The sequence below is a fragment of the Massilia sp. genome (assembly GCF_032106685.1).
Lineage (GTDB): Bacteria > Pseudomonadota > Gammaproteobacteria > Burkholderiales > Burkholderiaceae_D > Telluria.
Map to the genome: position 1 here is coordinate 1 of NZ_DAMCPG010000003.1, position 115,343 is coordinate 115,343.

Consider the following 115,343-nt stretch of genomic DNA (forward strand, 5'->3'; position numbering starts at 1 on the left):
GCAGCTCGGCAGTTCAATTAAACCAACAGGTAACGGTGACAGCGCCATCTTTTTGCTGACGGAACACCTTGCACCAGGAGCTTCCCTATGCAATTTCATCTCGACAATATCGCCGCCAGCCTTGACGTTCAGGTCGCCGCCCGTGCTGAGCTGACTTGGCTGGCGCGCGGTGTGTCCGGCGGCGTCCCGGAAGATCTCCCGTACTTTTCCCGCACAAAGCAAAAGGGCCTGTAACGCAAGGTTACAAGCCCTTTCATATGAATTCTGGTGGGAAGTGCAAGTTTCGAACTTGCGACCCCTGCAGTGTGAATGCAGTGCTCTACCCCTGAGCTAACCTCCCTGACAACGAGGAGTATTATGCCAAAAACTTTCTCCACCGTCAAACTATCGGCGAATATTTTCTCCAAACACATTCACCTTTGACGCCCTTGTCGAGGCCGGCCAGCACTTCCTCGTGAGCGGCCAGTTCGTCCGGCGAGGCTTGCGCCACGATGATCTCGCCCAGCGGCACGGCGTCGAGCAGCAGGCCGCCGCCCGTCTCTTCGGGTTCGACGTCCATCGACAGCGAGTTCTGGCCGCGCGTCATGGCCAGGTAGACGTCGGCCAGCAGCTCCGAGTCCAGCAGCGCGCCGTGCAGCTTGCGGTGGGCATTCGAGACGCCGTAGCGGTCGCAGAGCGCGTCCAGCGAGTTGCGCTTACCCGGGTGCATTTCCTTCGCGAACACCAGGGTGTCGATGATGGACCCGCAGTGCTCGACGAACGGCGGCAGGCCAAGGCGCTGGAATTCGTGGTTCAGGAAGCCCAGGTCGAATGGCGCGTTGTGGATGATGACGTCGGCGCCCTGCACATAGGCGCGCAGTTCCTCGGCGATCTCGTGGAACTTCGGCTTGTCGCTGAGGAATTCGGTGGTCAGGCCGTGCACCGCGAGCGCGGCCTCGTCGGAGTCGCGCTCGGGGTTGATGTAGCGGTGGAAGTTGTTGCCGGTCAGGGTGCGGTTGACCAGCTCGACGCAACCGATTTCGATGACGCGGTCGCCAGTGCGGGGATTAAGACCTGTGGTTTCGGTATCGAGAACGATCTGGCGCATGGGGGATTACAGATGAGTTGAGGCAAGGCCGCAGTATAGCGCAAGCGGCCTCGTCTCAACGACGTCCGAGCGCCACACCTTTATTGGCCAGCATATCCGCACGCTCGTTGCCCGGGTGCCCATTGTGGCCGCGCACCCAGCGCCATTCCACGGTGTGCTGCTGCTGGGCCAGGTCGAGCGCCTTCCACAGGTCGTCGTTCTTGACCGGCTCCTTCGCCGCGGTCTTCCAGCCGCGCGCCTTCCAGCCGTGGATCCATTCCGAGATGCCTTTCTGCACGTACTGGCTGTCGGTATGCAACACGACCTCGCATGGCCGGTTCAAGGCGCTGAGGGCCTCGATCACCGCCTTCAGTTCCATGCGGTTGTTGGTGGTGTTCGGCTCGCCGCCGTAGATTTCCTTTTCATGGCCATCGGCCATCAGCACGGCGCCCCAACCGCCGGCGCCGGGATTGCCCTTGCAGGCGCCATCGGTAAAAATTTCCACTTTCGTCATGCGCCCGGTCTTTCTTCTTTCTTCATTCTCTGTTGGTTGCCGGGACCGCTTGCCGGGCCCGGTTCGATTTCTTGTTCCACGCCGGCCCGATCAGGTGCATGCCCTTGACGCGCTTGATCGCATGGACGATGTAAACGGCGCCGAGATAAGGCCACCAGCGCTGGCCGGCGCCTTCCATCATGGCGAAGCGCTGCAGCCACTGGGCGGTGCGGAAAGGCGGCGCGTAGCAGCCGAAATGGCTGTTGCTGACCCCAAGATTGAGCAATTTTAACCAGTCTTTGAGCCGGGGCAAAGAAATGAACTCGCCGGCCGCCGGCAGGTAGCCGCCGCTGGTGAAGCGCCCGAAGCCCTGGCGCATGCCCCACAGGCTGGCCGGGTTGAAGCCGCAGATGATCACCTGGCCCTCGGGAATCAGGACCCGCTCGACCTCGCGCAGCACCTGGTGCGGCTCGGCCGCGAACTCGAGCACGTGCGGCAGCACCACCAGGTCCAGGCTCTGCGAGGCGAAGGGCAGCTCGGCGAAGTCGACCGCGACGGCGATCTGCTTGCCGCTATCGGCGAAGGCGAGTTCGTCCGCGGTCGACGTGCGCGTGGCCGCCTGCCACTTGTTGGGCATGCGGTTGGCCGCCAGCGCGTCGATCTGCGGCACGCCGATCTGCACCGCGTTGAAGCCGAAGATGTCGGCCGTCAGCTCGTCGAGGCAGGCCTGCTCGAAGGCGCGCACGTAGGCGCCCGCCGGCGAAAGCAGCCATTCGTCGAGCGCTATAATGGATTTTTCGGAAGCAGCGCTATCCATGCCTACCCTCTATTGAAACCATGATCAATTCGCCACAAGGCGCCGAAAGCGGCGCCCCACGCAATGATTTGAGTGTCCTGACCGTGCCCGCGTTCAAGGATAATTATCTCTGGCTGATCCACGACGGCACCCATGCGGCCGTGGTCGATCCGGGCGACAGCGGCCCGATCCTGGACGCACTCGCCTCGCATGGATTGACGCTTACCGCCATTCTACTCACCCATCACCATGCTGACCACACGGGCGGCGTGCCCGATCTCCTGGCGCGTTTCCCGGTGCCGGTCTACGGCCCGCGGAGCGACGGCATCGCCGCCGTCACCGTTCCGCTGGCCGAGGGCGACCGTGTCACGCTGCCGGCGCTTGGCCTGGAACTGGAAGTACTGGACGTGCCCGGCCACACGCTCGGCCACATCGCCTACGTGCGGCGCACGCCCGGCCGCCACTGGCTGTTCTGCGGCGACACGCTGTTCGCCGGCGGTTGCGGACGCCTGTTCGAGGGCACCCCGCAGCAGATGGCGGCGTCGCTGGACAAGCTCGCAAGCCTGCCGGACGACACGCAAGTGTATTGCGCGCACGAATATACGCTGTCGAACCTGCGCTTTGCGCAGGCGGTCGAACCCGACAACGCCGCGCTGGCCCTGCGCATGCGCGACGAGAGCGCCAAGCGCGCGCTGGACCTGCCGACGGTGCCGAGCAGCATCGGGCTGGAGCGCGCGACCAACCCTTTCCTGCGCTACCGGGAAGCGGCGATCGTGCGCGAACTGGTCAAGGCCGGCAGGCTGGCCGAGGGGGCGGCGCCGGTGCAGGCGTTTGCCGCATTGCGCGAGTGGAAGAACGTGTTCTGAACTGGCGGTCGCACTTCATCCGTGCGATCAGCTGTAGAGACGTAGGGTGGACGGCTACACCCGGCTGCGCGGAGGAACTGCGGCCGTGACGCCGCCCACGCGTTCAAATCACGGTCGCGTGGACGCGCCATAAAACAGCGTCGCCGCGTTCGACGATCCTTTGAGCCTTGCGACGGCGCATGCGGGAGTTGAACGCGTGGACGGCGCGCGGGCCGCCGGGCGGCACGCAGCCGGGCGGAGCCGTCCACCCTACAGGGCGATGCCGGACCGAGCCGGGATCGCCCCTGCATTCCTCAGATTTCCTCGTACAGCGGCAGCGTCAGGAATTCGGCGAACTGTTCCGAGGTCGACATTTCTTCGAAGATCACGGCGGCGCGGGCATAGCTCGGGTTGTTGCCGTCCGCCGCTACGCCCTTCACCTTTGCCAGTTCTTCCGGGATCATCGCGCGCACCATCTCGGCGGTGACCTTGCGGCCGTCTTCCAGCACGCCCTTCGGCGAGCGGATCCACTGCCAGACCTGGGAACGGCTGATCTCGGCGGTGGCGGCGTCTTCCATCAGGTTGTGGATCGGCACGCAGCCGTTGCCGGCCAGCCAGGCGCCCAGGTAGTGGATGCCGACGTTGATGTTGTAGCGCAGGCCCTCTTCCGTGATCGGGGTCTCCGGCTTGAAGTCAAGCAGCTGGGCGGCGGTCACTTCGACGTCCGGACGCTGCTTCTCGATCTGGTTCGGCTTGTCGCCAAGCACCTTCTTGAATTCCGTCATGGCCAGCTCGACCAGGCCCGGGTGGGCCACCCAGCCGCCGTCGTAGCCGTCGGTCGCGTCGCGCGCCTTGTCGTTGCGCACGCCGGCCATCGCGGTCTCGTTCTTCGCCGGGTCGTTCTTGATCGGGATCAGGGCCGACATGCCGCCGATCGCCGGCGCGCCACGCTTGTGGCAGGTCTTCAGCAGCAACAGCGCATAGGCGCGCATGAAGGGCGAGGTCATCGTCACCTTCGGGCGGTCGGCCAGGCAGAATTCCTTGTCCAGCTTGAACTTCTTGATGCACGAGAAGATGTAGTCCCAGCGGCCCGCGTTCAGGCCGGCGCTGTGCTCGCGCAGCTCGTACAGGATCTCGTCCATCTCGAAGGCGGCCAGGATGGTCTCGATCAGCACGGTGGCCTTGATGGTGCCGCGCGGCAGGCCGAGCGCTTCCTGGGTGGCGACGAAGATGTCGTTCCACAGGCGCGCCTCCAGGTGCGATTCCATCTTCGGCAGATAGAAATAGGGGCCGGCGCCGCGCGCCAGCTGTTCCTTGGCGTTATGGAACATGAACAGCGCGAAGTCGAAGATGCCGCCCGAGACGCGCTTGCCGTCGACCAGCACGTGCTTCTCGTCCAGGTGCCAGCCGCGCGGACGCACGACCAGGGTCGCCACTTTCTCGTTCAGCTTGTACGACTTGCCGTTCTGCTCCAGCGAAATCGTGCCGCGCACGGCGTCGCGCATGTTGATCTGGCCGGTGACCTGGTTGTCCCAGTTCGGCGAATTCGAGTCCTCGAAGTCGGTCATGTAGCTGTCGGCGCCCGAGTTCAGGGCGTTGATGACCATCTTGCGCTCGACCGGACCGGTGATCTCGACGCGGCGGCATTCCAGCGCGGCCGGGATCGGAGCGATCTTCCAGTCGCCGTCGCGGATGTGGGCCGTCTCGGGCAGGAAGTCCGGGCGCTCGCCGGCGTCCAGCCGCCTGGCGCGTTCGACGCGGGCGGCCAGCAGTTCCTGGCGGCGCGGCTCGAACTGGCGCGACAGCTTGGCAACCAGCTCCAGGGCCTCGGGCGTGAGGATCTGTTCGTAGCCGGGCTTGATGTCGGCGCGGATTTCCATGCCGGATGGGGTGGCGATCGTCATTGCTTGCTCCTCGATGAAAGAATGCGGTACGGCTTCGCCGGGCGCAGCTCGGCCAGGCCCGGCTTGGCGTTTGTCATATCATCAAGTATATTCACATTGAAGTACTTAAACGATACATTTTTTCATATCATCTGTGCGTTTTTGTCACAAATGCGAAGGGTAGCGAAACAACGACATGGCCAAGTTCAAGGAAATTTCAACCTTCGTCGAGGTCGTGGCGCGCGGCAGCCTGTCGGCGGCTGCGCGTGCGGAAGGCATCGCACCGGCAATGATCGGGCGCCGGCTCGACGCGCTGGAAGCCCGCCTCGGCGTCAAGCTACTGCAGCGCACCACGCGCCGGCTGGCGCTGACCGACGAGGGCGCCGCCTTTCTCGAGGATTGCCAGCGCATCCTGGCCGAGCTCGAGGAGGCGGAAAGCGCCGTCTCCGCGCGCAGCGCCCACGCCAGGGGGCACCTGCTGGTGTCGGCGCCGGCCGGCTTCGGGCGCCAGCACGTCGCACCCCTGCTGCCTTCCTTCCTGGCCGAGCACCGCGACCTGACCGTCAACCTGAACCTCAACGACCGCCTGGTCGACGTGATCGGCGAAGGGGTCGACGTGGCGATCCGCATCGCCAGCCTGGGCGACTCGAGCCTGGTCGGGGTCAAGCTGGCCGACAACCACCGGGTGGTGGTGGCCGCCCCGTCCTACCTGAAACGGCACGGCACGCCCCAGACCCTGGCCGACCTCGCGCGTCACAACTGCCTGGCGATCAGCAGCGAAGGCAGCCAGCGCGGCTGGACCTTCCGCGAGGGCGGCAAGGCGGTGACGCTGAAGGTGGCCGGCAACATGGTCTGCAACGACGGCACGGTGCTGCACGAATGGGCGCTGGCCGGCAAGGGACTGGCCTGGCGCTCGATGTGGGAGGTCGGCGCCCAGATCGGGACCGGGGAACTGGTGAGCGTGCTGGACGATTTCGCCGCCCCAGGCAACGATGTCTACGCGGTGTTCGCCCAGCGCCGCCACCTGCCGCTGCGGATTCGCGCTTTCGTCGATTTCCTGCGGTGGGCCTATGCCCAGCCGGGTTACTGGCGCGGCTGAGAGCGCCCAGCAAAACCTCCACGACGGCGCTGCATCGTCTCGCCGTGCAGGCATACTGTCTTGGCGGTCCGCCGCGGCGCTACGCCGGGTGGCCGCCCCCCCTGCCCTGGAACGTATGTCAGGCGCTCCGAGGTGGAAACGAGCGGCGGCAAGGACAAGTCGGCCGAAGAACGAAACCTGTGGACGAAAAAAATCCCCGGCATGCCGAGGATTTTTTCATCGTGATACAGCGGCTGGAATTACAGCGGCTGGATGTTCGATGCTTGTTTGCCCTTCGGACCCGAGGTCACGTCGAAGGAGACGCGCTGGTTCTCTTGCAGGGACTTGAAGCCTTGGCTCTGGATAGCCGAGAAGTGAGCGAACAGATCTTCGCCGCCTTCGTCAGGGGTGATGAAGCCGAAGCCCTTCGAGTCATTGAACCATTTAACGATGCCAGTTGCCATTACAATTTCCTATTTCAGTTAAGTTGGGCTTGCGCCCGTTTATGATCGTTTGAAGAAGCAAGAAAGAAATGACAGACAGACTGCACTACTACCTCGAACCCAACGATCCCGTATTATACCGAATAAAACACCTGCGACGCATTTTTCGCAAAATAAAAAACAAAATCGCGTAACAATGCCGGGAACCAACTTTTACCCCGGTGTGTTCGTTTCGGCAGTAAGGAGAATATAGGTCATCGAAGCTTGGCAAGTTTGCGTTGGATCAAACGACTCGACGCTAGACTTTCGGACTAAGGCAATATCGAAAAGGCCGAGCTGTGGTAACCCGGGGCTGGCGCGGCCAGCCCGGCTTCGACGAAGCGCGCCAGGGAGTCCAGCCAGGCGCTCCAGTCGTCCTCGCCGACGGTCTCGAAGGCGGTCAGCACCCGCAGGCGCTGCTCGAGCTGGCGCGCGCCCTGCCCCAGTTCGCGAAAACCGAAGGTGACGGCGGCGCCGGCCAGGGTGTGCAGCAAGGACTGCAGCTCGGCCACCAGCGCGGGCGCGGGCGCGCCCGGCTCGATCTCGTCGCGCACCGCCGCCAGTTGCTCGAGCGTGGCCGGCAGGCCGGCGCGGAAGCGCTCGTTGGCTTGCGTCAGGCGCTCGACGAACGCGGCGTCGACCGGCCCCGCCACGGCTTATTTCGTACCGAAGATGCGGTCGCCCGCATCGCCCAGGCCCGGCACGATGTAGGCGTGATCGTCCAGGTGCGAGTCGAGCGAGGCCACGTAGACCTTGACGTTCGGGTGCGCGTCCTGGACCACCTTGACGCCCTCGGGCGCGGCCACCAGCGCCAGGAACAGGATCTGCTCGTCGGCCACGCCGCGCTTCTTCAGCACGTCGATCGCATGCACCGCCGAATTACCGGTCGCGACCATCGGGTCGCACAGGATGAAGGTGCGGTCGGTGACGTCGGGCAGGCGCACCAGGTATTCGACCGGCTCGTGCGTCTCGGGGTCGCGGAACACGCCGATGTGGCCGACGCGGGCCGAGGGCACCAGCTCCAGCAGGCCATCGCTCATGCCGATGCCGGCGCGCAGGATCGGCACGATCGCCAGCTTCTTGCCGGCGATGACGGGGGCGTCGATCGTCACCAGCGGGGTCTGCACCGGACGCGTGGTCAGCGGCAGGTCGCGCGTGATCTCGTAACCCATCAGCAGCGTGATCTCCTTGAGCAGCTCGCGGAAGGTGCGGGTCGACGTGTCGTGCTCGCGCATGTGCGAAAGCTTGTGCTGGATCAGCGGGTGATTCAGGATGTAGAGACTGGGAAAGCGCGGATCTTGTTTCATTATCGACATGGTGGTGTTCTTTAGTGGAGGCTAGCCTGAAGCTCGTAGCCCGCCATTATCCCAGCCACGGGCGAGTTTGTCCCGCCTCGTGCCGAAATTTCTATTCAGGCCAGCGCGCGGGCCAGGATGGCATCGAAGTCCAGTCCCGCCGGCAGCCGCCCGAAGGCGCCGCCCACGTCCTGCTCGATGCGCGAAGCGACAAAGGCCTCGGCCACGCAGGGCGGCGCATGGCGCAGCAGCAGCGCGCCCTGCACCGCGATCACCAGGTGCTCGGCCAGGCGCCGCGCGCTGCGCTCGTCGGCGCGCGGCAGCTCCTCGCCCAGGCGCGCGGCGAACGCGGCGAAGCGCGGGTCCAGCCGGGCCGCCGGCATCAGCTCGGCCTCGAGCGCGGCGCGCGCCTCCTGCGGCGACTTGGCGAGGGCGCGCAGCACGTCCAGGCACATCACGTTGCCCGAACCTTCCCAGATCGAATTCACCGGGAACTCGCGGTAGAGGCGCGCCAGCGGGCCGTCCTCGACGTAGCCGTTGCCGCCCATGACCTCCATCGCCTCGGCGCCGAAGGCCGGCCCGCGCTTGCACAGCCAGTACTTGCCGGCCGGGGTCAGCAGGCGCCCGAGCGCGTTTTCCAGCGGGTCGTCCTGGCGGTCGAAGCAGCGCGCCAGGCGCAGGGCGAAGGCGGTCGCCGCTTCCGATTCGATGGCGAGGTCGGCCAGCACGTTCTGCATCAAAGGCTGCTGCGCCAGCGGCCGCCCGAACACGGACCGTCCGCGCGCGTGGTGCAGCGCATGGCACAGGGCCGCGCGCATGATGCCGGCGGTGCCGACCACGCAGTCGAGGCGGGTGTAGCCGCCCATCTCGAGGATGGTCGGGATGCCGCGACCGACCGCGCCGACCAGCCAGCCGACGGCACCGTGGAACTCGACCTCGGACGAGGCGTTCGAGCGGTTGCCCAGCTTGTCCTTCAGGCGCTGGACGCGGACCGGGTTGCGGCTGCCGTCGGGCAGGTAGCGCGGCACGAAGAAACAAGACAAGCCGGACCGTCCCGGCGCGGCGCTGTCGGTCTCTTCAACCTGGGCCAGCACCAGGTGAGCGTCGCACTGTGGCGCCGAGAAGAACCACTTGTGGCCGACGATCTCCCAGGCGCCCTCGCCTTCGTCGCCAAAGCGCGCCCGTGCATCGTCCGGCGCGATCTCGGCCGCGCGCGTGGTGTTGGCGCGCACGTCGGTGCCGCCCTGCTTCTCGGTCATGCCCATGCCGACCAGGGCGCCGCGCTTGTGCTCGACCGGCAGCGAGCGCGGGTCGTACTCGCGCGACAGGATCTTCGGCAGCCACTTCGCGGCGATCCGTTCGTTGCGGCGCAGCGCCGGCACCGAGGCATAGGTCATGGTCACCGGGCATTGCGCGCCGTTCTCGACCTGGCCGAACAGCAGGTAGGCGGCGGCGCGCGCGACCTGCGCCCCGGGCCGCGCGTCGACCCAGGGGCTGGCGTGGACGCCGGCGCCGATCATCAGCGCCATCAACTGGTGCCAGGCGGGGTGGAACTCGACCTCGTCGATGCGCCGCCCGCCGCGGTCGAAGCTCGCCAGGCGCGGCCCGTGGGCGTTCGCCACCCGCGCCAGGTCGAGGATCTCGGCGCGCCCCAGGCGTTCGCCCAGCGCATCGAGTTCGGCGGCGGCCCAGCCGCCCCCTTCGCGCGCCAGTCCTTCGCGCAGGGCGGCATCGCAGCCGAACAGGTTGACGTCGCCGAAGGGCGGCGCCTGGTTGAAGACCTCGTGCGTGTCGAACTGGCTTATCGACTGATTCAAGCGCTGATCCATGCTGGCTCCTGCCCCGGGGGGTCGTCCTCGGCTGAATGTTGCAAGGAAGCATCATCTTCGAGCGCCGCGCTTCCCCGGAATCTCATTGATCGGTGACAATGTCCGCAAGCCGGAGCATGATTAACGATCCGGCAACAGGCTAGCGCAAACCGCTGCTCCCGACAAGTCGGCCCTGCGGCAACGCAAAACCCGCGCAAACAGCCAGCCTGCTTTCAGACTATTTAATGCCGCTTGGAATCTTTCAGTGATAAAGTCCCCTGTGGTTTGGTAAACTCGCACGCTTACACCTCTTGCAGGTGCCAGCAAACATTCAGAATTCAACAATGCGCTCCAGTTCCTCCGCCGTGCCGATCGACCAGCCGCGCCAGCCCCCGGCGCGCGCTGGCATCGACAGCCTGATGGAGGCGGCCGGCGACGCCGTGTTCCGCGTCGCCCCTTCCGGCCAGATCCGCGCCTGCAGCCGGCGCACCGAGCGACTGATCGGACTGGGCCCGCTCGAAGGCCTTCCGCTCAACAGCATCGCCTCCGAATTCGACCAGGCCACCCTGCGCACCGCCTTCGTCGACGCGCACGCCGCCGCCGAGCCGGTGCTGGTGCGCACGCGGCTCAAATGCGGCCAGCGCGAAGTCTGGTTCGAGCTGCGCATCGCCGGCTGCGAGGACGACGACACGCTGCTGGTGGTCGGGCGCGACATGAGCGCCCAGCATGCCACCGAGGAACGGCTGCGCCACATGGCGACCCACGACGCGCTGACCGAGCTTCCGAACCGCCTGCTGCTGGCCGACCGCATCCGCATGGTGGTCGCGAACGCGCGCCGTTCCGGCCAGGGCTTTTCGGTGGCGATCGTCGGCCTGGACGGCTTCCGCAAGGTCAACGACGGCCTCGGCCACCCGGTCGGCGACGCGGTGCTGCGCCAGGCCGGCGTGCGACTGCGCAAGACCCTGCGCGACAGCGATACCCTGGCGCGCGTCGGCGGCGACGAATTCGTCGCGGTCCTGCCCGGCACCTGCTCCGAGGCCCAGATCAAGCTCGTCACCGGCCGCCTGCTGGCGACCCTGCAGTCGACGTTCGAGGTCGACGGCCATACCATCTATCTGGGCGCCTCGGTCGGCGTGGCCATCTACCCGCAGCACGCCGAGGACGACCTCGGCCTGCTGGCCCTGGCCGACGCCGCGCTCTCGCGCGCCAAGGAAACCGGCAAAGGCCGCGCGATCGTCTACAGCGCCCGCGAACAGGGGCCGCCGCAGCACGACATCTCGCTCGAGGCGGCCATGTTCAACGCGGTGCGCGAGGGCGAATTCCTGCTCTACTACCAGCCGATCGTCGGCGCCCGCACCCGCGTGATCGAGGGTTTCGAGACCCTGATGCGCTGGAAGCATCCGACGCTGGGCATGGTGCCGCCGGCGCGCTTCATCCCGATCGCCGAAACCAACGGCCTGATCACCATGCTGGGCGCCTGGGCGCTGAAGGCGGCCTGCGCCCAGATCCGCCATTTCGAGGAGGCGGCCGGGCGCGACCTCTACATCTCGGTCAACATCAGCCCGCGCCAGTTCAGGAACGACAAGTTCCTCGACGTGCTCGACGAGGCGCTGGCGTTTTCCGGCACGCCCGGCGAAAAGCTGGTGCTCGAGATCACCGAAGGCACGCTGATGGTCGACCCGGTGCACGCCGAGACCATCCTGACCCGCATGGCCGAGCGCCGCGCGCGCATCGCGATCGACGACTTCGGCACCGGTTATTCCTCGCTGGCCTACCTGAAGCGCTTCCCGATCTCGGTGCTGAAGGTCGACCGCGCCTTCGTCAAGGACCTGCCGCACGCCCAGAAGGAAGCGGCGATCTGCAGCGCCGTGCTCGACATGGCGCGCCACCTCGACCTCTCGGTCGTGGCCGAGGGCGTCGAGACCGAGGACCAGCTGGCCTGGCTCGACCAGCGCGACTGCCGCTACGTGCAGGGCTACCTGACCGGTAAACCAATGCCGGCCCACGTCGCGATCGCCGCCCTGCAGGACAACCATTACACGGCGCTGCTGCCGTCCGAACCGCGCGCAGGCACACGATGACGCACATGACGACGCCACCCGAAGACCACCAGCATACGGCCCAGGGCCGGGCCACCCTGGACCTGTTGTGGGAACGCATCCGCCGCCAGGGCGACATGCCCGGCTTCACGCGCGCCATCAACGCCATCCTGGCCTCGATGCGCGGCGAGGACGAGCGCGAATTCTCGATGACGCAGACGGTGCTGTCCGACCCGGTCCTGACCCAGAAGGTGCTGCGCCTGGCCAACAGCGGCATGTACTCGGCCTTCGGGCAGCGCGTCAACACCGTCTCGAAGGCGGTGCTGGTGCTCGGCACCGAGGCCATCGGCCACCTGGCCCTGGGCCTGAAGCTGATCGAGGAACTGTCGAAGAGCACGCCGAACTCGGCGATCGCCCACGTCGAGATGGAAAAGGCGGTGCTGGCCGGGATGGTCGCGCAGCAGGTCGCCGCCAGCGCCGCCACGCGCGACCCCGAGGAAGCCGTGGTCTGCTCGATCCTGCATTCGCTCGGCCGCATGATGGTCACCTTCTACATGCCCGAGCGCTGGACCGAGCTGCAGGAAAAGGCCGGCGCCGGCAGCGAGGGCGAAGCCGCGCCCGCGCTGCTCGGACTGTCCCTCGAACAGATCGGCCGCTCCACCGCGGAGCACTGGGGCCTGCCGCGCAACCTGGTGGCCGGCATGCGCAGCGTCGAGCCCGGCGAACGCGGCGAGGGCTTCGGCCACGAGGACTGGCTGGCGGCGCTGGGCACGATGTCGACGCGCTGCGCCAGTTCGCTCTGGAACGACGACGCCGACGGCGAGCAGGCGGTGCGCGAACTGGCCGACGCCTTCGCGCCGATGCTGGGCGTCGAGCCCGAACGCATCCTGGGCGCGGTCGACAAGGCCAAGCTCGAGGCCGCGGCCGACCTCACGATCGCGCCGCTGGCCAATCCGCCGGAGAAGCGCGCCAAGGTCGACGCGGTCGAGCGCAAGCGCGAAGCCGGCAACCGCATCCTGATGAGCGGCGTGGCCGACATGCGCGACGCCGGCCAGGGCGCGAGCCCCGGCCAGATGACGGCGATGGCGCTGGAGACCATGTTCAAGGGACTGTCCTGCACGCGCGCCTTCGCCTTCCTGCGCAACCGGCGCGAAGGCAAGTACCAGGCCAAGATGGGCCTGGGCGACGGCGCCAAGGCGCTGCTGCCGAACCTGGCCTTCGACGACGGCTACGAGGCCAACGTGTTCCACGCGGCGCTCGCCAGCGACCGCGTGATCTTCATCGAGAACGCGCGCGACCCCAAGTTCGCGGCCAAGCTGCCGGGCTGGTGGCGCGGCACGCTGTCGGAGGCGCGCTGCTTCGTCGTGATCCCGCTGTGCCTGCACGGCCAGCCGGTCGGCTTCGTCTACGGCGACTGGGACGACACCTTCCCCACCGTCCACCTGAGCCAGGCCGAATTCTCGCTGCTCAACGACCTGCGCGCGCTGGTGGTGCGCACCGTCGAGCGGCGCGCCCATCCCGAGCTGGCCTCGCGCTGAGGATCGTAGGGTGGGCGGCTCGGCCCTGGAGCGGGCATAGCGCAAAATCGTAGGCCGCCCACGCGTTCAACGCACGCATGCACGTCCACGGCAATTCGTCCGCCGCTTGAACGCGTGGGCGGCGGACCAGCCGCGTGGTTTCTCAGACCTCGGTAGAGCCGCCCACCCTACATCAAATCCTCGGGGTATCGACGCGCACGTCGCCGCACTGGGCGCGCTGCATCAGGGCGTGGTCGATCAGCACCAGCGCCAGCATCGCTTCCGCGATCGGGGTGGCGCGGATGCCCACGCAGGGGTCGTGGCGCCCGAAGGTCTCGACGGTGCTCGGGGCGCCGGCCTTGTCGATCGAGCGGCGCGGCACCCGGATCGACGAGGTCGGCTTGATCGCCAGCGAAACCGTGATGTCCTGCCCGCTCGAGATGCCGCCCAGCACGCCGCCGGCGTGGTTGCCCACGAAGCCCTCGGGCGTGAGCTCGTCGCCGTGCTCGGAGCCCTTCTGCGCGACGGACGCGAAGCCGGCGCCGATCTCGACCCCCTTCACCGCGTTAATGCCCATCATCGCATAGGCGATGTCGGCGTCGAGCTTGTCGTAGATCGGCTGGCCCCAGCCGACCGGCACCCCGCGCGCCACCACGTCGATGCGCGCGCCGATCGAGTCACCGGCGCGGCGCAGCTCGTCCATGTAGGCTTCCATGCGCGCCAGCAGGGCCGCGTCATCGGTCGCCGCGAAGAAGGGATTGTGCGCCACGTGCTCCCAGCCGCCGAACGGGATCTCGATCTCGCCCAGCTGGCGCATGCAGCCCATGAACGCGACGCCGTGGCGCTCGCGCAGCCATTTCTTCGCCACCGCGCCGGCGCCGACCACCGGCGCCGTCAGGCGCGCCGACGAGCGCCCGCCGCCGCGCGGATCGCGCACGCCGTACTTGTGCCAGTAGGTATAGTCGGCGTGGCCGGGGCGGAAGGTCTCGACGATGTTCCCGTAGTCCTTGCTGCGCTGGTCCTCGTTGCGGATCAGCAGCGCGATCGGCGTGCCGGTGGTGACGCCCTGGTAGACGCCGGACAGGATCTCGACCCGGTCGGCCTCCTGGCGCTGGGTCACGTGGCGCGAGGTGCCGGGCTTGCGGCGGTCGAGCTCGGGCTGGATGTCGGCCTCCGACAGCGCCATGCCCGGCGGGCAGCCGTCGATGACGCAGCCGATCGCGGGACCGTGCGACTCGCCGAAGGTGGTAACGGAGAACAGCTTGCCGAAAGTATTGCCAGACATGGTAGACAGGTAAAGTAGCGAAAAGACCATTCTACCAGTCCCAGGTCCGACTGAAAGCCGGGGCCTTCGCGCGGGCCGACGTTGCCTCAATGCATTTATTTTGGTTGCACGGAAATATTTGAACTCGTGCGCAAGTTTTTACCGCTATACTTGGCCGGTATGAAATGCAGAGCCCAAGCGAACCTGACTGAATTTCCAGGACAAGAGCTGCGGTCACGCGACGCGCGCCTGTAGGCGTGGCGGTGCGACGCGGCCGTGGAGGTTTTGTCAGGCGCCCTCATCCTGGAGACGCAATAACAATGCCCGCATCGATTACGCCGGCAGACGGCGCCGAGGCGCACGACGATCTGGTATTCCTTGACGAGGCGCCCCTTGAAACGGGCGCGCCGAAACCGCACGCCCGGCGCGACACCTGGCGTATCCTGATCGTCGACGACGACGCCGACGTTCACACCACCACCACCTTCGCCCTCGGCAACCTCGAGTTGCTCGGCCGTCCGCTCGAATTCCTGCACGCCTATTCCGCCGCCGAGGCCCGGGAGGTGCTGGCGCGCGTGCCCGGCATCGCGGTGGTCCTGCTCGACGTGGTCATGGAGCAGCCCGACGCCGGCCTGCACCTCGTGCGCCACATCCGCGAGACGCTCGGCCTGCTCGAGCTGCGCATCATCCTGCGCACCGGCCAGCCGGGCTACGCGCCCGAGATGGACGCGATCCGCGACCTCGACATCAACGACTACCGGACCAAGTCCGAACTGACCCGCACCAAGCTGTACACGACCGTGGCCGCGGCGCTGCGCGGCTACCAGCAGCTGCACGCGCTCCAGCGCGGCCAGGCCGCCCTGAAGCGCATCGCCTGCATCGGCGCCGAGCTGATGGCCCTGCAGGAGCCGCGCGCCATCGCCCGCGCCGTGCTGGCCCACGCCGCCGGCGTGCTGCTGCAGGAGCCCGACGGCGTGCTGTGCGTGAACGAGAACGAGGCCCCGCACGTGCTGGGCGCGGCCGGCGCCTGCGTCGACCTCGAAGGCCGGCCCCTGCACCACCACCCGGACCCGGCGGTCCGGGAACTGGTCGCGCGCGCCCTGCGCGAACGCGCCAGCCAGTACACGGCCGAACGCCTGGCGCTCTACTTCGCCGGCAAGTCCGGGCGCGACTTCGTCGTCGGGGTCGGGCTGCGCGAGCCGCTGACCGAGGGCCGGCGCCGCCTGCTCGAGGTCCTCGCCAGCGTGGTCGCGGTCGGGGTCGACAACCTGGAACTGGTCGGACGCCTGAACCGCGCCGCCTTCTTCGATCCGCTGACCGGCCTGCCGAACCGCACCTGCCTGGTCGAGCAGCTCGACCACCTCCTGGCCGCGCCGCGCCGGGCGGGAACGACCCTGGCCCTGGTCGACCTCGACCACTTCGCCGAGAGCAACGACGCGCTCGGCCACCAGTTCGGCGACCTGCTGCTGGTCGCCGTGGCGCAGCGCCTCGAGCACCAGCTGGGGCACCTGGCGCTGGCGCGTATCGGCGGCGACATCTTCGCGGTGCTCGGCGACGACGCCTCCTGCGCGCCGGCGGCCCTGCACGCCCTGTTCAAGACACCCTTCTCAATCGACGGCCAGGACGTGCAGGTATCGAGCACCCTGGGCCTGGTGCGCCTGGACGAACACGACGGCAGCGGCACGGACGCCCTGAAGGACGCCGACATCGCCCTGAAGCGCGCCAAGACCCGCAGGCGCGGCGGCCATTTCTATTTTTCGCGTTCGATGGGCGTCGAGATCCGCGAGCGCGTGCGCCTGATGCATGCGCTGCGCACGGGCTTCCGGCGCGGCGAGCTGTTCCTGGTCTACCAGCCGCAGATCGACCTGGCCAGCAACCGTCCCTGCGGCGCCGAGGCGCTGCTGCGCTGGCGCGGCGCCGACGGCCAGCTGGTGCCGCCCGACCGCTTCATCCCGATCGCCGAGTATTCGGGCCTGATCGTCGAGATCGGCGCCTGGGTGCTGCGCGAAGCCTGCGCCGAACTGATGCGCCTGCGCGCCGAGGGCTTCCGCGCGTTCACGATGTCGATCAACGTCTCGCAGGCGCAGTTCCGCCACCCGCAGTTCGTCGAGGTGCTGCGCCGCGTCCTGGACGACACCGGCGCCCCGCCCGCCTACGTGGAACTGGAAATCACCGAGTCGATGGCGATGGAAGACCCGCGCCACCTGGCCGAGATCCTGGCCGCGGTCAAGCAGACCGGGGTGTCGATCGCGATCGACGACTTCGGCACCGGCTTCTCGTCGCTATCGCACCTGCAGCGCCTGCAGGTGGACCGCCTGAAGATCGACCGTGCCTTCGTTTCCGAGATCACCGGCTCGGCGCGCGGCAGCAACATCGCCGAGATGGTGATCCAGCTCGGGCGCAACCTGGGGCTGTCGGTGATCGCGGAAGGGGTCGAGGACGAGCGCCAGGCGCAGATCCTGCACGCGCTCGGCTGCCCGCTGGCGCAGGGCTACCTGTTCGCGCGGCCGCTGTCGCCGGACGACCTGCGCGCATGGCTGGGCGAGCGGAAGGCGTGAACCGGGGCTGCGAATCGTCACCGTAGGGTGGGCACCCTGTGCCCACGCGGAAGCGGACGCAGAGGCCTGACATTCAGTACCCGGCTGTCGGAACCGCTAGCGGCGTCATCAACGGATCCGCCACGAAGAGCGAACGTTAGCGAAGCCGCATACGCAAGCGCAGCGCCAACGTCCGCGTGGGCACGGGGTGCCCACCCTACGGCGAGGCTAGCGGCGTTCTGTTAATCCTCGGCCGCCTGCTCGGCCGGCCAGTCGCGGATATACGCCTTGAGCATGCGGTTCTCGAAGCTCTGCGCCTCCAGCACCGCGCGCGCCACGTCGTAGAACGAGATCACGCCCAGCAGGGTCTTGGCGTTCATCACCGGCAGGTAGCGCGCGTGCTTCTCGAGCATCATGCGGCGCACTTCGTTGACCTCGGTGTCCGGCGTGACGGTGATCGGGCTGTCGTCCATGTAGCGGCGCACGGTGCCGTTGCCGACCGAACCGCCGTTCGCGTGCAGCACCTTGATGACTTCGCGGAAGGTCAGCATGCCGACCAGGTCGCCGTACTCCATCACCACCAGCGAGCCGATGTCCTTTTCGGACATCGTGTTGACCGCCTCCGCCAGCGGCGTCTCCGGCGTCACCGTGTACAGGATGTTGCCCTTGACCTGCAGAATTTCCGAGACTTTCATATTTTCCACCCCGGCGTCAGATAGTTTATTCACTGTAAATACTTTTTTTATCAAGCTGAAAACGAATGTAGCCTAAGCCTAGCAGAAAATCCAGTTTCACGAGGGAGAGTGCCCCGGAACTCGTTGCGACATCGTAAATAAGCATCAATCAGTGCTACGATGCCGCGCATAATTATTTTCATTCACGAGACAACCCGAGACAACCATGAGCGGTCCACGATATCCCGGCTTCGATACGCTGTCGCTGCACGCCGGCGCGGCGCCCGATCCGGCCACCGGCGCGCGCGCCACGCCGATCCACTTCACCTCCTCGTTCGCCTTCCGCGATTCCGATCACGCCGCCTCGCTGTTCAACATGGAGCGCAGCGGCCATGTCTATTCGCGCATCTCGAACCCGACCAACGCCGTGCTCGAGGAGCGCATCGCCGCGCTCGAGGGCGGCGTGGCCGGCATCGCCACCGCCAGCGGCCAGGCCGCGATGCACCTGGGCCTGTCGACCATCGCCGGCGCCGGCTCGCACATCGTCGCCTCCCGCGCCCTGTATGGCGGCTCGCACAACCTGCTGGCCTATACCCTGAAGCGCTTCGGCATCGAGACCACCTTCGTCGACCCGCGCGACATCGACGCCTGGCGCGCTGCGATCCGCCCGAATACCAAGGTGCTGTTCGGCGAAACCCTGGGCAACCCCGGCCTGGACGTGCTCGACATCCCGCGCATTGGCGCGCTGGCGCACGAGCACGACCTGCCGCTGATGGTCGACGCCACGTTCACGACGCCCTACCTGCTGCGCCCCTTCGACCATGGCGCCGACCTGGTCTTCCACTCGGCCACCAAGTTCCTGTGCGGGCACGGCACCGCGATCGGCGGCCTGCTGGTCGACGGCGGCAGCTTCGACTGGCAGCGCGCCCACGAGCGCAGCGGCCGCTTCGCCGAACTGTGCGAACCCTACGAGGGCTTCCACGGCATGGTGTTCGCCGAGGAGTCGACCGTCGGCGCCTTTGCCCTGCGCGCCCGGCGCGAAGGGCTGCGCGACTTCGGCGCGGTCATGAGCCCGCACAACGCCTTCGCCATCCTGCAGGGAATCGAGACCCTCGGCCTGCGCATGGAGCGCCACGTGGCCAACACCCGCCGCGTGATCGACTTCCTGCTGGCGCATCCGGCGGTCGAGTCGGTGTCCTACCCCGAGCTGGACAGCCACCCGGACCACCTGCTTGCGAAAACCCTGCTGCCGAAAGGCTGCGGCGCGGTGTTCACCTTCACGCTCAAGGGCGACCGCGCCGCCGGCCGCCGTTTCGTCGATAGCCTGAAAGTCTTCTCGCACCTGGCCAACGTCGGCGACGCCAAGTCGCTGGTGATCCATCCGGCCTCGACCACCCACTTCCGCGTGCCGCCCGAGCAGCTGGCGGCGGCCGGCATTGGCGAAGGCACGATGCGCCTGTCGGTCGGCCTGGAAGACCCGGACGACCTGATCGAAGACCTGGCGCGCGGCCTGAAGCTGGCGCAGAAGGGAGCCTGAACATGATCTTCAACGTCAACGAACGCGCCGCCTACGCCTACACCGGCGGCAAGGCTTTCGATGCCGCGCTGCCGACCGTCGTCTTCATCCACGGCGCCCAGAACGACCATTCGGTCTGGGGCCTGCAGTCGCGCTGGTTCGCGCATCACGGCTTCGGCGTGCTGGCGGTCGACCTGCCCGGCCACGGCCGCAGCGCCGGCCCGGCGCTGGCCAGCGTCGAGCAGATGGCCGACTGGCTGCTGGCCCTGCTGGACGCGGCCGGCGTACAGCGCGCGCTGCTCGTCGGCCACAGCATGGGGTCGCTGGTCGCGCTCGAAGCCAGCCACCGCGCACCGGGCCGCGTGCGCGGCCTCGCCATGCTCGGCACGACGTATCCGATGAAGGTCTCGGACGCCCTGCTCGCCACCGCGCGCGACGACGAGGCCACGGCAATCGACATGGTCAACATCTGGTCGCACTCGACCATTGCGGCCAAGCCATCGAGCCCGGCGCCGGGTTTTTCCGTCATGGGCGGCGCGCAGCGGCTGATGCGGCGCATGTCGGCGATCAATCCCGCACAGCTGTTCCATACCGATTTCACGGCCTGCAACGCCTACGCCAACGGCGAGGCGGCGGCGCGCGCCCTGGCCTGCCCGGCGCTGTTCGTCTTTGGCAGCAAGGACATGATGACGCCGCCGCGCTCGACGAAGCTGCTGACCGGCGCGGTCGCGCGCGGCAAGGTGGTGACGGTGGACGCCGGCCACTCCCTGATGAGCGAGCAGCCCGACGCCGTGCTCGACGCCCTGATCGCCTTTGCCGGCACGCTCAAGGCCGAGGAGACACCGGCATGAAGGCGCGCTACACGCGCTTCGGCGAGTTCTATCCGTACTACCTGAGCCAGCACGCCGACCGCCGCTGCCGCCGCGCGCATTTCGTCGGCACCTCGCTGGCCCTGCTGGCCCTGCTCGCGGCGCTGCTGAGCGGCAGCCCCTGGTGGGGCCTGGCCGCCCTGGTGCTGGGCTACGGCGGCGCCTGGATCGGGCATTTCCGCTACGAGAAGAACCGGCCGGCGACCTTCGACCAGCCCTGGCTGTCGTTCAGGGCGGACTGGGTGATGTACTGGCAGATGCTGACGGGGAAGCTGAGCTGGTGATCGTAGGGTGGGCACGCCGTGCCCACCCTACGCCTCAACGCGTCTCGAAATACTCCGCCACCGACTGGTCCAGCCCCTGGGCCACGGCCGCGTCCACGTGCCGCGCCAGGCCCGCGGTATCGAGCGCGAGCGGCGAGCCGCTATCCGGCGCCGCCGCCGCGCTCAGGCCGGCGCTCGCGCCCGTGCCGCCGAACACGAACAGGCGGTAGACCTCGGCCACCTTCAGCTTGCCCGGATCGGCCAGCAGCACCCAGTCGTCGCTCCCGGCGCGCGCCGCCCCGCCCCACTGGGAATGGCTCGGCACCTCGGCCTGGACCCGTCCGACCCAGCCGGCCGCCACCATCTGTTCCAGCAGCAGGCTCAGTTCGTCGTAGCCGATGCGGGTGTGGGCCCGGATCGCCGCGCTCGACACCAGGCTCGATCCGGTCGCGTGGGCGTTTGCATGCAGCACCTTGAGCACCGCCATCGCATCGACGAAGGCCCCGCCCGGGCCCGGCACGTGCCACCAGCGCTCGTACTTCACCACCGGCAGCGCCGCGGCCACGACCGCGCCGACCAGGGTGATCAGCCAGGACAGGTAGATCCAGACCAGGAACAGCGGCAGCGCCGCCAGCGCGCCGTAGATGATGGCGTAGGCCGGGAACTGGCGGATGAAGAGGGCGAACAGGCGCTTGGCCAGTTCGAAGGCGATCGCGGCCGCCAGCGCGCCCCACAGGGCGTCGCGCCAGTTCACGTAACGGTTCGGCACCGCGACGTAGAGCAGCGTATAGGCGCCGGTCGTGAGCGCCACCGAAGCCAGGGTCGAAAACAGGGTCGCGAACAGCGCGCCGACGAAAGGAACCGCCTTGGCGATGCCGCCGGTGGCCGTGAACAGCTGCGAGGTGACGGTCAGGGACAGGCCGAACAGCAGCGGCCCGAGCGTGATCAGTGCCCAGTAGACCAGCATGCGCTGCACCAGCGGCCGCGGGCGGCGCACGCGCCAGATCTGGTTGAACACGCGCTCGATCATGGCCATCATCGCCGTCGAGGTCAGCAGCAGCGCGATCGCGCCCAGCGCCGACAGGCCCTTGGCCTTGCTGGCGAACTGGGTCAGGTTGGAGATGATCGTGTTCGAGATCGCCTTCGGCATCAGGGCCTGGGCGAAATACGTTTCCAGGGCCGTGCGGAGCTGACCGAAAATCGGAAACGTGGTAAAAATCGCCAGTATGATCGTCAGCAGCGGCACCAGCGCCAGCGTGGTCGTGAAGGTGAGGCTGCCTGCCACCTGCGGCAGGCTTTCCTCGCGCAGGCGGCGGCGCGCGAAACGCACCAGATCGCGCGCCTCGAACAGCGTCAGGCCGCGGATGCGCTCGGCGCCGACGCTGAACATGTCGCTGGTGGAACGCGAAATCGAGTGAACCGTTTTGGATAGCATATTCTCGTTATTGAATCGACGATGAACCAGCAGCGATCAACCAAGCATCGACCGGGGACATGTCATTTGAGCAAAGCACCCTATAATACCAACGATGAACCCGACCACTCTGACTATTCTCGTTTTGTACTATTCGCGCCATGGTGCCACCCGCAAACTTGCCGAGCTCATCGCCCAGGGGGTCGAAAGCGTCCCCGGGGTTGAGGCGCGCCTGCGCACCGTGCCCGCGGTATCGACGGTGTCGGAGGCGGTTGAGCCGGATATCCCGCGCGCCGGCGCGCCCTATGTCGAGCTGCAGGACCTGGCCGAATGCGCCGGCCTGGCCCTCGGTTCACCCACCCGTTTCGGCAACATGGCGGCGGCCATGAAGTACTTCCTCGACGGCACCGCGGCCGACTGGCTGGCCGGCACCCTGTCCGGCAAGCCGGCGGTCGTGTTCGCTTCCACCGGCAGCCTGCACGGCGGCCAGGAAGCGACCCTGCTGTCGATGATGATCCCGCTGCTGCACCACGGTATGCTGGTGATGGGCCTGCCCTACACCCATCCGGAACTGATGAACACGGCCAGCGGCGGCAGCCCCTACGGCGCCACCCACTGGGCCGGGATCGACGGCGACAAGCCGGTCACCGAGGACGAGAAACGCCTGGCCATCGCGCTCGGGCGCCGCCTGGCCGAGGCCGCCGCCAAGCTGCAACTGCCGTTGCAAACCCAACCGCACGGACCACGCTGATGCAAACCCCGAAGATCTTTCACATTGGCGCCATCGCCAGCCTGATATGGCTGATCGGCTGGCTGGTGGCCTGGGAAATCTGGGTCGCCCCGCTGCACCCCGGCGGCTCGCTGCTGGCGCTCAAGGCCCTGCCCCTGCTGGTGCCCCTGCGCGGCGTCATCAAGCGCGACCTCTACACGCTGCAATGGTCGTCGATGGTGATCCTGGTCTACTTCGCCGAGGGCGCCGTGCGCGCCTGGAGCGACGAGCTGGAAGCCTCGCGCATCATGGCGGTCGGCGAGATCGTCCTGGTCTGCGTCTACTTCGCCTGCGCCCTGCTCTACCTGCGTCCCTACAAGAAAGCCGCGCAGAAGCTGGCCAAGGAACTGCTCGACAAGGTGAAAGTGCCGCATGGCTGAGGATTTCCTCGCGCGCTGCCGCGCCATCGTCGGCGCGCCGCGCGTGCTGGTCGACGCCGCCGACATGGCGCCCTACCTGACCGACTGGCGCGGCCGCTTCACCGGCCGCGCCCGCGCCGTCCTGCTGCCCGGCGACACCGCCGAGGTCGCCCGGCTGGTGCAGGCCTGCGCCGAGGCCCGCGTCCCGATCGTGCCCCAGGGCGGGCGCACCGGCCTGGTGCTGGGCAGCGTGCCCGACGCCAGCGGCGGCGCGGTGGTGCTCTCGCTGCGGCGCATGAACCGCATCCTCGAGGTCGATACCGTCAATCGCACCATCACCGTCCAGGCCGGCTGCATCCTGCAGCAGATCCAGGAAGCCGCCTTCGAGGCCGGCCTGCTGTTCCCGTTGTCGCTGGCCGCCGAGGGCAGCTGTACCATCGGCGGCAACCTCTCCACGAATGCCGGCGGCACCGCCGTGCTGCGTTACGGCAATACCCGCGAGCTCTGCCTGGGCCTGGAAGTCGTCACGCCGCAAGGGCGTATCTGGGACGGCCTGCGCGGCCTGCGCAAGGACAACACCGGCTACGCCCTGCGCGAACTGTTCGTCGGCGCCGAAGGCACGCTCGGCATCATCACCGCCGCCGTGCTGAAGCTCCATCCGCAACCGAAGGCCGCGGTCACGGCCCTGGTCGCCGTCGAGTCGCCCGAGCGCGCGCTGGGCCTGCTGTCGCTGATGCAGGACGTGTGCGGCGCGAGCCTGACCGCCTTCGAGCTGATGTCGGCGTTCTGCCTGCGCCTGGTCGCCGAGCATTTCCCGCACCTGCCGCGCCCCTTCGCCCAGGCCCACGCCCAGTACGCCCTGCTGGAAGTGTCGAGCAGCGAGTCCGAGGCCCACGGCCTGGCCCTGCTCGAATCGGCGATCGAGGCCGCGCTCGAAGGGGGCCTGGCCATCGACGCCGTGGTCGCCACCTCGCATGCCCAGTCGGGCGGGCTGTGGCAGCTGCGCGAGCACATCCCGCTGGCCCAGGCCGCGGCCGGCAAGAACATCAAGCACGACGTTTCGCTGCCGATCTCGCGCATCGCCGACTTCATCGTCGTCACCGACGCCCAGCTGGCAGAGCACTTTCCCGGCTGCCAGATCGTCTGCTTCGGCCACCTGGGCGACGGCAACCTGCACTACAACGTCGCGCCGCCGCCGGGCGGCTCGCACGACGCCTTCCTGGCCAACCAGGATGCGATCAACCGCATCGTGCACGACAACGTGGCCGCCTTCGAAGGCTCGATCTCGGCCGAACACGGCATCGGCGCACTCAAGCGCGAGGAATTGAAGCGCTACAAGGACGACGTCGAACTGGACATGATGCGTGCCATCAAAAGCGCCCTCGACCCGCTCGGCATTATGAACCCTGGCAAAATTCTTTGAGACCAGGAGAGCATCGATGGTGAAATGGATGGCAGCAATCGCCGCCTGCGTAGTGGCGCAAAATGTCGCGGCAGCAACGATCTATAAATGCACGGTGAACGGCAAGGTCAGCTATGGCGACCAGCCCTGCGCGGCGGGCACGGGCGCCGAACTGGCCCTGCAGGCGGCGCCGCCGCCCGACAAGCTGGCCGCCGAGAAATTGGCGTCGGATAAATTGCGCCTCGCGCAACTCGACAAGGAGCGCGCCGCGGCGGCCATCGCCGACGAGCGCGAACGCCAGCGTGCGGCCAAGTCGGCCGGCGCGCTGCGCCAGAAATGCGAGCGCCAGCGGCTGAAACAGAAATGGGCTGAAGAAGACCTGCGCAAGCTGCGCGGCGACGCCCTGGCCAGCGCGCGCCTGAAGGCGCAGCGGCAGGCGCAGGCGCTGGCGGTGGAATGTCCGGCCTGAATTCCCTTTCCCCGCTCCTGTCGCGCTGGCTCTTGGTCGGCGAATGGCGCGCGCATCCGGTGCGCGCCCTGCTGGCCATCGCGGCGATCGCGGTCGGGGTCGCCATGGGTTTCGCGATCCACCTGATCAACGCCGCCGCTTTCAACGAATTCTCCGCCGCCATCAAGAGCCTGTCCGGCCAGGCCGACATCCAGGTCGCCGGCCGCGAGGCGCTGTTCGACGAAGCCATCTACCCGCGCCTGGCCCGGTACGAAAGCGTGGCCCTGGCCTCGCCGGTGCTCGAGCTCCAAGCCGCCGTGCCCGCCGCGAAAGGCGCGCTGCGCATCGTCGGCATCGACCCGCTGCGCGCCGGCTACATCGCCCCCGACCTGCTCGGCGTGCCGGCCGAGGGCCGCGGCGCCGACGTGCTGGCCGACGACACCATTTTCCTGTCGCCCGCCGCCGAAAGCTGGCTGAAGCTGCGCGACGGCGCCGCGCTCACCCTGCGCGCCGGCACGCGCGACTTCAGCCTGCGCGTGGCCGGCCCGGTGCAGCGCGCCCGTCCCGGCCAGCGCATCGGCGTGATGGACATCGGCGCCGCCCAATGGCGCTTTGGCCAGCTCGGCAAACTCTCGCGCGTCGACCTGAAGTTGCGCGACGGCGTGAACCGCGCCGAGTTCGAGCAACGCTTGACGCGCGACCTGGAGCGCGAATTCCCGGGGCGTTTTCGCGTCCAGCAGCCGAACGACAGCGAGCAGGAAAGCCGCAACAACAACCTGAGCCGCGCCTACCGCGTCAACCTGACCGTGCTGGCCCTGGTCGCCCTGTTCACCGGCGCCTTCCTGGTGTTCTCGACCCAGGCGCTGTCGGTGATGCGCCGGCGCAGCCAGTTCGCGCTGCTGCGCGTGCTCGGCGTCGAGCGCCGCCAGCTGCTGCGCCAGGTGCTGCTCGAAGGCGCGAGCCTGGGCGCGGTCGGCGCCCTGCTGGGGGTGGCGGCCGGCTACCTGCTGGCGGCGCTGGCCCTGCGCTTCTTCGGCGGCGACCTCGGCGCCGGCTACTTCCCGGGGATCAAGCCGCAGGTCGTGTTCACCCCGTTCGCGGCCTGCGTGTTCTTCGCCCTCGGCCTGGGCGTGGCCCTGCTCGGCTGCCTGGCGCCGGCCCTGGAGGCAGCGCGCGCCAGGCCGGCGGTCGCGCTCAAGTCCGGCAACGACGAGGCGGCGTTGTCACACCTCGCGCGGGTCTGGCCCTCGCTGGCCTGCCTCGTGCTGGCCGGCGCCTTCTCCTTCGCCCCGCCGGTATTCGAGCTGCCGCTGTTCGGCTACTTCGCGATCGCCCTGCTGCTGATCGGCGGCATCGGCCTGATGCCGCGCCTGGCCGCAGCCGCCTTCCGCCTCCTGGGCCGCCCCTTGCTGCGCCGGCCCAAGCCGCCGCCGGTGCTGGCCCTGACGCTCTCGCGCCTGGCCAACGCGCCCGGCCAGGCCTCGATCGCGCTGGGCGGCGTGCTGGCCAGCTTCAGCCTGATGGTGGCGATGGGGATCATGGTGGCGAGCTTCCGGGTCTCGGTCGACGACTGGATGCGCCACATCCTGCCGGCCGACCTGTACGTGCGCACCGCGTCGGGCGGAACCACCGGCTCGCTCGGCCCGCAGGAACAGCGGGCGATCGCCGCGACCCCGGGCGTCGGCCAGGTGCAGTTCCTGCGTACCCGGCCGGTCTCGCTGGCCGCCGACCGCCCCGACGTGGTCCTCATCGCGCGCGACATCGATGCCGCCGACCCGGGCCGTTTGCTGTTCCTGGTCGGCGAATCGCGCCCGGCGCCGCCTGGGGCGCGCCCGGCCTGGGTCTCGGAGGCGATGCTCGACCTGTACGGCGCGCGCGTCGGCGGCAGCATCACCCTGCCGCTGGGCGGCAAGCCGGCGCCCTTCTTCGTCGCCGGAGTCTGGCGCGACTACGCCAACCAGTCCGGCTCGGTCGTGATCCGGCTGCCCGATTACCGCGCCATCACCGGCGACACCGCGGTCACCGACGCCGCCATCTATATCGACGGCGAACAGCGCGGCGGCGAGAAACAGGCGGACCGGATCGAACGCGCCCTGCGCCAGCTGCCGTTCGGACCGGCGCTGCAGCTGGCCCGGCCGGGCGACATCCGCGCCGCCAGCCTGCAGATCTTCGACCGCAGCTTCGCCGTGACTTACCTGCTGGAGGCGATCGCCATCGTCATCGGCCTGTCGGGCGTGGCCGCCACCTTCTCCGCCCAAACCCTGGCGCGGGCGCGCGAATTCGGCATGCTGCGCCACGTCGGCGTCACGCGCGGCCAGGTGCTCGGCATCCTGGCCTGCGAAGGCGGTCTTCTGACCACCCTGGGCGTGGCCTGCGGTTTCGCGCTGGGCCTCGTGATCAGCCTCGTTCTGGTATTCGTCGTCAATCCGCAATCCTTCCACTGGACCATGCAGCTGCACCTGCCCTGGGGCCTGCTCGGCATCGTCGCCTTCGTCCTGGTCGCGGCCTCGGTCGCGACCGCGCTGGTGTCGGGGCGCTACGCCTTGTCGGGCGGTCCGGTGCGCGCAGTAAGGGAGGACTGGTAATGCGGGGAGGACTGGTAATGCGTGGAGGACTGGTAATGCGTTCGCTTCTGCTGTTGTTGCTGCTGGCCTGCCAGTGTGCCCTGGGGGCCAAGGCGGCCAAGCCGGACTTCGCGCCGGTGACGCCGGGCCGGCCCATGCAGTTCCCCGCCGACTACGGCGCCCATCCGGACTTTCGCACCGAGTGGTGGTACGTGACCGGCTGGCTGAAGACCGAGGCCGGCAAGCCGCTCGGCTTCCAGGTCACGTTCTTTCGCAGCCGCACCGAGCACGATACCGCCAACCCGAGCGCTTTCGCCCCGCACCAGCTGGTGATCGGCCATGCCGCCCTGTCCGATCCCGCCGTCGGCCGCCTGGTGCACGACGAGCGCAGTGCGCGCGAGGGCTTCGGCCTGGCCTGGGCCAAGGCCGGCGACACCGACCTGAAGCTGGACGACTGGCGCATGACGCGGGCGGCGGATGGCCGGTACCAGGTTTCCGTGAAGTCGGGCGAGATGACGCTGGAACTGACGCTCACCCCGACCCAGCCGGTGCTGGTGCAGGGCGAAGGCGGCTACTCGCGCAAGGGCGCGGCCGCGCGGCACGCCAGCTATTACTACAGCCATCCGCAGCTGCGCGTGAGCGGCAAGGCGGGCCGCGCCGGGGCCGTCGGGGCGGTCACGGGCAGCGCCTGGCTCGACCACGAATGGTCGAGCGAAGCGCTGCAGCCCGAGGCCAGCGGCTGGGACTGGGTCGGCGCCAACCTCGACGACGGCTCGGCGCTGATGGCTTTCCAGATAAGAGCCAAGGGAGGTGGTAAACTGTGGGCGCACGCCACCGTGCGCGATCCCCAGGGCCGCGTCACCCGTTATGCGCCCGAGCAGGTGAATTTTTCCCCGACGGCGCGCTGGAAGTCGCCGCGCACGCAGGCCGAATATCCGGTCGCCACCAGCATTACGACCGGGGCCACGCGCTGGCAGCTCGTTCCCCTGCAGCAGGACCAGGAACTCGACTCGCGCCGTTCGACCGGGGCCGTCTACTGGGAGGGCGCGGTCAGCGTCGCGCGCGATGGCGTGCCGGCCGGCCGCGGCTACCTCGAGATGACCGGCTACGTGCGCGACATGAAACTATGATCAAAGAGACAGAACAACAACAAGCACCACGATGAGCAAGCCTTCCCCCAGCAGCACCGCATCCACCAAACCGGCGAGCGCAGCCGCCCCGGCCAAGGGCAGCCTGGCCGCCTTCAAGGGCCTGCTGCCCTTCCTGCGCCCCTATCGCCGCCAGTTCGCCCTGGCAGGCATCGCCCTGCTGTTCGCGGCCGGCGCCACGCTCGCGATTCCCGCCGCCTTCAAGCAGATGATCGACCTCGGCTTCGGCGCGGCCGCCGGCGCGCACAGCATCCGCAACGTCGACGCCACCTTCCTGGCCCTGTTCGGCGTCGCCACCGTGCTCGGGATCGCGACCGCGGCGCGCTTCTACATGGTGTCCTGGCTCGGCGAGCGCGTCACCGCCGACATCCGCGCCGCCGTCTACAGCCACGTCGTGAACCAGAGTCCCGAGTTCTTCGAGACCACCCAGACCGGCGAAGTGCTGTCGCGCCTGACCACCGACACCACCCTGATCCAGACCGTGGTCGGCACCAGCATCTCGCTCGCCCTGCGTAACACCCTGCTGTTCCTGGGCGGCCTGGTGATGCTGTTCGTGACCAGCGCCAAGCTGACCGCGATCATCCTCGGCCTCCTGGTCGCGGTGATCGTGCCGATCGTGCTGTTCGGGCGCCGCGTGCGCAAGCTCTCGCGCGATTCGCAGGACCGCATCGCCGACGCCTCGGCCCTGGCCGGCGAGATCCTCAACGCCATGCCGACCGTGCAGGCCTATACCCACGAGAAGATCGAAGCGAAGCGCTTCGGCAGCTCTGTCGAGGGGGCGTTCGCGGCCGCCATGCAGCGCATCCGCGCGCGCGCCTTCCTCACCATGCTGGCCATCGTGCTGGTGTTCGGCACCATCGTCTTCGTGCTGTGGCTCGGCGCGCATGCCGTCCTGCAGGGGACGATGACCGGCGGCGACCTCGGCCAGTTCATCTTGTACGCCTCGATCGTGGCCGGCTCGATCGGCGCGTTGTCGGAAGTGATGGGCGAAGCCCAGCGCGCCGCCGGCGCCACCGAGCGCCTGCTCGAACTGCTGGCGGCCAGGTCCAGCATCCGCAATCCCGCCCATCCGCGGGCGCTGCCCGCACGCGTCGGCAGCGGCGGCGGCGCCGCGCTCGCCCTGCGCGACCTGAGCTTCGCCTACCCGTCGCGCCAGGACAGCGCCGCCCTGTCCCACGTCTCGCTCGACATCAAGCCCGGCGAGACCGTCGCCGTGGTCGGCCCCTCGGGCGCCGGCAAGACCACCCTGTTCCAGCTGCTGCTGCGCTACTACGACCCGCAGGCCGGTTCCATCCTGCTCGACGGCGTCGACATCCGCGACCTCGACCTGCACGTGCTGCGCGGCGCGATCGGCATCGTTCCCCAGGACACCGTGATCTTCTCGGCCGACGCGATGGAGAACATCCGTTACGGCCGGCCGGAGGCCAGCGACGAGGAGGTGATCAACGCGGCGAAGATGGCCGCCGCCCACGAGTTCATCGAGCGCCTGCCCCAGGGTTACCGCTCCTTCCTCGGCGAGCGCGGCGTGCGCCTGTCGGGCGGCCAGCGCCAGCGCATCGCGATCGCGCGCGCCCTGCTGAAGAACCCGCCGCTGCTGCTGCTGGACGAAGCCACCAGCGCGCTCGACGCCGAATCCGAGCGCCTGGTGCAGGGCGCCCTGGAAGCGGCGATGGTCGGGCGCACCACCGTCATCATCGCCCACCGCCTGGCCACCGTGCAGCGCGCCGACCGCATCGTCGTCATGGAAGACGGCCGCGTGGTCGAGACCGGCACGCATGCTTCGCTGGTGGCCCATGGCGGCATCTACGCCAAACTGGCGGCCCTGCAGTTCCATCACGTACACGTTGAACATTGAATATCGATTGGGGGCGAATGCAACAGTTTGAAGTTCCCATCGACAACATTTGTTGTTACACGGCATAACCGCGAGTTATGATGTTCGATCGAAGCGGCATTCCCTTTTATCGAACATGTTCAACACCAAACTGCATACCGCCCGCTGGAGCGTAGGCTCCAAGATCAGCGTGTTTTCCTTCGCCCTGGTCGGCGCCGTCCTCGCGGCCCTGATCGTGACGATTTCCATGACCACCTCGTCCATGCTGGAGGAGCGCTCCCATCGCAGCATGGAGGGCGAACTGCGCGGCGTCGTCAACACGGTCGAGCTGTTCAACAAGACCGTGTCGAACACAGCGGTCAGCTTCGGCAAGATCTTCGCCGCCGATTACCCGGGCGCTTTCGAGCTCGACAGCGCGCATACCGTCGACATCGGCGGCAAGCCCGTGCCAAGCCTGAAGAACGGCGACCGGGTCCTGAACCTCGATTTCAGCGGCCCCGACCGCTTCACCGCCGAGACCGGCGGCAACGCCACCATCTTCGCCGCCAGCGGCGAGGATTTCGTCCGCGTGAGCACCTCGGTCAAGAAGGAAAACGGCGAGCGCGCGGTCGGCACCCAGCTCGACCGCGCCAGCCCGGCCTACGCCGCCCTCAAGGACGGCAAGGTCTACGTCGGCCTGGCGACCCTGTTCGGCAAGCCCTTCATCACCCAGTACGCGCCGGTGCGCGACGCCGCCGGCAAGGTGGTCGGCGCGCTCTACGTCGGCATCGACATCAGCCGCGACGTCGCCTACCTGAAGGAACGCATCCACGCGATCAAGGTCGGCGACACCGGCTACTTCTATATCCTGAATGCCGCCCCGGGCAAGAATTTCGGCGAATTCGTCGTCCATCCCTCGCAGGAAGGCAAGAGCGCGCTCGACAGCCGCTCCACCGACGGCCGCCCCTTCATCCGCGAGATGCTGGAGACGAAGAACGGCAGCATCGCGTACGACTGGAAGAACGGGGACGAAGCGCAGTCGCGCCAGAAGTTCGCGGTGTACACCTGGTTCAAGGACTGGAACTGGGTCATCGCCGGCGGCACCTACGTCGACGAGATCACGCGCGAGGCCACCACCCTGCGCAACCGCTACATCGTGTTCGGCCTGGTGGCCCTGGTCGCCTTCGCCGTGGCCCTGTACGCCTTCGTGCAGCGCGCCGTCACCCGCCCGCTGGCCGAGGCGCGCGACGCCGCCATGCGTATCGCCGAGGGCGACCTGACGGTGCGCGTGTCCAGCCGCGGCCAGGACGAGATCGGCCGCCTGCTCGACGCCATGAACGGCATCAGCAGCAAGCTCTCCTCGGTGGTCGGCAACGTGCGCGACGGCGCCGAGCAGATCGCCAACGCCTCGCAGGAAATCTCGACCGGCAACCTCGACCTGTGCGCGCGCACCGAGCACCAGGCCTCGAACCTGGCCACCACCGCGTCGTCGATGGGCGAACTGACCGAGACCGTGCGCCAGAACGCCGAGCACGCGCACCAGGCCAACGAGCTGGCGCGCAACGCATCGAACGTCGCGCAAAAGGGCGGCAGCATGGTCGCCCAGGTGGTCGACACCATGGACGCGATCAACCAGGCTTCGCGCAAGATCGGCGACATCACCGGCGTGATCGACGGCATCGCCTTCCAGACCAACATCCTGGCGCTGAACGCGGCGGTCGAAGCGGCCCGTGCCGGCGAACAGGGGCGCGGCTTCGCGGTCGTCGCCAGCGAAGTGCGCAACCTGGCCCAGCGCAGCGCCGCCGCGGCCAAGGAAATCAAGGCCCTGATCGCGGCCTCCAGCAGCGAGGTCGAGGCCGGCAGCAAGCTGGTGAGCGAAGCCGGCGCCACCATGGACGAGGTGCTGGCCAGCGTGGCGCGCGTGACCGACATCATGGCCGACATCAGCGCCGCCAGCATGGAGCAGACCAGCGGCATCGAGCAGATCAACCGCGCGATGGGCGAGATGGACGAATCGACCCAGCAGAACGCCGCCCTGGTCGAGGAAGCCAGCGCCGCCGCCCAGGCCATGCAGGACCAGGCCGCGCAGCTGGCGCGCGCCGTGCGCTTGTTCCGGCTGGATGAGGCGGCCGGCGGCGCCCTGGCTGCGCCGGCACGCCGTCCGGCACGCCGTCCGGCATTGACCCACGACTGATTCGCGTAGGGTGGGCACTTGTGCCCACGCGGTATGGAGCCAGGGCTTACTGGTCCGCTTCCGCAGTCGGGTGCGTTTGACGTCGCGTGGTTGCACGTGGTCAGACCGCGTGGGCTCGAGAGCCCACCCTACGCCCTTCCCTCATTTCCCCGCTTCGGTGTAGAGTAACAACCCCTCACCCCCGGAGCCCGCCTTGTCCGACGCCGACCTGATCCGCCGCTGCCACACCGTCTTCCCCGGCCACCGCGCCCGCCGTCCCGCCGAAATGTACGCCGCCATGGCCGCCTGGTGCGAAGCCAACGACGTCGAGCACGACGTCTACGGCAGCGGCGCGCTGATCGAAGCCTTCGAAAAGAAGATCGCCGCCCTGCTCGGCTTCGAGGCCGCGGTGTTCTGCATCAGCGGCACCATGACCCAGGTCACCGCGCTGCGCCTGGCCAGCCAGGACCGCGGTGGCGCTCCGGTCGCGCTGCACCCGACGTCCCACATCTTCGTCCACGAGCGCTCGAACCACGAGCTGCTCGGCCACTTCGCCGCCCTGCGCGTGGGCGACCCGCAGCGCCCGTTCACGGCTGCGGATCTCGACGCCATTCCCGACCGCCTGGGCGCCGTCGGCCTGGAAATCCCGATGCGCGAGATCGGCGGCCAGGTGCCGGCGTGGGAGGAGCTCGACGCGATCAAGGCCCATTGCAAGGACCGCGGCGTCCACCTGCACATGGATGGCGCGCGCCTGTGGGAAGCGGCCGCCGGCTACGGCAGGACTGCCGCCGAGATCGCGGCCGGCTTCGATTCGGTCTACGTTTCGCTGTACAAGGGCATCGGCGGCCTCGGCGGCGCGATGCTCGCGGGCAGCCGCGAGTTCGTCGCCCGCGCCTCCGAATGGTTCAAGCGCCAGGGTGGCAACGTGATCCACCGCTCGCCCTACGTCGTGGCCGCGGCGATGCAGTTCGATGCGCGCCTGGAAGCCATGCCCGACTACTTCCGCCGCACGCAATTCCTGTTCGAGGCGCTGCGCGCGCATCCGGAAATCCGCGTCAACCCGGCCCGGCCGGCGGCCAACATGCTGCACCTGCACCTGCCCGTCGGCCGCGAGCGCGCGCTGGCGATCCGCGAGGAGCTGGCGGAGCGGCACGGCGTCTGGCTGTTCAACCGCGTGAACCACGGGGTGCTGCCCGACACGAGCTGGTTCGAGCTCTACGTCGGCGACAACATGCTCGCCGCGTCCGACGAACAGGTTCGCACGGCCCTGGCCCTGTTCGCGGAAAGACTGCGCGCGCCTGCATAAGCTACAATGTCGGGTTTTCATTCGAAGGACCGCGATGCGCCAATACCTCGACTTCATGCGCCATGTGAAAGAGCACGGCGCGCTCAAGACCGACCGCACGGGCACCGGCACGCTCTCCGTGTTCGGCCACCAGATGCGCTTCGACCTGCAGGAAGGTTTTCCGCTGGTGACCACCAAGAAGGTGCACCTGAAGTCGATCATCCATGAACTGATCTGGTTCCTGCAGGGTTCGACCAACATCGGCTACCTGAAGGAGAACGGCGTCTCGATCTGGGACGAGTGGGCCGACGCCAACGGCGACCTCGGCCCCATCTACGGCTACCAGTGGCGCAACTGGCCGACCCCGAGCGGCGAGCACATCGACCAGATCAGCCAGGTCATGGACCAGATCAAGAATACCCCGGACTCGCGCCGCATGATTGTCTCGGCCTGGAACGTGGCCGACATCCCGCAGATGAAGCTGCCGCCCTGCCACGCCCTGTTCCAGTTCTACGTCGCCGACGGCAAGCTCTCCTGCCAGCTTTACCAGCGCAGCGCCGACATTTTCCTGGGAGTGCCCTTCAACATCGCCTCCTACGCGCTGCTGACCCACATGATGGCCCAGCAGGCCGGCCTGGAAGTCGGCGACTTCGTCTGGACCGGCGGCGACTGCCACCTGTATTCGAACCACCTGGAGCAGGCCACGCTGCAGCTCTCGCGCGAGCCGCTGCCGCTGCCGAAACTGGTCATCAAGCGCAAGCCGGACTCGCTGTTCGACTACCGCTTCGAGGATTTCGAGGTCGTCGATTACCAGTCGCACCCGGCGATCAAGGCGCCGGTGGCGGTCTGACGGCGCGATGGAGGACCGCGAAGTCAGTATCGAGCTTCCCGAGCGCCGCGACACGGTGATCGATGCCACCCGCGGCGGCTTGCCGGAGGTGCTGGTCGCGAACGAGGCGCTGCTGAGCTTTCCGTACAGCGAGGTCTTTTGCTGGCACCTGGAGATCATCTTCGGCGCGGTCGACCTGGTCGACAACGGCATGCCCAGTCCTGCCGAGAGTGCCCTGCTGTTCGAACTGACCGACGAGATCGAGGCAGCAATCCTGGCCACCCGCACCGAACGGGACGCGATCAATGCCCTGTTCCTGGCGCGCTCCACCTGGAACGGCACCTGCGAACTCGCGTTCTACGTGCACGACCCGGAAATCGTCAACGACCTGCTGCAAGCCTTGTTGCCAAGCCGCGAGTGGATCCGTGGCTGGCGCTACCATATGAAGGAAGACGTCGACTGGGAAGAAGCGGGCCACGTCTTCAAGCTGTTCGCGCCCGAGCGCCTTCATTCCTGACTCCGGCTTTTCCCAATGGTCATCGGCACCGTCCTGGCATTGACGCTGCGCCCCGCCCGCACGCTGGCGCCGGCCCCGGTCGCCAGCGCGCGCGCTGCTGCCGGCGCCGGTCTCGAGGGAGACCTCCATGCCGACCCGCGCTCGCCGCGCCAACTGCTGCTGGCCGGCGCAGCCGTCTACCAGGAGCTCGCGCTCCATGCGCATGCGCTGGGCGAAAACCTGCTGCTCGACCTCGACACCTCGCCGCTCGTCTCCGGAACCCTCCTGCAAATCGGTCCCGAAGTACGCCTGCGCCTCATGTTCCAATGCGAGGCCTGCGGCCAGCTCGACGCCATACGCCCCGGGCTCGCGCGCGCCCTGGGCGCACGGCGCGGCATGCTGGCGCGCGTCGTCGCAGGCGGCGCCTTGCGCGTCGGCGACACCGTGCGCGACCTGGGCCGACTGGCGCCGCCCTGGCCGGACGACTGGCGCGAACGCGTGCGCCGGGTGCTCGACGCAATGCCTCCCGGCGCCGTGCTCGAGTATCGGCAGCTGGCCCGGCTGGCCGGCATCCAGTCGAGCTATTGCCGCGCCTTTCCCCGCCTGCTGGCCAAGTTCGGTCCCGCCTACGCCGCCAGGGCGGTCCCGGCCGGCGCCAGCGCCGGCGCCCCGCGCTGGCAGGGCGAGGGCCTGTTCGATCTGCCCCCGGACGCATCGGGCGCCGGCTGAAGCCGTCTCAGGCTTACCTGCGCCTTCCGGTCCCGCCACCTTGTCCGGCACGGTGGTCGGCTGGAACCAGGTCGCCCTCCAGGCCATCCGCGAGGCCAGGCCGAGCCCGCCGATGGCGGCCCGTTCGCTCGCCATCGTCCACACCAGCATGTACAACGCCTGGACCGCCTACAACCAGGCCGCGCAGCCGACCCTGCCCGCCGCCGACTGGGGCGCGCGCGCCGGCCGAACTTGACAGGAAGCCCACGCCGCCCCACCATCTGTGCGCTCCGATCAAGCCAGCAACGAGGATTTCACATGCGCGCAGTCTCCCTTCCTTCCCACAAGCCGACGGCGGTGGCCCGATGAGCCGCCTGACCATGGTGGTGGCCATCGATGCCGCGCGCGGCATCGGCATCGACAACCAGCTTCCCTGGCACCTGCCCGAGGACCTGGCCCACTTCAAGCGCGTGACGCTGGGCCGCCCGATCATCATGGGCCGCAAGACCTTCGACTCGATCGGCCGTCCCCTGCCCGGGCGGCGCAACATCGTCGTGACCCGCAACGCCGGCTGGCGCCACGAGGGCGTCGAGGCCGTGACCTCGCTCGAGGCCGCCATGGGCCTGCTCGGCGACGAGGAAGAAGCCAGCATCATCGGCGGCGCCCAGATCTTCAGCGCCGCCATGGACAAGGCCGACCGCCTGGTCGTCACCGAGATCGCGCGCACTTTCGATTGCGACACCTTCTTCCCGGCCATCGACCCGCAGGTGTGGCAGGAGACGGCGCGCGAGCGCCATCATTCGGAAAGCCAGGGCTTCGACTTCGATTACGTGACCTACGAGCGTCGGGTCGGCGGCTGAACCGGCGCGGGCGGCATCGAGGCGCTTCCTGCGCCGCCGACGCGTTCAACTTCCATGTGATCCGCCGCGAGGTTTCATCGAACAGCTGAACGCGTGGGCGGCGCGCAAGCCGCATCGGATCGGCCATGCGGATGGAGCCGCCCACCCTACGCCCTTTGGCAAGATGGCGGTGGCCAGGCCGCGCTTCTGCTAGAGTGCGCCATACCGGGGCCCATCTGGTTACCCTACTAAAAAAATGTTCACCGGACAGCGGAATTTCTGCGAAAATCCGCTTCTTAATTTTACGGTGCCGTGTGAGCGGGCCGCGTCAACCGGACGCGGCTGCCCACACGGCGCTTCGCTTTGGAGCTGTCGATGAAATTTCGTTTCCCTATCGTCATCATTGACGAGGATTTCCGTTCCGAGAACACGTCCGGTCTCGGTATTCGCGCGCTCGCCGCGGCGATGGAAAAAGAAGGCATGGAGGTGCTCGGCCTGACCAGCTACGGCGACCTGTCGCAGTTCGCCCAGCAGCAGTCGCGCGCCTCGGCCTTCGTGCTGTCGATCGACGACGAGGAATTCGGCGGCGGCTCGCTCGAGGAAACCGATTTCGCCCTGACCGGCCTGCGCGCCTTCGTGCAGGAGATCCGTCACAAGAATTCGAACATCCCGATCTACATCTACGGCGAGACCCGCACCTCGCGCCACATCCCGAACGACATCCTGAAGGAGCTGCACGGCTTCATCCACATGTTCGAGGACACGCCGGAATTCGTCGCGCGCCACATCATCCGCGAAGCGAAAGCCTACCTGGACAGCCTGGCGCCGCCCTTCTTCCGCGCGCTGGTCAACTACGCCTACGACGGTTCCTATTCCTGGCACTGCCCGGGCCACTCGGGCGGCGTCGCCTTCCTGAAGAGCCCGATCGGCCAGATGTTCCACCAGTTCTTCGGCGAGAACATGCTGCGCGCCGACGTCTGCAACGCCGTCGAGGAACTGGGCCAGCTGCTCGACCACACCGGCCCGGTCGCCAAGTCCGAGCGCAACGCCGCGCGCATCTACAGCGCCGACCACTGCTACTTCGTCACCAACGGCACCTCGACCTCGAACAAGATGGTCTGGCACTCGACGGTCGCGCCGGGCGACATCGTCGTGGTCGACCGCAACTGCCACAAGTCGATCCTGCACTCGATCATCATGTGCGGCGCGATCCCCGTGTTCCTGATGCCGACCCGGAACAACCTCGGCATCATCGGCCCGATCCCGCTGGCCGAGTTCACGCCCGAATCGATCGCCCGCAAGATCGAGGCGAACCCGTTCGCGCGCGAAGCCAAGGACAAGAAGCCGCGTATTCTCACCATCACGCAGTCGACCTACGACGGCGTGGTGTACAACGTCGAGGTATTGCGCGAGATGCTCGACGGCCGCATCGACACCCTGCACTTCGACGAAGCCTGGCTGCCGCACGCGACCTTCCACGACTTCTACAAGAACATGCACGCGATCGGCCGCGACCGCCCGCGCGCCAAGCAGTCGATGATCTTCTCGACCCAGTCGACCCATAAACTGCTGGCCGGCCTGTCGCAGGCCTCGCAGGTGCTGGTGCGCGAGTCGGAATCGGTCAAGCTCGACCAGGATGCCTTCAACGAAGCCTTCCTGATGCACACCTCGACTTCGCCGCAGTACTCGATCATCGCCTCCTGCGACGTCGCCGCCGCCATGATGGAAGCGCCGGGCGGCACCGCCCTGGTCGAGGAATCGATCCTGGAAGCGCTGGACTTCCGCCGCGCCATGAAGAAGGTCGACGCCGAATATGGCGAGGACTGGTGGTTCAAGGTCTGGGGCCCGGACGTCGAAGGCGAGGAAGGCATCGGCACCCAGGAAGACTGGATGATCCGCGCCGAGGACGACTGGCACGGCTTCGGCGACCTGGCCGAGGGCTTCAACATGCTCGACCCGATCAAGTCGACCATCGTGACCCCGGGCCTGTCGCTGGACGGCCAGTTCGGCGAGACCGGCATCCCGGCCTCGATCGTGACCAAGTACCTGGCCGAGCACGGCGTCATCATCGAGAAGTGCGGCCTGTACTCGTTCTTCATCATGTTCACGATCGGCATCACCAAGGGCCGCTGGAACACCCTGGTCACCGCCTTGCAGCAGTTCAAGGACGACTACGACCGCAACAAGCCGATGTGGCAGGTGATGCCGCAGTTCGCCGCGGCCAACCCGCGCTACGAAGAGCGCGGCCTGCGCGACCTGTGCACGCAGATCCACACCTTCTACAAGCAGTACGACGTGGCGCGCCTGACGACCGAGATGTACCTGTCGGACATGGTCCCCGCGATGAAGCCGTCGGACGCGTTCGCCAAGATGGCGCGCCGCGACATCGAGCGCGTCGCCATCGAGGAACTGGAAGGCCGCACCACCGCGATCCTGCTGACGCCTTACCCGCCGGGCATCCCGCTCCTGATCCCGGGCGAGCGCTTCAACAAGACCATCGTCGACTACCTGCGCTTCGCACGCGACTTCAACGAGCGCTTCCCGGGCTTCGAGACCGACGTCCACGGTCTCGTCAAGCGCGAGATCGACGGCAAGCTGGGCTACTTCGTGGACTGCGTGAAGCAGGACTGAACGAGGTAGCACTGATGTAAAAAGAGGAGCCGCTGGCTCCTCTTTTTTTGTCTGGGGTTTTCGTAGGGTGGACACCTGTGTCCACGCGGTTTGATGCCGATGCGAACCGGACCACCTGGGCACAACGCCAGAACGCGAACGACGGGTTCTTTCAACGCCGCGGGAGCGCAAGCGGCAAGTCCGCTTGGACACAGGTGTCCACCCTAGGTTATCGCTTCAACTCGACCGTCAGCACCGAGTCCGGCGCGCCGGCCTTTATCTCAGCCCGCGCCTGATTGATCACACTGCGCGCCGCGCTCAGGCCAAGCACGCCCATCACGCCGGCCACGAACAGGTCCGGCAAGCCGGTGCCGGACTGCCACACGCCGAGCGCCGCCAGCAGCACGGCCGCATTGCCGATCATGTCGTTGCGCGTGCACAGCCAGACCGAGCGCATGTTGGCGTCGCCCTTCCTGAAGGCGAACAGCAGCGCCGCCACCAGCGCATTCGCCGCCAGCGCCGCGACGCCGATCACACCCATGGTCTGCGCTTCGGGCACGACGCCCGAGGCGAGATGCCACAGGGCCGAGCCGATCACGAAGGCGCCGTAGGCGCCCATGGTCGCCCCCTTCACCAGCGCGGTGCGCGAGCGCCAGACAGGCGCCAGGCCGAGGACGAACAGGGAGATGCCGTAGTTGGCGGCATCGCCGAAGAAGTCGACCGCGTCGGCCAGCAGCGAGACCGAACCGGCGGCCCAGCCGCCGGCCAGCTCGACGCCGAACATCGCGAAATTCACCACCAGCGCGATCCAGAGCACGCGCCGGTAGCGCGGATCGACCGGCGGCTTGCCCGTCGAGCAGCCGCCGCCGCAGCAATCAGCCATCGCTACACCTCACCAACATGATACAAATCTAACAAGGCGATACCGAAAACCGTATCAGGTCTTCGGCAGCGTCACGCCGTGCTGACCCTGGTATTTGCCGCCGCGGTCCTTGTACGAGGTCTCGCAGATCTCGTCGGACTCGAAGAACAGCACCTGGGCGCAGCCTTCGCCGGCATAGATCTTGGCCGGCAGCGGAGTGGTGTTCGAGAACTCCAGGGTCACGTAGCCTTCCCACTCGGGTTCGAACGGGGTCACGTTGACGATGATGCCGCAGCGCGCGTAGGTCGACTTGCCCAGGCAGACGGTCAGCACGTTGCGCGGAATGCGGAAGTATTCCATGGTGCGCGCCAGCGCGAAGGAATTCGGCGGGATGATGCAGACATCGCTCTTCACGTCGACAAACGACTTCTCGTCGAAGTTCTTCGGGTCGACGATGGTGCTGTTGATGTTGGTGAAGACCTTGAACTCGTCGGCGCAGCGGATATCGTAGCCGTAGGACGAGGTGCCGTAGGAGATGATGCGGCGGCCGTCCGCCTCGCGGACCTGGCCCGGCTCGAAGGGTTCGATCATGCCGGTTTCCTGCGCCATGCGGCGGATCCATTTATCGCTCTTGATTGCCATGCTGCTCTTTCGGGAATGCGGAAAATCCCGCGATTTTACGCGAAAAGCCCGCGCCGGTCCTGCTTCTCGATGCCATTTTGTCCAGCCGCCTGGCCCAGCAGGCGCTCGACCATTTCATGCGTCAGTTGCGCCGCGCGCTTGGGGTGCTCCATCGGGTACAGGTGCGAGCCTTCGGTCATCACGAAATTTGCGCCGACCAGCTTGCGCGTGGACGCCAGCCCGGCCTGGCGCAGCTCTTCCGAGCGGTCGGCGCCGATGAAGCCGACCGGCACCGGGAAATCGTGGCGGATCACCGCGCCCATGTGGTGCGGCAGCGAGTTGTAGATCCGGGTCTCGACGGCGCGGTCGAAACGCAGCTGCACGCCGTCCGGGTGGGGTGCCAGGCCCACGTCCAGGTAGTCGTCCAGCACGCCCGGCGCCCAGGCGGCGAAGATGTCCTTCGCGATGAAGTGCTGGTAGGCCGCCTCGCGGCTGGGCCAGACGTTGCGCCGGCGCTCGGAGAAGCGCGCCGGCGAGAACTTGGAGCCCTTGCCCAGCAGTTTCACCAGACGCCAGAGGAAGGCGCGCCAGCCCGCCACCACCGGCGAATCGAGCATGACCACGCAGCGCGCCAGGTCCGGACGGCGCTCGGCCGCCATGGTGCTGAGCATGCCGCCGAGGGAGTGGCCGACCAGGATCGCCGGCCGGCCGTATTGCTCGAGCTGCGCGACCAGTTCGTCGACCAGCCCGCTCCAGCCGTCGCCCACCGGGTAGCGCGGATCGTGCCCGACCATGTCGGTCATGTGGACGTCGTAGTGGACGGCCAGCGCGTCGAGCAGCTGGCGGTAGGTGCCCGATGGGAAGCTGTTACCGTGGCAGAAGTGCAGCAAGGGTTTGGTCATGAAAACACGGGAAGCGAAACTGGACAGGTTTCGATTGTAATGTGACAAAGTCCCGAGCGTTCCCGGTTTAGAGGGAAACCCCTACAGTCAGTTCGGCGACATGGCCGACGCGCGCGAGATGGCGCACGCCGCCTTGTTGGCGGAGACCTTGCCCAGGGGCGCCAGCGCAAGCACGCGATACCGGTGTAAAGCTGGGTAAAAACCGCGCCGCCCTGGACCGGCGCGGCGGCGGCTTTGCTATCATCCGTCGGATGAACCACGTACTGTTGATCGACGACGACGCCGAACTGGTCGGCATGTTTAGCGAATACCTCGAGCAGGAAGGTTTCTCGGTCGCCTGCGCGCACGACGGCGAATCGGGCGCGCGCGAAGCCCTGTCCGGGCGCTACGCCATCGCCATCCTCGACGTGATGATGCCGGCGCTGAACGGCATCGACACCCTGCGCCGCATCCGCGCCCAAAGCCGCATTCCGGTACTGATGCTGACCGGCCGCGGCGACGACGCCGACCGCATCCTCGGCCTGGAACTGGGCGCCGACGACTACGTCACAAAGCCCTGCACGCCGCGCGAACTGACCGCGCGCGTGCGCGCCATCCTGCGTCGCACCCAGGAAGCCGCGCCGGGCAGCGGCAACGGCGCCGTGCTCGCGGTCGGCAAGCTGACCATGCTGCCCGAGCAGCGCCGCGCCACCTGGGACAACCAGCCGCTGGAACTGACCAGCACCGAATTCAACCTGCTCGAAGTGCTGGCGCGCCACGCCGGGCGCCCGGTGAGCAAGAACGAGCTATCCGAACAGGGCCTGGGCCGCCCGCTGGCGCGCTTCGACCGCAACATCGACGTGCACCTGAGCAGCCTGCGCCACAAGCTCGGCACCCTCGACGACGGCCGCTCGCCGCTGCAGACGGTGTACCGCCTCGGCTACCAGTTGATCCGCGATTGAGGCCGCCCATGGCACGTCCGGGCCGCCGCCTGTTCTGGAAGTTCTTCCTGTCGATCCTGCTGGCCCAGATCGCGGCCGCGGTCGGCATCGGCAGTGTGTTCTGGCTGCGCGAGCAGGCGCGTCTTTCGGACGCGGTCACCGTCATCGAGACCGGGCCGCCGGCCGGCTTCATGCTCGACTCGGCCGCCGTCGCGCTGAAATACGGCGGCATCCCCGCCCTGCGCGAACTCAACGCCCGTAAAGGCCGGCATTCGGTCTACGCCGTCGACCGCAACGGCCGCGAACTGCTCGGGCGCACGGTGACCGCCGCCATGCGCGAACAGGCGCAGCGCGAACTGCGCGCGGACCGTCCTTACCGGCCGGTGCGCATGCTGAAGGCGCCGGACGGCCAGCAGCTGTTGCTGTTCGTGCCGCGCATCTACCGCAACGCCGCCGGCGACACGCTCACGGCCGCCCAGGTGGCGAACGCGCAAGGGACGCGCGGCGCCGCGGGCGGCGCCGACGGCCGGCGCGCGGAGGGACCACCCAGTCCGGGCGAACGTGCAAGCGAACATCCCCGATTCGGGCGCGGCGACGGCGCGCGCGGCCCCTTCGGCCCGGGCTGGCCGCTGACCCGCCCGATCCCGCTGCTCGCCACCATCGCCGTCAGTCTGCTGTTCGCCGCCCTGCTCGCCTGGTATTTCGCGCGCCCGATCCGCGCCCTGCGCGGCGCCTTCGAGGCCGCCGCCGCCGGCGACCTCGCGCCGCGCTTCGCCGACGGCAAACTTGGCGGCGACGAACTGAACGACCTGGGACGCGACTTCGACCGCATGAGCGCCCGCTTGCGCGCCCTGATGGACGGCCAGCGCCGCCTGCTGCACGACGTCTCCCACGAGCTGCGCTCGCCGCTGGCGCGCCTGCAGGCGGCGATCGGCCTGGCGCACCAGCAGCCGGACAAGATCGCCACCTCGCTCGCTCGCATCGAACGCGAGAGCGTCCGCATGGACAAGCTGGTCGGCGAGCTGCTGACGCTGTCGCGCCTCGACGCCAATCCCGACCTGCCGAAGAGCGAACTGGTCGACATGCAGGAACTGGTCGACGGCATCGCCGCCGACGCCCGCTTCGAGATCGGGCCGGACGGCCCCGCCATCGAGGTCGACCTTGGGGGCGAACACCCGCTCTGCGTGCGCGGCGCGCCCGACCTGTTGTGGCGCGCGGTCGAGAACGTGGTGCGCAACGCCGTCAAGCATGGCGGCGCCGCGGTTGGTGTAGATGGTCAGGATGGTGCGGCGGCCGGCAAGGTCGAGCTGCGCCTGCGCGCCGACGCCCGCTCGGTCCACGTCGACGTGCTGGACCGCGGCCCGGGCGTGCTTGATACCGACCTGCCGATCATTTTCCGGCCCTTCTACCGCGCCAGTCCGGCGAAGAACAACGTCGACGGCCACGGCCTGGGCCTGGCGATCGCCGAGCGCGTGGTGCAGGCCCACGGCGGCGCAATCATTGCCCGCAACCGCGACGGCGGCGGGCTGCACGTGGCGATCACGCTGCCGCTGGCGCGCCACGCTTAAGGAAGCACTGATTTATTCTGGCGCGCAGGAATCGGACACGAAAAATGTGGCCGGCAAGGCGTAAACCGGAGCGATACCGGGGTATCGCGAGGATTTACAACGCAGCAGGACGCATTTTCTCGTGGTCGAGACCGCCGCCATGAATACATCAGCGCTTCCTTAATGGTCATGCCAGTAGCGGCGCTGTTCGCGCCGGTACTCGCTCACCGCGATGGTCTCGCCGAAGTCGAACCGGATCGCGCCCGATACGTCGGTGCGCAGGCGGCGGATGCCCAGCCGGCCATAACGCTCGAACACCTCCTTCTTCGGGTGGCGGTAGCGGTTGCGATGTCCCACCTGGAACACGCCAATGGAGGGGTTGACCGCCGCCAGGAAAGCCGGTGTCGACGAGGTGCCGCTGCCATGGTGCGGCGCCAGCAGCACGTCGGCGCGCAGGCTGTGCGGCGCGGATTGCAGTAGAGCCGTCTCCTGGGCCGCCTCGATGTCGGCCGCCAGCAGGATGGCGCGCCCCCTCGCCGAAATGCGCAAGGTGCAGCTGCGCCCGTTCGACTTCAATCCGGGATCGGCGTAGCTGGCGGCGCCCGGCTGCAGCATCTCGAAGGCGACGCCATCCCATTCCCAGCGCTGGCCGGCTTCGCAGCGGCGGTGCAGCGCCGCCTTGCGCACCGCCGGATGGCCGGGCGCGAGCGAGCTGCTCATCCAGGCGACGTCGATCGCCTCGAGCAGGGTCAGCGCGCCGCCGGCGTGATCGGTGTCGCTGTGCGTGACGATCATCCCGTCGAGCCGACCGATCGCGCGCGCACGCAGGTAAGGCAGCAGCACCCGGGTGGCGCCGTTCTGCGTGGCCGCGTACTGCGGGCCGGTGTCGTACAGCAGCCGGTGGCGCTCCGTTTCGACCAGCAGCGCCATGCCCTGGCCGACGTCGAAGGCAGTCACGGTGAAGGTGCCGGCAGGCGGATGCGTCGGCAGCAGCATGAACAGCGGCAGCCAGGACACGGCGCCGATCCAGCGCTGCGGCCAGCCGCGCGGCGCCAGCATCCAGGCGGTGCCGAACAGGGCGAGCGCGAACAGCCAGGCCGGCGGCTGCGGCGCGCGCCAGACCGCCAGCGGCAGGGTCGCCAGCCAACCGAGCGCCGCGGCCAGCCAATCGACTGCCAGGTGGGCCAGCGCCAGCACCGGGCTTGAGAACGGCGCCGGCAGCAGGCTGCCCAGCAGCGCCAGCGGCGTGACGACGAAGCTCACCACCGGAATCGCCACCGCGTTCGCCAGCGGCCCGACCAGCGACACCTGCGAGAACAGCAGCAGGGTCAGGGGCACCAGTCCCAGCGTGACCGCATACTGGGTGCGGGCGGCAAGGCGCAGCGCGCCGCGCCAGCCGGGCGCGTCCTGCCCGATCCGTCCGACGCCGGCGTACAGGATCACGCCGACGGCGCCGAAGGACAGCCAGAAGCCCGGCCACAGCACGGCCCACGGGTCGAGCAGCAGCACCAGAGCGAGCGCCAGGCACAGCACGTGCGATACGCTGGCCAGGCGCCCGCACCACAAGGCAGCCGCAACCACGGCCAGCATGTAGAGCGTGCGCTGGGCCGGCACGCCGAAGCCCGCTAGCAGCACGTAGACGAGCGCGGCCCCCGCGCCAGCCAGCGCCGCCACCTTCTGCGCCGGCAGCAGCAGCGGCAGCTGGGCCTCGGTGAAGAAGGAGCGGCGCCACAGGCTGGACGCCGCCAGCGCGGCGAGCCCCGCGATCATCGTGATGTGCAGGCCGGAGATGGCGACCAAATGACTGACGCCGGTGCGGTTGAACACGTCCCAGTCGGCCTGCTCGATGCCGCGCTGGTCGCCGATCACCAACGCCACGATGACGCCGGCATACGGCTTGCCGGCCAGCGCGTCGAGGATGCGCGCGCGCAGCAGGTCGCGGCAGCGCTCGACGAGGTGACCGGGCGTAAGCACGAAGGCATCGAGCCGCCGGTTGTCCGGACTGGCCCGCACGTAGCCGGTGGCGCGCACGCCCTGCCCCAGCAGCCAGGCCTCGTAGTCGAAGCCGTGGGGATTGGCGTTGCCGTGCGGACGCTGCAGGCGCACCGTCAGGCGCCAGCGTTCGCCGGGCCGGACCTGTACCGCTTCGCCGCGCCCGTACCAGGACAGGGCCAGCGTGTCCGGCACACGCGCGGCGCCGTCCAGGACCCGTTCGACCGCGAACTGGAAGCGCACGCCCTCGCCGAAGTCGTGCGGCAGCTTGGCCACGGTACCGACGACCGCGATGTCGCGGCCCTCGTCCCGCTTGGCGAGTTCCTGCGACAGCGCGGCGTGGGCGAGCGTGGCGGCCCAGCAGAAGCCGAGCAGGCTGCCGGCCAGCGCCGCCCGTGCGGGACCGCGCAGGGCGAGCAAGAGGACCAGCGCGGCGAGCGCGCAGGCCAGCAGGTGCCAGGGGTCGGGGAGTGTCGGGCGCGTCTGGAGGAAGGCTACGCCCAAGACGAAGCCGAGGATGGCGCAGCGCATGGGGAATTATCGCAGGTGGCAGCGGCCGTCAGTCGAGGTTAGCAACTTGTCCGCCCTTGCCGTCTGCAACGGTGGGTGACGGTCCAGGCAGAGCCAATGGAGCATCGGTCCGTGGGGTGTTGACGTGATGAGTGGGACGCAAACGGACACTCGACGAAATTTTGTCCCACAGCGCGCGCATCGCCTCCTCGCTTGGACTGGATTGCACCGGATTGCCGCCGGCCCGGGGGCTCATGCCTGAATCCTTTTCGAGGGACAGGTGTGGCACGAATACGTTTCTGTCGCTTCCCGGCGTTTCCCATGCAAAGCCGAAGACCTTGGCGAAGTTTAGCTCCGTTACCTTGATCGCGACCTCTTCCCCGGCGCAGCCATTGATCGTACGTGCGCCTTCCCGCAAGGTCCGCGCGCGCGCCCGTGTCAGCGGGGTCATGGCCGCACGATGGCGCTCCAGCAGGCTTCTGCCTTTGACTTTCGCATTGTTCGTCCAGAAGAGAATGCCAAGGTCCGGATGGCCTGGAAGGGTGGCGGACATTGCGATGCTTTCTGACCGATCACGATCATGCGGATCGCGAATCATGGCGCCACTGATGCAGAAACCAGGCTCCGTCGGCAGCTCGGCTTCCGCGCGATTGGTTAGCCGCGTGAGCAGCGTCGGAAGTACCCTGACTTGCGCAGGATCGTAGACATTGGCCACAAAGCGATAGCTGACACCCTCTTTGTGGACGTGGCCCTCGGCTGATATCGTCTCAAAATAAACACGCTGGTCGTTCTCAACGCTATAGCCTCGATAACGGCTGTGAACGAAGACCTTCCCATAAAAGCGGGCATGTCGTATCTCCGTAGACGATTCGATATTTCCGTTCCCGAACATATTGGGCTTGGCGCTCAATATGTTTTCACGGGTACGCAACCTGGACAGGAACAAATCCGCGGACTCGTCCACGCGACCAAGCTCAAAGCCGTCGACCGAAGCCAATTGCAAGCTCACTTTTGCATCGACAGGCACATCGACAAGAAAGCGACCAACGCAAACGCTTTTCATTTTGCTCGTCAAGCCAGTGACAGCGCCCATCTCCTCGCGCCTCTCTACCGAATTCAGAATAAACACAACCGTAAGCGCCACCACACCAAGAGGAATCGCCCATCTGCCATGTTTCCAACCGCGCGACATCATATGTCCTGTAGGTTTGATCAGGGCGGGAACAACGGCCCAGATGCTTGCAGGCCTTTTAGATCCCCGGCAAAACGAATACAAAAACCGAAGATATTTCGCTGCCTTAGGTTCCCAGGCGAAGCCGAAAATCGCAGTTGCCATTCAAACTTCGGACGCTTCGATCCGCCTTCTAAAGCCCATCCAGCGCTTGGTATTCAATGTCCTGATCTGCGACGAGTTTCGGAGGCGGGCTGCACTCGCAGATGCAAAGATCGTTGCTCAACGCGTATTCCTTGCCTTCAAAAGTGTCGGACAGACGCGGCATCTCGCATTCGATGCGCCCCTGCGCGCCGCATGCTGGACAATCGACAGCGTCGCCTTCGCGAGCCACTGGCGAGCCGTCGATAACATTGAATCCGCTGGATGCCATGACCGTTCCGCCGGCAGTTGTCGTCGCCCCGTCCCTGATGTAATAACGCATGTAGCTCATCGCCGCTCCGCACAATAGAAGAAAATGGCACTCCAGCTGAGACCAAGTGGTTGACGTTGCGGCCGAGCATTTAAACGAACTGGACAGGAGACCTTCCGTTCAGCTCAGCCGTTTGTTTGCCGTCGCCTCGGTCTCATGATGGCTGCTCGTCATTGACTGATTCGACCTGCTTCCGATAACGAAACCACTGAGGCGTATTACGCAAACATTTCTCAGCGAATCGCACTCGCCCGACCGAAAAAGAGATCAAGCAAGGGTCGGCGGATCGCGGTCCTGAGCCGAGCCACTGATGTCTGGTATTGCCGATGTTGCCCCCGGAGTCACAGAGTGACGCACCAGTTGCCAGACGCTGCGGCGCTGGATTGCCTGGCGCGCTCCAAAGGCGCGGCCGAGGGTCGCTGCAGGGACCTCGAAGGTTGCGGCTGGAAGCAGGCTGCCTGCAGCGAACCACCGTGTGCCGTCGAGCGCGTGCGATTCCTCGCAGCGCCACCAGCCGCTCGCCGGACACTGCATTCCCGTCCTCGCCACATAGCCGATTGCGACCTCCGGCTGCGCGGTCGAGCACGCAGTACCGATCGCGCTACCGCTGTCCGCTTGCGCTGCCAGCGTTGCCTGGGCCAATGGAACGGACGGTGGCGTACGGTCGCGTTCGCGTTTGTCGACCAGTTTCCACGCAGTGCGGGTCGTGCTTTCGTAGCTGGGCTGCAGTCCGCGCATTCGTTGCCAGATGGTCTGGGGCGGGAGCAGCAGAGCCTGCGGCATCTTTTGTCCCTTGCGCAGGTGTTGGCGCTGGCCGCCGAGGATAGCAACACCGTTTCCGCCATCGCCGCACAGCCACCAGCCGCTTTCAGGGCAGCGTTCGCCGGCCGACGCGTATGCCCCAAGCGGTGTTGGCGGCGCCTCTACCCGGCTCATCTCTGCAGGTTTGCTCGGCCGGAACCGGATACTGGACGAGATCTTGTCCCACAAACCGAGCGCAGCGCCGTCCGAAAGCGAGGAGGGAGCGGGCTGACGGTTGCCGTTCCCGGTACTCATCCTGAATACAAGGTGTGGGACGAAAACGTTGTCTTCGGTCCCGTTCACCTCCCACCAGAAACTGTGGCCACGTGCTTCATTTTTTTCCACCACCAGCTCCGCTACTTCCTCCCCTTTCAGGCCGCCAATCTCCCGCGACGCCGCTCGTAACCTCGTGATGCGCATCCGCTCAGCCATCGACAGCGCTTCGTCTGCAGCTTCATTCCTTGCAAGTAGTCCATGCACGTCGGGTTTCAGTCCAGCCGAAACAAGGAACATGAACTCAACATCCGGATGATTTGGCAGCCGGCCGAACATCATGATTTGTTCGAGCTGATCGGCGTTGAGCGGGTCGCGGACATAGGCGCGGTCCATACAAAATCCTGGTTCGGCAGGAGTATGGTTATTTGGGTTCGCTACAAGCTGGTTAACCAGCTTGGGCAGATCCTCGATCAAGTCGGGGTTCCTGTCTTCAAAGAACAGGTCGATGCTGATGCCATGGCCGTGCACGAGCGCTTCTGTCGTGATGCCTTCATCACGATAGCGCTCCACCCCGCCCAGACCGTTGCCCTGCGTTCCTTCTTCCACCGTCCGGCTATGTATGAAGATCTTTCCGACGAGGCCAGTTTCGGTCTTAACCTCCCTTACTGCTTCCATGTTCTTACTGCCACCACGGTAGTCTGGCTTAGCATTGATTTGTGCCTCACGGTTTACAACACGCTTCTGGAAGTCATCGTCGGTTTCGTTAAACGTCGCAATATCGAAGCCATCAATGCGTGCCTGTCTCAGTTCAATCTCTGCCTCTTCTGGCACGTCAATTAAGAACCTGCCGACACATACGGTTTTCATTTTGTCGGTCATTCGAACTACCTCATGTTGGTCTCGCCTGCTTTCTTCGCGTCTATCCAATACTTTGCCCACCGCCCATGTGGCGACCAATCCCGCGCACAGGGCCCCGGCCAGCACTCTTGCCGGCCGGCTCCGGAGCCAGTTCTTCACGAGATCTCCTGGACAATCTTGGTAACTAATCGGAGCGTTAACATAAGCATGTGCTCATTGTTATACGATCCTTGGTGGTCGTAGCCCTCCGTCGCAAACACTTGTTTTACTTTGCCTGCCGGCCCTGCGCCTGATTGATGCGGGACGGTCCCGTCACCTCGCGCATCCTGTAACTCAGGGGCGAAACGAAGCTCAGTCTTTCCCTCGAGAAGCACGCGCCGCTGCCCCGTTTCAGACTGACCGATATACTGCGCGGCAGTAAGATTCGCCGGCGTGAGCGTTGTTGCCGAACCTGCCTGCTGAAGGGCGACCCACCGTACCTGCCCGAACGAAAGCTGCTCTTTGTCGTCTCCGTAGAAAGCATAGGTATTAGGGTGGTAGTAGTCCCCCAGCGTTCTATGGAAAGTTTCGGCAGTATTGATTGCCTTCTTAATTGCAGACACCACGCCGTCTCGTTTATTGGCATATTTGCCAGCCGGATCGGCAAGATCCGGATTGATCAGGCGAAACCAACATTTCATGTCACGGTACAGATCGTAGGGATTCTGCAGGCCTGCATTGGGAAAGGACAGCGCGTCATACGGTTTGGTCTGGTATCCATATGGCACATCCTTTCCCGCCTGACTCGCTTCCTGCGATCCGCCTGCAAACCTCACCACGCGAACGTGTAACCAGGGGTGCGGGTACAGGTGATTCGGCAAAAGCTCGAGTGCTCCAGGGGATACAGCTAAAACCGGCGTCGTTTTCTCAGCACTATTCCCGAGAATCATTGCCAGCTTAGAGTCTGCATATTTCTTGAGAGGAGTACCATTCAGTGAAAACGGCTCCGTCCCACAGGCAAGCCTGCGGTAGGCAACCGGTGCGCCCAGCGCCGGCATGACGCCATGGATCACACCGGCAATTTTGTCCGGAATACGTCTTGCGCACGCTCTGGCCACTAACCCGCCCATCGAATGCGTTACCAAGATGACTTTGGAGCACTGCCGCCTCCCTCCCTTCCACGAATTGATGATTTCAAGAATTCGCTTCTCCAGCAGTTCCGCTGACGTCTTACAGTCTTGTACCCAGCAGTACCCAACCGCGTACACGGGAAAGTAATGCTGAGCGTGCTTGACGAGGTGGTCTTCCGTTAATGGCGCAAAGTGGCGCAGCCCCCATCGCTGAGGGTCACAGGCCATGACGTTCTTCCAATGCTGTTGGACAAAACGCTTCTTGCCCTGCTCGTCAAACCCGAACGTCTGATTAAGGCGAGTCTGCAGACCGTAGAGAAGTCCGCCATACGAGTCCGCATGCAGTTCGCCCCATCCACGTTCCCTTACCGCACGCTCAGTCAGAACATAACCGTCCTCGGACTTCGGTATGACGACAGGTCCGTCGGGATCTACTTCCAGCGTGGCAGGATCAAACAACAATTGGCGCTCGCGCGGCGTAAACTTGCCCCAGATTTTGGCTGCCTTAAGCCCCTCGTTGTCGCCGTTGGGCGGCCGCCAGACACGTTGGCCAGCGCTGGCCATCTTGTTCCGCTCATCGTCGATACGTCCCAAGCGTGGTTTTTGTTTGGCCCGCAGGTTTGTGCCCATAATGCCGGGTACGACAATGACCGGGACAATTTTATCGGGCGGCACAAGCCCTAGTCCGCGCAACGTGAACTCGGGCGAGGACATGAAGGAATTGACCTCCCACCCGCCGTTCGGCAGCGGGATGAGAGGCGGCAAGGGCCTGGTCGATTCACCCATGGTAACTCCTGGCTGGTCGAACGGCTGTTAAGGGAGAAGTTCAAATCGAACTGGCCCCAGCGTGTCGCTCTGGACCAGCGTCGTGCGGCCCTCCTCGTCGCTGATGCCTTCGATTGTCCTGCCGTCCTCCAGATGCGCTATGTAACGCTGACTGGGAATGGGTTCGCGTGTTTGCAGGCTCCGCAAAACAAGGCGCTCGTTGGTCGTGATCTTTGAGGCCGGGAAGTCCAGTGCGGTCGGACTCCCTCCTCCGGCAGCGCCGCGTACGACGGAGGTGGCCTTGATTAACTGTTGCCCGGAGCTTTGCTGGGCGATCCGTCCATCGGACCACTCAGTCTGAGCCCCTTCCGAAACGATCCGCACGATGGGTGCTTCGATGTGAATCGCTTCGGAAGAGATCAGGCTGATCCGGCGATACGACTTGACCTCGACCGCGCCCTGCTGCGCCTCCACCGTCACGTTGCCACGGCCGGCGACCAGCTTGATGCCCAGGGCCTGGGCGAAGGCGCTGATACCTTGGGCTGCGCGCATGAAGAGGTTCTTGCCCGTTGAGACCTCGGCGTCGCCGCCGCTGACGAGGTCGACTTTTCTTTCGGAACCGATCGCGACGTTGTCCTGGCTGCCGAGCACGATTCCGGCCGGCGCCGTCACGGCGACGATGGGCGCGGCGCTGCCGGCGTCCGGCGCGGTGTTCGAACCGGCTTCCCATTGCTTGAGCTTGCCGACCAGCTCCGCCAGCCGTCCCGTGCTGGGTTCGTCTCCGGCGTGTTTCACGGCCAGTTTGGCCGTCTCGTCCACGACGCTCTGCAGCAGTTCCGCCAATCCGACGAGGCCAGCGCGCGCCATCTGTCCGCCCTCGGCCCTGGCCGAGGCCTCGGCCGAAATCAGCACGCCATCCCGGCCCCTGACGGCGACGTAGCGGTCGCTGCGCAGCTCCGCCCCTTCCCCGCGCGGTTCCGCCATCCCGTTCTCCTTCGGATGCGTCAGCCACCCGAGGTTCAGTTGCGACGCGCCGTGCTCGCTCGCCAGTTGGGCGCTGATTTCGCCCTGGGTATCGTCGAACCGCAGCTGGTTGCCGCGCTGCCCGCCGATCTCGCGGCTCTTGAGACCCGAGAGGTAGCGGTTACCCGGCAGCCCGCCGTGCGGGCTGAGTGCGGGCGGCTCGCCGGTCTGGTTGAATACCTGCGACAGGATCACCGGCCGGTCCGGGTCGCCGCCGAGAAAAGCGACCAGTACCTCGGTCCCGACCCGAGGCAGCGTCAGGGCGCCGAACTGCTGCTGGCTGCCGGGTCCGTTTCCGGCCCAGTTCGAGGCTACCCGCACCCATGCGGAATCGGCAGCGGTGCCCGACGCGCCGGCGCCGTGCGCATGTTCGTGGTCCGTCCTACGCATGCCGGGGAAACGGATCTTCACCCGGCCCAGCCGGTCGCAATGGACTTCCTCGTGCCGGGGGCCGACGACGATCGCGCTTTGCAGTTGCGGATGCGGCAGGTCAACGCGCGGGTCGTAGGCGGGCACGATGGCGACGCCGCGCCGCACGGCGGTGAAGCGCACGTGCACCGGGACCTCAACGCCGCCGGCAGCCGGCGCGATCCACCCATTCTGCGCCAACAAGCGCTCCACCCGCGCCGACAAATCCCCCGGCAGGTTGTTGCGCGCGCTGACCTGCAACGCTGTGATCACGAACTGGCGCTCGGCCGCCGGATGGGTGTCGATCTCGGGGTGGTCCGCCAGCGTGAAGTACTGGCCGGCGCAGAAGTCGCGCACGCTGCCTTCGCCGTGGAAGCACTTGGCCTCGAACTCGTGACGCTGCATGCGCAGCTGGCCGAGGCGCCAGTGGTCCTCGACGTCGTTGCCGGCGTGCGGCGTCTCGACCAGGTAGTCATCCAAGCTGGCGGCCAGGCCGCTGCCGTGCGCGCCCTGGTCCAGGCTGGCGCGCGCCGTGGTCGACATGAACTGCAACCCGCCCGGGTTCTTGTAGTCCCAGCTGTGGCGGGTGGCGCTGCCCGGCTGCAGGGTGCGCGCCGCGCCCCAGGAAGTGATGGTGTCGCGTTCCCCGGGCGCGTCGTCGCGGTGGTAGCGCACCGTGCCGGCCGCGTTTTCCGGCAGGCCGTTGGCGTCGGCGAACAGCACCAGGGTGTGCGCCGGAATTCGGTCGTGCAGCGGGTCGACCGAGGTGCCGCGGCTGCGGCCCGGGCGCACGGTCCAGGAGATGCCGCGCCGGCGCAGGAGGCGGCGCACGAAGGCAGCGTCCGACTCGTTGTATTGCATGGTCTGTTCGCGCGGCGGGTAGAGACGCATGTCGAGCAGCGGGTCGAGTTCGTATTCGAAGGCGCCGGCCAGCACGGCGTTCGCGTGACGCCATTCGTCGAACAGGACCTGGACGATCTCGAGCTCGTTCTGGTAGCGGAAGATGCGGCTGTTGACGCGCTTTTCCATCACCGCCAGCGCGTCGCGCAGCACCAGCTGGTAGGTGGCGAGCGCGCCGTCGGCGTCGCCCGAGCGCGCCTCGGTGACGATGCCGCAGATCCGGCGCAGCTGGCCGCGATCGGTGACGACCTGGATCTCGGCCGACAGCGCGATCAGTTCCTTCAGGGGCAGCGCCGGATCGCTGGCGACGCAGGAGACGCGGTACTCGACGTCGCCGCAGATCGACTCCAGCCCGCTGATCCGCTGCGGCAGCAGATTGGCGGCTGCAAGCGCGTCGGACAGCTCCCCGGCATGGGCAAGCCGCAGGCGCAGCGCACGGTGCGCGGTGCTTAGTGACTTCTCGTGCTGTAGCACGCGGAGGAACTCGCTCGCGCTGTCCAATTGCGTCTCCCTGGTTGAAAACGCCATGGTCCCACGAAGGCGACAATTCGCAGTTGCGTTCGGTCACGAGGCTCCGGTTGAACTATTCAAACGTCGTGCTGTCGCAATGAAGAAAGCGTGAATATTCACACCGGAGCAGCCCCAGCGGGAGCGCCGCGCCGCGCGAAAACCTAGCGCGAAAGCGCCGTATGCAGGAAGGATGTAATCGTATCGGCCAGCCCCGGCGCCAGCGGCAGCGACGGGTCGCCGTAGGACGCCAGCTGCGCGCCGTCCGCCGGCACCCTCTTCAGCACGTGGTTCATGCCCTCGACGATCGCCAGGCGCGCCCGCGGGCTGGCCTTCGCCAGCGCCTGCGCGTCCGCCACGCCGACCTGGATGTCGGTGGTGCCCTGGACGACCAGGACCGGAACGGCGAGCGCCGCGATGCGCTCGGCCGGCAGGTAGCGGAACTGCGAGATCAGGTAGGGCTGCACGCTCGGACGGTACAGGGCGGCGAGCAGGGGCGGCACCTGCTCGACCGTCTCGCCCCGCTCGAGGGCGCCGAGGATGCGCTCGTTCTCCTTCTGGAGTTCGGGCGGCAGCTTGTCCGCCAGCTGGCGACGCAGTACGGCCGGCAGCGGCGCGCCGGCGCCGGCGATCGAGACCAGGGCGGCGGCGCCGGCCTGCCGCGCCGCGACCGTGCCGATCAGGGCACCTTCGCTGTGGCCGATCACGGCGACGGTCGAAAAGCGCGGGTCGCTCTTCAAGCGCGCGATCCAGCCGGCGGCGTCATCGATGTAGGTTTCGAAGCGCAGCGCCGCTTCGCTGCCCATGGCGGGCGCGCTGGCGCCGATGCCGCGCTTGTCGTAGCGGACCGAGGCGATGCCGGCCTGCGCCAGCGCCTGGGCCAGCATGCGCAGGCTGTCGTTGCGGCCCGGGAGCATGCGCGAGTTGCCGTCGCGGTCCGTGGGGCCGGAGCCGGCGATGATCAGTGCCACCGGCACTGGCGTCTTCGCAGCGGGCAGCAACAGGCTGCCGGCGAGCTTGCCGGTCGGGGTATCGAGCACGATGTCGACATCGCCCGGCGCCTTCGCAAACACGAACGTCGGCACGAATGCAAGCACAAACGCGGGCACCAGGATAGACAGCAGCCTTACCATCATCGCACCTTTCGATTGTCGAGAAACAGATTCTACGCCAGCAGCGGCGCCAGCCGCGGAATCGCCGCCAGCGAATTGCGCCAGGCCGCTTCGCGCAGCGCGCCCTCGTCCATGCCGCGCATGCCGGCCAGCGCAGCGCCGATTGCCGGCAGCTGTTCGGGGCTGTTGCGCGCCGGGTGGATCCAGCTGGGCGAAATGTCCGGCGCGTCGGTCTCCAGCACGATGGACTCCAGCGGCAGCTCGCTGGCCAGGCGCCGGATCTGCAGCGCGCGGGTGAAGGTCATGGCGCCGCCGAAGCCCAGGTGCATGCCGAGCTTGACGAAGGTCTCGGCCTGCTGGAAGGAGCCGTTGAAGGCGTGGGCGATGCCGCCCGCCGGGGCGATCTGGCGCATGTGCTTCAGGACCTGGTCCTGGGAGCGGCGCACGTGGGTCAGCACCGGCAAGTCGAAGTCGCGCGCGATGCGCAGCTGCTCGCGGAAGAAGCGCTCCTGCTTCTCGCGCATCGCCGGCTCGCACAGCATGGGAATGAAGAAGTCGAGGCCGATCTCGCCGATGGCCACGAAAAGCGGGTCGTCCATCGCGGCTTGCACCGCCTGGCGCAGCGCGACCAGGTCCTCGTCGCGCGCCTGCGGCACGTAGATCGGATGGATGCCGAGCGCATAGCTGGCGTTCTTCGACTGTGCATGCGCCTGCGCCGCGAGCGCGGCCACTTCGCCGAAGTTGGCGCGCGCCACGGCCGGGATCACGATCATCGATACCCCCGCCTGTCCGGCGCGCTGCGCGACCTCGAGCGACTGGGCGCCGAATTCGTGGGCGTCGAGGTGGCAGTGGGTATCGATCCACATGGCTTACGCTTCCAGCGGCTGCAGCCCGTGCTCGGTCATGCGCAGGGCGCGGTCGCAGCGGCGCGCCAGTTCCATGTCGTGGGTGACGATGACAAAGGAGGTGCCGAGGGTGCGCGACAGCTCCAGCATCAGGTCGAAGATCGCCATCGCCGTCGTGTGGTCGAGGTTGCCGGTCGGCTCGTCGGCCAGCACGCAGGCCGGCTGGGTGACCAGGGCGCGCGCCAGGGCCACGCGCTGGCGCTCGCCGCCGGACAGCTCGCCGGGCCGGTGCACGACGCGCTTGCCGAGACCCACGCGTTCGAGGATGGCCTGGGCCTTCTCGAGCGCGACCGCGCGCTTCTCGCGCCGGATCATCAGCGGCATGGCGACGTTGTCCAGGGCCGAGAACTCGGGCAGCAGGTGGTGGAACTGATAGACGAAGCCGAGCGAATGGTTGCGCAGCTCGCCGCGGCGGGTCTCGGACAGGGTCGCGAAGTCCTCGCCCAGCAGGGTCACCGAGCCGGTGGTCGGGGTGTCGAGGCCGCCCAGCAGGTGCAGCAGGGTCGACTTGCCCGAGCCCGAGGCGCCGACGATGGCCACGCGCTCGCCGCGGCGGATCGCGAAGTCGATGTTGTCGAGCACCCGCACCTGGTAGTCGCCCTGCTTGAAGGTTTTTCCGAGGGCGCGGCAGGCCAGTACAGGGGTATCGGTCATGTTACTCATAGCGCAGCGCCTCCGCCGGCTTCACCTTCGACGCCGAGCGGCTCGGGTAGATCGTGGCCACGAAGGCCAGCAGCACGGCGATGCCGCCGATCTTGAAAACGTCCGGCCAGCGCAGGTCCGACGGCACGGTGCTGTTTTGATAGATATCCTTCGACAAGAACTGCACTCCCAACAAATGTTCAATGAATGGAACGATGACATCGATGTTCAGCGCCACCAGCACGCCGCCCGCCACGCCGACCACGGCGCCGAGGATGCCGACCAGCGCCCCCTGGATCATGAAGATTCTCCGGATCGAGGCCGGCGAGGCGCCGAGCGTGCGCAGGATGGCGATGTCGGCCTGCTTGTCGGTCACCGTCATCACCAGGGTCGACACCAGGTTGAAGGCGGCCACCGTGATGATCAGGGTCAGGATGATGAACATCATCTTCTTTTCGGTCTGTACGGCGCCGAACCACACGGCGTTCAGCTTCGACCAGTCGCGCATCTCGTACTCGCCCGGCATCGATTTCTCCAGCTCGGCCGCCACCTGCGGCGCCTGGCGCATGTCGGCGATGCGCAGGCGCAGCCCGGCCGGCGCCGACAGGCGCTCCATCTTCTCGGCGTCCTGCAGGCTGACGAAGGCCATGCCGGCGTCGAACTCGGCGTGGCCGGATTCGAAGATGCCCGAGACCGTGAAGCTGCGCATGCGCGGCAGCATGCCGGCCGGGGTGGTCTGGGCCTGGGCCAGCAGCATGGTGACCTTGTCGCCCACCTGCAGGTTCAGGCCGGCCGCCAGGGCGTAGCCGAGCACGATGTTGAAGCTGCCCGGCGTGAGCGAATCGAAGCTGCCCTCGCGCACGGTGCTGGCAACCTCCGAGATGTTGCGCTCGGCCTCGGGCAGCACGCCGCGGATGGTGGCCGGGCGCATCGCGCCGTCGCGCTGCTGCAGCAGGCCCTGCGACTCGACGAAGGGCGCGGCCGCCTTCACCGCCGGGTTCTTCAGCGCCTGCCGGGCGGCTTCGCGCCACTGCGGCATGTCGCCGCGGGTGTCGAACACCTCGATGTGGGCCAGGACCGACAGCATGCGGTCGGTCACCTGCTTCTGGAAGCCGTTCATCACCGACAGCACGATGATCAGGGCCGCCACGCCCAGCGCGATGCCCGCGACCGAGATCAGCGAGATAAAAGAGAGGAAGCCGCTCTGGCCGGTACCCTTGCCGGCGCGTGTATAGCGCAGGCCGACCAGCCATTCGAACGGCAGTTGATGGACAATGCTCATGGATGACTCACATCTTCATTCGTAGCGCAGGGCTTCGGCCGGCTTCACGCGCGCCGCCGCCCAGCTCGGGTAGAGGGTGGACAGGAAGGCCAGCAGCACCGCCACGCCGCCGATCGCGCCGACGTCGACCCAGCGCACGTCGGACGGGATTTCGCTGATCAGGTAGATTTCCTTCGACAGGAACTGGATGCCGAAGGCGTGCTCGATGGCCGGCACGATGACGTCGACGTTCAGCGCCACCGCCACGCCCAGCACCACGCCGAGCAGGCTCCCGAGGACCCCGACCAGGGTGCCCTGGACCATGAAGATCTTCATCACCGAGCGAGGCGAGGCGCCCAGGGTGCGCAGGATCGCGATGTCGGCCTGCTTGTCCTTGACCGTCATGACCAGGGTCGACACCAGGTTGAAAGCGGCCACCGCGATGATCAGGGTCAGGATGATGAACATCATGCGCTTTTGCGACTGCACGGCGGCGAACCAGATGGTGTTCACCTGCGACCAGTCGCGCACCACGTAGTCGCCCGCCAGGTCGCGGCGCAGCTCGGCCGCCACTTGCGGCGCCCGGTGCAGGTCGTGCAGGCGCAGGCGCAGGCCGAGCGGCCCGACCAGCCCGGCCGCCTGGATGGCGTCGTCGATCTGCACGAAACCGAGCATGGAGTCGAATTCGTAGTGGCCGGCCTCGAAAATCCCGGAGACGACGAAGTTCCGGGTGCGCGGCGCGGCCGGGGCGCCGCTCTCCGTCGTGCCGGCCGCTCCCAGCAGCATGGTGACGCGCTCGCCCACGCCCACGTGCAGCGCGTCGGCCAGGGCGCGGCCCAGCACGATGTTCATGGTGCCCGGCCGCAGCGCGTCGAAACGCCCCTGCTTCATCTGGCGGGCGACGTCCGACACCTTCGCTTCCTGGCCGGGAATCACGCCGCGCACCAGCACCGGCTTCATCACGCCGTCGCGCAGCAGCATGCCCTGCACCTCGACGAAAGGCGCGGAAGCGGCCACCGCCGGGTTGCGCGCGGCCTCGCGGCCGACCGCGCGCCAGTCCGGCATGGCGCCGCGCACGTCGAAGATCTCGACGTGGGCCAGCACCGAGAGCATGCGGTCGGTCACTTCCTTCTGGAAGCCGTTCATCACCGACAGCACCACGATCAGGGCGGCCACGCCAAGCGAGATGCCGGCCACCGAGATCAGCGAGATGAACGAAATAAAACGGTTACGGCCGCTGCGCTTGCCGGCGCGCGTGTAGCGCAGCCCGACCAGCCACTCGTACGGCAGTGTGTGCTTGAAACTCATGAATTTGTAGTGTTTGACAACTGACCCCGCAGTTTGCCACACAAAGCTCATCCATGACAGGGCGCACGCCCACGTAAATCATGGGAAAACGCTGTGGCGGCGCCGTGGCGGATGGCGCCCCGCCCGGCCATGTGGCCCGATTTGACCTACAATCACGCCATGTCCCAGATTACGCTCGTCCTTCCCTTCGCCCTTCCCGTTCCCGAATTCGCGCCCGACCTGGTGCGTGCGCTGCAGGCGCCCGGCCTGGCCGCGCTGCTCTCGCGCAGCGCACGCCAGCGCCGGCTGCCGGCCGACGAGACGGTGCGCGCCCTGCCGCACGAGCAGTGGCTGGCGCGCACGCTCGGCCTGGACCCGGGCGGCCGCCCGGCCTTTGCCGCTGCCGCGATGCGCGCCTACGGGCTCGACCCCGCGAACGGTACATGGTTCATCGTCAACCCGGTGCATATAGAAATTGCACGCACCCATTTGATGATGGGCGATCCGCAGGGGCTGGGCTTGTCCGGCGAAGACAGCCGCGCGCTGTTCGATGCGGCCCGGCCCTACGTGGAAGAGGCGGGCCACGCCCTGCTCTACGGCGACGCCCAGACCTGGTTCCTGCGCGCCGACGACTGGCGCGAACTCGACACCGCCACCCCGGGCGCGGCCCTCGGCATGGATTTGACCGACTGGATGCCGGCCGGAGAGCGCGCCGCCGCCTTCCGCCGGCTGCAGAACGAGATCCAGATCCTCTGGCATACGCATCCGGTGAACGCCGCGCGCGAGGCGCGCCGCCAGCCGCCCGTGAATGCCTTCTGGCCCTGGGGCGCGGGCGCGGGAGCGGCGTCGGCCACGCCGTTCGCCACACCGGCGGCGCGCGTGCGCCTGGCCGCGGTCGACACGCCGGCCTGGCTGACCCGGCTTGCCGACGCCAGCCCCGCCGACCTGGCGCAGTTCGCCGCCACCATCGAGGGCGACACCCTGCTGGTCTGCGGCAGCGTCGCGCCCTACGCGCTGGCCGCCGACTGGGGCGGCTGGGTCGCGGCCATGGGCCAGCTTGAAGCCGGGCTGTTCGCACCCATCTTGGAGAGCCTGAAGGCAGGCCGCCTGCGCGAAGTGCGCCTGGTCCTGTCGCACCGCGACGCGCTTGCCGAATTCACCACCAACGCCATGGCGCAACGCAAGTTCTGGCGCCGCCCGACCCTGGATAGCCTGCTTTGAAAACCCGCATCACCACCCGTCCCTGCCCGTTCCGCACCTCCGAGCTCTTGCGCCAGGGGGGCGTGCACCCCGTGCTGGCGCGCATCTACGCGGCGCGCGGCCTGCTCGACCCGCGCGAACTGGCCAGCGAACTGGCCGCGCTGGCGCCGCCCGGCGGTCTGAGGCACATCGACGCCGCCGCCGTGTTCCTGGCCGATGCGATTGCCGCGCAAAAGAACATGACCATCGTCGCCGACTACGATTGCGACGGCGCCACCGCCTGCGCGGTGGCCTTGCGCGGGTTGCGCGCGATGGGCGCTCGGGTCGACTACATCGTGCCGAACCGTTTCGAGTACGGCTATGGCCTGACCCCGGAGATCGTCGAACTGGCGGTGCGCGAAAAGGCGCCGGACGTCATCATCACCGTCGACAACGGCATCGCCAGCATCGACGGCGTGCTGGAGGCCAACCGGCGCGGCATCGAGGTCGTGGTCACCGACCACCACCTGCCGGGCGACGCCCTGCCGCCGGCGCGCGTGATCGTCAACCCGAACCAGCCCGAGTGCGGCTTCCCGAGCAAGCACCTGGCCGGCGTCGGCGTGGTCTTTTATGTCTTGCTGGCGCTGCGCGCGGAGCTGCGCCGGCGCGGCGTGTTCGACGCGCAAACCCAGCCGAAGCTGGACAACCTGCTCGACCTGGTTGCGCTCGGCACGGTGGCCGACGTGGTCAAACTCGACGCCAACAACCGCATCCTGGTCGCGCAAGGGATCAAGCGCATGCGCGCCGGGCGCATGCATCCGGGCGTGGCGGCGCTGTTCCGGGTGGCCGGACGCGAAGCGCGCTGCGCCTCGCCCTTCGACCTCGGCTTTGCCGTCGGCCCGCGCCTGAACGCCGCCGGCCGCCTGGAAGACATGTCGCTCGGGATCGAATGCCTGGTCACCGACGACGAGGGCCGCGCCTGGGCCATCGCCCAGCAGCTCAACGAGATCAACCTGAAGCGGCGCGAGATCGAGGCCGAGATGCAGGACACGGCGCTGCTGCACCTGGACGACTTCCAGCCGACCGACAGCAGCACCATCGCCGTCTTCGACGAGGGCTGGCACCAGGGCGTGATCGGCATCGTCGCCTCGCGCCTGAAGGAGAAGTTCTACCGCCCGACGATCACCTTCGCGCCGGCGGGACCCGGGCTGATCAAGGGCTCGGGCCGTTCGATCCCGGGCTTCCACTTGCGCGACGCGCTGGACCTGGTCTCGAAGCGCGTGCCGGGCCTGATCGACAAGTTCGGGGGCCACGCGATGGCGGCGGGCCTCTCCATCCGCGCCGATCACTTCGACACCTTCTGCGAGGCGTTCGAGGCGGTCGGCCGCGCCTGGCTGAGCGAGGCGCAACTGGAACGCGTGATCGAAACCGACGGCCCGCTCGAGGACGAGTTCTACAGCACCGCCTTCATCGAACTGTGCGACGGCCAGGTCTGGGGCCAGGGCTTCGCCCCGCCGGTGTTCTGCGACGAGTTCCGCGTGATGAGCCAGCGCGTGCTGAAGGAAAAGCACCTCAAGCTGCTGCTGGAGCGCAACGGCCGGCGCTACGACGCGATCTGGTTCGGCCACACCGACGCCCTGGGCGAACGGGCGCGCGTGGCGTTCCGGCTCGATGCGAACGAGTACAACGGCGTGACCAAGGTGCAGCTGCTGGTCGAGCACGCCGAGCCGGTGTGAGGTTTTGTATGATGGACTCGTCATTGATGCCGCTCGCATCAATGACTCCGCGCTGACTCATCGGTCGATCCGCGGCGCCGCGTGCTCTTGCCGCGCTTTTGTAGGGTGGGTTCTCGAACCCACGCGGCGCAGCGGTTCCGGTGCCGCGCGCTTTCCAGGAAGCCGGTACGCATGCGTGTCGATCCGCTGTGCTCGTCTGGAATGCACGGGTACGACCGCGTGGGTTCAAGAACCCACCCTACGCCCTTGCGCACTTCCGCTTTTGTAGGGTGGACACCTGTGTCCACGCGGTAGAGCGCTCGCCATGACGCAGCGGGCGCCGGGAGATCGGCATGCTTGCGAAATGACCTTCCGGTGATTGACGAGAACGCATCGGTACGACCGCGTGGACACAGGTGTCCACCCTACCGCCCGCAATCGCAGCCGCGATCGAACACGATCTTCCACGTCCCCGGCCCTTCCAGCCGCCACACCGAATTGAAGCGCCCGACCTGCTTGCCGTCCAGACTTGTGACCGGCCCGCTGCTGTAGGCCAGCGTGCCCGAGGCCAGCACCTCGACTTCCTCCGGCGCCCAGGCGAAAGGCGCCGCGGCGCCGTCGAAATACGCGCGCCAGGCCCCGGCGACGGCGTCGCGGCCGCGCTGGGCGCCGCCCGGCGCCATGAACACGGCCTCCTTCGAGAGGAAGCCCTGGAATGCCTCGAAGTCGCGCGCCGCCATCGTGGCGGCGAAAGCGCGCTCGGTCTCCATTACCTGTTGCCTGAGTTCTTCCTGCGTGCCGCGCGAGCCGCGCGCCACGCAGGCACCGATGACCACCGCCACCAGCGCTGCCAGGAGGATGCCTGCCGATCGCCAACGCATGGAAATATCCTTTTCCTTTTGACAAGTCGGCGCCAATTCTGTCATGACGTAATTCCCTTGACAACTAGCACTTGCATGGGATCCGAAATTGGAGTATAAATACTCCAGAAACGGAGGAAATCCATGAGCCTCGCCTACGCCTACCCCACCAGCCGCTTCGAGCCGGCGGTACTGGTCGACCTGAATTCGCGCGCCGAGCGCGAGCGCCTGTCGCAGTCCGCGCTGAAGGGCTTCTTCAAGCTGGCCGCCGCCTGGCAGCTGCGCGACGAAGATGCGCGCGAGCTGCTCGGCGGCCTGTCCGCGTCCAGCTTCTACGACTGGAAAAAGAACCCCGACCGGCTGCTCGAGGTCGACCGCATCACCCGCATTTCCTACCTGCTGGGCATCTACAAGGCCCTGCACATCCTGTACGGCGACAAGCTTGCCGACGAATGGGTGGTCCTGCCGAACACCAACGTCATCTTCGGCGGCCGCACGCCGCTCGCCTATATGCTGGGCGGCGGCCTGCTGGCGATGCAGACGGTGCGCAAGCTGCTGGACGCGCGCCGCGGAGGTCTCTGATCTTGCCGGTCGTCCCGAAACTCACGGCGCTCCGCCTGATCGACACCTGCCGCCTGATCCCCTCGCGCTTCGCCGAGGCCGAGGATTCGGTGCTGGCGCCGCTGGCCGAGAGCGACGCCGTGCTGCGCGACCTGTTCGACCTCGACAACGCCACCAACGAGCGGCTGCGCGGCGAAGCCGGCCTGCTGCCCGGCATCGGCGTCGACGAACTGGTGTTCGGGGTGCCGAATTTCCGCATCATCAATGCGGCCTATACCTACGCCCGTCCGGAAGGCAGCCGCTTCAACGACGGCGAGCGCGGCGCCTGGTATTGCGCCTTCGAGGCCGAGACCGCGCTGGCCGAGGTCAGCTTCCACAAGACCGTCGAGTACGCCGAAATCAATCGCTTCGACGACAGCGTCACCTACCAGGCGATGCTGGCCGACTTCAGCGCCAGCTTCCACGACATCCGCGGCTTGAAGAACGTCAGCGATTGCCTCGACCCGCGCAGCTACGTCGCCTCCCAGGCTTTGGCCGCCGAGCTGCTGGAACAGGGGTCGATGGGCATCGTCTATCCGAGCGTGCGGCGTCCCGAGGGCACCAACCTGGCCTGTTTCCGCCCCGCATTGGTGGGCAATGCGCGCAAGGGCGTGGCCTATCGGTTAACATGGGCGGGCTCGCCGCAGCCGCGGATCGAGATCCTCCAGAACCATCGCAACACTTATGAAAACCAAGCCTGAAAACGACACCGAGCTGCACGACAAGATCAACCGCGAGACCGCCCGCGTGAAATGGGACGAGCTGGAACGCCATTTCGCCCAGGGCAACGTGATCTACGTCAGCGAGAGCCTGGACCTGATCGACGTCGCCATGCGCATCTCGCACGACGACAAGGACAATATCGCGCGCTGGATGGCCGAGGGCAAGATCGCCAAGGTATCGGACGTGCAGGCCCAGAGCTGGTCGGCCGGCGAGGTTCCGCTCTGGGGCACCGTGGTCCATCCCTTCATCCTGGTCCAGCCGGAAAAGAAACAGCTGCACTGATCTTCCCTCCCCGGCCGCGGGCACGGCCTTGCGCCGCCCGCCCGCCGGCTCGCCCCGGCAATTGCAACATGGTCAACTCGACATGTTGCAGTTTTGCCGCACAGCATCATTTTACCTGACACCGCTGCTATACTCTTCGCGGTGGCGCAGCCCGCCAGCCAGCGATGCGGCATCCGCCGGCGCCTCCTGCGCAAGTCCGATAATCGCCGCCGTGCGCGGCCTGTCCATCCGTTGTCCATCCGTTTATCCAGGAACCCAACCGTGAAGAACCTCAAGATCGGCGCCCGCCTCGGCCTCGGCTTTGCGATCGTGCTCGCCCTGCTGGTGGCGCTTGCCGCCACCGCCCTCACCCGCATGCAGTCGGCCGGAGACATGACCAACCGCCTGGTCCACACCAGCATCAAGAACCAGCGCAACGTCGCCGAATGGAGCAAGTACATCGAAGTCAACAACGCGATGATAGAGACCGCCTTCGTCGCCACCGACCGCGCCGTGGTCCAGGAAATCGCCGAGCGCATGAAAGCCGTGTCGGCCCGCTCGACCGAGCTGCAGCAGGACATCGAAAGCTCGCTGCGCAACGAAGGCGTGAAGGCGCAGTTCGCCGCCGTCAAGGAAGTGCGCGTCGGCTACCTGGAGGCGCGCGCCGCGCTGTTCAAGGCCAAGCTCGACGGCGACGACGCGCTCGCCGCGAAAATCCACGCCGGTCAGATGGTGCCGCGCAGCGCCGCCTTCCTGGCCGCGATGAACAAGCTGGCCACGATGCAGATCAGCGCCGCCGACGGCGTCGCAACCAGCATCCTCGACGCCTACCAGAGCACCCGCGTGATCCTGCTCTCGCTGAGCGCCGTCGCGCTCGGCCTGGGCATCGCCTGCGCCGTCCTGATCACGCGTTCGATCACCGTGCCGATCCGCGAAGCCGTCGCCGTCGCCGAGAAGGTCGCCGGGGGCGACCTGACCAGCCGCGTGGCCGCCCACGGCCGCGACGAGACCGGCCAGCTGATGCGCGCCCTCGGCAGCATGACCGCCTCCCTGGCCGAGATCGTCGGCCGCGTGCGCAGCGGCACCGGCGCCATCGCCACCGCCTCGAACGAAATCGCGGCCGGCAACATGGACCTGTCGAGCCGCACCGAACAGCAGGCCGGCTCGCTCGAGGAAACCGCCTCCTCGATGGAAGAGCTGACCTCGACCGTGAAGCAGAATTCGGACAACGCCCGCGAAGCGAACCGCCTGGCGCGCAATGCCGCGGCGATCGCCGGCGACGGCGGCGCGGTGGTGGCCGAGGTGGTCGGCACCATGGGTTCGATCAACGAATCCTCGCGCAAGATCGTCGACATCATCAGCATCATCGACGGCATCGCCTTCCAGACCAACATCCTCGCGCTGAACGCGGCGGTGGAGGCGGCGCGCGCCGGCGAACAGGGCCGCGGCTTCGCGGTCGTCGCCGGCGAAGTGCGCAACCTGGCCCAGCGCTCGGCCACCGCCGCCAAGGAGATCAAGCTGCTCATCGACGATTCCGTCAGCAAGGTCGCGGCCGGCACCAGCCAGGTCGACCGCGCCGGCGCCACCATGACCGAGATCGTGCGCAGCATCGAGCACGTGACCACCATCATGGCCGACATCGCCGCCGCCAGCGAAGAGCAAAGCGCCGGCATCGAGCAGGTCAACGTGGCGATCACCGAAATGGACCGCGTGACCCAGCAGAACGCCGCGCTGGTCGAGGAAGCCTCGGCCGCCGCCGAATCGATGCAGAACCAGGCCGACGAGCTGGCCCAGCTGGTCAGCACCTTCCGTCTCGACACCGACGCCGCCGCACCTCAAGCGGCTCCTGCATCCCGCGGCCAGCGCGCCGAACCGCGCCTGGCGCTGGCGACGCCGGCCTGAACGGCCGCCACGCGCCACCTGCGCGTAGGGTGGGTTCTCGAACCCACCATGGTTCGCCGCCCCCCGCCCCGAGCTCGCCAGTCACGGACCGCGCCCGGCACCGACCGTCGATGGCAGGCGCCTTCCGGCCCCGCCGCACCTGTCGGCGCGAGCGCATCAGCGGCGCGCGCGCACCCCTCCGGCAGGCGCGCTCACGCGGCCAGGGCCGGAAGCCGGCGCGGCGCCCGTCCGCCGGCGGCGTCGCCGGCTTCCAGCTGGAAGGTATTGACCACGGCGGCCAGCTCGCCCGCCTGCTCGCGCAGCGCCTGGGCCGCGGCCGAGGCTTCCTCGACCAGGGCCGCGTTCTGCAGCGTCATCCGGTCCAGGCGCACGATGGCGGCGTCGACCTGCTCGATGTCCTCGCTCTGGGCGCGCGTCGCGCCCGAGATGCTGCCCATGATTTGGTTCACGCGCTGCACCCCGGCGACCACCTCGCGCATGGTCGCGCCGGCCTGGCCGACCAGCGCGGTGCCGGCGCCGACCTTGCCGACCGAATCCTCGATCAGCACCTTGATCTCCCTGGCCGCCGCCGCCGAACGCCCGGCCAGGCTGCGCACTTCGCTCGCCACCACCGCGAAGCCGCGGCCCTGCTCGCCCGCGCGCGCCGCTTCCACGGCCGCGTTCAGCGCCAGGATGTTGGTCTGGAAGGCGATCGAGTCGATCACGGTGATGATTTCCTCGATCCGGCGCGAGGAATCCTGGATCAGGTTCATGGTCGCGACCACGCCCTCGACCGCCGCTCCGCCCTGGGCCGACACCTTCGATGCCTGGTCGGCCAGGACGCTGGCCTGCGCCGCGTACTCGGCATTCTGGCGCACCGAGCCGATCAGCTGCTTCATCGACCCGGCGATCTGGGCCAGGGCGGCGGCCTGGGTCTCGGTGCGCTTCGACAAGTCGAGGTTGCCGGCCGCGATCTCGCTCGACGCGGCGGCGATCGCCTCGGTGCCGCCGCGCACCTTGGCGACGATGGCGCCCAGGCTGTCGCGCATGCTGCGCATCGCCGCCAGCAGGCTGGCCGGACGGGCGCGGCGGGTGTCCACCTCGCGGTGCAGTTCGCCCTGGGCGATCGCGCGCGCCACATCGGTCGCATACGCCGGCTCGCCGCCCAGCTGGCCGAGCAGGTTGCGCGAGATCGCCAGGCCGATCACCACGCACAGCAGCGCGCACAGCGCGGCCAGGCTGGCGATCCAGTAGCGCGCGCCCGCGGCCTCGGCGGCGGCGGCGGCGCCAGCGGCCCTGGTGCTGACCTGCAGTTCCCTGACCAGCACCTCGATGTCGGCCACGATGCGGCGCCGCAGCGGGCTGCATTCCTCCACCAGGAAGGTGCCGTAGGCGTCCATCTCGCCGGCCACGCGGAAGCGCCGCGGACGTTCGAGCTCGCGCGCCATCGCCAGCAGGCCTTCCTTCACCCGCGTGTACTGGGGGTTCCCGCCCAGCACCGGATCGAGCTGGGCCAGTGCGGCCAGGTAGTCGGCCTTGCGCGCGTCGACCAGGTCGAGTTCCCGGTTCGCCGCCTGCGCATCCTGGAAGATGTAGGCGTTGCGCGCCGCGATCCCGGTCTGGCCGAGCGCCTCGCGCGCCGCGTACAAGGGTTCGAGCTGGACGTTGTGGAAGGCTTCCGCCTCGACCAGCGCGGCCTCGATGCTGTTGACGCGCGACAGCGCAAAAGCCGCCAGCGTCAGGGTCACGACCAAAACCAGCGCGAACGCCGTAAACAGCCGGACCGTCAGGCGGGCGTCGGAAAACTTCATTTTTTCTCCTGAGGGAACTACAGATGGCGGCGAAGCGCGCCGGGATTGACGAAATTGCGTGAGATTGTGAATCAACAATTTCTTTTAATCAATCGAATTCGCCGGATTCACGGTTTATATCGCGACTTCTTGTTGGAAAGAGGAAGCGCTTAGGTAGTTTCATCAAATCGGCTATACTCCTATAAAGCGTAGGAATATTGATGAACAGCAATTTAAAGGAAGAAGACCCGATTCTCACGACGAGCGCGGCCGCGCGCATGCTCGGTGTTGCCACGAGCACTGTCCAATTATGGATGGAAAGCGGCGCGATCGAGTCGTGGAAGACACCGGGCGGACATCGGCGCACACGCGAAAGCCACATACGCGCCCTGATGAACAAGGTCGGCGGCCACGATGCCGGCGGCCGCCGCGCGTCGAGCGTCCCGCTCGACCCCGAATTCCTGCCGACCCTGGACGCCGCCTTCCCGGTGGGTCCGGACGAGGCGGCGCGCCTGGCGGCGCTGGCCGCGTCCGGCCTGGTCGACACCCCGTCCGAAGAGCGTTTCGACCGCATCGTGCGGCTGGCCTCGATGGCGACCGATTCGCCGATCGCCCTGATCTCGCTGCTGACCTCGCGCCGCCAGTGGTTCAAGGCCCGCGTCGGCCTGCAGCCGCAGCAGACGCCGCGCGAGTGGGCCTTCTGCTCGCATGCGATCCTGCAGGACCGGCCCTTCGTGGTCGAGGACGCGGCCTCCGACGAACGCTTCAGCGGCAACCCGCTGGTGCTGGCCGATCCCCACATCCGCTTCTACGCAGGCGTTCCCCTGCGCGACCCCGGCGGCCAGGCGATGGGCACCTTGTGCGTGATCGACCGCGAACCGCGCAAGCTGCGCTCGACCGAGCTGCAGGCGCTGCTCGACCTGGCGGAAATCGCGTCGAGCGAAATCGCGCGCCAGGACAAGTAGGGTGGGCGCCCCCGTGCCCACGCGTAAAGCTTGCGTCGTGTTGGCGTTCATCGTGTTGGCGTTCAGGAAGCGCCGCGTCTGCCCATCGTTCACGCGTGGGCACGGGGCGCCCACCCTACGGCTGACGCAGCACGGTTGATGCAACACGGGCGATGCAACACGGAGGGGCGTACCGGTCTTCTCGACGCGTTCACATCGCGCCCGCATATCCACGACCGGGGACGGTGCCCCGCGTGCCATCAATCCCGCGCCCGGTGCGTCATCGCATGCGCCGCCTGGCGCATCAAGAGCTCGGCCTTGCGCGGATCCGGTTCGCTCAGCGCCAGCTGCTGCAGCGCCTCGGGATAGTCGAGCGCTGCGGCCATCTCCAGCCAGCGCCGCGCCGCCGCCTCGTCGCGCGGCGCGCCCTCGCCCGCCGCCAGCATGTTCGCCAGCACGAACATCGCCGCCGGCACGCCGCCCTCGGCGGCCGTCGTGAGCAGCATCACGGCCCGCGCCGGGTCCGCCGGCATCCCCTCGCCGTTACGCGCCATCAGCCCCAGCCGCCATGCCGCCCTGGCGTCGCCCGCCTCGGCACGCGCCTGCAGCGCGGGCGCTGCCGGACCAGGGGCCGCGCCGGCGCCGCCGGCGAGCGCCAGGGCCAGCAGCAGCCCCTGCAACACATGCCGCCTCATTGCGCCAGGTCGACCGCGTACAAGGCGAACCCCTTGCCCTGGCCATCGTCGGCGCGCAGCTGGCGCACGTTGTCCAGGCCAGCCTCTTCGGCCAATCCGAGCATGCCCGGCGCCGCGTGGAACACCACCGGACCGGCGGTCTTCACCGGCGCGAAACGCCAGCTGCGCGCGGCGCCATTGGCCGCGCGCGTCAGCTTCCCGACCTCGCGGACGTAGGCGATCAGCACCTCGCGGCTGGTGTCCGGCGACGCCAGCACGGTCTTGCTGCCGTCCAGGCCGGGGAAGTTGCCGCCCCCGCTGGCGCGGTAGTTGTTGGTGGCGACGATGAATTCCTGCGCCGGATCCACCGGCGCGCCGTGCAGCGTCAGATTGCGGATGCGCCCGCCCGGCGGCTGGGTGACGTCGATCTCGTAGCCGATCGCGCCATCGGTGATCGTGTCGAAGTTATAGCTCGGGAAGCTGGCGTTGATCAGCTCCTGCGGCTCGGTCCTGGCCGGATCGATGGTGTTGAAGCGGCGCGCCGACGTTTCCAGCCACGCCTTCAGGCCCGCGCCGTCGACCTTCACCGCATACAGCGCGTTCGGGTAGAGGTAGAGGTCGGCCGCATTGTTCAGCGCCAGGTTCCCGGCCGGGACGTCGGTGAAATCAAAGGCGCCCGCATTGCCGCTCTTGAAGGCGGCCGACATCGACAGCACCGGCAGCTTCGCGTACTGCGGCAGGTTGGCCGCGACGTATTTCTTCACGTAGGCGGCCTGGGCCTGGTTCACCACCTGCAGCGCCGACGGGTCGCCCACGTCGGCGAAATAGGTCGTCATGCGAAAGTCGCTGCTGCCGACCGGCGTCTTCACGTAACGGATGGTGGCTTCATGCTCTTCCTTGATCAGGGCCAGGACCTGCGGGTCGGGCGCGACGAAGGACTTGTCGGCGTTCTGGGCCGCGCGCGCTTCTACCCGTGTCTTGTCCTTCTCGATGGTCCAGCGCTTGCCGTCGGCGCGCAGGTGCAAGGCGATCAGGCCCAGGTGCTTGCCCCAGAGGTTGGCCATCACGGTCGGCACGCCATGCACCAGGCCTTTCGCCTTGTCCACGCCCGGCAGGTTGAACTGCGGCGCGCTGCTCGTCGCGTTCGGGAACAGCTGGTGCGAGTGCCCCAGCAGCATCGCATCCACGCCTTCTACCCGCGCCAGGTACCAGCCGGCGTTTTCCATCCGCGGCGAATAGGGGCTGGCGTCCAGGCCGCCGTGGGCGATCGCGACGACAATGTCGGCGCCCTTGCGGCGCATCTCGGGCACGTACTTCTCGGCCGCCTCAACCACGCCGGTGGTGTAGACCTTCCCTTCCAGCCAGCGCTTGTCCCAGGACATGATGGTCGGCGGCGTGAAGCCGATGATGCCGACCTTGACGGTGGCGGTGATCTTGCGACCCTGGGCGTCGGTGCCGCCGACCTTCTTCTCGACGATCCGGTAGGGCTCGAACAGCGGCTGCTTCGTCTTCACGCTGTAGACGTTGGCCAGCACCTGCGGGAAGGCCGGGCCGGCGCAGCGCTTCGGCTGGTCGACGCCGTCGACCTTGAAGCGGTTACCGGTGACCTGCGACAGGTAGGCCAGCCCGTAGTTGAATTCGTGGTTGCCGATCGAAGCGCCGTCGTACTTCAGCGCGTTCATCACCTTGTAGATGCCCAGCGTCTGCTCGCAGCGCAGCGGCGCGACCAGCGCCTGGTAGTCGGCCAGCGCATTGCCCTGGATGGTGTCGCCGTTATCGAACAGCACCGTGTTGGCGTATTCGCTGCGCGCCTGGGCGATCAGGCTGGCGGTGCGGTCCAGGCCGATCGAAGGCTCGGCGGCCAGCTTGAAGTAGTCGTAGCCGACCACGTTCGAGTGCAGGTCGGTGGTCTCCAGCACGGCCAGCACGGCGGTCGCGCCCTTCGGGGCGGGCTTGGCGGCGAACGCCGGCGCGGACACGGCGAGCAAGGCAGGCAGCAGCCCGTGAGCGATTTGATAAGGGATTGAGTGTCGCATGAGCAATTCTTGGGTGAGTCCGGGACGATGAGCGGGCGATGATACGGCAGTGGCGGCGCCAGCGGCAAGAATGGCGGGTCGAGGCAGCGGCGCGCGGGCCGTCTACGGTATAATCGAAGGTTCGATTCAACTCATTCAAACGCCCAATCATGGAAGCTGAACGCATCAACGCCATCTCCGCCCTGCTGAACGACCTGACCAGCCGTGAAGCCGAACTTCGGAGGTATCTTTGACTTCGATCGCAAGTCGGAGAAACTAGAACAGGTCAACCAGGAACTCGAGGACCCGACCGTCTGGAACGACCAGAAACGGGCCCAGGACCTCGGCAAGGAAAAGAAGGCGCTCGAAGGCGTCGTGCTGACGCTCGAAAAGGCGCGCAACGACCTCACGGACGCCACCGACCTGTTCGAGATGGCGAAGGAAGAAGGCGACCACGGCACCCTGGAATCGATCGGCGGCGACGCCGAGGAGATCCAGAAAACCATCGAGTCGATGGAATTTCGCCGCATGTTCAGCAACCCGATGGACCACGCCAACTGCTTCATCGACATCCAGGCCGGCGCCGGCGGCACCGAAGCCCAGGACTGGGCCTCGATGCTGCTGCGCCAGTACCTGCGCTACTGCGAGCGCAAGGGCTTCAAGGCCGAGGTCATGGAAATGTCCGAGGGCGAGGTTGCCGGCATCAAGACCGCGACCATCAAGGTCGAGGGCGAGTACGCCTACGGCCACCTGCGCACCGAGACCGGCGTGCACCGCCTGGTGCGCAAGTCGCCGTTCGACTCGGCCAACGGCCGCCACACCTCGTTCACCTCGCTGTTCGTGTATCCGGAAGTCGACGAATCCTTCGAGATCGAGATCAACCCGGCCGACGTGCGCATCGACACCTACCGCGCATCGGGCGCGGGCGGCCAGCACATCAACAAGACCGACTCCGCGGTGCGCCTGACGCACGCGCCGTCGGGCATCGTGGTCCAGTGCCAGAACGACCGCTCGCAGCACCGCAACAAGGCCGAGGCCTGGGACATGCTGCGCGCCAAGCTGTTCGAACTCGAGCTGCGCAAGCGCATGGCCGAGCAGCAGAAGCTGGAAGACTCGAAGACCGACGTCGGCTGGGGCCACCAGATCCGTTCCTACGTGCTGGACCAGTCGCGCATCAAGGACCTGCGCACGGGCTTCGAGACCGGCAACACCAAGAACGTGCTGGACGGCGACCTGGACGACTTCATCTCGGCTTCGCTGAAGCAGGGCGTGTAAGCGATGACCATGGCAAAACAGGCCTTCGTGTTCGACATGGACGGCACCATCGTCGACAACATGGCCTTCCACACGGACTCGTGGATCACCTTCTTCGCGCGCCGCGGCCAGGCCATCGACGCGGACGAATTCTTCCGCGCGACGGCCGGGCGCCAGGGCGGCGAGATCATCCGCAGCTACCTGGGCGAGCACCTCTCCATTGAGGAAGTCGCGGCGCTCAACCACGAGAAGGAATCGGTCTACCGCGAGCTGTACGCGCCGCATCTGAAGCCGGTCGCCGGCTTCGAGGCACTGCTCGACCAGGCGCAGCGGCACGGCGTGAAGCTGGCGGTCGGCACCGCCGCGCCGCCGGCGAACGTCGCGTTCACGCTCGACGGCCTGGACCTGCGCCGCCATTTCGACGCGGTCGTCGGCGCCACGGATGTCGCGCGCGGCAAGCCGCATCCCGACGTGTTCCTGAAAGCGGCCGAACTGTGCGGCGTGGCGCCCGAGCACTGCATCGTGTTCGAGGATGCGCCGCTGGGCGTGGAGGCGGCGCGCCGCGCAGGCATGCGCTGCGTCGTCCTGACGACCACCCTGCCCGCTGCCAGCTTCGCCGGCTACGACAATGTCATCGCCATCGTGCGCGACTTCACCGAACTGAAGGCCGAACTGCTGTTCGCCTGACCCAACAAGAACGACTTATCCAATCATGACTACGGAAAACCAAGACCAGACGCCCGTGGTGGCGCTCGACGAAAACAAGATCATGGCCGAGCGCCGCGCCAAGCTGGCCGCGCTGCGCCAGCAGGGCAACCCCTTCCCCAACGACTTCGTCCCGCAGGACAAGGCCGCCGACCTGGTCGCAACCCACGGCGGCAAGACCCGCGAAGAGCTGGAAGCCGAACCGGTGGCGGTGACGCTGGCCGGCCGCATGATGCTGCGCCGCGAAGCCGGCAAGAAGGCCGCGTTCGCGACCCTGCAGGACAGCTCGGGCCCGGCGGCCAGTGGCCGGATCCAGATCTACGTCACCCTCGATTCCGCCGGCGAAGAAGCCATGGAAGCCCTGCGCAGCTACGACCTGGGCGACATCCTGGGCATCGAAGGCACGCTGTTCAAGACCAAGGTCGACGAGCTGACCGTCAAGGTGACCAAGCTGCGCCTGATCGCCAAGGCCCTGCGCCCGCTGCCGGACAAGTTCCACGGCCTGGCCGACCAGGAGACCAAGTACCGCCAGCGCTACGTCGACCTGATCATGAACGAAGAGACGCGCCGCACCTTCAAGGCGCGTACCGCCGCGATGTCGTCGATGCGCCGCTTCATGGAAGAGCACGGCTTCATGGAAGTCGAGACCCCGATGCTGCACCCGATCCCGGGCGGCGCCGCGGCCAAGCCTTTCGTCACCCACCACAATGCGCTGGACATGGAAATGTACCTGCGCATCGCGCCCGAGCTCTACCTGAAGCGCCTGGTGGTGGGCGGTTTCGACCGCGTGTTCGAGATCAACCGCAACTTCCGCAACGAAGGCGTGTCGGTCCGTCACAACCCGGAATTCACGATGATGGAATTCTATGCGGCCTACACCGACTACAAGTGGATCATGGACTTCACCGAGCAGGTGATCCGCCAGGCTGCGATCGATTCGAACGGCAGCGCCGTGCTGACCTATGGCGGCCGCGAGCTGGACCTGTCCAAGCCCTTCCAGCGCCTGACCATCGTGGAAGCGATCGACAAGTACGCGCCGGGCTACACCCCGGAGCAGCTGAACGACGCCGGCTTCATCAAGCATGAATTGCGCACCAAGTTCGGCGTGAAGCCTTTTGCCACCGCCGGCCTGGGCGCGCTGCAGCTGGCGCTGTTCGAGGAAACCGCCGAAGCCCTGCTGTGGGAGCCGACCTTCATCATCGACTATCCGGTCGAAGTGTCGCCGCTGGCGCGCGCCTCGGACAGCCGTGAAGGCATCACCGAGCGCTTCGAGCTGTTCATGGTGGGCCGCGAGATCGCCAACGGCTTCTCGGAGCTGAACGATCCGGAAGACCAGGCCGCGCGCTTCCTGGCCCAGGTGGCCGCCAAGGAAGCCGGCGACGACGAAGCCATGTACTTCGACGCCGACTACATCCGCGCGCTGGAATACGGCATGCCGCCGGCCGGCGGCTGCGGCATCGGCATCGACCGCCTGATGATGCTGATCACCGACTCGCCGAACATCCGCGACGTGCTGCTGTTCCCGCACCTGCGCAAGGAAGACTGATCGCGTTCGGTTGCAAATGAAGAACGGGGCGCTGCATGCGCCCCGTTTTTTATTGTCGCTCGTGGGTGGGGACTTGTCCCCACGCGGTGATCGTTGGCGGCGAGATCATCCGGCGGGAAATCGGAGCCGATCACGATCACCGCGTGGGCTCGAGAGCCCACCCTACGAAGCGGCTTCGAACGTGGCGTAGGGTGGGGACTTGTCCCCACGCGGTGATCGTTATCGGCGAGATCATCCGGCGCGGAATCGGAGCCGATAACAATCACCGCGTGGGCTCGAGAGCCCACCCTACGAAGCGGCTTCGAGTATGGCGTAGGGTGGGGACTTGTCCCCACGCGGTGAGCGTTACCGGCGAAATCATCCGGCGCGGAATCGGAGCCGATAACAATCACCGCGTGGGTTCAAGAACCCACCCTACTTCACGACCGTATAGCAAGGCACGTACGCCTTGCCCGGCAACTTCATCCGGCTCTGCTCCACGAACGAGGCCAGCAGCGCGTCCATCGGCTCCATGATCGCGCTTTCGCCGTGGATCTCGTACTTGCCGTGTTCCTCGATCGCGCGGATGCCCTCTTCCTTGACGTTGCCCGCCACCACGCCCGAGAACGCGCGGCGCAAATTTGCGGCCAGCAAATGCGTTTCCTGGTTCTTGTGCAGCGACAGGTTGCGCATGTTCTCGTGGGTCGGCTTGAACGGGCGCTGGAATTCCTGGTCGATCTTCAGGAGCCAATTGAAATAATAGGCGTCGCTGTGCGCCTTGCGGAATTCGCGCACCTCCTTGATCCCGGCATGCATTTCGCGCGCGACCGCGTCCGGATCGTCGATGATGATCTTGTAGCGCTCGCGCGCCTTGTCGCCCAGGGTCTGCCCGATGAAGCTGTCGATCTGCTCGAAGTAGTCGCGCGCGGTGGCCGGGCCGGTGAAGATCAGCGGGAAAGGCATTTCGGCGTTATCCGGATGCAGCAGGATGCCGAGGATGTAGAGAATCTCTTCCGCCGTGCCGGCGCCGCCCGGGAAGACGCAGATGCCGTGACCGACGCGCACGAACGCTTCCAGGCGCTTTTCGATGTCGGGCATGATGATCAGGTCGTTCACGATCGGATTCGGCGATTCGGCGGCGATGATGCCGGGTTCCGAAATGCCGATATAGCGCCCGCCCTGCAGGCGCTGCTTGGCGTGGCCGATGGTGGCCCCTTTCATCGGGCCTTTCATCGCGCCCGGGCCGCAGCCGGTGCAGATGTCGAGTTCGCGCAGGCCGAGCGCATAGCCGACCTCCTTCGAATAATTGTATTCGACGCGGTTGATCGAATGGCCGCCCCAGCACACCACCAGGTTCGGATTGCGCTGCGGCTGCAGCAGGTTGGCATTGCGCAGGATGTGGAACACCGCATCGGTGATGCCTTCCGGGCGCGCCAAATTGAAACGCGGATTGTCGGTGACTTCGAAATTCACAAAGACGATATCGCGCAGCACCGAGAACAGGTGTTCGTGGATGCCCTTGATCATCTTGCCGTCGACGAAAGCCATGGAGGGCGCGCCGCGGATGTCGAGCTTGATGCCGCGCTCGCGCTGGATGATGCTGATATCGAAGCTGCTGTAGCGTTCCAGCAGTTCCTTGCCATCGTCGATCGAGCTGCCGGAATTCAGGACGGCGAGCGAACATTTGCGGAATACGGAATACAGGCCACCCTGGCTGGTATCGAGGAGTTTGGCCACTTCGGCCTTGGACAGGACTTCCAGCCGGCCTTCCGGGGAAATCAGGGTATCGACGACGTCGTATTTCATGCAGGTCTTCCTTTTCTGACGTTCTTGTTAGGACAACGCGAGAAACCGCTGCGAGGACATCGCAGCGGTGCGCATGCCGATGCGCAGCGGGCTTCTCGCGTTACCCGGAAACGAAAATGGCTGTTTCACCAATATACGACAACTGGCGGGGACACGTGTGTCCAATCCGCGCACCGATTGTGCGGCGCTGCACCATGCGCGCGCGTGTTTACCACAATGGCAAATATTTTTCTTGAGGTCAGCAATTTCCTCTAAAATGCGTGCGGATTGAAAGCCGGGCAAGCTGGCTTTCAAACAAAAACAGCTATTCTTAAAACACTATTTCGGGAGGAACCGCATGAGCGGTGCAGCTGCTACACCCGCCGACAAGGTCGTCATTCCAGAGTTCAAACAGATCATGGGCCACCCAGCACCGCTGTGGATGCTGTTCATGACCGAATTCTGGGAACGCTTCGCCTTCTACGGCATCCGTTGGGCCCTCGTGCTCTACATCGTCGCCCAGTTCTACGGCGGCGACGCCGTCGGCCAGGCCGACGCCAACCTCACCTACGGTTCCTACCTCGCGCTGGTGTATGCCGGCGCCGTCTTCGGCGGCCTGATCGCCGACCGCGTCATCGGCTACCAGCGCTCGATCCTGATCGGCGCCGTGTTCATGGCCGCCGGCCTGTTCATGATCACGATCCCGAGCCAGGACATCTTCAAGCTCGGCCTGGCCACGATCATCGTCGGCAACGGCATGTTCAAGCCGAACATCTCGACCATGGTCGGCAAGCTCTATGCGCTGAACGACACCCGCCGCGATTCGGGCTTCACCATCTTCTACATGGGCATCAACGCGGGCGCCTTCATCGCCCCGATCCTGACCCAGATCATGGCCCAGAACCTGGGCGACGGCACCACCCCGGCCTACAAGGTCGTGTTCTTCGCCTCCGGCGTCGGCATGCTGATCAGCCTGGTGTGGTTCTACATCGGCCGCAAGACCCTGGCCGGCATCGGCGCACCGGAACCGCAGGCGCAGGGCATGGGCCGTCCGCTCGCCGTCATCATCGGCAGCGTGCTCGTCATCCCGGGCGTCTACTTCCTGCTGAAACTCGGCGCCAACACCCTGCAGGTGATCCTGACCGTCCTGTTCATCGCCCTGGCGCTGATGCTGATGGTCGAAGGCATCCGCAACGGCAAGGTCGCGCGCGACAAGACCATCGCCATGATGATCATCTTCGCCTTCAACATCCTGTTCTGGATGTTCTTCGAACAGGCCGGTTCCTCGTTCACCTTCCTGGCCGACCAGATCGTCGACCGCCAGTTCGGCGACTGGACCTTCCCGGTCGCCTGGTTCCAGAGCGTGAACTCGGTCGCGATCATCGCTTTCGCGCCGATCATCGCCGCGATCTGGGTGATGCTGGGCCGCCGCAACGCGAACCCGTCGATCCCGCGCAAGTTCGGCCTGGGCCTGATCTTCAACGGCCTGGCCTTCGGCCTCCTGATGTACGCGCTGTCGACCCTGGTCGACGACGCCGGCAAGATCCCGTTCTGGACCCTGTTCACGGTCTACTTCATCCAGTCGGTGGGCGAGCTGTGCCTGTCGCCGATCGGCCTGTCGATGGTCACCAAGCTGGCGCCGGTGCGCCTGGTCGGCCTGGGCATGGGCGGCTGGTTCCTCTCGACCGGCATCGGCAACAACCTGTCGGGCATCTTCGCTTCGCACGTCTCGGGCGACACCGGCATGTCGATCGCCTCGGCCCTGGGCGGCTACACCTTCGGCTTCTGGTCGCTGGTGGGCGGCGGCGTACTGCTGTTCCTGATCGCACCGCTGATCCAGAAGCTGATGCACGGCGTGAAGTAATACGTCTTTCGCTTCAAGGAAAAACGGCAGCCTCGGCTGCCGTTTTTTTATGCTTGAACCACCGGGACGATTGAATGTAGACCCGTAGGGTGGACGGCTTCGCCGTCCACGCGTCGATCGTTAGCTGCGGGATCATCGAGCTCGGAATCGGAGGCGATCACTATCACCGCGTGGGCGGGGAACCCGCCCACGCTACGCTCAAGCCTCCCCATCCAGTTCGCGCCGCATCGCATCCATCTCCTCCACCATCCAGGCCCGGAAGCGCTGGACCTTGCTCATGTTTTCCTTGTGCGGATTGGCCAGGAAGCGGTAGCCCATGTCGAAGCGCGCGCTGCGGCAGGGAATCTGGCGCAGCGCCCCCGAGGCGATATCCTGGCAGGCGATCCCGTAGGGCACCAGCGCCACCCCCTGCCCCGCCACCGCCGCCTGCACCAGCACGCCCCAGTGGCTGTAGCCGCGCGAGAAATCGTACTTGCCCTTCAGGGCGCGGTTCTCGTTCAGCAGCTGCAGCCAGGACTCGGGCGACTTTTCGCAGAGCAGCGGCTGCTGCCCCAGGTCGGCCAGGCCCAGGTCGGCCTGGCCGGGCGCCAGCAGTTCCGGGCTGTAGACCGGCACCAGGCGCTCGCGAAACAGCATCGCCGGGTCGCCGTCGCGCACCTGGCCGTAGCGGATCGCGACGTCGGTGGTGTCGGCTTCCAGGTCGACCGGCGCGTCGTTCGAATCGATGCGGATGTCGAGTTCCGGATACAGCTTCGTGAAGCGGTGCATGCGCGGCACCAGCCACTTGATGGCGAAGGAATGCGTGGTCGAGATGCGCAGCACCGACTCCTCGTCGCCGCGCTGCAGCGCCCCGACCTTGGCGCGCAGGTCGGCCAGCATGCGGCCGACCGCGATCGCGAGCTCCTCGCCCTTCTCGGTCAGGGAAATATGGCGCGGATGGCGCACGAACAGGGCGAAGCCGACCGTTTCCTCGAGCTGCTTGACCTGCAGGCTGACCGCGGCCGGCGTCTTGTGCAGCTCGCGCGCGGCCAGCTTGAAGCTGCCCCAGCGCGCGGCGCACTCGAAATCGATCAGCCCGGAGAGGCTGCGCAGCGGTTTCATGGAGCCTCCATGCGCAAGTTTTTCTTATTCATAGGAGGGTTTTTTCTCGTTTGAAGATTTTTGCTGCTGAGCACAAAATATACGCGATTCGTCAAGGAGAAGCCATGCACAAGAATACGTTGGTGATCGGCGGAACCCGTTACTTCGGCAAGCTGCTGGTGCAGCGCCTGGTGCGGGCGGGCCACCGCGTGACGATCGCCACCCGCGGCTATGCGCCGGACCCTTTCGGCGACCGCATCGAACGCATCCGCGTCGACCGCCGTAGCGAGACCGCGATGCGCGGCGCCTTCGCCGGCAAGCGCTACGACCTGGTGTTCGACCAGATGTGCTACAGCCCGCTGGACGCGGCCATCGCCGTGCGCAGCTTGGCCGGCAAGGTCGGGCGCTACGTGATGACCTCGACCATCGACGTCTACCGCGGCGTGCGGCATACCGGCGCGCTGGTGGAAGACGACCTGGCCGTGCTGGCCCAGCCGATCGACACGGGCTACCCGTGGCACGACCCGACGCTGGCGGTGCAGAGCTACGTCGCCGGCAAGATCCAGGCCGAAGCCTACCTGTACCGCGACGGCTCGCTGCCGCTGGTGACCGCGCGCCTGGCCCACGTGCTGGGCGGACCGGAAGAATTCACCGGCCGCCTGGCCTGGTACGTCGACCTGCTGCGCCGCGGCGCGCCGCTGGCGTATGCGAACGCGGCGGCCAGGGTCTCCTTCCTCGGCACCCAGCAGGCGGCCGCCTTCCTCGACTGGGCCGGCGGCCAGGACTTCACCGGGCCGATCAACGCCGCGTCAAGCGGGCCGCTGTCGGCGCACGACTTGTACGGCCGCGTGGCCCAGGTGCTCGATGCGCCGGCGCGCTGTCGCCGGGTGGACGGCGCCACCGCGCCGGGGCAGCTCTCGCCCTTCGATTTCGCGCAGCCGATGGTGCTCGATACGGCGCGCGCGGCGGGGCTGGGGTATCGCTTCGGGCAGTCGGACGAGTGGCTGGACGATGTGATCCGGCAGCACGACCTGGCGTTTGTCTGAGGCGCGGGTGTGCATGGGGTGAGACTCGTGGGTTCGAGAACCCACCCTACGAAACCGATCGTGCCGCGGGTGCCGTTGTAGGGTGGGTTCTTGAACCCACGCGTGAACGACGAGCAGACGCGGCGCCACACCCCGTAAAATGAAAACGGGCGCCGCGGCGCCCGTTTCACTTTACTTCTGCGGCTTCTCGCGCGCCACCCAGTACAGCAGCAGCACGATCGCCGCGTACGGAACCAGCGACAGCAAGTCCGCGTGCGGCCCCGACACGAACGGGTTCGAGGACTCGGCCCACTTCGCCATCATGTTGTCGAAGTTGGTCATCACGCCCGCCGTGATCGCGATCACGATGCCGGCCAGCGCGCCGCCGGCGATGTAGCCCGAGGCCAGCAGGGTGCCCGAACTGCGGTCGCCCGCTGCCTGGCGCTCTTCTTCGTTCAGCTTGTCGTACTGCGGCAGCTTGTTGTTGCGGCGGTCGGCGAACCAGCGAACCGCGCCGCCGACCGCGATCGGCAGCGTCGACACCAGCGGCAGGTAGACGCCGACCGAGAACGCCAGCGCCTGGATGCCGGCCATTTCCAGCACCACCGCGATCATCACGCCGAACAGCACCAGGGTCCACGGCAGCTGCTGGTCGAGGATGCCCTTGATGATGTAGGACATCAGCACCGCCTTCGGTGCGTCGTATTTCTTGACTTCGCTGCCGTCCGGACGCTGGTGGTAGTGACCGTTGATGCCCGGATCGACCAGGTAGGCCAGCTTGCCGTCCTCGGCCACCAGGTACTTGCCGGCCGGGCCGCCAACCGTGTCGGTCTTGCGCCAGACCTTGTAGGTCTTGCCGTCGCTCTCGGCCTGCGGGCCTTGCAGGCGCTCGGTCTCCGTCAGCGTGGAGGCATCGACCGTGATCGCCGGCGCCACCTGGGCCGCCGGCACGTAGACGGTGCCGGCCTCGTTCAGCTTCAGCAGGATCGGGCCCAGCACCAGCGCCGAGGCAAAGGCGCCGCACAGGATCGCGTACTGCTGCAGGCGCGGCGTCGAGCCGACCAGGAAGCCGGTCTTCAGATCCTGCGAGGTGGTGCCGGCGTTGCTGGCGGCGATGCAGACGATGGCGCCGACCGACAATGCGGTGACGTAGTAGCGCCCGCCGGTCCAGCCCATCACCAGGAAGATCAGGCAGGTGAACAGCAGGGTCGCCACCGCCATGCCCGAGATCGGGTTCGAGGAGGAACCGATCTCGCCGGTCAGGCGCGAGGAGACGGTCGCGAACAGGAAGCCGAACACCAGGATCAGGAGCGCGCCCAGCACGTTCATGTGCAGCGGCGTGGCGAAGGTGATGATGGCGATGATCGCCAGGCAGCCGATCGCCACCCACTTGATCGGGATGTCCTGGTCGGTGCGCGGCGCGGCCTTGCCGGCGGCGGACCTGCCCTGCGCCTTGCCCATGCCGGCCAGGCCGCCCTTCAGGCCGCCCCAGATCGCGGGCAGCGAGCGCACCAGCGAGATCAGGCCGCCGGCCGCCACCGCGCCCGCGCCGATATACAGCACATAGGCGTCGCGGATGTCGTCCGGGCTCATGTCCTTGATCAGCGTGGTGGCCGGCGCCAGCGGCACCGTCAGCAGCTCGCCGAAGAACTTGATCATCGGGATCAACAGCAGATAGGACAGCACGCCGCCCGCCGCCATGGTGAAGGCGATGCGCGGGCCGATGATGTAGCCGACGCCGACCAGCTCCGGCGACACTTCCGCGCCGGCCGAACCGGCCTTCAGGGGCGCGCCGAACTCGAAGTTGGCCACGTCCTTCCAGCCCCGGAACGAGACGTTGGCCACCTTGTACAGCAGGCCCAGGCCGAAGCCGCCGAAGATGATGGCGGCGCGGCGCTTCGCGTCCTTTTCCGCCTCCGAGCCGGCTTCGCGCTGCTCGCCCGCGGCCGCGCGCGAAGTATCGGTGGCGGCGGCCTTGAGCACCTCGGCGCAGGCCGTGCCTTCCGGGTACTTCAGTTCGCGGTGGGCGTCGACGATCATGGTGCGGCGCATCGGGATCATCATCAGGATGCCGAGCAGGCCGCCCAGGATACCGACCAGCATGACGCGCGAAATCTCCAGGTCGAAGCCGAGGATCATGATCGCCGGCATGGTCGCGCCCAGGCCGAAGGCCAGCGATTCGCCGGCCGAACCGGCGGTCTGGGTGATGCTGTTCTCGAGGATGGACGATTCGCGCCCGCCCATCTTGCGGAACATGCCGAACAGGGTGATGGCGATCACCGCCACCGGAATCGAGGCGCTGACGGTCAGGCCGACCTTCAACACCAGGTAGAGCGAGGAGGCGCCGAAGACCATGCCCAGCACGACGCCCATGACGAGGGCACGGACGGTCATCTCGGGCAGGTTCGCCGACGCCGGAATATACGGCTTGACGGCGGGCGGTGCGGGATCGTAGGGCATCGGTTTCCTTGAGTCTTGGGGATCCTGTCCGTCTTCAACAGACGTGAAGGCGTGACTATGGCACATGCTGGAATGGAAGAAAAGCGCATTATAATGAGCCGATCCGGGCCGCTGACCCTTGCGGTCCCACAGCACGAGAGAACGTCTTGACCAAGTATACCCGCCCGGCCCCCGCCTTCAGGCCACTACGCCGCGAGCGCGGCTTCATCTTCCTCATCCTCGCCGCCATCGTGCTGTTCGTCGCCGGCGCCGCGATCTACGTGTTCGCCGCCATCCTGCCGAAGGTGCCGCCGATCGATACCGTCCTCGATTACAAGCCGAAGATCCCGCTGCGCATCTACACCGCCGACAACGTATTGATCGGCGAATTCGGCGAGGAGCACCGCGACTTCGTCCCGATCGCGAAGATCCCGCCGATGATGAAGAACGCGGTGCTGGCGATCGAGGACGCGCGCTTCTATGAACACAACGGCATCGACTGGATGGGCGCCATGCGCGCGGTCGGCTCCAACCTGCGCAGCGGCTTCGGTTCCGGCGGCGCCTCGACCATCACGATGCAGGTCGCACGCAACTTCTTCCTCTCGAAGGAGAAGAAGCTGTCGAGGAAGATCAACGAGATCGCCCTCGCCTGGAAGATCGAGGACGCCCTGACCAAGGACCAGATCCTCGAGCTCTACATGAACCAGATCTACCTGGGCCAGCGCTCCTATGGTTTCGCCAGCGCGGCGCGCGCCTACTTCGGCAAGGACCTCGACCAGCTCACCATCGCCGAGACCGCGATGCTGGCCGGCCTGCCCCAGAACCCGGCGCGCAACAACCCGGCCGTCAACCCGAAGCGCGCCAAGCTGCGCCAGGAGCAGGTGCTGCGCCGCCTGCGCGAACTCGGCCAGATCGACGAGGCGCAGTACGCCAAGGCCGTGGCCGAACCGATGCGCGTGCATTCGCGCCCCCAGGAATTCGGCGCCCACGCCGAGTACGTGGCGGAACTGGCGCGCCAGGCGGTCTACGCCCAGTTCAAGGAAGAAGCCTATACGCGCGGCATTCGCGTGATCACCACCATCCGCGAAGCGGACCAGAAGGCGGCCTACGAATCGGTGCGCCGCAACGTGCTGGCCTACGATGCGCGCCACGGCTACCGCGGCCCGGAGGCGCGGATCGAACTGCCTGCGATCGACGACGAACGCGAGGAAGCCATCGTCGAGGCCCTGCAGAAGCGCCCGTCCAGCGACGGCCTGGAGCCGGCGGTCGTGCTCGAAGCCTCGCCCAAGCGCGTCAAGGTCGAGACCATCGCCGGCGACGTGATCGACATCGAGGGCGCCGGCCTGAAATTCGCCGCCGCCGGGCTCTCCGGCAAGGCCAAGGAGTCGGTGCGCATCGCGCCGGGCGCCATCGTCCGCATCAGCAAACTGCCGAAGGACGGCTGGGGCATCAGCCAGGTGCCGCAGGTGGCGGCGGCCTTTGTCGCGATCGACGCCGACAGCGGCGCCTACCAGGCCCTGGTCGGCGGCTTCGACTACAACCTGCAGAAGTTCAACCACGTGACCCAGGCCTGGCGCCAGCCCGGTTCGGCGATCAAGCCCTTCGTCTACGCGGCGGCGATCGACAAGGGCTATTCGCCGGGCACCCTGATCCTCGACGAGGCGCTCGACATGCCGGGCGAGAACGCCGGCGCCACCTGGTCGCCGCAGAACGACGACGGCGTCTTCGACGGCCCGATCACGATGCGCTATTCGCTGGCGCACTCGAAGAACGTGCCGACCGTGCGCCTGCTGCGCGCGATCGACGTCCCCTTCGCCCACGGCTTCCTCGGCAAGTTCGGCTTCGACCTGGCGCGTCATCCGAAAAATCTCACGCTCGCGCTGGGCACCGGCGCCGTGACGCCACAGCAGATGGCCGGCGCCTACGCCGTCTTCGCCAACGGCGGCTTCGCCGTGAAGCCCTACCTGATCTCGCGCATCGTCGACGGCGACGGCACCGTGATCCAGGAAACGGCGCCGCCCGCGCCGCGCCAGGAAAGCGCGCGCGTGCTCGACGCCCGCAACGCCTGGATCACCGACAGCATGCTGCGCGACGTCACCCGCTACGGCACCGGCGCCGCCGCCACCAAGCGCCTGGGCCGGCCTGACCTCGCCGGCAAGACCGGCACCACCAGCGACGCCATCGACGGCTGGTTCGCCGGCTACGGCGGCAACGTCGTCGCCGTGGCTTGGATGGGCTACGACGAACCGCGCTCGCTGGGCGGCCGCGAATTCGGCGCGACGCTTGCCCTGCCGATCTGGCTCGACTACATGCAGGTCGCCCTGGCCAAGCACCCGCCCGTGGAGCGCCCCGAGCCCGAAGGCATGGTGCGCGAGAACGAGGACTGGGTGTATGCCGAGTTCGCGGAGAACCCGCAGCTGCACGGGATCGACGTGATGGCGGCGGCGCCGGAAGAGGATCCGGACGGGTTGTCCGAGGGTGAGGAGGTGATGCCTGTGCCGGCCGAGCCGACGGTGGATAATTCGCATCCGTTGGCGGATCCGATGCGGTGACGGCCGATCAAGGACGGCTGACCTCACAATGCGCCGGATCGATGCCGAAAGGGGCTAAATTGACTAAAGACGTCGCGTTGCTGTTTGTTTTGCTTGCGCTTGGGCAGAGTATTTCATGGGCCGGCAACGGGCCGGCATGCGGTGCTCGGAGCGATCAGGTAGAGCTGAACGCATGTGCCGATGCCGAGCTCGCAAAAGCAGATGCTGCGCTCAACGTTGCCTACCGATTGGTTGTAAAGCAAATGGCGGACGACCCGTTGTTTGTGAAGAATCTTCGCTCCGCCCAGAGGGCTTGGGTAGCGTTTCGCGATGCCGAACTGGAAGCACGTTTCACTTGTTCCGAAAAGGACGTGCGCCAAAGTTGGGGGAGTATGTATCCCATGCTGTGGAGCGCTCGTAAGGCGGCGCTGACAAAAGAACGAACGCGACAGCTCCAGCAGATCCTGCAAGATGGACCTGGCCAGTAGTCGATAGCGGACAGATACGGCAACCGCCAGGGCAACGAGGTTGCGGCCGGGTTCATAGACGGACTGAGGCTACTCCCACGCATCAATAATCCAATCCGCCAGCTTTCCGTTCGGCTGGCGCGGCAACCCCGGCCCGAACGAGAACGCAGCCGGCCGCTCGGACGGCGTCAGCCGTTCGCCGATCCACGCCGACAACTCCTGACGCAGCGCCGCCGCATCACCGGCACCCGAACGCGGCACCACGAAGGCCTTCAGCCGCGTCCCCTCGTCCGGCCGCATCAGCCGCACATGGCACGCGGCCACCGCCGGATGCATCGCCAGCACTTCGCTGACATAGGCCGGGAAGACATTGGTCCCGCCCACCTGCACCGCGTGATCGACACGCCCGGCCGGCAGGAAGCGATCCTGGCCAGACCATTCCAGGCGGTCCTGCAACAGAAAACGTTCGAGCTGGCCGCCCTCCCTGTCGCGTTCGATCGCATCCTCGCCCACCGCGTGCCAGTACGGGAACAAGCGATACGCTTCGCCCGCCGCCTCGCGCCAGCCGACGCCCGCCGTCTCCGAGCTGCCGTAGACCTGCAGCAGGCGCAGGCTGCCCTCCGCCAGCGTGCGTGCAACGGCGTCCGGGCAAGGCGCGGTCGAGCTGACGCCGACGACGTCCGCCGGGAAGGCCAGGCCCAACGCCGCGACCTGGCGCCAGTAGTCCGGATGGGCGACGACCAGGTCGCCCGGCCGCAACTGGCCCGCCAGCGCCGCCGGCGAGGCAGCGCGCAGGTCGAGCACCGGCAGGGAGCAAGCGCCCGCCTGCGGCAACAGCACCGTGAACAGGAAGCCATAGATATGATGGGCCGGCACCGCCGACAGCACACGTCCCCGCCCAGGCAACAAGGAGGCCAGCACCTCCACCTCGCGCCACAACCCGGACAGTCGGTGCGTGCAACGCTTCGGCATGCCCGAACTGCCCGAGGTGCGGAAGGTCAGCTCGGCGTCGAAGCGCGCCAGGCTGGCGCGCGCGGCCGCGGTCCAGTCGCACAGGCGCGGCTGCGCCAGCAGCGCATCCTCCATCCCGGCGCGCCCGAAGCCCAGCAGGTCGCCCAGCGCGGTGGCGGCGCCCATTAGGTCGAGCGAGTCGGCGCCGAGGTCGCGCGCCAGGTCGATCTCCGGCGGCCAGGGCTGGGCCGGCAGCGTGCGGCCGGGACGCGCCAGCGCCAGCTCGGCGGCCACCAGGTCGCGCACCACGCGCGCGACCGCGTTTGTATCTTGCCACCAGACCCGGCGAGGCGCAGACTGTTCCATTGAATGTATACCTCGACAAGGAAGGTGAAATGCGGGCTGGCGATGTTGCCAGCCATGCAGCAAGTGTGTCAACACCGCATCAGGATTGTAAATATCGGTAGCGCGCACAATTGACACATGCGTGGGCACATGCCAACATCCGTTTCCCGCCGTCAACTCGCGACCGCCGCCGATCTCACTGGAGCCAGCCACATGACCAATGCCAAACCCACCTTCGACGCCCGCGGGCTCGCGGACCTGCTGGACGCCAGCAGCCAGGAGCAGCTCGACGCGCTCGACTTCGGCGTGATCGGCTTCGACGCCGACACCAATGTGCAACGCTACAACGCGGTCGAATCGCAGGCCGCCGGCCTGTCGCCGCAGCGCGTGATCGGCGAGCCGCTGTTCACCAACGTCGCGCCCTGCCTGAACAACTTCATGGTGGCCCAGCGCTTCGAGGACGCCGTCTTCGACAACAGCGAACTGGACGACACCATCGACTACGTGCTGACCCTGCGCATGCGCCCGGTCAAGGTCAAGCTGCGGCTGCTGGCCAGCGCCAATGGGGCGAAACCCGGCGCCACCCGCTACGTCCTGGTCCAGCGCCGGTGATGCCGATGGACGACAGCGTCGAACAGCTGCGCGCCGAGCACGAGGCGCTGATCCAGTTCCTCTACCTGGCCCCGGTCGGCCTGGTGCAGGCCGGGATCGACGGCGAGATCGCGATGATCAACCCGATCTCGGCGCAGTTGCTGATGCCCCTTTCGTCCGACGGCTGCCTGAGCAACCTGTTTACCGCGCTCGAAGGCGTCGCGCCCGACCTGCGCTTCCAGTGCCAGCAATACCCGCGCGCCAACGGCATGGTGTTCGAGGGCCTGCACATCCATTTGCGTAGCGCCGAGCACGGGCGCGCCAACAAGCACGCCCCGCAGATCCTCTCGCTCACCCTGCTGAAGCTGGACAATGCCCGCATCATGGCCGTGATCCAGGACATCACCGCCGAGATGCGGCGCGAGCGCCAGCTGCGCCAGAGCGACGCCTGGCTGAACGCGATCCTGACCCGCATCAGCGACTACGCCCTGGTCTCGCTCGACCGCGAAGGCCGGATCTGCGACTGGAACGAGAGCATCGGCCGCGTGACCGGCTTCGGCGAGCATGCGATCGGCTCGCCCTATTCGATCTTCTATCCGCAGGACGCGATGACGCGCGAACACCTGCTCGACCGATTGCGCGAGGCCGAGCGCAACGGCTGGAGCCTGGACGAGGGCCTGCGCCTGCGCGCCGACGGCAGCCAGTTCTGGGGCAGCGCCCTGATCGCGCCCCTGCCCGACCGTGAAGCCTTCGGCCTGGACGACCCCGAGGCGCCGAGCTATTGCCTGATCCTGCGCGACATCAGCGACAAGCGCGCCGCCAGCGAGCGGCGGCGCCAGGCCGCCTTCTGCGACCACCTGACCGGCCTGGCCAACCGCCGCGCCTTCTTCGAGGCGGCCGAGCTGGAGCTGGACCGCGCCGCGCATACCCCGCGCCCGCTGGCCATGATCCTGTTCGACGCCGACCTGTTCAAGAACATCAACGACCGCTACGGCCACCCGGCCGGCGACCGCGTGCTGTGCGACCTGGCCGAGGCCCTGCGCGACAGCTTCCGCATCGTCGACACCGTGGCGCGCCTGGGCGGCGAGGAATTCGCGGTGCTGCTGCCTTCCACCGGCGCGCAGGAGGCCCTGGCCAGCGCCGAGCGCCTGCGCGCCCTGGTCGCCACGCGCCTGGTCGCCTCCGACCAGGGCGAGATCGCCTACACCGTCAGCGCCGGCGTCGCCGTGCTGGACGGCCAGGATGACGCCGGCGGCATCGACGCCCTCATCAAGCGCGCCGACCAGGCGCTTTATCTTGCCAAAGGCCGCGGACGCAACCGCGTCGCCTGCTGGACACCCGACCTCCCTGCCCATGAAGACATTCCAAAGCGAAGCCGCGATGCAGGTTGAGAACATCGACGCCTACGAGGCGCTCGTCCAGTTCCTCTACCGCGCGCCGATCGGCCTGGTCCAGACCGACCTCGACGGCACGGTCGACATGCTCAACCCGATGGCCTCGAACCTCCTGATGCCGCTCGCGGCCACGGATGGGCTGGACAACCTGTTCGCGGTGCTGGATGCGGTCGCGCCCCAGGTGCGGCAGATGGCGGCCGCCTTCGAGCAGCCCTCGGGCGTGGTCTGCGACGCTCTGCGCGTGCCGCTGGGCGCCGCCCACACGGCGCCGGGCGCGCCCCAGGTGCTGTCGCTCAGCCTGCTCAAGCTCGACCCCGAGCGCCTGATGGCGGCCATCACCGACGCCACCTTCGATATCCAGCGCGAGCAGGAAACCCTGCGCCGGCGCCTGCGCAGCGAAGCCCGCACCGATGCGCTGACGCGCCTGCCGAACCGCGCCGCCGTACGCGAGCAGTTGCAGATGCTGCTCGGGCGCCCCGATGGCAGCGGCCAGTTCGCGCTGCTGTTCCTGAACTTCGACCGCTTCCGCCAGATCAACGACACCCTGGGCCAGGCGGCCGGCGACCAGCTGCTGGTGGCGATCGCCGATGCCCTGCTGGGAACCATGGCCGAGCGCAGCTGGGGCGGCACTCCCGGCGCGCGCCGCATCGACGCCGCCGCCGGCAGCAACCACCTGGTGGCGCGCGTCGGCGGCGACGAATTCGTGGTCCTGCTCGACGGCCTGCGCCATCCGGACGAGGCCGAACGCACGGCGCTGCGCCTGCTGGACGTGCTTTCGCGGCCGCACCGCATCGACGGGCGCGACGTGCCCTGCCGCGCCAGCGTCGGCGTGTTCTGGGGCGCCGGCGCCGACGGCGACGCCGATGCCGCCATGCGCGACGCCAGCATCGCCATGATCGAAGCCAAGCGCGCCGGCGGCGCCCGCCACGTGCTGTTCGAAGCCTGCATGCGCGAACGCGCCGCGCGCCGCGCCGACATCGAGGCCCAGCTGCGCACCGCGCTGGCGGAAGAGCAGCTGTTCGTGGTCTACCAGCCGGTGGTCGGCCTGCGCCCCGACGGCAGCACCGACTACGCGGCCGGGGTCGAGGCGCTGGTGCGCTGGCAGCACCCGGTGCGCGGCCTGGTGCCGCCGTTCGACTTCATCGGCGTCGCCGAGGAGTGCGGCCTGATCGACCAGATCGGCGACTTCGTGCTGGCGCGCGCCTGCCGCGACTTCATGCGCTGGCGCGAGGAGCTCGGCGACGCGGCGCCGCGCCTGATGGCGGTCAACCTGTCGCGCGCCCAGCTGGCCCAGCCCGACTGGAGCGCCAAGGTCCGCGCCATCCTCGACGAGGCCGGGATGCCGGCCTCCAGCCTGCAGCTGGAAGTGACGGAAAGCCTGGCCGCCCAGGACGAACAGACCCAGCTGCGCCTGCACGAACTGAAGGCGCTCGGCGTCAGGCTGGCGCTCGACGACTTCGGCACCGGCTACTCCTCGCTGTCGAGCCTGCACCTGCTGCCGGTCGACACGGTGAAGATCGACCGCTCTTTTGTGTGCAAGGCGGACATCAGTTACCACCACCAGGTACTGATCGAGGCGACGGTCAAGGTGGCCAGCAGCCTGGGCATGAACACCGTGGCCGAAGGCATCGAGACCGAAGCCCAGGCCGCGGCAGTGCGCGCCCAGCATTGCGCCAAGGGCCAGGGCTATCTCTACAGCCATCCGCTGCCGACCGAGGCCCTGGTGGCCTGGGTCAAGGAACGGCGGGCGGCCTGAGGCGCAGGCGCGCGGCGTGCGGCAGGCAGGGGAAATGGGGCCGCAAATGCTTGCCGCGGGCCATGAGATGTTCCTTTAACTGTCCGGCATCTCCTACAAATCCTCTCGCTTTGTTCCTATAGCGAACGGCCGAGAGCGCTCGCATGATGAAGCCCTCAACCAACTACGGAGAAAAACCATGAAGCGCACGTACATGAGCGTCGTACTGGCCGGCCTGATGGGCCTGGGCCTGGCCGCCTGCAGCTCCACCGGTACCAGCGACACCTCGACGGGCTCGAGCTCGTCGGGCACGATGAGCAGCGGCTCGACCTCGAGCTCGGGAACGACCTCCGGCAACGCCGAAGTGCAGCCGGGCGCTCCGGGCACCGCCGGCCAGTTGGACAACAACACCGGCACCACGGGTACGACCGGCACCACCGGCACCACGGGTACGACCGGCACGACCAGCACCACCGGCACCACCTCGGGCACCGGCCGCTAAGCGCATTGCCGCGGCACGCCGGGCGGCGTGCCGCCTCGCGCTTTCCTTCGCCCTATCCCGCCCGCCCCTCTCCCTTCCATTCCGCGTTTGCGCGCCGTCGCCGGCAACCGCCCGCACTCCTGCTATGATCGCCTTCGTCCAGCCCAAGCGAAGGAAGACCGATGCCATTCCCGATCGAACAAAAACTCGTCATCGGCGTTGCCTCGAGCGCGCTGTTCGACCTGGCCGAGTCGCACCAGGTCTACCTCGAACGCGGCGCCGAGGAATACCGCGACTACCAGGAACGCCACCTCGACACCATCCTCGGCAAGGGCGTGGCCTTTCCCTTCATCCGGCGCTTCCTGAACATCAACAAGTGCTTCCCGCGCCAATCGCCGGTCGAGGTGGTGCTGTTCTCGCGCAATTCCCCGGAGACCGGATTGCGCGTGATGCGCTCGATCGCCCACTATGGCCTGGACATCTCGCGCGCGGCCTTCATGAACGGCAAGTCGCCCTACCCCTACCTGCCGGCCTTCAACGCCTCGCTCTTCCTCAGCGCCAACGAGGAAGACGTCAAGCGCGCGATCGCCGTCGACTATCCGGCCGGCCTGGTGCTGCCCTCGAAGATCGCCGACGAGGACGACGACCTCGAACTGCGGGTGGCCTTCGACTTCGACGGCGTGCTGGCCGACGACGAATCGGAAACTGTCTTCAAGCGCAACAACGACCTCGACGAGTTCCACGCCCACGAGACCCTGCACGTGGCGCGTCCGCACGGGCCGGGACCGCTGGCCGCCATGTTCCGCCAGCTGGCGATCCTGCAGCGCCTGGAAGAGCGCGCCCAGCGCCGCGACCCCGGCTACCGGCGCATCGTGCGCATCGCCATCATCACCGCGCGCAACGCGCCCTCGCACGAGCGCGTCGTCACCACCCTGAAAAGCTGGGGCGTGTCGGCCGACGAGACCTTCTTCCTGGGCGGGATGGACAAGTCGCGCGTGCTGGCGGTGTTCAAGCCGCACATCTTCTTCGACGACCAGATGGCCCACCTGCGCGCTTCGCCGGGCGGCACCATCCCGATGGTGCACGTGCCGTTCGGGATCGCCAACCACCGGCCGGCCGGCGCCCGCGACGAGACGGTCGGGCCGCCGCCCGCGCCCGCCCGCGCCGCCTAGTCGGTCGCGGACACGGCGGGCGCCCTGATCGCGCCGCGGTAGAGCGCATCGGTGATGCGCTCCTGGAAGCGCGACTCCGACGAGAAGCGGCCCGGCTGCAGGTCGGGGTCGGCGCCGACGCCGGTGGCGACGTAGATCATGCCGTTCTTCGTGACCGGGTCGAAGGCGAACAACGCGTTCAGGCCCCAGGACCAGCCCAGGTGGCCGACGCCCGTGAAGCCGCCGCCCTCGACCAGCCGGTCGCCGCGCGGGCGTCCCGGCCCCGGGCTGCTGGCGTCGACGAAATGCTGGTTGCCCAGGCCCCAGGCGTGATACAGGCCGCGGAAATTGTCGCTGTCGCCGTTGCCGTTCTTCCCATCGGGACTGGCCGTCCACTGCCGCGACAGCATGGTGACGATGGTCCGCGGTTGCAGGATCTGGCGGCCGCCGTGGCGCCCCTCGTTCATCAGCATCAGCATGATGTCGCCCAGCTCGTTGGCCGAGATGCGCAGGCTGCCCTGGGGCCCGAACAGGGTGCCGTTGCTGCCGACGACGTAGCGCTCCAGGCCCGGCGGCGCGCTGGGTGCCTCGACGCCGAAGTCGTCGGCCTGGGCGATCCAGGGCCCCGCCGGGTCCCAGGCCTCATCGCCATCCTTTTCGCGCTTGCGGTAGAGCGTGGCGACGTCGTTGATCCGCGCCGGGGCGAAGTCGGCCAGGTAGAAGCCGGCCTTCAGGCCCATCGGATCGAGGATGAGACCGCGCATCAGGCGGTCGAAACGCTGGCCGCCGGCGCGTTCCATGACGGTGGCCAGCAGGCCGTAGTTGAAGTTGACGTACTCGAACCAGCCGCCGGGCGCGTGGTCCCTGGCCCAGGCCGCGCCCTTGCCGTAATGGCGCCCGCCCGGCAGCAGCACCTCGCGCAGGTCGACCTCCGGGGCCCACTTGAAGCCGCCCTCGTCGCGCAGCGAGGAGGTGTGGGCGAGCAGCATGCGCAGGGTGATCGCCTGGTCCGGGAAATGCGGGTTGCGCAGGCGGTAGCCGAGGTAGTCGCCGAGGTCGCGGTCGAGCTCGAGGCGGCCCTGCTCGACCATCTTCATCGCGCCCAGGGTGGTGACGAACTTCGAGATCGAGGCGATGCGAAACAGGGTGCCGGCGTCGACCGGCAGGGCCGGCCTGCCGTTGGCCGCCAGGCGCCTGCTGCCGAACTGGTGGCTGTAGACGACTTCGCCGCCGCGCACGGCCACCACCGCCAGCCCCGGCAGGGGCATGGCCGGGTCGTCGACGATCGCCTGCAACTGCCGTGTCAGCGCGTCGGCCCGGGCCGCAGGCAAGGGAGCGCAGATGGCCGGGGCGGCCGGGACCGCGAGCGCGGACAGGACCAGCATGGTGCGCAAGACTTTCATGGATTCAGGCTTGTGTTCGTTTCCGAACATGACAATGTACATTCTCAAGGCATACTAGGCAAACTTGCCAAGAATAATAAATCCAAGGTCACCTCATGCGCTTTACCATCATCGCCGTCCTGGTTGGGTTGATCCTGCTTGCCACGCTGCTGCCGCTCTCGCGCCGCACCGAATGGATGATCCGCGACCTCGACTTCCCGCGCCTGCAGATCGCCTTCGTCGCGCTGGCCACGCTGGTGGCGGAGCTGATCCTGCTCGACCTGGAGGAGCCGTCCAGCATTGGCCTGGTCATCGTCACCGTCGCCTGCCTGCTCTACCAGGCCTGGTGGATCTTCCCCTACACGCGCATCTACCCGAACGAGGTGAAGGCCGCGCTCGGCGTCGACGAGGCCGAGCGCCTGCGCATCCTGACTTCCAACGTGCTGGCCCCGAACCGCAATGCCGACGGCCTGATCGCCCTGATCCGGGAACACCAGCCCGACATCTTCGTCACCCTCGAATCGGACGACTGGTGGCAGGCGCGCCTCGACACGCTCGAAGCCGATTATCCGTATTCGCTGAAGTGCCCGCTCGACAACCTCTACGGCATGCACGTGTATTCGCGCCTGCCGCTGGAAGACACGGCGCTCCAGTTCCTGGTCGAGGACGACATCCCCTCGATGCATGCGCTGGTGGTGCTGGAATCCGGGCGCAAGGTGCGCATGCACTTCCTGCACCCGGCCCCGCCCAGCCCGACCGAGCACGACGAATCGACCCAGCGCGACGCCGAGCTGCTGGTGGTGGCCAAGAGCGTGGCCGGCCTCGAGACCCCGGTGGTGGTCGCGGGCGACCTGAACGACGTCGCGTGGTCGGTGACCACCCGCCTGTTCCGCAAGATCAGCGGCCTGCTCGACCCGCGCATCGGACGCGGCATGTACAACACCTTCCACGCCGGCATTCCTTTCCTGCGCTGGCCGCTCGACCACCTGTTCCACAGCAAGCACTTCACCCTCTCCTTCATCCGGCGCCTGCCGAAGTTCGGTTCCGACCATTTCCCGATGCTGGTCGAGCTGGCCTACGACCGCAGGCACGGCGCCGACCAGGAAGGCCTGCAGGCCGACGCCGACGACCACGCGCTGGCGCGCGAGAAGATCGCGGCCGAGCCGGTGAAGGTGTCGGACGTGCACGAGCCGCAGGCGTGACCGTTGACCTGCGCGGACCGTGTTTGCCGTAGGGTGGGTTCTCGAACCCACGCGGTACGGCATATGGTCCGTCGAAACGTCACCGTCCAGCGCCGCTAGGCCCGCGTGCCGGGCCTGACGGATCACACATCGGTGCGCATACGTTCGACGGCGTGGGTTCGAGAACCCACCCTACGAAACCAGTTTTACGGCACCACCGACGCCGCCCGCTTCAGGCAGCGCAGCGTGAAGGTCGAGCGCGTGTGCTTCACGCCCGGCAGCCGGTACAGCTTCTGGCGCAGGAAGCGCTCATAGCCCTCGGTGCCCGACACGGCCACCTTGATCAGGTAGTCGTACTCCCCCGACAACAGGTAAGCCTCCATCACCTCCGGCAGCTCGGCCAGCGCGTCCGAGAAAGCCTGGAAGATCTCGTCGTCGTGGCGGTCGACCGTGACCTCGATGATCACCGTGTCCGGCAGGCCGAGCGCGCGCTGGTCGAGCACGGCGGCGTAGTTGCCGATGTGCCCCGATTCCTCGAGCGCCTTGACCCGGTGCCAGCACGGCGTGGGCGACAGGTTCACCGTCTCCGCCAGCTTCTGGTTGCTGATGCGCCCGTCGCGCGCGAGGGTGCGCAGTATCTTGCGGTCGATCTCGTCGAGCACGCCATCCTTCATCGCAGGTCTTTCCTTGCAAAATAAGTAAGCAGACAGATAGTTCTTCTACATTTTAGCTCAACCATGGAAGACCCTTCGGCCTACCGTGCAAATGCACCATGCATACGAAAGAATATTTTTTGTGCGGCACAGTAAAATCCATGCTTCCCAGTCAAGCACAGCACTGCACCGCAAGCGCGGGCCGACGATGGCCCGGCTTTACGGCGGCGCAGCATTCCCGTTTTTGGAGTTTTCGTGTCAGAAGCAGTATCCCGCGGCGGTAGTGCGTATCGCGACGATCCTTTCGCAGCCGAGCTGCCGCTCATGTTCGCCGCCCCGGCCCTGTTCGCCGCCAACCTGATCGTGGCGCGCTGGGCCGAAAGCGCCGGCATCCCGCCGGTCTTCCTCGCCTTCGGCCGCTGGGCCCTGGCCTTCGCCATCCTGCTGCCCACCGTCGGCCCGCGCCTGTGGGCGCTGCGCGGCGTGCTGCTGGCGAACTGGCCGCGCGTCCTGCTGCTCGCCGGTCTCGGCATGGGCATGGCGGTCGCGCCGCAGTACATCGGCGCGCGCCATACCAGCGCGGCCAACATCGCGATCATCTTCGCGGCCTGCCCTGCCCTGGTGACGCTGATCGAAACCCTGGTGTGGAAGGCGCCCCTGCACAAGCGCCAGGCCGGCGGCATGCTGCTGGCGATCGCCGGCGCCCTGCTGGTGCTGTCGAAAGGCGACCTGGCGGCCCTCGGCAGCCTGCAGTTCGGCCAGGGCGACCCCTGGGTGATCGCCGCCGCCTGCGGCTGGGCGCTGTACACCGTGCTCGGACGGCGCATGCCACTGCCGCCGCTACCGGCCACCGTCAAGCTGGCCAGCCTGATCGCGGGCGGCGCCCTGGTGCTGGCCCCGTTCGCGGCGCTGGAGGCATTCACCGGCACGGTGCCGGACTTCGGCGACCCGCGCCTGTACGCGGCCCTGGCCTTCCTGGCCGTGGTGCCGAGCCTGGGCGCCTATTTCTGCTTTGACCGTCTTGTGTCGATCGCCGGCCCGGCGCGCGCCAGCATGTCGCTCTACCTGATCCCGCTGTTCGCCACCCTGGCCGCCTGGCCGCTGCTGGGAGAGGCGCCGCGGCTCTACCACGCGGCCGGCTTCGGCTTCATCCTGGCCGGGGTCGTGTTTTCCAGCATGCGCAGGCGCTAGAAAAGCATACCGGGCGCATGGGTGCGCGGGGCGAAAACAAGCCCCTTCGTCTATAATGAACGACCCATCGCACCGATTGTAATGCGCGCCTGAATGCCTTTCGATCTCAACAAGCACCTCCCTAAACCGGGTCAACGTTTCGTCCTGCCGGCCCTTGCCGGTTCCTCCGACGCCTATGCGCTCGCCCTTGCCGGCCTCGCGTTCAAGGCAAACCAGCAGATGCTCACCGTCATCGTGGCGAATGCCAGCGACGGCCAGCGCCTGCAGGACGAGATCGCCTGGTTCGCCGACGGCAAGCTGGCCTGCCACCTGCTGCCGGACTGGGAAACCCTGCCCTACGACGCCTTCTCGCCGCACCAGGACCTGGTGTCCGAGCGCCTGGCGACCCTGCACGAGATCCAGAACGGCCAGTGCGACGTGCTGGTCGTGCCCGCGTCGACCGCGCTGGTGCGCCTGGCCCCGCCGTCCTTTCTCGCCGCCTACACCTTCTTCTTCCGCCAGGGCGAGCGCCTGGACGAAGCGAAGCTCAAGTCGCAGCTGACCCTGGCCGGCTACACCCACGTGTCGCAGGTGATGTCGCCCGGCGAGTACTCGGTGCGCGGCGGCCTGATCGACCTGTTCCCGATGGGCTCCGCCCTGCCCTACCGGCTCGACCTGTTCGGCGACGAGATCGAGACCATCCGCACCTTCGATGCCGACACCCAGCGCTCGCTGTACCCGGTGAAGGAAGTGCGGCTGCTGCCGGGGCGCGAATTCCCGATGGACGAAGGGGCACGCACCGCCTTCCGCGGCCGCTGGCGCGAGCGCTTCGAGGGCGATCCCTCGCGCTCGCCGATCTACCGCGACATCGGCAACGGCATCGCCTCGGCCGGCATCGAATACTACCTGCCGCTGTTTTTCGAAGAGACGGCGACCCTGTTCGACTACCTGCCGAAGGACAGCCCGCTGGCCATGGTCGGCGACATCGAGGCCGCGATCGGGCGCTTCTGGTTCGACACCGAATCGCGCTACCGCTTCCTGAAGAGCGACCGCGAACGCCCGATCCTCGAGCCGGCCGAACTCTTCCTCGGCGCCGAGCAGTTCTTCACCTGCGCCAAGCCGCACGGGCGCTGGAACATCGGGCGCGAGGCCAACCCGGCCGCGTCCGAACTGTCCGCGCCGGTTCCCGACATCGCCGTCAACCGGCGCCTGGACGACCCGCTGGCCAACCTGCGCGCCTACCTGGCGCGGACGAACTGCCGCGTGATGATCTGCGCCGACTCCAACGGCCGCCGCGAAACCCTGCAGCAGTACTTCAACGAGTACAAGCTCGAGGTCGCGCCGGTCGAAGGCTTCGAAGGCCTGCGCGCCAGCGATGCGAAAGTGGTGCTGGGCGTGGCGCCGCTGCAGGCCGGCTTCGAACTGTTCGAGCAGGCGAGCGGTTGCCTGGCCTTCGTCACCGAGACCGAGCTGTATGCGGGCTCCGGCCGGCGCGCCGGCAAGAAGAAGCAGGAAGCGACGAGCCAGGTCGAATCGATGGTGCGCGACCTGTCGGAGCTGAAGATCGGCGACCCGGTGGTGCACATCAACCACGGCATCGGCCGCTACATGGGCCTGATGAGCATGGACTTGGGCGAAGGCGAGACCGAGTTCCTGCACCTGGAGTACGCCAAAGAGTCGAAACTCTATGTGCCGGTCTCGCAATTGCACGTCATTTCAAGGTACTCGGGCACGTCCCCGGAGGACGCCCCCTTGCACGCCCTCGGCTCCGGCCAGTGGGACAAGGCCAAGAGAAAAGCCGCCGAGCAGGTGCGCGACACCGCCGCCGAGCTGTTGAACCTGTACGCCCGCCGCGCCGCGCGCACCGGCCACGCCTTCGAATACTCCGCCACCGACTACGAGAACTTCGCCCAGAGCTTCGGCTTCGACGAGACCCCGGACCAGGCGGAGGCGATCAACAACGTGATCCGCGACATGACCTCGGGGCGGCCGATGGACCGCCTGGTCTGCGGCGACGTCGGCTTCGGCAAGACCGAGGTCGCGCTGCGCGCCGCCTTCATCGCCGTCATGGGCGGCAAGCAGGTGGCGATCCTGGCGCCGACCACGCTGCTGGCCGAGCAGCACGCCCAGACCTTCGCCGACCGCTTCGCCGACTGGCCGGTGCGCATCGCGGAGCTGTCGCGCTTCCGGACCGGCAAGGAAATCAACAATGCGATCAGGGGCATGGCCGACGGCACGCTCGACATCGTGATCGGCACCCACAAGCTGTTGTCGCCGGACGTGAAGTTCACCCGCCTGGGCCTGGTCATCATCGACGAGGAGCACCGCTTCGGCGTGCGCCAGAAGGAGGCCCTGAAGGCCCTGCGCGCGGAAGTCGACGTGCTGACCCTGACCGCGACGCCGATCCCGCGCACGCTCGGCATGGCCCTGGAAGGCCTGCGCGACTTTTCCATCATCGCCACCGCGCCCCAGAAGCGCCTGGCGATCAAGACCTTCGTGCGCAGCGAGGACGGCTCGGTGATCCGCGAAGCCTGCCTGCGCGAACTGAAGCGCGGCGGCCAGATCTACTTCCTGCACAACGAGGTCGAGACAATCGAGAACCGCCACGCGATGCTGCGCGAGCTCCTGCCCGAGGCGCGCATCGGCATCGCCCACGGCCAGATGCACGAGCGCGACCTGGAAAAGGTGATGCGCGACTTCGTGGCCCAGCGCTTCAACATCCTGCTGTGCACGACCATCATCGAGACCGGCATCGACGTGCCGACCGCGAACACGATCATCATGCACCGCGCCGACAAATTCGGCCTGGCCCAGCTGCACCAGCTGCGCGGGCGCGTCGGCCGCTCGCACCACCAGGCCTATGCCTACCTGCTGGTGAACGACGTCTCGAACCTGACCAAGCAGGCGCAGCGCCGCCTGGACGCGATCCAGGCCATGGAGGAACTGGGCAGCGGCTTCTACCTCGCCATGCACGACCTGGAAATCCGCGGCGCCGGCGAAGTGCTGGGCGAGAACCAGTCCGGCGAGATGCTGGAGGTCGGCTTCCAGCTGTATTCGGACATGCTGAACGAGGCGGTGCGCGCGCTCAAGGCCGGCAAGGAGCCGGACCTGGCCGCGCCCCTGTCGTCGACCACCGAGATCAACCTGCACTGCCCGGCCCTGCTGCCGGCCGACTTCTGCGGCGACGTCCACGAGCGCCTGTCGATCTACAAGCGCCTGGCCAACTGCGAGACCCAGGCGCGCATCGACGACATGCAGGAAGAGCTGATCGACCGCTTCGGCAAACTGCCGGAGCCGGTCAAGGCGCTGATCGAGACCCACCGCCTGCGCATCGCGGCGAAGGAGGTCGGCATCGTCAAGATCGACGCCCACGGCGAAGCGGCCAGCCTGCAGTTCATGGAACAGCCGCCGATCGACCCGATCAGGATCATCACGCTGATCCAGAAGAACCGCCACGTCAAGCTGGCCGGCCAGGACAAGCTGCGCATCACCGCCAGCATGCCGGACCTGGCGACGCGCGTGACGCAGGTGAAGCAAACGATCAAACAACTGCTGGCATAAAGGTTTTGAATAGCATGACGATGAATCTGGTATTGCAGGGGCCGAACGCGGCGCTGGGACACCTGGCCGCGCTCGGCGCGCAGGCGCGGCCGACGCGCGTGGTGGCGCTGTCGCCGCACGCGGTGCGTTGCGAGGGCGTGCAGGCGGCGCCCGAGGTCGTCCAGCAGCTGCAGACCCAGGCCATGGTGCTGGGCGTGGACGCCACCTTCATCGAGGCCGGCCGCACCCTGCGCGACTTCGGCCTGGTCGCGATGGACATGGACTCGACCCTGATCACGATCGAGTGCATCGACGAGATCGCCGACATGCAGGGCCTGAAGCCCCGGGTCGCCGAGATCACGGAAAGCGCGATGCGCGGCGAACTCGATTTCGCGGCCAGCCTGGCGCGCCGCGTGGCCCTGCTCGAGGGGCTGGAAGCGTCGAGCCTGGAACGCGTCTATGAAGAACGCCTGCGCCTGTCGATGGGCGCGGAAAGCATGCTGGCCGCGGTGCGTGCGGCCGGCCTGAAGACGCTCCTGGTGTCGGGCGGCTTCACCTTCTTCACCGAGCGCCTGCAGCGGCGCCTGGGCCTGGACTACGCGCACGCCAACGTGCTCGAGATCGAGAACGGCCGGCTCACGGGCCGCGTGGTCGGCGGCATCGTCGACGCCGACGAAAAGATGCGCACCGTGCAGCGCGTCTGCGACGACATCGGCATCGACCCGCGCCAGGCCATCGTCATGGGCGACGGCGCCAACGACCTCAAGATGATGGGCATCGCCGGCCTGTCGGTCGCCTTCCGCGCCAAGCCGGTGGTGCGCGCCCAGGCCGACGTGGCCCTCAACTTCAGCGGGCTGGACGGCGTGCTGGCGGTGCTGGGCTGAAACGCGTCTCGCGGCCGGCGCGGCATGCGGACCGCGCGCGCCGACGTCTGCACCTTGCGAAATAAAATTTCATGGACTTCCGTTCGATGAAATTTTATTTCACCGTCTTCCTGGGGGCCAAGCCTCCGGTCCCTCTTCTCGGCTTGCCAGGCATCCCCCTTCTTTGCATTCAGCAATGAATTGCCTGAACGCAAGCTCAATCTCATCAATTTCTGCGCCAGCGCAAACGCCTTGCCGAGCTTCTCTTGAGTCGCCCGCGGCGGCGATTTAGATTGGACAGGTAGCCATCGCTCGCCTGTCGCGGTCCCGGTACCGCCCATTTTTTGATGGAGCCAAGGTATGCACGCCCCCCCGCCTCGCCCGTCCGCCGATCACGGCCGCGTCCGTCCCACGCGCCGCCAGTTCCTGCGCGCCGGTCCCCTGATCGCGGCCAGCCTCGCCGCTCCCGCGCTGCCGGCGGCGGCCCAGAGCGCCGCCGGCCCCGGCGAACGCTGGTGCGCCACCTGGGGCACGGCCCCGGCCGGCCCGCCGCCCGCCGCCAGCGTGCAGAGCTTCACCAGCCAGACGCTGCGCCTGGTGGTGCGCACCAGCATCGGCGGCTCGCGCGTGCGTGTCCGGCTTTCCAACGAGATGGGCAGCACGGCGCTGCGCATCGGCGCCGCCAGCGTCGCCCTGCGCGCCTCGGGCGCCGGCGTGATCCAGTCCACCCAGCGCCAGCTCAGCTTCGGCGGCCAGTCGGCGATCACCATCCCGGCCGGCGCGCCGGCGCTGTCCGACCCGGTCGAGTTCGCCCTCCCGGCCCAGGCCGACCTGGCCATCAGCCTCTACCTGCCGGGCGCCGCCGAGGCCACCACCCTCCACAACACCGCGCTGCAGACCGGCTACGTGTCGCCGGCCGGCGACTATACCTCCACCGTGGCGATGCCGGTCTCGCGCTCGGTCTCCTACTGGCCCTTCCTGACCGAGGTCGACGTCGCCGCCGCCGTCCCGGCGCTGGTCGCGCTCGGCGACTCGCTGACCGACGGCGTCGGCAGCATCGGCAATACCAACCGGCGCTGGACCGACTACCTGGCGCGGCGCCTGCAATCGGCCCTGGGCGCAGGCGGGCGCATCGGCGTGGTCAACCGCGGCTTGAGCGGCAACCTGATGCTCAGCGACTACGCGACCGCGCTGACGGCCGGACGCGACACGCTCGAGCGCTTCGACCGCGACGTGCTGGCGACCTGCGGCGTGCGCTACCTGTCGGTCTTCATCGGCATCAACGACATCTGCTACAGCCCGGGCGCGAACCCGATTCCGGTGGCCGACCTGGTCGCCGGCTACCGCCAATTGATCGCACGCGCCCGCGCGCGCGAAATCACGGTCATCGGCGCCACCCTGCCGCCCATGGAAGGCTTCAAGTACTACACCAGCGCGCGCGAGGCAGTGCGCCGCGCGGCCAACGACTGGATCCGCGGCAGCGGCGAATTCGACGCCGTGACCGACGTCGAGCTGGCCCTGCGCGACCCCGACTCTCCCGGGCGCATCCTGCCCGCCTACGACAGCAACGACCACCTGCACCCGAACGACGCCGGCTACCAGGCGATCGCCAACGCCTTCCCGCTCGCGCCTTTTGTGTCGGCCACCACACCGCCGCTCGAGTTCAGCTACCGCTAAGCGGCCATGACCGGGGGACCTGTAACAAGCTGTAATTCCACGCCAAAATGGACAACCATAAACTATCATGGCGGCATCAGGAGGACCGTCATGAAAAAACTCATCGTCATTACCGCTGCATTGGCGGCGCTTACGGGCTGCGCCACGCAGTACCCCGGGCCGGCCAACTATGGCACCCGCGGCTACGCCCAGGCCGCCGATCCGGACGGGTGGCAAGTCGTCTCGGTGACGCCGGTGCCGCTGGGCACGGGCGCGCGTGCCGGCGACGCCGGTGTCGTGACCAGCTCGCCGGTCGTCGTCAATCCGGCGCCCAGCAACCCGGTGTACGTGACGCAGCCGGCGTATTCGGCGTATCCGGCTTACCCAGTCTATGGGTCGCCGGCGCCGGTCGTCGTGCAGGACCCGTACTGGTATCCGCCGGTCTCGCTCGGACTGGGCTTCAGCTTCGGCCGCAGCTGGGGCGGTCACCATCATCATGCGCGTCCGCGCTACCACCGTCGCTGACCGCGCGTGCGCGTGCGGGCGGCTTTGCCGCCTTGCGCTTGCACCAGAACAGGGAGGCCGCACCGTCCGTGCGGCCTTTTTTTCGCGCAAAAATACGCCTGTTTGCTTACCTGTTTCTTACTGTTTGCCTACGTAAAAATATTTAGTTTGCATGGTGCGACGCGTCACAGCAATCGTTTGCTGTTGGCCAATTGCTAACCTACAATGATTTGTCGATCGCGCCTCGGCGGTGCTTTTCCGCCTCGCGGCCCGGCGTACGGCAAGACTAAAAAACCACTACGGAGACAGCAAATGAATTTCAGCATGAAAGCATTGGTTGCAGGTGTAGCATTGGGTTTCTCGATGTCGGGCATGGCCGCCGAGCCGATCAAGATCGGCGTGACCGGACCGTTCACGGGCGGTTCGGCACCGATGGGCGTATCGATGCGTGACGGCGTCAAGCTGGCGGTCCAGGAGATCAATGCCAAGGGCGGCGTGCTGAGACGGCAATTGCAGATGGTCGAGCGCGACGACGAGGCCAAGCCCGAGCGCGGCGTGCAGATCGCCCAGGAGCTGATCAACAAGGAACGCGTCGCCGCCACCGTCGGCTACATCAATACCACCGTGGCCCTGGCCTCGCAGCGCTTCTACCAGAACGCGAAGATCCCGGTGATGAACAACGTCGCCACCGGCTCCGTCATCACCAAGCAGTTCGCCAACCAGCCGGACAACTACATCTTCCGCAACTCCGCCAGCGACACCATCCAGTCCGCGATGATCGTCGAGGAAGCCGTGACCCGCCGCGGCTTCAAGAAGGTCGCCATCCTGGCCGACTCCACCAGCTACGGCCAGCTCGGCCGCGAAGACCTGGAGAAGGCGCTGGAGCAGAAAGGCATCAAGCCCGTCGCCGTCGAAAAATACAACCTGAAGGACGTCGACATGACGCCCCAGCTGCTCAAGGCCAAGCAGGCCGGCGCCGACGTGGTGCTCACCTACGGCATCGGCCCCGAGCTGGCCCAGATCGCCAACGGCATGGAAAAGCTGAACTGGAAGGTGCCGATGATCGGCAGCTGGACCCTGGCCATGGCCAACTTCATCGACAACGCCGGCAAGAACTCGGAAGGCACGCGCATGCCGCAGACCTTCATCCAGGAAGGCGACACCGCTCGCCGCAAGGCCTTCATCGACGCCTACGTCAAGGCCTACAATCCGCCGGGCGGCCGCATGCCGTCGGCCGTCTCCGCCGCCCAGGGCTACGACTCGGTCTACCTGCTGGCCGCCGCCATGAAGCAGGCCGGCAGCACCGAAGGGCCGAAAGTGAAGGCCGCGCTGGAAAACCTGAACGAGAAGGTCGAGGGCGTGGTCACCACCTACAACAAGCCCTACAGCAAAACCGACCACGAAGCGATCAACTTCGAGAACACCCGCTTCGGCGAAGTGCGCGGCGGACGCGTCGTCCTGGCCAAGTAAGGCCGAGGCAGCGCCGCATCGTCACGCTAACGTAGCACGGCCGGCCCCGGCTTCGGGGCCGGCCGGGGACGCGCCGTATCCGCCGCGCCGTCCTGCGTTCGGTTTCAGTCTCGCTTTCTGTCGACCGGCGGCGCGCGCGCCGCCCCACGGGTGAACATCATGGAAATTCTTCTGCAGCTGGTCTTCAGCGGGATCGCGCTCGGCATGATCTATGCCGTCATCGCATTCGGCTACCAATTAACCTTCGCCACCTCGGGCACCCTGAACTTCGGCCAGGGCGAGGCCCTGATGCTGGGCGCCCTGGTGGGCCTCAGCCTGGTGGGCAACATCCACGGCGGCCCCTACATGAGCTACTGGCTCATGATCCCGCTGGTGATCCTGTTCGGCGCGGCCCAGGGCGCCTTCGTCGAATGGATCGGCGTGCGTCCCGCCATCAAGCTCAAAAGCGAGTTCGGCTGGATCATGTCGACCATCGCGCTGGCCATCATCTTCAAGAACATCGCCGAGAACATCTGGGGCAAGGAAGACATGCCCTTCCCCTCGCCGCTCGACTCGACGCCGTTCCAGGTGATGGGCGCCAACGTGCAGCCGATGCAGGTCGCGGTGATCGCCGGCGCCCTCCTCATCATGCTGGCGGTCGAGCTGTTCAACCGCAAGTCGATCTACGGCAAGGCCGTGGTCGCGACCTCGAACGACCGCGACGCCGCCGGCCTGATGGGCATTAACACCGGCCGCGTGATCACCTTCTCCTACGCGCTGTCCTCGGCGACCGCGGCCTTCGCCGGCGTGCTGGTCGCGCCCGTGACGCTGACCGGCGCCACCATGGGCGCCTCGCTCGGCCTGAAGGCCTTCGCGGTGGCGATCATCGGCGGCCTCACCTCGGGCATGGGCGCCATCGTCGGCGGCCTGATCATGGGCATCTCCGAGACCCTGGCCGGCTACTACATCTCGACCGGCTACAAGGACGTGCCGGCCCTGCTGCTCCTGCTGCTGGTGCTCGCCGTGAAGCCTTCCGGCCTGTTCGGCAAGGCCGCGATCAAGAAGGTCTGACCATGAACAAGAAGACCCTGCTCGCCTCCCTCGCCGGGATCGCCGTGCTGGCGGCCTTTCCGCTGGTCGTCACCAATCCCTACTACGTCCACCTGGTCGAGACCATCCTGATCTACGCGATCCTGCTGTTCGGGCTCGACATCGTGGTCGGCTACACCGGCCAGGTCTCGCTCGGCCACGCCGGCCTGTTCGGCATCGGTTCCTACGTCACGGCGGCGCTGATCATGCACTTCGGGACGCCCTGGTTCCTGGCGATCCCGGCCAGCATCCTCGGCACCGCCCTGTTCGGCGCCGTGCTGGCGCTGCCGGCGCTGCGCGTCACCGGCCCCTATCTGGCGATGGTGACCCTGGCCTTCGGCACCATCATCCAGATCCTGATCAACGAGATGTCCTTCGTCACGCAAGGGCCGATGGGCATCACCCTGACCAAGCCGAGCCTGTTCGGGCGCGAGCTGCACGAGACCGAATACTTCTACATGGTCGCGGTCTTCATGGTGGCCGCGCTGACCGTGGTGCACTTCCTGCTCAAGTCGCACTTCGGGCGCGCCTTCGAGGCGCTGCGCGACAGCCCGATCGCCTCCGACTGCATGGGGGTCTCGGTCTACCGCTACAAGGTGTATGCCTTCGTGATCAGCGCGGCCCTGGCCGGCCTGGCCGGCAGCCTGTATGCCTACTCCGAGCAGTACGTTTCGCCGAACACCTACAACTTCGAGCTGACCATCCTGTTCCTGCTGGCGGTGATCATGGGCGGGCGCAAGACCCGCACGGGTTCGATCATCGGCGCGATCATCGTCGTCATGCTGCCCAGCCTGCTGGCCGACATCGCGCTGTTCCGCCAGATCGCGCTCAGCGCCGCCATCCTCGGGGTGCTCGGCTCGGCGGTCGCCCTGGCGCGCCGCCGCACCACGGCGCGCCGGGTGCTGGTGCCGCTGGCCGCCACGGTCGGCCTGGCGGTCTGGTCCTACCGGATCGAGAACATGGTCGACTGGCGCCTGACCATCTTCGGCCTGATGACGCTGTTCGTCGTCTACTACCTGCAGGAAGGGATCGTCGGCTTCCTGCGCCAGCTGTTCGGGCGCCGCGTGGCGCACACCCGCGCGGTCGATGCCGACGGCGCCGCCGATCCGTTCGCCGGCATCCGCAAGGAATCGGACGGCGGCGACCTGCTGCGCGCAGAGAACATCCTGATGCAGTTCGGCGGCCTGAAGGCGCTGAACCAGGTCGACCTGGCCGTGGCGCGCGGCGCCGTGCACGGCCTGATCGGCCCCAACGGCTCGGGCAAGAGCACGATGATGAACGTCCTGACCGGCATCTACAAGCCGACCGCCGGCACCGTCGTGTTCGCGGGCGAGCGCATCACCGGCCGCTCGCCGTCCCAGATCGCGCTCGGCGGCGTGGCGCGCACCTTCCAGAACGTGCAGCTGTTCGGCGAGATGACCGCCACCGAGAACGTGCTGGTCGGCCTGCACCACAGCTTCCGCTCGAACGTGTTCGACGCCATGCTCAAGACCCCGCGCGTGCGGCGCGAAGAAGCGGCGGCGCGCAAGCGCGCGGCGGCGATCCTGGAATTCGTGGGCTTGTCGAACCTGGCCGACGAGGAGGCGCGCAACCTCCCCTACGGCAAGCAGCGCCTGCTCGAGATCGGCCGCGCGCTGGCGCTCGACCCGCGCCTGCTGCTGCTCGACGAACCGGCCGCCGGCCTGACCGCGCCCGACATCCGCGAGCTGATGGCGATCATCCGCAAGATCCGCGACCACGGCATCACCATCATCCTGATCGAGCACCACATGGACGTGGTGATGTCGATTTCCGACACCGTGACCGTGCTCGACTTCGGCCAGAAGATCGCCGAAGGCAGCCCGGCCAGCGTGCAGGCCGACCCGCGCGTCATCGAGGCCTACCTCGGCGGCGCCGCCGACACCACGCCGCCCGCCGCGGCCGCCATCTAGGAGACATCATGCTGACGATACAGAATCTGGAAGCGGCCTACGGCAAGGTGCAGGTCCTGCACGGCATCTCGCTCGACGTCCCGAAAGGCAGCCTGGTGACCCTGATCGGCTCCAACGGCGCCGGCAAGACCACCACCATGCGCGCCATCTCGGGCATGATCAAGCCGCGCGCCGGCAAGGTGACGCTGGGCGGCAAGGACATCACCGGGCTCGACTCGCACCGCATCGCAAGGAGCGGCCTGGCGCATTCGCCCGAGGGACGGCGGGTGTTCGCCACGATGAGCGTCACCGATAATCTGCTGCTGGGCGCCTTCCCGCGCTTTACCCGGGCGCGGCCGAAGGGCGACGTGGCGCACGACCTGGAACGGGCGATGGAGCTGTTCCCGCGCCTGAAGGAGCGGCGCGAGCAGCTGGCCGGCACCCTGTCCGGCGGCGAGCAGCAGATGCTGGCCATGGCGCGCGCCGTCATGCTCAACCCCGACGTGGTGCTGCTCGACGAACCCTCGATGGGCCTGGCGCCCATCCTGGTCGAGGAAGTGTTCCGCATCATCACGCGCCTGAAGAAGGAAGGCGTGACCATGCTGCTGGTCGAGCAGTTCGCCGCCGCCGCGCTGAACGTGGCCGACTACGGCTACGTGCTGGAGAACGGCCGCATCTCGGTGCACGGCCCGGCCGAGAGCCTGAAGCACGATCCCAAGGTGGTGGCGGCCTACCTTGGCGGCGGGCAGGGACATTAAAGCCGACGCCGACGCAGGCCCGGCCGCTGCACCCGTGCAGGAAGCGGGCGTGCTGGGCGGGCGCGATTACGCCGCCGCGCTGTGCGTGGTGCTGGTCTGGGGCACCAACTTCGTCGCCATGAAGCTGGGCCTGCGCGAACTGACGCCCTTCCAGCTGGGCGCCGGACGCTACCTGTTCGCCTTCCTGCCGCTGGCGTTGTTCGTGCGGCCGCCGCGGCTGGCCGCGCGCTGGGTGCTGCTGTACGGGCTGTTCCAGGGTGTCGGCCAGTTCGGGCTGCTGTTCCTGGCATTGCGCGCCGGGATGTCCGCTTCGCTGGCGCCGGTGCTGCTGCAGATGCAGGTCTTCTTCACCGCCCTGTTCGGCTTCGTGCTGCTGGGCGAGCGCGTCGGCGCAGGTCTGAAGGCCGCCATGGCGATCGCCGCGCTCGGCCTGGCCTGCTTCGGGATCGACGTCCTCCAGCGCAACGGCGGCACGCAACTGACCGTGGCCGGCTTCCTGCTGACCGTGGCCTCGGCGGCGATGTGGGCGGCCTCGAACATCGTGGTGCGGCGCGCCCGCGAAGCGGCGCCGCGCTTCGAGGTCGTGCCCTTCATGGTCTGGAGCAGCCTGGTGCCCATCGTCCCCTTCGTGCTGCTGTCGCTGGCCTTCGACCCGGCGGGAACGCGCTGGGACTGGCGCGCCCTGTCGAACACCGCCTGGGCCTCGCTCGCCTACCTGGGCTGGTTCGCGACCATCCTCGGTTATGCGCTGTGGACCGGCCTGCTCAAGCGCCATCCGGCCAACCGCGTCGCGCCCTTCGGCCTGGCGGTGCCGCCGGTCGGCATCGCCGCCGGGATGCTCGCCCTGGGCGACGTCATCACGCCCTGGCAGTGGGCCGGCATCGTCCTGGTCGTGCTGTCGCTGGCGCTGGTGGTCTTCAAGCCGCGGCTGCGCGCCGGCGCCCCGCTATAATGCCGGACTTTACGCTGTCGAAAGAGAAAGCATGGAGACTTCCAAATTCAAGCGTTACCCGGGTTCGCGCGCCTTCTGGTTCCTGTTCGGCGTCGGCCTGGGCGGCATGGGCCTGTCGACCGGCATCGAGCGCGGCCTCACCGGCGAGACCCTGATCGGCATCGGCCTGGTCCTGCTCGGCATCCAGGGCCTGCTGCGCCCGGTGGTGCTGACGCGCGCCGGCAAGATGAGCAAGGAAGAGATGTCGCGCGAGGTCTCCGTCGGCAGCGACATGTTCCACGGCGGACTGTCGCTGGTGATGGCGGCCTGCCTGCTGGTCGGCTTCGTGCTGAAGTACATCGTCAAGACCTGAGCGGCGACATTCAGTGTAGAGCGCCGAACAGGTCGTGCGCGTCGAGGATCGCATAGGCGATCTCGGGCTTTTCCTGCAGCAGGCGGCGCACCGCCGCCGGCACCGACTGCCTCACCTTCCTGCACAGGCCCGGCTTGTCCTCGAGGACGATGATGATGCCGCGCACGGTGCGCACCTCGTTCGGACCGGGCGCGATGCGCAGCTCGGCGCCGACGTTCTGGCGGATCAGCTCCTGCACGTGCCGCAGGTCGGCGTAGTCCGTCACGCGCTCGATGCGCGCGACCAGCATCTGCTCCTGGCGGCGGTCGATCGCCAGCGGGCGGTGGTCGGCCTGGGGATCGGCCAGGACGCGCTCGTACCCGCACACGCAGGCGCCGGGCGGGCACTCGGTGCGGATCGGGAACGGCAGGCTGACGGCGGGTTCGTTCACGCGGCTAGGGTCCAGGATCCGGATTCGCCGCCGATTCTACCCCGGGCGCGCGCTGCCGCGCAGCACCCGTGACGCTGTCCAGGAGTTCGGTCATCCGCTTGTGGTGCGAGCCCTTCCAGAACACCCGCGCGCAGCGGTCGCAGGTATTGAATTCGTCGTGCAGTGCGCGCACCGAAGGCGGCAACCGGTGCAGCACGGCCGCCTTGTCGACCGCGCGCAGCGGCAGGTTGCAGTGCAGGCAGATCGTGAACGGCCGCGCGCTGGCGGCCAGGTCGAGCCGCTCGAACAGTTCGTGGAACTGCTGCGCCGGCCTCAAGGCGTGCAGGTAGCAGCCGTGCGTGACCGTGCGCCGCTTGAGCAGCTCGCGGTCGCGCGTGAGCACGACCCGGTCCTCGTCAACGGCGATGGCGGCGATCTGGTCGTCGTGGTAATGGTTGTCGTAGAGCGTGTCGAAACCGGCCATGCGCAGCAGGCGCGCCAGGCCGCCGAGATGGGCGTCGGCCACGAAGCGCGGACGCCTCGGTGGACGCTCGCGCACGCGCAGCAGCGGCGTGATGTCGAAGGTCTCGAACTTCGGGTAGACCGCGACCCGGTCGCCCTCTTCCAGCAAGCGGTCGAAGTCGCTGGTCTCGCCGTTCGCCAGGATCAGTTCGACCTCCGTGTGCGGCACGCCCAGCGCCTCGATCATGTGCTTGACCGTGGCGGCGCGCGCGCAAGACGTGGCGAACGCGCGCCCGCGCCGCTCGCGCGGCAGGAAATCGTTCAGTTCCCCGTAGAAGCGAAAGCGCGCCGTGACCATGGACCCAGTATCACACGGTTGGCGCCGCGCCGTCCCGGCACGCACGCAAGACCTCGAGCGCGTTCGGCACCGCCTCGCCGGCCGCCGTGTTATCGAAGATGCACCAGACGGTGCGGCCGGCCGCGCTGTGCACGGCCAGGTCGCGCGCCAGCGCCTCCAGGTAGGCCTGCGAATAGGACGAGTAATAGATGCGCGGGGCGCCATGCAGGCGCACGTAGATGTCCTCCGTGGTCGGCACGTGCGGCCCCGGCTGGCCGGCGGGCGGATCGGCGATCACGCGCGTCACGCCGCGCTCGCGCAGCAGCTCGGTGGCGGTATCGCTGAACCAGCTCGGGTGCCGGCCTTCGCAGGCGATCATGCAGTCGAAACGCGTCTGCAGGCGCAGGAAGAAGTCGCGCACGGTCTCGTCGTGGAAGCCGAACTTCGGCGGCAGTTGCACCAGCAGGCAGCCGAGCTTCTTGCCCAGGGCGCCGGCCTCGCCGGCGAAGCGCTCCAGCAGCGCGTCGACGTCGCGCAAGCCGGCGTCGTGGGTGATCGACCGCGGCACCTTGACCGCGAAGCGGAAGGCGTCGGGCACGCTCTCGGCCCAGCGCGCATAGGTCTTGGGCTGGTGCGGGCGGTAGAAGGACGAGTTGATCTCGACCATCGGGAAGACGGCGGCGTAGCGCTCGAGGTGGCTGCCCGCGCTTGGGAAGTGCGCGGCGTGCTCGCTGCGCAGGCTCCAGCCGGCGCAGCCGATCAGTTGGGTGCAGGCCTGGGTGGGTTTGGTCATTGGCTTTATCGCAATGGCTAATAAAGCGATTCTACGTCCGGTGCCGTTGCTGCGGCGCATGGTTGAGCTTCGCTACCAGGGCCTGCGTGCACCGGCGCGCGAACCACGCGCCCGCTCCGCCCGGCTTACAATAGCGCCAACATCCATTGTCCGAGGAGATGACACCGTGAGCGATCCGATCCACATCGTGTGCCCGCAATGCGAGGCCGTCAACCGTCTCGCTTCCGAACGCCTGGCCGACCAGCCCGTGTGCGGCAAATGCGCGGGAGCATTGTTTGCCGGCCGGCCGCTGGACGTCTCGTCCGAGGGGTTCACCCGCCACGTCACGCGCAACGACATCCCGGTGCTGGTCGACTTCTGGGCCGACTGGTGCGGCCCCTGCAAGATGATGGCGCCCTACTACGCGCAGGCGGCGCAGCGCCTCGAGCCGCGCGTGCGCCTGCTGAAGGTGGATACCGAACGCGCCCAGGACCTGTCGGCGCGCTTCGCGATCCGCAGCATTCCGACCCTGGCCCTGTTCCGCGGCGGACGCGAGATCGCGCGCCAGGCCGGCGCCATGGACGCGGGCCGGATCGTCGCCTGGGTCGAGTCACAGCTCTAGCATGCAGCTTTGACACTGCGGCTTCAGGCTTTAACATCGCAGCGTTGGCCTGCACGCAAGCTTGGCGAAATCGCCATGCAGGACTGTTACAATCAAAACAAGCGGGGTCGTCCCGAAGGAGCCTGATCATGTCGCAAGAACTCGTCCTGGACCGTGGAATCGAAGACGCCAAGCAACTGGCGCGCATTCTCTACCTGGTCCATGCCGCCACTTTCTTCTTTTCGCTGGGTATGCTGTCGATCCTGCCGGTGATCGTCAACTACATCAAGCGGCCCGACACCGCGGGCACCATGGTGTACAGCCACCATACCTGGATGCTGCGCTCGTTCTGGTTCTACGTGCTGTGGATGGTGGTCGGCGGCATCCTGTTCGCGACCATCGTCGGCCTGCCTGTGGCATTGTTGATATGGGGTATCGCGTGGGTCTGGAAGGCCTACCGCCTGATTCGTGGTTTTTTGGATCTGAACAGCAACAAATCCATGCCTGTTTAAGCCCGTCTTTACAATTTCGTCCTTTTCACGGCTAGAATGCTTTCCCGAGGGCATCATTAATTTTCAGGGCGACATATGAAATCGGTTCAGCAGGAAGTCGACGAGCGCAGCAATCTGACGGGCACCAACAAGTTCGAGTTGCTGCTGTTTCGCCTCGGCGGCGACGACAAGGGCGAGCACAACGAGCTGTTCGGCATCAACGTATTCAAGATCCGCGAAATCGTCGCCATGCCGGCGATCACCGCGGTGGCGGGTTCGCCGCCGCACGTGCTCGGCGTGGTCAACCTGCGCGGGCAGATCATCCAGGTGCTCGACCTGCCGGCGATCGCCGGCGTCAAGCCGAAAACCGGCCTGAACATCATGTTGGTCACGGAATTCGCCCGCACCACCCAGGCCTTCGCGGTCGAGAGCGTGGAAGAGATCGTGCGCCTGGACTGGAGCCAGGTGATGTCGGCCGAAAAGAGCGCCGGCAGCGGCATGGTCACCAGCATCGCCCGCCTCGAGGGCGAGAATGGCGAGCAGGGTCGCCTGGCCCAGGTGCTCGACGTCGAGACCATCCTGCGCAACCTGAACCCGGACGCCAGCCCCGAGATCAGCCAGCAGGCGGTCGGCGCCAGGATCCAGATCAAGCCGGGCTCGGTCGTGCTGGCGGCGGACGACTCGGTGGTCGCCCGCGCCCTCATCGAGCAGGGCCTGGACGCGATGGGCCTGCCCTACGTCATGACCAAGAGCGGCAAGGAAGCCTGGGACCAG

Annotated in this window: 98 protein-coding genes and 1 tRNA gene (1 of these 99 running past the window's edge); 60 read left to right on the forward strand and 39 right to left on the reverse strand. The window is 67.3% G+C overall.

Features of this window, described 5'->3' with window-relative positions; translation table 11 throughout:
• The first annotated feature begins 87 nt into the window (after positions 1-87).
• Positions 88-234, forward strand: coding sequence for a hypothetical protein (locus RT688_RS02980; protein WP_313703358.1), 147 nt, complete (start codon positions 88-90; stop codon positions 232-234).
• A 31-nt stretch (positions 235-265) separates the two neighbouring features.
• Here RT688_RS02980 and RT688_RS02985 read toward each other — a convergent pair.
• The 4 genes from RT688_RS02985 to RT688_RS03000 all read right to left on the reverse strand — a co-directional run bounded on the left by RT688_RS02985 (position 266) and on the right by RT688_RS03000 (position 2,376).
• Positions 266-340, reverse strand: a tRNA-Val gene (locus tag RT688_RS02985).
• 39 nt (positions 341-379) lie between these two features.
• The gene (dnaQ, locus tag RT688_RS02990; RefSeq protein ID WP_313703359.1) at positions 380-1,087 is read right to left on the reverse strand and encodes a DNA polymerase III subunit epsilon; all 708 of its coding nucleotides are present in this window, start codon (positions 1,085-1,087) and stop codon (positions 380-382) included.
• 55 nt (positions 1,088-1,142) lie between these two features.
• The gene (gene rnhA, locus RT688_RS02995; RefSeq protein WP_313703360.1) at positions 1,143-1,580 is read right to left on the reverse strand and encodes a ribonuclease HI; all 438 of its coding nucleotides are present in this window, start codon (positions 1,578-1,580) and stop codon (positions 1,143-1,145) included.
• A gap of 22 nt (positions 1,581-1,602) precedes the next feature.
• Positions 1,603-2,376: a class I SAM-dependent methyltransferase gene (locus RT688_RS03000; RefSeq protein WP_313703361.1), complete on the reverse strand. Its 774-nt coding sequence runs from the start codon at positions 2,374-2,376 to the stop codon at positions 1,603-1,605.
• A gap of 20 nt (positions 2,377-2,396) precedes the next feature.
• On the opposite strand from RT688_RS03000, the gene gloB reads away from it, so the two are divergent.
• Complete coding sequence (gloB, locus tag RT688_RS03005; RefSeq protein ID WP_313703362.1) at positions 2,397-3,221, forward strand: hydroxyacylglutathione hydrolase; 825 nt, start codon at positions 2,397-2,399, stop codon at positions 3,219-3,221.
• A 293-nt stretch (positions 3,222-3,514) separates the two neighbouring features.
• Here the strand turns inward: gloB and aceB are convergent, their stop codons facing one another.
• A complete protein-coding gene (gene aceB, locus RT688_RS03010; protein ID WP_313703363.1) occupies positions 3,515-5,104 on the reverse strand; it encodes a malate synthase A in 1,590 nt (529 codons plus the stop codon).
• A gap of 175 nt (positions 5,105-5,279) precedes the next feature.
• On the opposite strand from aceB, the gene RT688_RS03015 reads away from it, so the two are divergent.
• Positions 5,280-6,182, forward strand: a complete 903-nt coding sequence (locus RT688_RS03015) for a LysR family transcriptional regulator (protein ID WP_313703364.1) — start codon at positions 5,280-5,282, stop codon at positions 6,180-6,182.
• 239 nt (positions 6,183-6,421) lie between these two features.
• Here RT688_RS03015 and RT688_RS03020 read toward each other — a convergent pair whose 3' ends face one another.
• The 4 genes from RT688_RS03020 to RT688_RS03035 form a co-directional block, all read right to left on the reverse strand.
• Positions 6,422-6,625 carry a cold-shock protein gene (locus tag RT688_RS03020; RefSeq protein WP_036166698.1) on the reverse strand — a complete coding sequence of 68 codons (204 nt, stop codon included), beginning with the start codon at positions 6,623-6,625 and terminating at the stop codon, positions 6,422-6,424.
• Positions 6,626-6,915: 290 nt separating this feature from the next.
• On the reverse strand, positions 6,916-7,296 hold the full coding sequence (locus tag RT688_RS03025) for an Hpt domain-containing protein (protein WP_313703365.1): 381 nt from the start codon (positions 7,294-7,296) through the stop codon (positions 6,916-6,918).
• Positions 7,297-7,299: 3 nt separating this feature from the next.
• A complete protein-coding gene (upp, locus tag RT688_RS03030; RefSeq protein ID WP_313703366.1) occupies positions 7,300-7,950 on the reverse strand; it encodes a uracil phosphoribosyltransferase in 651 nt (216 codons plus the stop codon).
• A gap of 104 nt (positions 7,951-8,054) precedes the next feature.
• On the reverse strand, positions 8,055-9,743 hold the full coding sequence (locus RT688_RS03035; protein ID WP_313703529.1) for an isovaleryl-CoA dehydrogenase: 1,689 nt from the start codon (positions 9,741-9,743) through the stop codon (positions 8,055-8,057).
• 347 nt (positions 9,744-10,090) lie between these two features.
• Here RT688_RS03035 and RT688_RS03040 point away from each other — a divergent pair, with 347 nt between their 5' ends.
• A complete protein-coding gene (locus tag RT688_RS03040) occupies positions 10,091-11,827 on the forward strand; it encodes a putative bifunctional diguanylate cyclase/phosphodiesterase (RefSeq protein ID WP_409521873.1) in 1,737 nt (578 codons plus the stop codon).
• 5 nt (positions 11,828-11,832) lie between these two features.
• Positions 11,833-13,323: an HDOD domain-containing protein gene (locus tag RT688_RS03045; RefSeq protein WP_313703367.1), complete on the forward strand. Its 1,491-nt coding sequence runs from the start codon at positions 11,833-11,835 to the stop codon at positions 13,321-13,323.
• Positions 13,324-13,495: 172 nt separating this feature from the next.
• On the opposite strand, the gene aroC is transcribed toward RT688_RS03045, so the two are convergent.
• On the reverse strand, positions 13,496-14,587 hold the full coding sequence (gene aroC / locus RT688_RS03050) for a chorismate synthase (RefSeq protein WP_313703368.1): 1,092 nt from the start codon (positions 14,585-14,587) through the stop codon (positions 13,496-13,498).
• Positions 14,588-14,886: 299 nt separating this feature from the next.
• Here aroC and RT688_RS03055 point away from each other — a divergent pair, with 299 nt between their 5' ends.
• Positions 14,887-17,124, forward strand: a complete 2,238-nt coding sequence (locus RT688_RS03055; RefSeq protein ID WP_313703369.1) for an EAL domain-containing protein — start codon at positions 14,887-14,889, stop codon at positions 17,122-17,124.
• A 221-nt stretch (positions 17,125-17,345) separates the two neighbouring features.
• On the opposite strand, the gene RT688_RS03060 is transcribed toward RT688_RS03055, so the two are convergent.
• Entirely contained in the window at positions 17,346-17,798 is a 453-nt protein-coding gene (locus RT688_RS03060) for a CBS domain-containing protein (protein WP_313703370.1), read from the reverse strand.
• A gap of 205 nt (positions 17,799-18,003) precedes the next feature.
• Between RT688_RS03060 and RT688_RS03065 the strand changes: the two genes are divergently transcribed.
• The 3 genes from RT688_RS03065 to RT688_RS03075 are packed head-to-tail and all read left to right on the forward strand — an operon-like array spanning position 18,004 to position 20,446.
• Complete coding sequence (locus RT688_RS03065; protein WP_313703371.1) at positions 18,004-19,314, forward strand: O-acetylhomoserine aminocarboxypropyltransferase; 1,311 nt, start codon at positions 18,004-18,006, stop codon at positions 19,312-19,314.
• 2 nt (positions 19,315-19,316) lie between these two features.
• Positions 19,317-20,144, forward strand: coding sequence for an alpha/beta hydrolase (locus tag RT688_RS03070; protein ID WP_313703372.1), 828 nt, complete (start codon positions 19,317-19,319; stop codon positions 20,142-20,144).
• On the forward strand, positions 20,141-20,446 hold the full coding sequence (locus RT688_RS03075) for a DUF962 domain-containing protein (protein ID WP_313703373.1): 306 nt from the start codon (positions 20,141-20,143) through the stop codon (positions 20,444-20,446). Before RT688_RS03070 ends, RT688_RS03075 begins: the two co-directional genes overlap by 4 nt.
• A gap of 34 nt (positions 20,447-20,480) precedes the next feature.
• Here the strand turns inward: RT688_RS03075 and RT688_RS03080 are convergent, their stop codons facing one another.
• Entirely contained in the window at positions 20,481-21,860 is a 1,380-nt protein-coding gene (locus RT688_RS03080) for a YihY family inner membrane protein (protein WP_409521874.1), read from the reverse strand.
• A gap of 94 nt (positions 21,861-21,954) precedes the next feature.
• Here RT688_RS03080 and wrbA point away from each other — a divergent pair, with 94 nt between their 5' ends.
• The 15 genes from wrbA to RT688_RS03155 all read left to right on the forward strand — a co-directional run bounded on the left by wrbA (position 21,955) and on the right by RT688_RS03155 (position 39,303).
• Positions 21,955-22,590 carry an NAD(P)H:quinone oxidoreductase gene (gene wrbA, locus RT688_RS03085; RefSeq protein WP_313703374.1) on the forward strand — a complete coding sequence of 212 codons (636 nt, stop codon included), beginning with the start codon at positions 21,955-21,957 and terminating at the stop codon, positions 22,588-22,590.
• The gene (locus RT688_RS03090; protein ID WP_313703375.1) at positions 22,590-22,988 is read left to right on the forward strand and encodes a DUF2069 domain-containing protein; all 399 of its coding nucleotides are present in this window, start codon (positions 22,590-22,592) and stop codon (positions 22,986-22,988) included. Before wrbA ends, RT688_RS03090 begins: the two co-directional genes overlap by 1 nt.
• Positions 22,981-24,390 (forward strand): FAD-binding oxidoreductase, encoded by a 1,410-nt coding sequence (locus RT688_RS03095; RefSeq protein WP_313703376.1) that lies wholly within the window; start codon positions 22,981-22,983, stop codon positions 24,388-24,390. The genes RT688_RS03090 and RT688_RS03095 overlap by 8 nt, the downstream gene beginning before the upstream one ends.
• A 28-nt stretch (positions 24,391-24,418) precedes the next feature.
• Complete coding sequence (locus RT688_RS03100; RefSeq protein ID WP_313703377.1) at positions 24,419-24,838, forward strand: DUF4124 domain-containing protein; 420 nt, start codon at positions 24,419-24,421, stop codon at positions 24,836-24,838.
• The gene (locus RT688_RS03105) at positions 24,826-27,402 is read left to right on the forward strand and encodes an FtsX-like permease family protein (RefSeq protein WP_313703378.1); all 2,577 of its coding nucleotides are present in this window, start codon (positions 24,826-24,828) and stop codon (positions 27,400-27,402) included. The genes RT688_RS03100 and RT688_RS03105 overlap by 13 nt, the downstream gene beginning before the upstream one ends.
• A gap of 35 nt (positions 27,403-27,437) precedes the next feature.
• On the forward strand, positions 27,438-28,511 hold the full coding sequence (locus RT688_RS03110) for a carotenoid 1,2-hydratase (protein WP_313703379.1): 1,074 nt from the start codon (positions 27,438-27,440) through the stop codon (positions 28,509-28,511).
• 31 nt (positions 28,512-28,542) lie between these two features.
• Entirely contained in the window at positions 28,543-30,384 is a 1,842-nt protein-coding gene (locus RT688_RS03115) for an ABC transporter transmembrane domain-containing protein (protein ID WP_313703380.1), read from the forward strand.
• A 115-nt stretch (positions 30,385-30,499) separates the two neighbouring features.
• Positions 30,500-32,536 carry a Cache 3/Cache 2 fusion domain-containing protein gene (locus RT688_RS03120; RefSeq protein ID WP_313703381.1) on the forward strand — a complete coding sequence of 679 codons (2,037 nt, stop codon included), beginning with the start codon at positions 30,500-30,502 and terminating at the stop codon, positions 32,534-32,536.
• 193 nt (positions 32,537-32,729) lie between these two features.
• On the forward strand, positions 32,730-33,821 hold the full coding sequence (locus RT688_RS03125) for a threonine aldolase family protein (RefSeq protein WP_313703382.1): 1,092 nt from the start codon (positions 32,730-32,732) through the stop codon (positions 33,819-33,821).
• A gap of 34 nt (positions 33,822-33,855) precedes the next feature.
• Positions 33,856-34,650, forward strand: coding sequence for a thymidylate synthase (gene thyA / locus RT688_RS03130; protein WP_313703383.1), 795 nt, complete (start codon positions 33,856-33,858; stop codon positions 34,648-34,650).
• A gap of 7 nt (positions 34,651-34,657) precedes the next feature.
• Positions 34,658-35,146 (forward strand): DUF695 domain-containing protein, encoded by a 489-nt coding sequence (locus tag RT688_RS03135; RefSeq protein WP_313703384.1) that lies wholly within the window; start codon positions 34,658-34,660, stop codon positions 35,144-35,146.
• Positions 35,147-35,161: 15 nt separating this feature from the next.
• Positions 35,162-35,854, forward strand: a complete 693-nt coding sequence (locus tag RT688_RS03140; protein ID WP_313703385.1) for an MOSC domain-containing protein — start codon at positions 35,162-35,164, stop codon at positions 35,852-35,854.
• Between the two features lie 40 nt (positions 35,855-35,894).
• Positions 35,895-36,089 carry a hypothetical protein gene (locus tag RT688_RS03145; RefSeq protein WP_313703386.1) on the forward strand — a complete coding sequence of 65 codons (195 nt, stop codon included), beginning with the start codon at positions 35,895-35,897 and terminating at the stop codon, positions 36,087-36,089.
• A gap of 109 nt (positions 36,090-36,198) precedes the next feature.
• Positions 36,199-36,693: a dihydrofolate reductase gene (locus RT688_RS03150; RefSeq protein ID WP_313703387.1), complete on the forward strand. Its 495-nt coding sequence runs from the start codon at positions 36,199-36,201 to the stop codon at positions 36,691-36,693.
• Between the two features lie 354 nt (positions 36,694-37,047).
• Positions 37,048-39,303, forward strand: a complete 2,256-nt coding sequence (locus RT688_RS03155) for an arginine/lysine/ornithine decarboxylase (protein ID WP_313703388.1) — start codon at positions 37,048-37,050, stop codon at positions 39,301-39,303.
• A 208-nt stretch (positions 39,304-39,511) separates the two neighbouring features.
• Here RT688_RS03155 and RT688_RS03160 read toward each other — a convergent pair whose 3' ends face one another.
• Genes RT688_RS03160 through RT688_RS03170 form a run of 3 tightly spaced genes read right to left on the reverse strand, consistent with a single transcriptional unit; the run spans position 39,512 to position 41,667 of the window.
• A complete protein-coding gene (locus RT688_RS03160; RefSeq protein WP_313703389.1) occupies positions 39,512-40,165 on the reverse strand; it encodes a cation transporter in 654 nt (217 codons plus the stop codon).
• Positions 40,166-40,219: 54 nt separating this feature from the next.
• On the reverse strand, positions 40,220-40,786 hold the full coding sequence (gene dcd, locus RT688_RS03165) for a dCTP deaminase (protein ID WP_313703390.1): 567 nt from the start codon (positions 40,784-40,786) through the stop codon (positions 40,220-40,222).
• A gap of 35 nt (positions 40,787-40,821) precedes the next feature.
• The gene (locus tag RT688_RS03170) at positions 40,822-41,667 is read right to left on the reverse strand and encodes an alpha/beta hydrolase (RefSeq protein WP_313703391.1); all 846 of its coding nucleotides are present in this window, start codon (positions 41,665-41,667) and stop codon (positions 40,822-40,824) included.
• A gap of 251 nt (positions 41,668-41,918) precedes the next feature.
• Here RT688_RS03170 and RT688_RS03175 point away from each other — a divergent pair, with 251 nt between their 5' ends.
• Positions 41,919-42,608, forward strand: coding sequence for a response regulator transcription factor (locus RT688_RS03175; protein ID WP_313703392.1), 690 nt, complete (start codon positions 41,919-41,921; stop codon positions 42,606-42,608).
• Between the two features lie 8 nt (positions 42,609-42,616).
• Complete coding sequence (locus tag RT688_RS03180; protein ID WP_313703393.1) at positions 42,617-44,155, forward strand: ATP-binding protein; 1,539 nt, start codon at positions 42,617-42,619, stop codon at positions 44,153-44,155.
• 159 nt (positions 44,156-44,314) lie between these two features.
• Here the strand turns inward: RT688_RS03180 and RT688_RS03185 are convergent, their stop codons facing one another.
• The 11 genes from RT688_RS03185 to RT688_RS03235 all read right to left on the reverse strand — a co-directional run bounded on the left by RT688_RS03185 (position 44,315) and on the right by RT688_RS03235 (position 60,094).
• Positions 44,315-46,657: a DNA internalization-related competence protein ComEC/Rec2 gene (locus tag RT688_RS03185; protein WP_313703394.1), complete on the reverse strand. Its 2,343-nt coding sequence runs from the start codon at positions 46,655-46,657 to the stop codon at positions 44,315-44,317.
• A gap of 28 nt (positions 46,658-46,685) precedes the next feature.
• Positions 46,686-47,972: a T6SS immunity protein Tli4 family protein gene (locus tag RT688_RS03190; protein ID WP_313703395.1), complete on the reverse strand. Its 1,287-nt coding sequence runs from the start codon at positions 47,970-47,972 to the stop codon at positions 46,686-46,688.
• A 28-nt stretch (positions 47,973-48,000) separates the two neighbouring features.
• Positions 48,001-48,300: a PAAR domain-containing protein gene (locus tag RT688_RS03195; protein WP_313703396.1), complete on the reverse strand. Its 300-nt coding sequence runs from the start codon at positions 48,298-48,300 to the stop codon at positions 48,001-48,003.
• Between the two features lie 246 nt (positions 48,301-48,546).
• Positions 48,547-50,175, reverse strand: coding sequence for a T6SS immunity protein Tli4 family protein (locus RT688_RS03200; RefSeq protein ID WP_313703397.1), 1,629 nt, complete (start codon positions 50,173-50,175; stop codon positions 48,547-48,549).
• A gap of 134 nt (positions 50,176-50,309) precedes the next feature.
• Positions 50,310-52,049 carry a hypothetical protein gene (locus RT688_RS03205; RefSeq protein ID WP_313703398.1) on the reverse strand — a complete coding sequence of 580 codons (1,740 nt, stop codon included), beginning with the start codon at positions 52,047-52,049 and terminating at the stop codon, positions 50,310-50,312.
• Between the two features lie 27 nt (positions 52,050-52,076).
• A complete protein-coding gene (locus tag RT688_RS03210; protein WP_313703399.1) occupies positions 52,077-54,833 on the reverse strand; it encodes a type VI secretion system Vgr family protein in 2,757 nt (918 codons plus the stop codon).
• 197 nt (positions 54,834-55,030) lie between these two features.
• A complete protein-coding gene (locus RT688_RS03215) occupies positions 55,031-56,002 on the reverse strand; it encodes an alpha/beta hydrolase (RefSeq protein WP_313703400.1) in 972 nt (323 codons plus the stop codon).
• Positions 56,003-56,031: 29 nt separating this feature from the next.
• Complete coding sequence (locus RT688_RS03220) at positions 56,032-56,844, reverse strand: TatD family hydrolase (RefSeq protein ID WP_313703401.1); 813 nt, start codon at positions 56,842-56,844, stop codon at positions 56,032-56,034.
• A gap of 3 nt (positions 56,845-56,847) precedes the next feature.
• Entirely contained in the window at positions 56,848-57,537 is a 690-nt protein-coding gene (gene lolD, locus RT688_RS03225; RefSeq protein WP_409521876.1) for a lipoprotein-releasing ABC transporter ATP-binding protein LolD, read from the reverse strand.
• A 1-nt stretch (position 57,538) separates the two neighbouring features.
• Complete coding sequence (locus RT688_RS03230) at positions 57,539-58,807, reverse strand: lipoprotein-releasing ABC transporter permease subunit (RefSeq protein WP_313703403.1); 1,269 nt, start codon at positions 58,805-58,807, stop codon at positions 57,539-57,541.
• A gap of 15 nt (positions 58,808-58,822) precedes the next feature.
• Positions 58,823-60,094 (reverse strand): lipoprotein-releasing ABC transporter permease subunit, encoded by a 1,272-nt coding sequence (locus RT688_RS03235; protein WP_313703404.1) that lies wholly within the window; start codon positions 60,092-60,094, stop codon positions 58,823-58,825.
• A 159-nt stretch (positions 60,095-60,253) separates the two neighbouring features.
• On the opposite strand from RT688_RS03235, the gene RT688_RS03240 reads away from it, so the two are divergent.
• Together RT688_RS03240 and recJ are read left to right on the forward strand one after the other, a co-directional pair.
• Entirely contained in the window at positions 60,254-61,294 is a 1,041-nt protein-coding gene (locus RT688_RS03240; protein ID WP_313703405.1) for a hypothetical protein, read from the forward strand.
• Positions 61,291-62,988: a single-stranded-DNA-specific exonuclease RecJ gene (gene recJ / locus RT688_RS03245; protein WP_313703406.1), complete on the forward strand. Its 1,698-nt coding sequence runs from the start codon at positions 61,291-61,293 to the stop codon at positions 62,986-62,988. Before RT688_RS03240 ends, recJ begins: the two co-directional genes overlap by 4 nt.
• 404 nt (positions 62,989-63,392) lie before the next feature.
• Here the strand turns inward: recJ and RT688_RS03250 are convergent, their stop codons facing one another.
• Positions 63,393-63,848: a nuclear transport factor 2 family protein gene (locus RT688_RS03250; protein WP_313703407.1), complete on the reverse strand. Its 456-nt coding sequence runs from the start codon at positions 63,846-63,848 to the stop codon at positions 63,393-63,395.
• A 123-nt stretch (positions 63,849-63,971) separates the two neighbouring features.
• On the opposite strand from RT688_RS03250, the gene RT688_RS03255 reads away from it, so the two are divergent.
• From RT688_RS03255 to RT688_RS03270, 4 genes are all read left to right on the forward strand, one after another.
• A complete protein-coding gene (locus tag RT688_RS03255) occupies positions 63,972-64,409 on the forward strand; it encodes an antitoxin Xre/MbcA/ParS toxin-binding domain-containing protein (protein WP_313703408.1) in 438 nt (145 codons plus the stop codon).
• Between the two features lie 2 nt (positions 64,410-64,411).
• Positions 64,412-65,128, forward strand: coding sequence for an RES family NAD+ phosphorylase (locus RT688_RS03260; RefSeq protein ID WP_313703409.1), 717 nt, complete (start codon positions 64,412-64,414; stop codon positions 65,126-65,128).
• Positions 65,112-65,432, forward strand: a complete 321-nt coding sequence (locus tag RT688_RS03265; protein ID WP_313703410.1) for a DUF2288 domain-containing protein — start codon at positions 65,112-65,114, stop codon at positions 65,430-65,432. The genes RT688_RS03260 and RT688_RS03265 overlap by 17 nt, the downstream gene beginning before the upstream one ends.
• A 261-nt stretch (positions 65,433-65,693) precedes the next feature.
• Positions 65,694-67,313 carry a methyl-accepting chemotaxis protein gene (locus RT688_RS03270; protein WP_313703411.1) on the forward strand — a complete coding sequence of 540 codons (1,620 nt, stop codon included), beginning with the start codon at positions 65,694-65,696 and terminating at the stop codon, positions 67,311-67,313.
• Positions 67,314-67,504: 191 nt separating this feature from the next.
• On the opposite strand, the gene RT688_RS03275 is transcribed toward RT688_RS03270, so the two are convergent.
• Positions 67,505-69,103, reverse strand: coding sequence for a methyl-accepting chemotaxis protein (locus tag RT688_RS03275; protein ID WP_313703412.1), 1,599 nt, complete (start codon positions 69,101-69,103; stop codon positions 67,505-67,507).
• Positions 69,104-69,303: 200 nt separating this feature from the next.
• On the opposite strand from RT688_RS03275, the gene RT688_RS03280 reads away from it, so the two are divergent.
• Positions 69,304-70,047, forward strand: coding sequence for a GAF domain-containing protein (locus tag RT688_RS03280; RefSeq protein ID WP_313703413.1), 744 nt, complete (start codon positions 69,304-69,306; stop codon positions 70,045-70,047).
• A 239-nt stretch (positions 70,048-70,286) separates the two neighbouring features.
• On the opposite strand, the gene RT688_RS03285 is transcribed toward RT688_RS03280, so the two are convergent.
• Both RT688_RS03285 and RT688_RS03290 read right to left on the reverse strand, forming a co-directional pair.
• Positions 70,287-70,709 (reverse strand): hypothetical protein, encoded by a 423-nt coding sequence (locus RT688_RS03285; protein ID WP_313703414.1) that lies wholly within the window; start codon positions 70,707-70,709, stop codon positions 70,287-70,289.
• A gap of 8 nt (positions 70,710-70,717) precedes the next feature.
• The gene (locus RT688_RS03290; protein ID WP_313703415.1) at positions 70,718-72,736 is read right to left on the reverse strand and encodes a bifunctional 2',3'-cyclic-nucleotide 2'-phosphodiesterase/3'-nucleotidase; all 2,019 of its coding nucleotides are present in this window, start codon (positions 72,734-72,736) and stop codon (positions 70,718-70,720) included.
• Positions 72,737-72,885: 149 nt separating this feature from the next.
• On the opposite strand from RT688_RS03290, the gene prfB reads away from it, so the two are divergent.
• From prfB to lysS, 3 genes are all read left to right on the forward strand, one after another.
• Positions 72,886-73,990, forward strand: a protein-coding gene (prfB, locus tag RT688_RS03295; RefSeq protein ID WP_313703416.1) for a peptide chain release factor 2 whose coding sequence is annotated in 2 segments (ribosomal slippage) — positions 72,886-72,966 and positions 72,968-73,990 — 1,104 coding nt in all. Because the reading frame shifts where the segments join, the coding sequence is not laid out codon by codon here.
• 3 nt (positions 73,991-73,993) lie between these two features.
• Positions 73,994-74,656 carry an HAD family phosphatase gene (locus tag RT688_RS03300; protein WP_313703417.1) on the forward strand — a complete coding sequence of 221 codons (663 nt, stop codon included), beginning with the start codon at positions 73,994-73,996 and terminating at the stop codon, positions 74,654-74,656.
• Between the two features lie 25 nt (positions 74,657-74,681).
• Positions 74,682-76,220: a lysine--tRNA ligase gene (gene lysS, locus RT688_RS03305; RefSeq protein ID WP_313703418.1), complete on the forward strand. Its 1,539-nt coding sequence runs from the start codon at positions 74,682-74,684 to the stop codon at positions 76,218-76,220.
• A 414-nt stretch (positions 76,221-76,634) separates the two neighbouring features.
• On the opposite strand, the gene ppnN is transcribed toward lysS, so the two are convergent.
• Entirely contained in the window at positions 76,635-78,005 is a 1,371-nt protein-coding gene (gene ppnN, locus RT688_RS03310; protein WP_313703419.1) for a nucleotide 5'-monophosphate nucleosidase PpnN, read from the reverse strand.
• 337 nt (positions 78,006-78,342) lie between these two features.
• Here ppnN and RT688_RS03315 point away from each other — a divergent pair, with 337 nt between their 5' ends.
• Complete coding sequence (locus RT688_RS03315) at positions 78,343-79,848, forward strand: oligopeptide:H+ symporter (RefSeq protein ID WP_313703420.1); 1,506 nt, start codon at positions 78,343-78,345, stop codon at positions 79,846-79,848.
• A gap of 198 nt (positions 79,849-80,046) precedes the next feature.
• On the opposite strand, the gene RT688_RS03320 is transcribed toward RT688_RS03315, so the two are convergent.
• Positions 80,047-80,949 carry a LysR substrate-binding domain-containing protein gene (locus tag RT688_RS03320; RefSeq protein WP_313703421.1) on the reverse strand — a complete coding sequence of 301 codons (903 nt, stop codon included), beginning with the start codon at positions 80,947-80,949 and terminating at the stop codon, positions 80,047-80,049.
• Positions 80,950-81,053: 104 nt separating this feature from the next.
• Between RT688_RS03320 and RT688_RS03325 the strand changes: the two genes are divergently transcribed.
• On the forward strand, positions 81,054-81,974 hold the full coding sequence (locus RT688_RS03325) for an NAD-dependent epimerase/dehydratase family protein (RefSeq protein ID WP_313703422.1): 921 nt from the start codon (positions 81,054-81,056) through the stop codon (positions 81,972-81,974).
• Between the two features lie 171 nt (positions 81,975-82,145).
• Here the strand turns inward: RT688_RS03325 and RT688_RS03330 are convergent, their stop codons facing one another.
• A complete protein-coding gene (locus RT688_RS03330; RefSeq protein ID WP_313703423.1) occupies positions 82,146-84,413 on the reverse strand; it encodes an OPT family oligopeptide transporter in 2,268 nt (755 codons plus the stop codon).
• 146 nt (positions 84,414-84,559) lie between these two features.
• Here RT688_RS03330 and RT688_RS03335 point away from each other — a divergent pair, with 146 nt between their 5' ends.
• Together RT688_RS03335 and RT688_RS03340 are read left to right on the forward strand one after the other, a co-directional pair.
• Complete coding sequence (locus RT688_RS03335; protein WP_313703424.1) at positions 84,560-86,944, forward strand: PBP1A family penicillin-binding protein; 2,385 nt, start codon at positions 84,560-84,562, stop codon at positions 86,942-86,944.
• Positions 86,941-87,411 carry a lysozyme inhibitor LprI family protein gene (locus RT688_RS03340; protein WP_313703425.1) on the forward strand — a complete coding sequence of 157 codons (471 nt, stop codon included), beginning with the start codon at positions 86,941-86,943 and terminating at the stop codon, positions 87,409-87,411. The genes RT688_RS03335 and RT688_RS03340 overlap by 4 nt, the downstream gene beginning before the upstream one ends.
• 69 nt (positions 87,412-87,480) lie before the next feature.
• Here RT688_RS03340 and RT688_RS03345 read toward each other — a convergent pair whose 3' ends face one another.
• Positions 87,481-88,707 carry an AMP-binding enzyme gene (locus RT688_RS03345; protein ID WP_313703426.1) on the reverse strand — a complete coding sequence of 409 codons (1,227 nt, stop codon included), beginning with the start codon at positions 88,705-88,707 and terminating at the stop codon, positions 87,481-87,483.
• A 192-nt stretch (positions 88,708-88,899) separates the two neighbouring features.
• Here RT688_RS03345 and RT688_RS03350 point away from each other — a divergent pair, with 192 nt between their 5' ends.
• The 5 genes from RT688_RS03350 to RT688_RS03370 all read left to right on the forward strand — a co-directional run bounded on the left by RT688_RS03350 (position 88,900) and on the right by RT688_RS03370 (position 94,059).
• Positions 88,900-89,298 carry a PAS domain-containing protein gene (locus RT688_RS03350; protein ID WP_313703427.1) on the forward strand — a complete coding sequence of 133 codons (399 nt, stop codon included), beginning with the start codon at positions 88,900-88,902 and terminating at the stop codon, positions 89,296-89,298.
• A 5-nt stretch (positions 89,299-89,303) separates the two neighbouring features.
• Positions 89,304-90,668 carry a diguanylate cyclase gene (locus tag RT688_RS03355; RefSeq protein ID WP_313703428.1) on the forward strand — a complete coding sequence of 455 codons (1,365 nt, stop codon included), beginning with the start codon at positions 89,304-89,306 and terminating at the stop codon, positions 90,666-90,668.
• Positions 90,631-92,427: a putative bifunctional diguanylate cyclase/phosphodiesterase gene (locus RT688_RS03360; protein ID WP_313703429.1), complete on the forward strand. Its 1,797-nt coding sequence runs from the start codon at positions 90,631-90,633 to the stop codon at positions 92,425-92,427. Before RT688_RS03355 ends, RT688_RS03360 begins: the two co-directional genes overlap by 38 nt.
• 178 nt (positions 92,428-92,605) lie before the next feature.
• A complete protein-coding gene (locus RT688_RS03365) occupies positions 92,606-92,908 on the forward strand; it encodes a hypothetical protein (protein ID WP_313703430.1) in 303 nt (100 codons plus the stop codon).
• 161 nt (positions 92,909-93,069) lie between these two features.
• Positions 93,070-94,059, forward strand: coding sequence for a 5'-nucleotidase (locus RT688_RS03370; RefSeq protein ID WP_313703431.1), 990 nt, complete (start codon positions 93,070-93,072; stop codon positions 94,057-94,059).
• Here the strand turns inward: RT688_RS03370 and RT688_RS03375 are convergent.
• Positions 94,056-95,441, reverse strand: a complete 1,386-nt coding sequence (locus tag RT688_RS03375; RefSeq protein WP_313703432.1) for a serine hydrolase domain-containing protein — start codon at positions 95,439-95,441, stop codon at positions 94,056-94,058. The two genes, RT688_RS03370 and RT688_RS03375, sit on opposite strands and share 4 nt — an antisense overlap.
• Positions 95,442-95,536: 95 nt before the next feature.
• Here RT688_RS03375 and RT688_RS03380 point away from each other — a divergent pair, with 95 nt between their 5' ends.
• Positions 95,537-96,622, forward strand: coding sequence for an endonuclease/exonuclease/phosphatase family protein (locus RT688_RS03380; RefSeq protein WP_313703433.1), 1,086 nt, complete (start codon positions 95,537-95,539; stop codon positions 96,620-96,622).
• Positions 96,623-96,807: 185 nt separating this feature from the next.
• Here RT688_RS03380 and RT688_RS03385 read toward each other — a convergent pair whose 3' ends face one another.
• Entirely contained in the window at positions 96,808-97,275 is a 468-nt protein-coding gene (locus RT688_RS03385; RefSeq protein ID WP_313703434.1) for an Lrp/AsnC family transcriptional regulator, read from the reverse strand.
• Positions 97,276-97,509: 234 nt separating this feature from the next.
• On the opposite strand from RT688_RS03385, the gene RT688_RS03390 reads away from it, so the two are divergent.
• The 11 genes from RT688_RS03390 (at position 97,510) to RT688_RS03440 (ending at position 111,497) form a co-directional block, all read left to right on the forward strand.
• Positions 97,510-98,445, forward strand: a complete 936-nt coding sequence (locus RT688_RS03390) for a DMT family transporter (protein ID WP_313703435.1) — start codon at positions 97,510-97,512, stop codon at positions 98,443-98,445.
• Between the two features lie 93 nt (positions 98,446-98,538).
• A complete protein-coding gene (mfd, locus tag RT688_RS03395) occupies positions 98,539-101,985 on the forward strand; it encodes a transcription-repair coupling factor (protein WP_313703436.1) in 3,447 nt (1,148 codons plus the stop codon).
• A gap of 20 nt (positions 101,986-102,005) precedes the next feature.
• Positions 102,006-102,848 carry a phosphoserine phosphatase SerB gene (serB, locus tag RT688_RS03400; RefSeq protein WP_313703437.1) on the forward strand — a complete coding sequence of 281 codons (843 nt, stop codon included), beginning with the start codon at positions 102,006-102,008 and terminating at the stop codon, positions 102,846-102,848.
• Between the two features lie 339 nt (positions 102,849-103,187).
• Entirely contained in the window at positions 103,188-104,504 is a 1,317-nt protein-coding gene (locus tag RT688_RS03405) for an SGNH/GDSL hydrolase family protein (protein WP_313703438.1), read from the forward strand.
• Positions 104,505-104,594: 90 nt separating this feature from the next.
• Positions 104,595-105,008 (forward strand): hypothetical protein, encoded by a 414-nt coding sequence (locus RT688_RS03410; protein WP_313703439.1) that lies wholly within the window; start codon positions 104,595-104,597, stop codon positions 105,006-105,008.
• 291 nt (positions 105,009-105,299) lie between these two features.
• Positions 105,300-106,457: an ABC transporter substrate-binding protein gene (locus RT688_RS03415; protein ID WP_313703440.1), complete on the forward strand. Its 1,158-nt coding sequence runs from the start codon at positions 105,300-105,302 to the stop codon at positions 106,455-106,457.
• Between the two features lie 159 nt (positions 106,458-106,616).
• Positions 106,617-107,507 (forward strand): branched-chain amino acid ABC transporter permease, encoded by an 891-nt coding sequence (locus tag RT688_RS03420; RefSeq protein ID WP_313703441.1) that lies wholly within the window; start codon positions 106,617-106,619, stop codon positions 107,505-107,507.
• Positions 107,508-107,509: 2 nt separating this feature from the next.
• On the forward strand, positions 107,510-109,456 hold the full coding sequence (locus tag RT688_RS03425; RefSeq protein ID WP_313703442.1) for a branched-chain amino acid ABC transporter ATP-binding protein/permease: 1,947 nt from the start codon (positions 107,510-107,512) through the stop codon (positions 109,454-109,456).
• 8 nt (positions 109,457-109,464) lie between these two features.
• Positions 109,465-110,193 (forward strand): ABC transporter ATP-binding protein, encoded by a 729-nt coding sequence (locus RT688_RS03430; protein ID WP_313703443.1) that lies wholly within the window; start codon positions 109,465-109,467, stop codon positions 110,191-110,193.
• Positions 110,194-110,245: 52 nt separating this feature from the next.
• A complete protein-coding gene (locus RT688_RS03435; RefSeq protein WP_313703532.1) occupies positions 110,246-111,145 on the forward strand; it encodes an EamA family transporter in 900 nt (299 codons plus the stop codon).
• A gap of 31 nt (positions 111,146-111,176) precedes the next feature.
• Positions 111,177-111,497 carry a hypothetical protein gene (locus RT688_RS03440; protein WP_313703444.1) on the forward strand — a complete coding sequence of 107 codons (321 nt, stop codon included), beginning with the start codon at positions 111,177-111,179 and terminating at the stop codon, positions 111,495-111,497.
• A gap of 10 nt (positions 111,498-111,507) precedes the next feature.
• On the opposite strand, the gene RT688_RS03445 is transcribed toward RT688_RS03440, so the two are convergent.
• The 3 genes from RT688_RS03445 to RT688_RS03455 are packed head-to-tail and all read right to left on the reverse strand — an operon-like array spanning position 111,508 to position 113,498.
• Entirely contained in the window at positions 111,508-111,927 is a 420-nt protein-coding gene (locus RT688_RS03445; protein ID WP_313703445.1) for a hypothetical protein, read from the reverse strand.
• Positions 111,928-111,931: 4 nt separating this feature from the next.
• Positions 111,932-112,726 (reverse strand): Mut7-C RNAse domain-containing protein, encoded by a 795-nt coding sequence (locus RT688_RS03450; protein ID WP_313703446.1) that lies wholly within the window; start codon positions 112,724-112,726, stop codon positions 111,932-111,934.
• A 10-nt stretch (positions 112,727-112,736) separates the two neighbouring features.
• Positions 112,737-113,498: a DUF72 domain-containing protein gene (locus tag RT688_RS03455; RefSeq protein ID WP_313703447.1), complete on the reverse strand. Its 762-nt coding sequence runs from the start codon at positions 113,496-113,498 to the stop codon at positions 112,737-112,739.
• A 166-nt stretch (positions 113,499-113,664) separates the two neighbouring features.
• Here RT688_RS03455 and trxC point away from each other — a divergent pair, with 166 nt between their 5' ends.
• The 3 genes from trxC to RT688_RS03470 form a co-directional block, all read left to right on the forward strand.
• Positions 113,665-114,099 carry a thioredoxin TrxC gene (gene trxC / locus RT688_RS03460; protein WP_313703448.1) on the forward strand — a complete coding sequence of 145 codons (435 nt, stop codon included), beginning with the start codon at positions 113,665-113,667 and terminating at the stop codon, positions 114,097-114,099.
• A 128-nt stretch (positions 114,100-114,227) separates the two neighbouring features.
• Positions 114,228-114,590 carry a hypothetical protein gene (locus tag RT688_RS03465; RefSeq protein WP_313703449.1) on the forward strand — a complete coding sequence of 121 codons (363 nt, stop codon included), beginning with the start codon at positions 114,228-114,230 and terminating at the stop codon, positions 114,588-114,590.
• A 75-nt stretch (positions 114,591-114,665) separates the two neighbouring features.
• A protein-coding gene (locus RT688_RS03470) for a chemotaxis protein (RefSeq protein ID WP_313703450.1) crosses the window boundary here: on the forward strand, positions 114,666-115,343 show its 5' portion. It continues 282 nt past the right edge of the window; the window shows 678 of its 960 coding nt (coding positions 1-678); it begins with the start codon at positions 114,666-114,668; the stop codon falls past the right edge of the window.

Excerpts from the sequence above, each read along its gene's own strand:
- RT688_RS03315 (WP_313703420.1), top strand. The coding sequence starts at position 78,343 with ATGAGCGGTGCAGCTGCTACACCCGCCGACAAGGTCGTCATTCCAGAG.
- dnaQ (WP_313703359.1), bottom strand. The coding sequence starts at position 1,087 with ATGCGCCAGATCGTTCTCGATACCGAAACCACAGGTCTTAATCCCCGC.
- RT688_RS03090 (WP_313703375.1), top strand. The coding sequence starts at position 22,590 with ATGCAAACCCCGAAGATCTTTCACATTGGCGCCATCGCCAGCCTGATA.
- mfd (WP_313703436.1), top strand. The coding sequence starts at position 98,539 with ATGCCTTTCGATCTCAACAAGCACCTCCCTAAACCGGGTCAACGTTTC.
- dcd (WP_313703390.1), bottom strand. The coding sequence starts at position 40,786 with ATGGCAATCAAGAGCGATAAATGGATCCGCCGCATGGCGCAGGAAACC.
- RT688_RS03110 (WP_313703379.1), top strand. The coding sequence starts at position 27,438 with ATGCGTTCGCTTCTGCTGTTGTTGCTGCTGGCCTGCCAGTGTGCCCTG.
- RT688_RS03250 (WP_313703407.1), bottom strand. The coding sequence starts at position 63,848 with ATGCGTTGGCGATCGGCAGGCATCCTCCTGGCAGCGCTGGTGGCGGTG.
- RT688_RS03055 (WP_313703369.1), top strand. The coding sequence starts at position 14,887 with ATGCCCGCATCGATTACGCCGGCAGACGGCGCCGAGGCGCACGACGAT.
- ppnN (WP_313703419.1), bottom strand. The coding sequence starts at position 78,005 with ATGAAATACGACGTCGTCGATACCCTGATTTCCCCGGAAGGCCGGCTG.
- RT688_RS03465 (WP_313703449.1), top strand. The coding sequence starts at position 114,228 with ATGTCGCAAGAACTCGTCCTGGACCGTGGAATCGAAGACGCCAAGCAA.
- RT688_RS03015 (WP_313703364.1), top strand. The coding sequence starts at position 5,280 with ATGGCCAAGTTCAAGGAAATTTCAACCTTCGTCGAGGTCGTGGCGCGC.
- RT688_RS03045 (WP_313703367.1), top strand. The coding sequence starts at position 11,833 with ATGACGACGCCACCCGAAGACCACCAGCATACGGCCCAGGGCCGGGCC.
- RT688_RS03150 (WP_313703387.1), top strand. The coding sequence starts at position 36,199 with ATGAGCCGCCTGACCATGGTGGTGGCCATCGATGCCGCGCGCGGCATC.
- RT688_RS03405 (WP_313703438.1), top strand. The coding sequence starts at position 103,188 with ATGCACGCCCCCCCGCCTCGCCCGTCCGCCGATCACGGCCGCGTCCGT.
- thyA (WP_313703383.1), top strand. The coding sequence starts at position 33,856 with ATGCGCCAATACCTCGACTTCATGCGCCATGTGAAAGAGCACGGCGCG.
- RT688_RS03325 (WP_313703422.1), top strand. The coding sequence starts at position 81,054 with ATGCACAAGAATACGTTGGTGATCGGCGGAACCCGTTACTTCGGCAAG.
- RT688_RS03180 (WP_313703393.1), top strand. The coding sequence starts at position 42,617 with ATGGCACGTCCGGGCCGCCGCCTGTTCTGGAAGTTCTTCCTGTCGATC.
- RT688_RS03080 (WP_409521874.1), bottom strand. The coding sequence starts at position 21,860 with ATGCTATCCAAAACGGTTCACTCGATTTCGCGTTCCACCAGCGACATG.
- RT688_RS03155 (WP_313703388.1), top strand. The coding sequence starts at position 37,048 with ATGAAATTTCGTTTCCCTATCGTCATCATTGACGAGGATTTCCGTTCC.
- RT688_RS03230 (WP_313703403.1), bottom strand. The coding sequence starts at position 58,807 with ATGAGCATTGTCCATCAACTGCCGTTCGAATGGCTGGTCGGCCTGCGC.
- RT688_RS03385 (WP_313703434.1), bottom strand. The coding sequence starts at position 97,275 with ATGAAGGATGGCGTGCTCGACGAGATCGACCGCAAGATACTGCGCACC.
- RT688_RS03355 (WP_313703428.1), top strand. The coding sequence starts at position 89,304 with ATGGACGACAGCGTCGAACAGCTGCGCGCCGAGCACGAGGCGCTGATC.
- gloB (WP_313703362.1), top strand. The coding sequence starts at position 2,397 with ATGATCAATTCGCCACAAGGCGCCGAAAGCGGCGCCCCACGCAATGAT.
- RT688_RS03280 (WP_313703413.1), top strand. The coding sequence starts at position 69,304 with ATGAACAGCAATTTAAAGGAAGAAGACCCGATTCTCACGACGAGCGCG.
- lysS (WP_313703418.1), top strand. The coding sequence starts at position 74,682 with ATGACTACGGAAAACCAAGACCAGACGCCCGTGGTGGCGCTCGACGAA.
- RT688_RS03365 (WP_313703430.1), top strand. The coding sequence starts at position 92,606 with ATGAAGCGCACGTACATGAGCGTCGTACTGGCCGGCCTGATGGGCCTG.
- RT688_RS03000 (WP_313703361.1), bottom strand. The coding sequence starts at position 2,376 with ATGGATAGCGCTGCTTCCGAAAAATCCATTATAGCGCTCGACGAATGG.
- serB (WP_313703437.1), top strand. The coding sequence starts at position 102,006 with ATGAATCTGGTATTGCAGGGGCCGAACGCGGCGCTGGGACACCTGGCC.
- RT688_RS03170 (WP_313703391.1), bottom strand. The coding sequence starts at position 41,667 with ATGACCAAACCCTTGCTGCACTTCTGCCACGGTAACAGCTTCCCATCG.
- RT688_RS03120 (WP_313703381.1), top strand. The coding sequence starts at position 30,500 with ATGTTCAACACCAAACTGCATACCGCCCGCTGGAGCGTAGGCTCCAAG.
- RT688_RS03375 (WP_313703432.1), bottom strand. The coding sequence starts at position 95,441 with ATGAAAGTCTTGCGCACCATGCTGGTCCTGTCCGCGCTCGCGGTCCCG.
- RT688_RS03075 (WP_313703373.1), top strand. The coding sequence starts at position 20,141 with ATGAAGGCGCGCTACACGCGCTTCGGCGAGTTCTATCCGTACTACCTG.
- RT688_RS03240 (WP_313703405.1), top strand. The coding sequence starts at position 60,254 with ATGTCCCAGATTACGCTCGTCCTTCCCTTCGCCCTTCCCGTTCCCGAA.
- RT688_RS03200 (WP_313703397.1), bottom strand. The coding sequence starts at position 50,175 with ATGACCGACAAAATGAAAACCGTATGTGTCGGCAGGTTCTTAATTGAC.
- RT688_RS03070 (WP_313703372.1), top strand. The coding sequence starts at position 19,317 with ATGATCTTCAACGTCAACGAACGCGCCGCCTACGCCTACACCGGCGGC.
- RT688_RS03265 (WP_313703410.1), top strand. The coding sequence starts at position 65,112 with ATGAAAACCAAGCCTGAAAACGACACCGAGCTGCACGACAAGATCAAC.
- RT688_RS03415 (WP_313703440.1), top strand. The coding sequence starts at position 105,300 with ATGAATTTCAGCATGAAAGCATTGGTTGCAGGTGTAGCATTGGGTTTC.
- RT688_RS03105 (WP_313703378.1), top strand. The coding sequence starts at position 24,826 with ATGTCCGGCCTGAATTCCCTTTCCCCGCTCCTGTCGCGCTGGCTCTTG.
- RT688_RS03020 (WP_036166698.1), bottom strand. The coding sequence starts at position 6,625 with ATGGCAACTGGCATCGTTAAATGGTTCAATGACTCGAAGGGCTTCGGC.
- RT688_RS03290 (WP_313703415.1), bottom strand. The coding sequence starts at position 72,736 with ATGCGACACTCAATCCCTTATCAAATCGCTCACGGGCTGCTGCCTGCC.
- RT688_RS03430 (WP_313703443.1), top strand. The coding sequence starts at position 109,465 with ATGCTGACGATACAGAATCTGGAAGCGGCCTACGGCAAGGTGCAGGTC.
- RT688_RS03060 (WP_313703370.1), bottom strand. The coding sequence starts at position 17,798 with ATGAAAGTCTCGGAAATTCTGCAGGTCAAGGGCAACATCCTGTACACG.
- RT688_RS03135 (WP_313703384.1), top strand. The coding sequence starts at position 34,658 with ATGGAGGACCGCGAAGTCAGTATCGAGCTTCCCGAGCGCCGCGACACG.
- RT688_RS03065 (WP_313703371.1), top strand. The coding sequence starts at position 18,004 with ATGAGCGGTCCACGATATCCCGGCTTCGATACGCTGTCGCTGCACGCC.
- RT688_RS03190 (WP_313703395.1), bottom strand. The coding sequence starts at position 47,972 with ATGGCAACTGCGATTTTCGGCTTCGCCTGGGAACCTAAGGCAGCGAAA.
- RT688_RS03215 (WP_313703400.1), bottom strand. The coding sequence starts at position 56,002 with ATGATGGTAAGGCTGCTGTCTATCCTGGTGCCCGCGTTTGTGCTTGCA.
- RT688_RS02980 (WP_313703358.1), top strand. The coding sequence starts at position 88 with ATGCAATTTCATCTCGACAATATCGCCGCCAGCCTTGACGTTCAGGTC.
- RT688_RS03440 (WP_313703444.1), top strand. The coding sequence starts at position 111,177 with ATGGAGACTTCCAAATTCAAGCGTTACCCGGGTTCGCGCGCCTTCTGG.
- aceB (WP_313703363.1), bottom strand. The coding sequence starts at position 5,104 with ATGACGATCGCCACCCCATCCGGCATGGAAATCCGCGCCGACATCAAG.
- wrbA (WP_313703374.1), top strand. The coding sequence starts at position 21,955 with ATGAACCCGACCACTCTGACTATTCTCGTTTTGTACTATTCGCGCCAT.
- RT688_RS03300 (WP_313703417.1), top strand. The coding sequence starts at position 73,994 with ATGACCATGGCAAAACAGGCCTTCGTGTTCGACATGGACGGCACCATC.
- RT688_RS03345 (WP_313703426.1), bottom strand. The coding sequence starts at position 88,707 with ATGGAACAGTCTGCGCCTCGCCGGGTCTGGTGGCAAGATACAAACGCG.
- RT688_RS03370 (WP_313703431.1), top strand. The coding sequence starts at position 93,070 with ATGCCATTCCCGATCGAACAAAAACTCGTCATCGGCGTTGCCTCGAGC.
- RT688_RS03160 (WP_313703389.1), bottom strand. The coding sequence starts at position 40,165 with ATGGCTGATTGCTGCGGCGGCGGCTGCTCGACGGGCAAGCCGCCGGTC.
- RT688_RS03040 (WP_409521873.1), top strand. The coding sequence starts at position 10,091 with ATGCGCTCCAGTTCCTCCGCCGTGCCGATCGACCAGCCGCGCCAGCCC.
- RT688_RS03420 (WP_313703441.1), top strand. The coding sequence starts at position 106,617 with ATGGAAATTCTTCTGCAGCTGGTCTTCAGCGGGATCGCGCTCGGCATG.
- RT688_RS03450 (WP_313703446.1), bottom strand. The coding sequence starts at position 112,726 with ATGGTCACGGCGCGCTTTCGCTTCTACGGGGAACTGAACGATTTCCTG.
- RT688_RS03175 (WP_313703392.1), top strand. The coding sequence starts at position 41,919 with ATGAACCACGTACTGTTGATCGACGACGACGCCGAACTGGTCGGCATG.
- upp (WP_313703366.1), bottom strand. The coding sequence starts at position 7,950 with ATGAAACAAGATCCGCGCTTTCCCAGTCTCTACATCCTGAATCACCCG.
- RT688_RS03330 (WP_313703423.1), bottom strand. The coding sequence starts at position 84,413 with ATGCCCTACGATCCCGCACCGCCCGCCGTCAAGCCGTATATTCCGGCG.
- RT688_RS03235 (WP_313703404.1), bottom strand. The coding sequence starts at position 60,094 with ATGAGTTTCAAGCACACACTGCCGTACGAGTGGCTGGTCGGGCTGCGC.
- RT688_RS03410 (WP_313703439.1), top strand. The coding sequence starts at position 104,595 with ATGAAAAAACTCATCGTCATTACCGCTGCATTGGCGGCGCTTACGGGC.
- RT688_RS03255 (WP_313703408.1), top strand. The coding sequence starts at position 63,972 with ATGAGCCTCGCCTACGCCTACCCCACCAGCCGCTTCGAGCCGGCGGTA.
- RT688_RS03095 (WP_313703376.1), top strand. The coding sequence starts at position 22,981 with ATGGCTGAGGATTTCCTCGCGCGCTGCCGCGCCATCGTCGGCGCGCCG.
- RT688_RS03115 (WP_313703380.1), top strand. The coding sequence starts at position 28,543 with ATGAGCAAGCCTTCCCCCAGCAGCACCGCATCCACCAAACCGGCGAGC.
- RT688_RS03205 (WP_313703398.1), bottom strand. The coding sequence starts at position 52,049 with ATGGGTGAATCGACCAGGCCCTTGCCGCCTCTCATCCCGCTGCCGAAC.
- RT688_RS03140 (WP_313703385.1), top strand. The coding sequence starts at position 35,162 with ATGGTCATCGGCACCGTCCTGGCATTGACGCTGCGCCCCGCCCGCACG.
- RT688_RS03350 (WP_313703427.1), top strand. The coding sequence starts at position 88,900 with ATGACCAATGCCAAACCCACCTTCGACGCCCGCGGGCTCGCGGACCTG.
- RT688_RS03220 (WP_313703401.1), bottom strand. The coding sequence starts at position 56,844 with ATGTGGATCGATACCCACTGCCACCTCGACGCCCACGAATTCGGCGCC.
- RT688_RS03455 (WP_313703447.1), bottom strand. The coding sequence starts at position 113,498 with ATGACCAAACCCACCCAGGCCTGCACCCAACTGATCGGCTGCGCCGGC.
- RT688_RS03320 (WP_313703421.1), bottom strand. The coding sequence starts at position 80,949 with ATGAAACCGCTGCGCAGCCTCTCCGGGCTGATCGATTTCGAGTGCGCC.
- RT688_RS03380 (WP_313703433.1), top strand. The coding sequence starts at position 95,537 with ATGCGCTTTACCATCATCGCCGTCCTGGTTGGGTTGATCCTGCTTGCC.
- rnhA (WP_313703360.1), bottom strand. The coding sequence starts at position 1,580 with ATGACGAAAGTGGAAATTTTTACCGATGGCGCCTGCAAGGGCAATCCC.
- aroC (WP_313703368.1), bottom strand. The coding sequence starts at position 14,587 with ATGTCTGGCAATACTTTCGGCAAGCTGTTCTCCGTTACCACCTTCGGC.
- RT688_RS03275 (WP_313703412.1), bottom strand. The coding sequence starts at position 69,103 with ATGAAGTTTTCCGACGCCCGCCTGACGGTCCGGCTGTTTACGGCGTTC.
- RT688_RS03100 (WP_313703377.1), top strand. The coding sequence starts at position 24,419 with ATGGCAGCAATCGCCGCCTGCGTAGTGGCGCAAAATGTCGCGGCAGCA.
- RT688_RS03185 (WP_313703394.1), bottom strand. The coding sequence starts at position 46,657 with ATGCGCTGCGCCATCCTCGGCTTCGTCTTGGGCGTAGCCTTCCTCCAG.
- RT688_RS03425 (WP_313703442.1), top strand. The coding sequence starts at position 107,510 with ATGAACAAGAAGACCCTGCTCGCCTCCCTCGCCGGGATCGCCGTGCTG.
- RT688_RS03360 (WP_313703429.1), top strand. The coding sequence starts at position 90,631 with ATGAAGACATTCCAAAGCGAAGCCGCGATGCAGGTTGAGAACATCGAC.
- RT688_RS03195 (WP_313703396.1), bottom strand. The coding sequence starts at position 48,300 with ATGAGCTACATGCGTTATTACATCAGGGACGGGGCGACGACAACTGCC.
- lolD (WP_409521876.1), bottom strand. The coding sequence starts at position 57,537 with ATGACCGATACCCCTGTACTGGCCTGCCGCGCCCTCGGAAAAACCTTC.